103 protein-coding genes, 2 tRNA genes and 2 pseudogenes (2 of these 107 only partly in view) are annotated in these 113,492 nt (G+C 65.1%); 50 read left to right on the top strand and 57 right to left on the bottom strand.

The window, feature by feature from the left end:
* From DVS29_RS06555 to DVS29_RS06515, 9 genes are all read right to left on the bottom strand, one after another.
* Positions 1-791, bottom strand: the 5' portion of a protein-coding gene (locus DVS29_RS06555; RefSeq protein WP_420816074.1) for an ABC transporter permease. 100 nt of this gene lie to the left of the window's left edge; the window shows 791 of its 891 coding nt (coding positions 1-791); it begins with the start codon at positions 789-791; its stop codon lies off the left edge, out of view.
* The gene (locus DVS29_RS06550; protein ID WP_118179598.1) at positions 788-1,807 is read right to left on the bottom strand and encodes an ABC transporter permease; all 1,020 of its coding nucleotides are present in this window, start codon (positions 1,805-1,807) and stop codon (positions 788-790) included. The genes DVS29_RS06555 and DVS29_RS06550 overlap by 4 nt, the downstream gene beginning before the upstream one ends.
* A 45-nt stretch (positions 1,808-1,852) precedes the next feature.
* Positions 1,853-3,508: an ABC transporter substrate-binding protein gene (locus tag DVS29_RS06545; RefSeq protein WP_118179597.1), complete on the bottom strand. Its 1,656-nt coding sequence runs from the start codon at positions 3,506-3,508 to the stop codon at positions 1,853-1,855.
* Positions 3,509-3,646: 138 nt separating this feature from the next.
* Positions 3,647-4,657 carry a HoxN/HupN/NixA family nickel/cobalt transporter gene (locus DVS29_RS06540; RefSeq protein ID WP_118179596.1) on the bottom strand — a complete coding sequence of 337 codons (1,011 nt, stop codon included), beginning with the start codon at positions 4,655-4,657 and terminating at the stop codon, positions 3,647-3,649.
* Positions 4,658-4,686: 29 nt separating this feature from the next.
* Positions 4,687-5,229 (bottom strand): cupin domain-containing protein, encoded by a 543-nt coding sequence (locus tag DVS29_RS06535; protein ID WP_118179595.1) that lies wholly within the window; start codon positions 5,227-5,229, stop codon positions 4,687-4,689.
* Positions 5,230-5,354: 125 nt separating this feature from the next.
* On the bottom strand, positions 5,355-7,460 hold the full coding sequence (fusA, locus tag DVS29_RS06530) for an elongation factor G (protein WP_118179698.1): 2,106 nt from the start codon (positions 7,458-7,460) through the stop codon (positions 5,355-5,357).
* A gap of 263 nt (positions 7,461-7,723) precedes the next feature.
* On the bottom strand, positions 7,724-8,236 hold the full coding sequence (locus DVS29_RS06525; protein WP_118179594.1) for a DUF192 domain-containing protein: 513 nt from the start codon (positions 8,234-8,236) through the stop codon (positions 7,724-7,726).
* A 160-nt stretch (positions 8,237-8,396) separates the two neighbouring features.
* Positions 8,397-8,603: a hypothetical protein gene (locus DVS29_RS37775; RefSeq protein ID WP_118179593.1), complete on the bottom strand. Its 207-nt coding sequence runs from the start codon at positions 8,601-8,603 to the stop codon at positions 8,397-8,399.
* Positions 8,604-8,997: 394 nt separating this feature from the next.
* Positions 8,998-9,573: a pseudouridine synthase gene (locus DVS29_RS06515; protein ID WP_118179592.1), complete on the bottom strand. Its 576-nt coding sequence runs from the start codon at positions 9,571-9,573 to the stop codon at positions 8,998-9,000.
* A gap of 401 nt (positions 9,574-9,974) precedes the next feature.
* On the opposite strand from DVS29_RS06515, the gene icd reads away from it, so the two are divergent.
* A complete protein-coding gene (gene icd / locus DVS29_RS06510) occupies positions 9,975-11,231 on the top strand; it encodes an NADP-dependent isocitrate dehydrogenase (RefSeq protein WP_118179591.1) in 1,257 nt (418 codons plus the stop codon).
* A gap of 107 nt (positions 11,232-11,338) precedes the next feature.
* Here icd and DVS29_RS06505 read toward each other — a convergent pair whose 3' ends face one another.
* Together DVS29_RS06505 and DVS29_RS06500 are read right to left on the bottom strand one after the other, a co-directional pair.
* Positions 11,339-14,629: an autotransporter gene (locus DVS29_RS06505; protein ID WP_118179590.1), complete on the bottom strand. Its 3,291-nt coding sequence runs from the start codon at positions 14,627-14,629 to the stop codon at positions 11,339-11,341.
* Positions 14,630-14,719: 90 nt separating this feature from the next.
* Positions 14,720-17,899: an ATP-binding protein gene (locus tag DVS29_RS06500; protein WP_164707855.1), complete on the bottom strand. Its 3,180-nt coding sequence runs from the start codon at positions 17,897-17,899 to the stop codon at positions 14,720-14,722.
* Between the two features lie 469 nt (positions 17,900-18,368).
* On the opposite strand from DVS29_RS06500, the gene DVS29_RS06495 reads away from it, so the two are divergent.
* Positions 18,369-18,785 carry a hypothetical protein gene (locus tag DVS29_RS06495; RefSeq protein ID WP_124800604.1) on the top strand — a complete coding sequence of 139 codons (417 nt, stop codon included), beginning with the start codon at positions 18,369-18,371 and terminating at the stop codon, positions 18,783-18,785.
* A 155-nt stretch (positions 18,786-18,940) separates the two neighbouring features.
* Here DVS29_RS06495 and DVS29_RS37220 read toward each other — a convergent pair whose 3' ends face one another.
* The gene (locus DVS29_RS37220) at positions 18,941-19,117 is read right to left on the bottom strand and encodes a hypothetical protein (protein ID WP_164707854.1); all 177 of its coding nucleotides are present in this window, start codon (positions 19,115-19,117) and stop codon (positions 18,941-18,943) included.
* A gap of 316 nt (positions 19,118-19,433) precedes the next feature.
* Between DVS29_RS37220 and DVS29_RS06485 the strand changes: the two genes are divergently transcribed.
* On the top strand, positions 19,434-20,039 hold the full coding sequence (locus DVS29_RS06485; RefSeq protein WP_118179586.1) for a GNAT family N-acetyltransferase: 606 nt from the start codon (positions 19,434-19,436) through the stop codon (positions 20,037-20,039).
* A gap of 63 nt (positions 20,040-20,102) precedes the next feature.
* Here DVS29_RS06485 and DVS29_RS06480 read toward each other — a convergent pair whose 3' ends face one another.
* The 10 genes from DVS29_RS06480 to sctU form a co-directional block, all read right to left on the bottom strand.
* Positions 20,103-20,558, bottom strand: coding sequence for a CesT family type III secretion system chaperone (locus tag DVS29_RS06480; protein WP_118179585.1), 456 nt, complete (start codon positions 20,556-20,558; stop codon positions 20,103-20,105).
* Positions 20,559-20,593: 35 nt separating this feature from the next.
* A complete protein-coding gene (locus DVS29_RS06475; RefSeq protein ID WP_118179584.1) occupies positions 20,594-20,839 on the bottom strand; it encodes a type III secretion protein in 246 nt (81 codons plus the stop codon).
* 69 nt (positions 20,840-20,908) lie between these two features.
* Entirely contained in the window at positions 20,909-22,084 is a 1,176-nt protein-coding gene (locus DVS29_RS06470) for a secretion protein (RefSeq protein ID WP_118179583.1), read from the bottom strand.
* A 112-nt stretch (positions 22,085-22,196) separates the two neighbouring features.
* Positions 22,197-23,405: a hypothetical protein gene (locus DVS29_RS06465; protein ID WP_118179582.1), complete on the bottom strand. Its 1,209-nt coding sequence runs from the start codon at positions 23,403-23,405 to the stop codon at positions 22,197-22,199.
* A 40-nt stretch (positions 23,406-23,445) separates the two neighbouring features.
* Positions 23,446-23,709, bottom strand: a complete 264-nt coding sequence (gene sctS, locus DVS29_RS06460) for a type III secretion system export apparatus subunit SctS (protein WP_118179581.1) — start codon at positions 23,707-23,709, stop codon at positions 23,446-23,448.
* 7 nt (positions 23,710-23,716) lie between these two features.
* Entirely contained in the window at positions 23,717-24,367 is a 651-nt protein-coding gene (gene sctR / locus DVS29_RS06455) for a type III secretion system export apparatus subunit SctR (protein ID WP_118179580.1), read from the bottom strand.
* A complete protein-coding gene (gene sctQ / locus DVS29_RS06450) occupies positions 24,354-25,718 on the bottom strand; it encodes a type III secretion system cytoplasmic ring protein SctQ (protein ID WP_118179579.1) in 1,365 nt (454 codons plus the stop codon). The genes sctR and sctQ overlap by 14 nt, the downstream gene beginning before the upstream one ends.
* Positions 25,719-25,730: 12 nt before the next feature.
* Positions 25,731-26,387, bottom strand: coding sequence for a type III secretion system protein SctP (sctP, locus tag DVS29_RS06445; protein WP_118179578.1), 657 nt, complete (start codon positions 26,385-26,387; stop codon positions 25,731-25,733).
* 11 nt (positions 26,388-26,398) lie between these two features.
* Positions 26,399-28,504 (bottom strand): type III secretion system export apparatus subunit SctV, encoded by a 2,106-nt coding sequence (gene sctV, locus DVS29_RS06440; RefSeq protein ID WP_118179577.1) that lies wholly within the window; start codon positions 28,502-28,504, stop codon positions 26,399-26,401.
* On the bottom strand, positions 28,498-29,613 hold the full coding sequence (gene sctU / locus DVS29_RS06435) for a type III secretion system export apparatus subunit SctU (protein WP_118179576.1): 1,116 nt from the start codon (positions 29,611-29,613) through the stop codon (positions 28,498-28,500). Before sctU ends, sctV begins: the two co-directional genes overlap by 7 nt.
* A gap of 207 nt (positions 29,614-29,820) precedes the next feature.
* Here sctU and DVS29_RS06430 point away from each other — a divergent pair, with 207 nt between their 5' ends.
* The 10 genes from DVS29_RS06430 to sctC all read left to right on the top strand — a co-directional run bounded on the left by DVS29_RS06430 (position 29,821) and on the right by sctC (position 39,573).
* Positions 29,821-30,405 carry an HrpB1 family type III secretion system apparatus protein gene (locus tag DVS29_RS06430; protein ID WP_118179697.1) on the top strand — a complete coding sequence of 195 codons (585 nt, stop codon included), beginning with the start codon at positions 29,821-29,823 and terminating at the stop codon, positions 30,403-30,405.
* A gap of 75 nt (positions 30,406-30,480) precedes the next feature.
* Positions 30,481-30,876, top strand: coding sequence for a type III secretion protein HrpB2 (locus DVS29_RS06425; RefSeq protein WP_118179575.1), 396 nt, complete (start codon positions 30,481-30,483; stop codon positions 30,874-30,876).
* 57 nt (positions 30,877-30,933) lie between these two features.
* Entirely contained in the window at positions 30,934-31,764 is an 831-nt protein-coding gene (sctJ, locus tag DVS29_RS06420; protein WP_118179574.1) for a type III secretion system inner membrane ring lipoprotein SctJ, read from the top strand.
* 43 nt (positions 31,765-31,807) lie between these two features.
* Positions 31,808-32,554, top strand: a complete 747-nt coding sequence (locus DVS29_RS06415) for a type III secretion protein HrpB4 (RefSeq protein ID WP_118179573.1) — start codon at positions 31,808-31,810, stop codon at positions 32,552-32,554.
* On the top strand, positions 32,539-33,270 hold the full coding sequence (gene sctL, locus DVS29_RS06410) for a type III secretion system stator protein SctL (protein WP_118179572.1): 732 nt from the start codon (positions 32,539-32,541) through the stop codon (positions 33,268-33,270). Before DVS29_RS06415 ends, sctL begins: the two co-directional genes overlap by 16 nt.
* Complete coding sequence (sctN, locus tag DVS29_RS06405; RefSeq protein WP_118179571.1) at positions 33,267-34,628, top strand: type III secretion system ATPase SctN; 1,362 nt, start codon at positions 33,267-33,269, stop codon at positions 34,626-34,628. The genes sctL and sctN overlap by 4 nt, the downstream gene beginning before the upstream one ends.
* Positions 34,628-35,134, top strand: coding sequence for a hypothetical protein (locus tag DVS29_RS06400; RefSeq protein ID WP_118179570.1), 507 nt, complete (start codon positions 34,628-34,630; stop codon positions 35,132-35,134). The genes sctN and DVS29_RS06400 overlap by 1 nt, the downstream gene beginning before the upstream one ends.
* Positions 35,131-36,009 (top strand): type III secretion system export apparatus subunit SctT, encoded by an 879-nt coding sequence (sctT, locus tag DVS29_RS06395; protein ID WP_118179569.1) that lies wholly within the window; start codon positions 35,131-35,133, stop codon positions 36,007-36,009. Before DVS29_RS06400 ends, sctT begins: the two co-directional genes overlap by 4 nt.
* Positions 36,010-36,142: 133 nt before the next feature.
* Positions 36,143-37,621 carry a helix-turn-helix domain-containing protein gene (locus DVS29_RS06390; protein ID WP_118179568.1) on the top strand — a complete coding sequence of 493 codons (1,479 nt, stop codon included), beginning with the start codon at positions 36,143-36,145 and terminating at the stop codon, positions 37,619-37,621.
* A gap of 185 nt (positions 37,622-37,806) precedes the next feature.
* The gene (gene sctC, locus DVS29_RS06385) at positions 37,807-39,573 is read left to right on the top strand and encodes a type III secretion system outer membrane ring subunit SctC (RefSeq protein ID WP_240655496.1); all 1,767 of its coding nucleotides are present in this window, start codon (positions 37,807-37,809) and stop codon (positions 39,571-39,573) included.
* 67 nt (positions 39,574-39,640) lie between these two features.
* Here sctC and DVS29_RS06380 read toward each other — a convergent pair whose 3' ends face one another.
* The gene (locus tag DVS29_RS06380; RefSeq protein WP_164707853.1) at positions 39,641-40,342 is read right to left on the bottom strand and encodes a DUF3455 domain-containing protein; all 702 of its coding nucleotides are present in this window, start codon (positions 40,340-40,342) and stop codon (positions 39,641-39,643) included.
* 166 nt (positions 40,343-40,508) lie between these two features.
* On the opposite strand from DVS29_RS06380, the gene DVS29_RS06375 reads away from it, so the two are divergent.
* Entirely contained in the window at positions 40,509-41,705 is a 1,197-nt protein-coding gene (locus DVS29_RS06375; RefSeq protein WP_118179565.1) for a cupin-like domain-containing protein, read from the top strand.
* Here DVS29_RS06375 and DVS29_RS06370 read toward each other — a convergent pair.
* Positions 41,693-42,829, bottom strand: coding sequence for a response regulator transcription factor (locus DVS29_RS06370; protein ID WP_118179695.1), 1,137 nt, complete (start codon positions 42,827-42,829; stop codon positions 41,693-41,695). The two genes, DVS29_RS06375 and DVS29_RS06370, sit on opposite strands and share 13 nt — an antisense overlap.
* Before the next feature lie 604 nt (positions 42,830-43,433).
* Here DVS29_RS06370 and DVS29_RS06365 point away from each other — a divergent pair.
* The 3 genes from DVS29_RS06365 to DVS29_RS06355 are packed head-to-tail and all read left to right on the top strand — an operon-like array spanning position 43,434 to position 47,898.
* A complete protein-coding gene (locus DVS29_RS06365; RefSeq protein ID WP_118179564.1) occupies positions 43,434-44,522 on the top strand; it encodes an aromatic ring-hydroxylating dioxygenase subunit alpha in 1,089 nt (362 codons plus the stop codon).
* On the top strand, positions 44,519-46,468 hold the full coding sequence (locus tag DVS29_RS06360) for a thiamine pyrophosphate-binding protein (RefSeq protein ID WP_118179563.1): 1,950 nt from the start codon (positions 44,519-44,521) through the stop codon (positions 46,466-46,468). The genes DVS29_RS06365 and DVS29_RS06360 overlap by 4 nt, the downstream gene beginning before the upstream one ends.
* A complete protein-coding gene (locus DVS29_RS06355) occupies positions 46,465-47,898 on the top strand; it encodes a polysaccharide pyruvyl transferase family protein (protein WP_118179562.1) in 1,434 nt (477 codons plus the stop codon). The genes DVS29_RS06360 and DVS29_RS06355 overlap by 4 nt, the downstream gene beginning before the upstream one ends.
* Here the strand turns inward: DVS29_RS06355 and DVS29_RS06350 are convergent.
* The 4 genes from DVS29_RS06350 to DVS29_RS36820 all read right to left on the bottom strand — a co-directional run bounded on the left by DVS29_RS06350 (position 47,862) and on the right by DVS29_RS36820 (position 51,042).
* A complete protein-coding gene (locus DVS29_RS06350; RefSeq protein WP_118179561.1) occupies positions 47,862-48,956 on the bottom strand; it encodes an LLM class flavin-dependent oxidoreductase in 1,095 nt (364 codons plus the stop codon). The genes DVS29_RS06355 and DVS29_RS06350 overlap by 37 nt on opposite strands.
* A gap of 54 nt (positions 48,957-49,010) precedes the next feature.
* On the bottom strand, positions 49,011-49,682 hold the full coding sequence (locus DVS29_RS06345; RefSeq protein WP_164707852.1) for a DUF3455 domain-containing protein: 672 nt from the start codon (positions 49,680-49,682) through the stop codon (positions 49,011-49,013).
* A gap of 204 nt (positions 49,683-49,886) precedes the next feature.
* Positions 49,887-50,564, bottom strand: a complete 678-nt coding sequence (locus DVS29_RS06340; protein ID WP_118179559.1) for a pyridoxamine 5'-phosphate oxidase family protein — start codon at positions 50,562-50,564, stop codon at positions 49,887-49,889.
* A gap of 142 nt (positions 50,565-50,706) precedes the next feature.
* Positions 50,707-51,042, bottom strand: coding sequence for a hypothetical protein (locus DVS29_RS36820; RefSeq protein WP_124800603.1), 336 nt, complete (start codon positions 51,040-51,042; stop codon positions 50,707-50,709).
* A gap of 337 nt (positions 51,043-51,379) precedes the next feature.
* Here DVS29_RS36820 and DVS29_RS06330 point away from each other — a divergent pair, with 337 nt between their 5' ends.
* Positions 51,380-53,092, top strand: coding sequence for a multicopper oxidase family protein (locus DVS29_RS06330; RefSeq protein WP_118179692.1), 1,713 nt, complete (start codon positions 51,380-51,382; stop codon positions 53,090-53,092).
* Positions 53,093-53,188: 96 nt separating this feature from the next.
* Here the strand turns inward: DVS29_RS06330 and cspD are convergent, their stop codons facing one another.
* Positions 53,189-53,395, bottom strand: coding sequence for a cold shock domain-containing protein CspD (gene cspD, locus DVS29_RS06325; RefSeq protein ID WP_017776809.1), 207 nt, complete (start codon positions 53,393-53,395; stop codon positions 53,189-53,191).
* Positions 53,396-53,937: 542 nt separating this feature from the next.
* Here cspD and clpS point away from each other — a divergent pair.
* Both clpS and clpA read left to right on the top strand, forming a co-directional pair.
* A complete protein-coding gene (gene clpS, locus DVS29_RS06320; protein ID WP_118179557.1) occupies positions 53,938-54,252 on the top strand; it encodes an ATP-dependent Clp protease adapter ClpS in 315 nt (104 codons plus the stop codon).
* The gene (gene clpA / locus DVS29_RS06315) at positions 54,249-56,540 is read left to right on the top strand and encodes an ATP-dependent Clp protease ATP-binding subunit ClpA (RefSeq protein WP_118179556.1); all 2,292 of its coding nucleotides are present in this window, start codon (positions 54,249-54,251) and stop codon (positions 56,538-56,540) included. Before clpS ends, clpA begins: the two co-directional genes overlap by 4 nt.
* 80 nt (positions 56,541-56,620) lie before the next feature.
* On the opposite strand, the gene dut is transcribed toward clpA, so the two are convergent.
* The 6 genes from dut to DVS29_RS06285 all read right to left on the bottom strand — a co-directional run bounded on the left by dut (position 56,621) and on the right by DVS29_RS06285 (position 64,026).
* On the bottom strand, positions 56,621-57,067 hold the full coding sequence (gene dut, locus DVS29_RS06310) for a dUTP diphosphatase (protein ID WP_118179555.1): 447 nt from the start codon (positions 57,065-57,067) through the stop codon (positions 56,621-56,623).
* A 43-nt stretch (positions 57,068-57,110) separates the two neighbouring features.
* The gene (locus tag DVS29_RS06305; RefSeq protein WP_118179554.1) at positions 57,111-58,112 is read right to left on the bottom strand and encodes an LLM class flavin-dependent oxidoreductase; all 1,002 of its coding nucleotides are present in this window, start codon (positions 58,110-58,112) and stop codon (positions 57,111-57,113) included.
* Positions 58,113-58,137: 25 nt separating this feature from the next.
* On the bottom strand, positions 58,138-59,358 hold the full coding sequence (gene coaBC, locus DVS29_RS06300) for a bifunctional phosphopantothenoylcysteine decarboxylase/phosphopantothenate--cysteine ligase CoaBC (RefSeq protein WP_118179690.1): 1,221 nt from the start codon (positions 59,356-59,358) through the stop codon (positions 58,138-58,140).
* A gap of 134 nt (positions 59,359-59,492) precedes the next feature.
* Positions 59,493-59,996, bottom strand: coding sequence for a signal peptidase II (gene lspA, locus DVS29_RS06295; RefSeq protein ID WP_118179553.1), 504 nt, complete (start codon positions 59,994-59,996; stop codon positions 59,493-59,495).
* Positions 59,996-62,833: an isoleucine--tRNA ligase gene (gene ileS, locus DVS29_RS06290; RefSeq protein WP_118179552.1), complete on the bottom strand. Its 2,838-nt coding sequence runs from the start codon at positions 62,831-62,833 to the stop codon at positions 59,996-59,998. Before ileS ends, lspA begins: the two co-directional genes overlap by 1 nt.
* Before the next feature lie 200 nt (positions 62,834-63,033).
* On the bottom strand, positions 63,034-64,026 hold the full coding sequence (locus tag DVS29_RS06285) for a bifunctional riboflavin kinase/FAD synthetase (protein WP_118179551.1): 993 nt from the start codon (positions 64,024-64,026) through the stop codon (positions 63,034-63,036).
* A gap of 141 nt (positions 64,027-64,167) precedes the next feature.
* Here DVS29_RS06285 and purN point away from each other — a divergent pair, with 141 nt between their 5' ends.
* From purN to nadC, 5 genes are all read left to right on the top strand, one after another.
* Complete coding sequence (purN, locus tag DVS29_RS06280) at positions 64,168-64,884, top strand: phosphoribosylglycinamide formyltransferase (RefSeq protein ID WP_118179550.1); 717 nt, start codon at positions 64,168-64,170, stop codon at positions 64,882-64,884.
* Complete coding sequence (locus tag DVS29_RS06275; protein ID WP_118179549.1) at positions 64,881-66,140, top strand: RsmB/NOP family class I SAM-dependent RNA methyltransferase; 1,260 nt, start codon at positions 64,881-64,883, stop codon at positions 66,138-66,140. The genes purN and DVS29_RS06275 overlap by 4 nt, the downstream gene beginning before the upstream one ends.
* Before the next feature lie 418 nt (positions 66,141-66,558).
* A complete protein-coding gene (locus DVS29_RS06270; protein ID WP_118179548.1) occupies positions 66,559-67,755 on the top strand; it encodes a DesA family fatty acid desaturase in 1,197 nt (398 codons plus the stop codon).
* Positions 67,756-67,908: 153 nt separating this feature from the next.
* Positions 67,909-69,039, top strand: a complete 1,131-nt coding sequence (gene nadA / locus DVS29_RS06265) for a quinolinate synthase NadA (protein WP_118179547.1) — start codon at positions 67,909-67,911, stop codon at positions 69,037-69,039.
* The gene (gene nadC / locus DVS29_RS06260) at positions 69,036-69,944 is read left to right on the top strand and encodes a carboxylating nicotinate-nucleotide diphosphorylase (protein ID WP_118179546.1); all 909 of its coding nucleotides are present in this window, start codon (positions 69,036-69,038) and stop codon (positions 69,942-69,944) included. The genes nadA and nadC overlap by 4 nt, the downstream gene beginning before the upstream one ends.
* Before the next feature lie 94 nt (positions 69,945-70,038).
* On the opposite strand, the gene DVS29_RS06255 is transcribed toward nadC, so the two are convergent.
* A complete protein-coding gene (locus DVS29_RS06255) occupies positions 70,039-71,673 on the bottom strand; it encodes an MFS transporter (RefSeq protein WP_118179545.1) in 1,635 nt (544 codons plus the stop codon).
* A 193-nt stretch (positions 71,674-71,866) separates the two neighbouring features.
* Between DVS29_RS06255 and DVS29_RS06250 the strand changes: the two genes are divergently transcribed.
* On the top strand, positions 71,867-72,769 hold the full coding sequence (locus DVS29_RS06250) for a LysR family transcriptional regulator (protein WP_118179544.1): 903 nt from the start codon (positions 71,867-71,869) through the stop codon (positions 72,767-72,769).
* Positions 72,770-72,851: 82 nt separating this feature from the next.
* Here the strand turns inward: DVS29_RS06250 and nadB are convergent, their stop codons facing one another.
* From nadB to radC, 4 genes and pseudogenes are all read right to left on the bottom strand, one after another.
* Positions 72,852-74,450 (bottom strand): L-aspartate oxidase, encoded by a 1,599-nt coding sequence (nadB, locus tag DVS29_RS06245; protein WP_118179543.1) that lies wholly within the window; start codon positions 74,448-74,450, stop codon positions 72,852-72,854.
* 255 nt (positions 74,451-74,705) lie between these two features.
* The gene (gene rpmG / locus DVS29_RS06240; protein ID WP_007586229.1) at positions 74,706-74,873 is read right to left on the bottom strand and encodes a 50S ribosomal protein L33; all 168 of its coding nucleotides are present in this window, start codon (positions 74,871-74,873) and stop codon (positions 74,706-74,708) included.
* 10 nt (positions 74,874-74,883) lie between these two features.
* The gene (gene rpmB, locus DVS29_RS06235; protein ID WP_118179542.1) at positions 74,884-75,117 is read right to left on the bottom strand and encodes a 50S ribosomal protein L28; all 234 of its coding nucleotides are present in this window, start codon (positions 75,115-75,117) and stop codon (positions 74,884-74,886) included.
* A gap of 182 nt (positions 75,118-75,299) precedes the next feature.
* Positions 75,300-76,102, bottom strand: a pseudogene (gene radC, locus DVS29_RS37770) (RadC family protein); the annotation flags it as partial.
* 300 nt (positions 76,103-76,402) lie between these two features.
* Here radC and DVS29_RS06225 point away from each other — a divergent pair.
* The 7 genes and pseudogenes from DVS29_RS06225 to DVS29_RS06195 all read left to right on the top strand — a co-directional run bounded on the left by DVS29_RS06225 (position 76,403) and on the right by DVS29_RS06195 (position 83,167).
* Positions 76,403-76,858, top strand: a complete 456-nt coding sequence (locus tag DVS29_RS06225) for an FKBP-type peptidyl-prolyl cis-trans isomerase (RefSeq protein ID WP_118179541.1) — start codon at positions 76,403-76,405, stop codon at positions 76,856-76,858.
* 2 nt (positions 76,859-76,860) lie between these two features.
* Entirely contained in the window at positions 76,861-77,820 is a 960-nt protein-coding gene (gene ispH / locus DVS29_RS06220; protein WP_118179540.1) for a 4-hydroxy-3-methylbut-2-enyl diphosphate reductase, read from the top strand.
* 1,136 nt (positions 77,821-78,956) lie between these two features.
* Positions 78,957-79,277 (top strand): annotated as a pseudogene (locus DVS29_RS38420) (branched-chain amino acid ABC transporter substrate-binding protein); the annotation flags it as partial.
* Between the two features lie 246 nt (positions 79,278-79,523).
* The gene (locus DVS29_RS06210) at positions 79,524-80,474 is read left to right on the top strand and encodes a branched-chain amino acid ABC transporter permease (protein ID WP_118179539.1); all 951 of its coding nucleotides are present in this window, start codon (positions 79,524-79,526) and stop codon (positions 80,472-80,474) included.
* A 14-nt stretch (positions 80,475-80,488) separates the two neighbouring features.
* Positions 80,489-81,658, top strand: coding sequence for an ABC transporter permease subunit (locus DVS29_RS06205; protein WP_118179538.1), 1,170 nt, complete (start codon positions 80,489-80,491; stop codon positions 81,656-81,658).
* A 19-nt stretch (positions 81,659-81,677) separates the two neighbouring features.
* The gene (locus tag DVS29_RS06200; RefSeq protein WP_118179537.1) at positions 81,678-82,451 is read left to right on the top strand and encodes an ABC transporter ATP-binding protein; all 774 of its coding nucleotides are present in this window, start codon (positions 81,678-81,680) and stop codon (positions 82,449-82,451) included.
* Entirely contained in the window at positions 82,451-83,167 is a 717-nt protein-coding gene (locus DVS29_RS06195; RefSeq protein ID WP_118179536.1) for an ABC transporter ATP-binding protein, read from the top strand. Before DVS29_RS06200 ends, DVS29_RS06195 begins: the two co-directional genes overlap by 1 nt.
* A 150-nt stretch (positions 83,168-83,317) precedes the next feature.
* Here the strand turns inward: DVS29_RS06195 and DVS29_RS06190 are convergent, their stop codons facing one another.
* The 3 genes from DVS29_RS06190 to DVS29_RS06180 all read right to left on the bottom strand — a co-directional run bounded on the left by DVS29_RS06190 (position 83,318) and on the right by DVS29_RS06180 (position 86,368).
* On the bottom strand, positions 83,318-83,776 hold the full coding sequence (locus tag DVS29_RS06190; protein ID WP_118179535.1) for a GNAT family acetyltransferase: 459 nt from the start codon (positions 83,774-83,776) through the stop codon (positions 83,318-83,320).
* Between the two features lie 38 nt (positions 83,777-83,814).
* Positions 83,815-84,999: an acetylornithine transaminase gene (locus DVS29_RS06185; protein ID WP_118179534.1), complete on the bottom strand. Its 1,185-nt coding sequence runs from the start codon at positions 84,997-84,999 to the stop codon at positions 83,815-83,817.
* Positions 85,000-85,336: 337 nt separating this feature from the next.
* Entirely contained in the window at positions 85,337-86,368 is a 1,032-nt protein-coding gene (locus tag DVS29_RS06180) for a CDP-6-deoxy-delta-3,4-glucoseen reductase (protein ID WP_118179533.1), read from the bottom strand.
* Positions 86,369-86,484: 116 nt separating this feature from the next.
* On the opposite strand from DVS29_RS06180, the gene DVS29_RS06175 reads away from it, so the two are divergent.
* Positions 86,485-87,585: an NAD-dependent epimerase/dehydratase family protein gene (locus tag DVS29_RS06175; protein WP_118179688.1), complete on the top strand. Its 1,101-nt coding sequence runs from the start codon at positions 86,485-86,487 to the stop codon at positions 87,583-87,585.
* Positions 87,586-87,684: 99 nt separating this feature from the next.
* Here the strand turns inward: DVS29_RS06175 and DVS29_RS06170 are convergent, their stop codons facing one another.
* Positions 87,685-87,873, bottom strand: a complete 189-nt coding sequence (locus DVS29_RS06170) for a hypothetical protein (RefSeq protein WP_118179532.1) — start codon at positions 87,871-87,873, stop codon at positions 87,685-87,687.
* A 150-nt stretch (positions 87,874-88,023) separates the two neighbouring features.
* Positions 88,024-88,758 carry a pseudouridine synthase gene (locus tag DVS29_RS06165; RefSeq protein WP_118179687.1) on the bottom strand — a complete coding sequence of 245 codons (735 nt, stop codon included), beginning with the start codon at positions 88,756-88,758 and terminating at the stop codon, positions 88,024-88,026.
* A gap of 131 nt (positions 88,759-88,889) precedes the next feature.
* Between DVS29_RS06165 and DVS29_RS06160 the strand changes: the two genes are divergently transcribed.
* Complete coding sequence (locus tag DVS29_RS06160; protein WP_118179685.1) at positions 88,890-90,164, top strand: MFS transporter; 1,275 nt, start codon at positions 88,890-88,892, stop codon at positions 90,162-90,164.
* 55 nt (positions 90,165-90,219) lie between these two features.
* Here the strand turns inward: DVS29_RS06160 and DVS29_RS06155 are convergent, their stop codons facing one another.
* Both DVS29_RS06155 and DVS29_RS06150 read right to left on the bottom strand, forming a co-directional pair.
* Positions 90,220-91,167, bottom strand: a complete 948-nt coding sequence (locus tag DVS29_RS06155) for a DUF6708 domain-containing protein (RefSeq protein WP_118179531.1) — start codon at positions 91,165-91,167, stop codon at positions 90,220-90,222.
* A gap of 265 nt (positions 91,168-91,432) precedes the next feature.
* Positions 91,433-91,768: a hypothetical protein gene (locus tag DVS29_RS06150; RefSeq protein WP_118179530.1), complete on the bottom strand. Its 336-nt coding sequence runs from the start codon at positions 91,766-91,768 to the stop codon at positions 91,433-91,435.
* 368 nt (positions 91,769-92,136) lie between these two features.
* Here DVS29_RS06150 and DVS29_RS06145 point away from each other — a divergent pair, with 368 nt between their 5' ends.
* Genes DVS29_RS06145 through DVS29_RS06125 form a run of 5 tightly spaced genes read left to right on the top strand, consistent with a single transcriptional unit; the run spans position 92,137 to position 99,363 of the window.
* Positions 92,137-94,686 (top strand): type VI secretion system Vgr family protein, encoded by a 2,550-nt coding sequence (locus DVS29_RS06145; RefSeq protein ID WP_118179529.1) that lies wholly within the window; start codon positions 92,137-92,139, stop codon positions 94,684-94,686.
* 9 nt (positions 94,687-94,695) lie between these two features.
* On the top strand, positions 94,696-95,499 hold the full coding sequence (locus DVS29_RS06140; RefSeq protein ID WP_118179528.1) for a DUF4123 domain-containing protein: 804 nt from the start codon (positions 94,696-94,698) through the stop codon (positions 95,497-95,499).
* A gap of 28 nt (positions 95,500-95,527) precedes the next feature.
* Positions 95,528-98,101: a T6SS effector BTH_I2691 family protein gene (locus DVS29_RS06135; protein ID WP_118179527.1), complete on the top strand. Its 2,574-nt coding sequence runs from the start codon at positions 95,528-95,530 to the stop codon at positions 98,099-98,101.
* A 12-nt stretch (positions 98,102-98,113) separates the two neighbouring features.
* Positions 98,114-99,085, top strand: a complete 972-nt coding sequence (locus DVS29_RS06130; protein ID WP_118179526.1) for a DUF6708 domain-containing protein — start codon at positions 98,114-98,116, stop codon at positions 99,083-99,085.
* The gene (locus DVS29_RS06125) at positions 99,082-99,363 is read left to right on the top strand and encodes a PAAR domain-containing protein (RefSeq protein ID WP_118179525.1); all 282 of its coding nucleotides are present in this window, start codon (positions 99,082-99,084) and stop codon (positions 99,361-99,363) included. Before DVS29_RS06130 ends, DVS29_RS06125 begins: the two co-directional genes overlap by 4 nt.
* Before the next feature lie 138 nt (positions 99,364-99,501).
* Here DVS29_RS06125 and DVS29_RS06120 read toward each other — a convergent pair.
* Positions 99,502-99,586, bottom strand: a tRNA-Leu gene (locus DVS29_RS06120).
* A 133-nt stretch (positions 99,587-99,719) separates the two neighbouring features.
* Positions 99,720-101,111 carry an oxygen-independent coproporphyrinogen III oxidase gene (hemN, locus tag DVS29_RS06115; RefSeq protein ID WP_118179524.1) on the bottom strand — a complete coding sequence of 464 codons (1,392 nt, stop codon included), beginning with the start codon at positions 101,109-101,111 and terminating at the stop codon, positions 99,720-99,722.
* Positions 101,112-101,322: 211 nt separating this feature from the next.
* On the opposite strand from hemN, the gene DVS29_RS06110 reads away from it, so the two are divergent.
* From DVS29_RS06110 to DVS29_RS06095, 4 genes are all read left to right on the top strand, one after another.
* Positions 101,323-101,616: a YkgJ family cysteine cluster protein gene (locus tag DVS29_RS06110; protein WP_118179684.1), complete on the top strand. Its 294-nt coding sequence runs from the start codon at positions 101,323-101,325 to the stop codon at positions 101,614-101,616.
* Between the two features lie 62 nt (positions 101,617-101,678).
* Positions 101,679-102,377, top strand: coding sequence for a cysteate racemase (gene cuyB, locus DVS29_RS06105; protein WP_118179523.1), 699 nt, complete (start codon positions 101,679-101,681; stop codon positions 102,375-102,377).
* Positions 102,378-102,459: 82 nt separating this feature from the next.
* Positions 102,460-103,056, top strand: a complete 597-nt coding sequence (locus DVS29_RS06100; protein WP_118179522.1) for a DUF1439 domain-containing protein — start codon at positions 102,460-102,462, stop codon at positions 103,054-103,056.
* Positions 103,057-103,143: 87 nt separating this feature from the next.
* The gene (locus DVS29_RS06095) at positions 103,144-103,995 is read left to right on the top strand and encodes an undecaprenyl-diphosphate phosphatase (RefSeq protein WP_118179521.1); all 852 of its coding nucleotides are present in this window, start codon (positions 103,144-103,146) and stop codon (positions 103,993-103,995) included.
* Between the two features lie 28 nt (positions 103,996-104,023).
* Here DVS29_RS06095 and trmB read toward each other — a convergent pair whose 3' ends face one another.
* The 3 genes from trmB to DVS29_RS06080 all read right to left on the bottom strand — a co-directional run bounded on the left by trmB (position 104,024) and on the right by DVS29_RS06080 (position 106,219).
* Positions 104,024-104,821, bottom strand: coding sequence for a tRNA (guanosine(46)-N7)-methyltransferase TrmB (gene trmB / locus DVS29_RS06090; RefSeq protein WP_118179520.1), 798 nt, complete (start codon positions 104,819-104,821; stop codon positions 104,024-104,026).
* A 186-nt stretch (positions 104,822-105,007) separates the two neighbouring features.
* Positions 105,008-106,000 carry a GlxA family transcriptional regulator gene (locus DVS29_RS06085; protein WP_118179519.1) on the bottom strand — a complete coding sequence of 331 codons (993 nt, stop codon included), beginning with the start codon at positions 105,998-106,000 and terminating at the stop codon, positions 105,008-105,010.
* A 9-nt stretch (positions 106,001-106,009) separates the two neighbouring features.
* Positions 106,010-106,219, bottom strand: a complete 210-nt coding sequence (locus tag DVS29_RS06080; protein WP_118179518.1) for a hypothetical protein — start codon at positions 106,217-106,219, stop codon at positions 106,010-106,012.
* Between the two features lie 282 nt (positions 106,220-106,501).
* Here DVS29_RS06080 and DVS29_RS06075 point away from each other — a divergent pair, with 282 nt between their 5' ends.
* The 3 genes from DVS29_RS06075 to DVS29_RS06065 all read left to right on the top strand — a co-directional run bounded on the left by DVS29_RS06075 (position 106,502) and on the right by DVS29_RS06065 (position 108,013).
* On the top strand, positions 106,502-106,927 hold the full coding sequence (locus DVS29_RS06075) for a lysozyme inhibitor LprI family protein (protein WP_118179517.1): 426 nt from the start codon (positions 106,502-106,504) through the stop codon (positions 106,925-106,927).
* A 179-nt stretch (positions 106,928-107,106) separates the two neighbouring features.
* Positions 107,107-107,535, top strand: coding sequence for an aggregation-promoting factor C-terminal-like domain-containing protein (locus DVS29_RS06070; protein WP_240655487.1), 429 nt, complete (start codon positions 107,107-107,109; stop codon positions 107,533-107,535).
* Between the two features lie 4 nt (positions 107,536-107,539).
* A complete protein-coding gene (locus DVS29_RS06065) occupies positions 107,540-108,013 on the top strand; it encodes a hypothetical protein (protein ID WP_118179515.1) in 474 nt (157 codons plus the stop codon).
* An 83-nt stretch (positions 108,014-108,096) separates the two neighbouring features.
* Here DVS29_RS06065 and DVS29_RS06060 read toward each other — a convergent pair.
* The 4 genes from DVS29_RS06060 to DVS29_RS06045 form a co-directional block, all read right to left on the bottom strand.
* Positions 108,097-108,171: transfer RNA gene (locus DVS29_RS06060), tRNA-Gly, on the bottom strand.
* Positions 108,172-108,246: 75 nt separating this feature from the next.
* On the bottom strand, positions 108,247-109,824 hold the full coding sequence (locus DVS29_RS06055; protein ID WP_118179514.1) for a hypothetical protein: 1,578 nt from the start codon (positions 109,822-109,824) through the stop codon (positions 108,247-108,249).
* Positions 109,825-109,976: 152 nt separating this feature from the next.
* Positions 109,977-110,540: a YggT family protein gene (locus DVS29_RS06050; protein ID WP_118179513.1), complete on the bottom strand. Its 564-nt coding sequence runs from the start codon at positions 110,538-110,540 to the stop codon at positions 109,977-109,979.
* 212 nt (positions 110,541-110,752) lie between these two features.
* On the bottom strand, positions 110,753-111,070 hold the full coding sequence (locus DVS29_RS06045) for an EthD family reductase (protein ID WP_118179512.1): 318 nt from the start codon (positions 111,068-111,070) through the stop codon (positions 110,753-110,755).
* A gap of 232 nt (positions 111,071-111,302) precedes the next feature.
* On the opposite strand from DVS29_RS06045, the gene DVS29_RS38100 reads away from it, so the two are divergent.
* The 3 genes from DVS29_RS38100 (at position 111,303) to DVS29_RS06040 (ending at position 112,504) form a co-directional block, all read left to right on the top strand.
* The gene (locus DVS29_RS38100; RefSeq protein WP_276314272.1) at positions 111,303-111,428 is read left to right on the top strand and encodes a hypothetical protein; all 126 of its coding nucleotides are present in this window, start codon (positions 111,303-111,305) and stop codon (positions 111,426-111,428) included.
* 192 nt (positions 111,429-111,620) lie between these two features.
* Positions 111,621-111,782, top strand: coding sequence for a hypothetical protein (locus DVS29_RS37215; protein ID WP_164707851.1), 162 nt, complete (start codon positions 111,621-111,623; stop codon positions 111,780-111,782).
* Between the two features lie 431 nt (positions 111,783-112,213).
* Positions 112,214-112,504: a hypothetical protein gene (locus DVS29_RS06040; RefSeq protein WP_118179511.1), complete on the top strand. Its 291-nt coding sequence runs from the start codon at positions 112,214-112,216 to the stop codon at positions 112,502-112,504.
* Between the two features lie 230 nt (positions 112,505-112,734).
* Here the strand turns inward: DVS29_RS06040 and DVS29_RS06035 are convergent, their stop codons facing one another.
* Positions 112,735-113,492, bottom strand: the final stretch of a protein-coding gene (locus DVS29_RS06035; protein ID WP_118179510.1) for a UbiD family decarboxylase. 823 nt of this gene lie beyond the right edge of the window; the window shows 758 of its 1,581 coding nt (coding positions 824-1,581); its start codon lies off the right edge, out of view; its stop codon occupies positions 112,735-112,737.

The following is a 113,492-nucleotide window of genomic DNA, read 5'->3' as shown; positions in this document are numbered from 1 at the left end:
CCGCCCGCCATCAGCGTGTACGACTCCGACAGCGCGAGGCCCCAGTCGGCGGAGGGCGGCTGGATGCCGAAGCCGAGAAACGACAGCGTTGCAACCGCGAAGATCGCATAGCCGAGCCGCACCGTTGCTTCGACGATGATCGGCGGCAGCACGTTCGGCAGGATCTCGACGAACATGATGTACGGCGCGCGCTCGCCGCGCAGCTGCGCCGCGGCTACGTAGTCGAGATGGCGTTCGGCGAACACCGCGGCGCGCACGGTGCGCGCGGTGATCGGCGTGAACGTGATGCCGATCACGAGAATCACCGTCCAGTTCGATGCGCCGACCGCCGCGAGCGCGAGCAGCGCGACGATCACGAGCGGCAGCGCGAGCACCGCGTCGATCAGGCGGCCGATCACGTTGTCGACCCAGCCGTCGAAGTAGCCGACCACGAGCCCGAGCGCCGCGCCCGCAACCGTGCCGAGCAGCGTGGCGAGCGGCGCGATTGTCAGGATGTCGCGCGCGCCGACGATCACGCGCGAGAACACATCGCGGCCGAGCTGATCGGTGCCGAACCAGTGGTCGTGCGCGGGCGGCACGAGCGAGTTCAATGGGTCGGACGCGTACGGATCGAGCGGGGCGATCCATTGCCCCGCGATCGCGCAGACCACCCACCACAGCACGATGATCACGCCGACCACGAAAGTGGGCGAGCGCAGCAGCAATCGCAGCCGGTCGTGGCGCACATCCTTCGCGCGCGGCGCCGGCAGCGGTGCGTCGGGCGTGGGCATATCGGGCGTGGTCGTGCTCATTGCGCGCTCCTCACCCGCAGACGCGGATTGAGCAGCACATGCAGCGCATCCGCGACGAGATTCGCGAGCGTGTAGACCACGCCGATCGTCAGTACGCCCGCTTCGAGCATCGGGAAGTCTTTCGCCTTCGCGGCGTTGTAGATCAGCGAGCCGATGCCCTGGTAGTGAAACAGCGTCTCCACGACGACGAGGCCGCCGATCATATAGCCGAGCTGCGTGGCCGCCACCGTGATGGTGGGCAGGAGCGCGTTGCGCAACACGTGCCGCCAGATCACGACGCGCCGCGGCAGTCCTTTCAGGATCGCGGTGCGCGTGTAGTCGGCATCGAGCGCTTCGACGGTACCCGCGCGCGCCATCCGCGCGATGTAGCCGAAGAACACCAGCACGAGCGGCAGTACCGGCAGGATCAGATGCGACAGCTGTTCGAGCGGGCCTGCTTCGGGTCCCCACTGCGCTTCGATCGGCAGCCAGTGCAGCCACACGCCGAAGATCAGGATCAGCACGATCGACGACACGAACTCGGGCACCACGGTCGCGGATAGCCCCGTGATGCTGATCGTGCGGTCGAGCCAGCGACCCGCGTGCATCGCCGCCCACACGCCGCCCGCGATGCCGAGCGGCACCACGATCACGAACGCGAGCAGGCCGAGCTTCGCCGAATGCGCGAGCGCTTCGCCGATGAACGGCCCGACGGGCGAGCGGTACGCGTACGACATGCCCATGTCGCCGCGCACGAAGTGCGTGATCCACTCGACGTACTGCGTGACGACCGGCCGGTCCGCGCCGAGCTGATGGTTGAGCGCGGCCACCGCGCGCGCATCGGCGAGCGGCCCGAGGATCGTGCGGCCGATGTCGCCCGGCAGCAGCTGGCCGCCCGCGAATACGATCACCGAGAGCAGCCACAGCGTGATCAGCGACAGCACGAGCCGGGTCGCGAGAAAACGCGCGACGCGGCCCGCATTGCCGTTGGCGCGGGTGGGAACGCGCGAATCGGGAGGCGAGACGGTTGTCGACATCGTGACCTCAGGTTCCGTGCGATGCTTCGGACGACGATGCGTCCGTCACCCCGCGAGCGTCGCGCGGTCGAAGTAGAGCTGCGACAGCGCGGTGAAACGCACGCCGTTGAGCGGCTTGCGCGCGACGATCAACTGGTCGTAGAAGAACGGGATGATGAGCGGCGTCTCGTCGAGCAGCAGCGTCTCGATCTGGCCGGCGATCTTCTTCTGCGAGGCGACGTCCAGCGCGCCGACGAAATCCGCGACGAGCTTGTCGTACTGCGGATTCTTGAAGTGCGCGGCATTCCACGTGCCGCCGCTCGTGAGCGGCGCGTTGAGGAACACGTTCGGCACGCCGCGATGGCCGTAGTCGGTAATGCCGAGCGGCGAGTCGAGCCAGTCCGATTTGCCGGGCGTGCCGGCGCCGTAGTACAGCGACTGGCTTTCCACCTTCAGCGTGATGCGCACGCCGATCGCCTTCGCGTAGTTCTGCACGACCACCGCGAGGTCCGGGATCTCCATGTACTTTTCAGTGGTGAGCGTGACGTCGAAACCGTTCGGCACGCCGGCCTGCGCGAGCAGCTGCTTCGCCTTCGCGACGTCGATATGCCGCTGCGGCACCTCGGTATTCGTCGACGGAAAGACAGGTGCGAACGGGCTGTCGTTGCCGATCATCGCGCGGCCCTTGAAGAGCCCGCGCACGATCACGTCGCGGTCGAGCGACAGCGCGAGCGCCTGACGCACGCGCTTGTCCTTGAACTGCGGGCTGTCGTTGCGCATGTGGATCTGCCGGTGCGCGCTCGACTTCACGCCCATCACCTTGAAGTCGGGGTTGTTCATCAGCCCCTGACCGCCCTGTACGGTGAAGTCGCCCATCACGTCGGCCTGATGGCCCTGCAGCGCGAGGATCTGCGACTGCTCATCCGCGTAGAACGAGAACTGCAGGCGCTGCGGCAACGCCTTGTCGCCCCAGTAGTCGGGATTGCGCACGAACGATGCGCCGACCTTCGGCGTGTACTTGTCGAGCTTGAACGCGCCCGTGCCGATGAAGCTCTTTTCCCAGTTGCCGGCGTAGTTCGCGGGCAGCAGGATCGCGTTGTAATTGTCCGACGAGACGTAGTACGGGAAATTGCCGTTCGGCGCGTCGAGATGGAACGCGACCGTGTGCTCGTCGACCAGCTTCGCGCCGCCTTTCGACAGCACGCCCTTCAGCACCGACAGCGCCGCCGAACCGCTCGCGGGATCGGCTAGCCGGTCGAAGGTCGCGACCACGTCTTTCGCGCCGAAGCTCTGGCCGTCGTGGAACTTCACATTTTCGCGCAGCTTGAAGGTCCACACGTCGCCCTTGTCGTTCGGCTTCCACGACAGCGCGAGCGCGGGCTTCAGCGTGTTCGTCGCGCCGTCGTCGTCGATCAGGAACTCGCCGGTCTGGTTCAGCAGCGCGAGGCCCGCGGAGTCCGTCACGGTGAGCGGATCGACCGCGCCTGCCGGCGTCAGCAGCGCGACGCGGATCGTCGCGTTCGCGCCGGCCGTCTGCGCATGCGCCGCGCGCGGCACGACGAGACCGCCGCCCGCGAGCGCGAGACCGAGCACGCTCGCGTGGCGCAGCAGTTCGCGCCGGGTGAGACGGCCGGCGAGGAATTCGTCGATGGCGTGGTTGCCGAGGCTGTCAGCGTGGCGACGGGCGGCTTCGAAGAGGGGGCGGTCCGCGTTTTTCTTCATCGATGGCTATTCCAGTCTGTTCGGCGGATGCCGCGTCGATTTCGGTGCTATCGCAGCGGCAAGGCAGGGATGAGCGGTACAGCGGGGACTGCGGGTTCAGTGTAAGCGATTGGCCACCGATCCGGAACCCGACGCGCGTCAGGCGCCGCGCGGCCGCCGCCAGCGATGAAACAGCACGGACCCGATCCAGCACGCCGCGAAGGTCGCGACGATGCCGTAGCCGAGCGCGCCGAAATGGTCGTTCAGCGAGCCGATGCTGTCCCACACGCCGCCCGACAGGCTCAGACGGTCCTGTAGCAAACCGAGTGCCTCGATGCCGCCGATCGCTAGCGCGACCACCGCGGACACGAACGTGATGCTCGCGTTGTAGACCAGCTTGCGCTTCGGGTCGTCCATCGCCCAGCCGTACGCGTGGACCATCAGCACGTTGTCGGTGGAATCGACGAGCGTCATGCCCGCCGTGAAGAGCGCGGGGAACACGAGGATCGACCATAGCGGCAGGCCCTTGCCGGCTTCGGCCGCGGCGATCGCGAGCAGGCCGATTTCGGTGGCGGTATCGAAGCCGAGGCCAAACAGCACGCCGACCGGGTACATGTGCCAGCTTTTCGTGACGACCCGGAAGACCGGCCGTAGCGCGCGCGTCAGCAGGCCGGTGGGACCGGGTGCGTCGGCCACTGGGTTCATGGACGCCCTCGTATCGTGTTGCGACGCATGGCGATAGCGGCGCCACACGTCATGCAGGATCGTCAGGTTCACGATGGCCAGCACCAGCAGAAACAGCGCCGATACCACGGTGCCGATCGTGCCGCCAATCGCCTTGAAGCTGTCGAAGCGGTCGTGCAGTTTCAGCGCGGTGATCGCGATGCCCACCGTCGCCGCGATCACGATCGTCGAATGGCCCAGCGAGAACGCGAGCCCGACGCCGAGCGGACGCTTGCCTTCCTGCATCAGCTTGCGCGTGACGGTATCGATCGCGGCGATATGGTCCGCGTCCACCGCGTGACGCAGACCGAAGCCATACGCGAGCAATGCGGTGCCGAGCAGCAGCGGGTAGTGGCGGAACGCGAGTAGCGCCCACAGCCACGCGGCGGCGTTGGCGCTGAGCAGCACGGCGTAGAGCGCGAAGAGACGAGGGCGCAGATCGATCATCAGGCGGGCATCAGGCAAGCGAGGGTGGCTTAGTGCTGGTCGGGATGCTTGTGAATCGGGTCGACCCAGTACACGGTTTCGGGGCTTTCCACCGCGTCGATGTCGAGGTTCACGACGACCGCTTCATTGTCGCTGCGCACGAGCACGCATTCGAGCGGCTCGTCGGTGCGCGCGTTGATCTCCTGGTGCGGCACGTACGGCGGCACGAAGATGAAGTCGCCGGGGCCCGCTTCCGCGGTGAATTCGAGGTGCTCGCCCCAGCGCATCCGCGCCTGGCCGCGCACGACGTAGATCACGCTTTCGAGCGCGCCGTGATGATGCGCGCCCGTCTTCGCGTTCGGATGGATCGTCACCGTGCCGGCCCAGATCTTCTGCGCGCCGACGCGTGCCGCGTTGATCGCGGCCGCGCGGTTCATGCCGGGCGTCTGCGCGGTATTGGCGTCGAGCTGGTCGCCGCGGATCACCTTGACGCCGTGCTCGCGCCAGTCGATCGGCGCGGCCGGATCGTGCGCGCCGCCGTGGTCGTGATCGTGGTCATCATGGTGATGCGGATGGTCGTGGTCGTGACTCATGCCTGTCTCCTTGCCGCTGCCGGCGCCGGCGCGCTCTGGCGGGTACCGCCGATTGTGGCATGTTAAAAAAAGCCCGTTCGCAGGGAACGGGCTTCTCGTCGTGTGCGGCGCACTGGCCGCGCGGGCTACTTGTGCTTCGAGTTGATGATCGCTTCCGACACGTTGTTCGGCGTTTCCGCGTAATGCTTGAACTCCATCGTGTAGGTTGCGCGGCCCTGCGTGAGCGAACGCAGCGACGTGGAGTAGCCGAACATCTCGGCGAGCGGCACTTCGGCGCGCACGAGCTTGCCGCCGCCGCCCGCGATGTCTTCCATGCCCTGCACCATGCCGCGACGGGACGACAGGTCGCCCATCACGTTGCCCATGAACTCCTCGGGCGTCTCGACCTCGACCGCCATCATCGGTTCGAGCAGCACCGGCTTCGCGCGGCGCATCGCTTCCTTGTACGCCATCGAGCCGGCCATCCGGAACGCGTTTTCGTTCGAGTCGACGTCGTGGTACGAACCGAACGTGAGCGTGACCTTCGTGTCGACGATCGGGTAACCCGCGAGCACGCCGGCCTTCAACGTTTCCTGGATACCCTTGTCCACCGCCGGGATGAATTCGCGCGGAATCACACCGCCCTTGATCGCGTCGACGAATTCGTAGCCCTTGGTCGGATTCGGCTCCAGCGTGATCACCGCGTGACCGTACTGGCCGCGACCACCCGACTGCTTGACGAACTTGCCTTCCACGTCTTCCACTTTCGCGCGCACGGTTTCGCGATACGCGACCTGCGGCTTGCCGACCGTGGCCTCGACGCCGAACTCGCGTTTCATCCGGTCGACCAGAATTTCCAGGTGCAGCTCGCCCATGCCCGAGATGATGGTCTGGCCGGACTCCTCATCGGTCTGCACGCGGAACGACGGGTCTTCCTGCGCGAGACGATTGAGCGCGATGCCCATCTTCTCTTGGTCGGCCTTCGTCTTCGGCTCGACCGCCTGCGAGATGACCGGCTCGGGGAAGATCATCCGTTCGAGGATGATGATGTGGGCCGGGTCGCACAGCGTGTCGCCGGTGGTCGCTTCCTTCAGGCCGACGGCGGCCGCGATGTCGCCCGCGCGCACCTCCTTGATTTCCTGCCGCTCGTTCGCGTGCATCTGCAGAATGCGGCCCAGGCGTTCCTTCTTCGACTTCACCGGGTTGTAGACGGTGTCGCCCGATTCGACGACGCCCGAGTACACGCGGAAGAAGATCAGCTGGCCGACGAACGGGTCGGTCATGATCTTGAACGCGAGCGCGGAGAACGGTTCGTCGTCGCTCGGATGGCGCTCGGCTTCCTCGTCGTCTTCCGTGTGGCCCAGGATGGCGGGCACGTCGACCGGCGAGGGCAGGTAGTCGATCACCGCGTCGAGCATCGCCTGCACGCCCTTGTTCTTGAACGCGCTGCCGCACAGCATCGGCACGATCTCGTTGTTGATCGTGCGCTGGCGCAGCGCGGCCTTGATCTCGTCCTCGGTCAGGCTCTCGTGATCTTCGAGGTACTTCTCAAGCAGTTCCTCGCTCGCTTCGGCGGCGGCTTCGACCATCTTCTCGCGCCATTCCTTTGCCGTTTCGACGAGGTTCGCCGGGATGTCCTCGTAGGTGAACTTGACGCCCTGGCTCGCGTCGTCCCACACGATCGCCTTCATCTTAACGAGGTCGACCACGCCCTGGAAGTGATCTTCCGCGCCGACCGGAATCTGGATCGGCACCGCGACGCCCTTCAAGCGCTCGCCGATCTGCCGCTGCACCCGGAAGAAGTCCGCGCCGACGCGGTCCATCTTGTTGACGAACGCGATGCGCGGCACCTTGTACTTGTTCGCCTGGCGCCAGACGGTTTCCGACTGCGGCTGCACGCCGCCCACCGAGTCGTACACCATGCACGCGCCGTCGAGCACGCGCATCGAGCGCTCCACTTCGATCGTGAAGTCGACGTGCCCCGGGGTGTCGATGATGTTGATCCGGTGCTCGGGATAGTTGCCCGCCATGCCCTTCCAGAACGCGGTCGTGGCGGCCGACGTGATCGTGATGCCGCGCTCCTGCTCCTGCTCCATCCAGTCCATGGTTGCAGCGCCGTCGTGCACCTCGCCGATCTTGTGATTCACGCCGGTGTAGAACAGGATGCGTTCCGTGGTAGTGGTCTTGCCGGCATCGATGTGAGCGCTGATCCCGATGTTGCGATAGCGCTCGATGGGAGTCTTGCGGGGCACGTTCATCTCCTTGGAAAGGCTCGCCGAAGCTGGCGCCGGCCGGTCGCGCACGCTGCGGACCGCGACTCGCGGCCGCTTCGTCGCGGTTGCGAGACTATAAGAATAGCGCCTGCTGAAAGCTTTTGCAGGAATCGTGCGAGGAGCGCAAAGATGTGACCGCCGCATGACGCGGCGGCCGCAGGTAAGCAGAAGGCAAGCGGAAGGCGGGCGGGGAGAGCGGCCAGAGGAGGCCGCCGCCGCAAGCAGGTGAAGCGCGTGAAGCGTTACTGCGGTGCGGGCATTCCGCCGATCTTCATGCCGGGCTTGATGCCCTTCGACTCGAACCAGCCCTTGCTCATCTCCAGCGCGTACACGCCGTTGTTGCGCGGGCAGTGGTTGTTGGTGGTCTCGGCTTCCATCTCGTCGATGTCGGTGATCGTGCCGTCCGCGCGCATGAACGCGATGGACAGCGGGATCAGCGTGTTCTTCATCCAGAAGCAGTGCACGGCGTTCTCGCCGAACACGAACAGCATGCCTTCGTTCGGCTGCAGTTCGCTGCGGTACATGAGGCCCTGTTCGCGGTCCGCGTCATTCGCGGCGACGCCGGCGTTGATCACAAACATGCCCGCCGTCAGCTTCGCGTGCGGGAAGTCTTCGGGCCGCTTCGCGCCGGCAGGGATGCCCTGCGCGTGGGCGGCGGTGGACCCGGCCGCAACGAACGACACTGCCGCGACCGGCATCGCGGCCACTACGGCAAATGCAACACGCGCCAGCAGCGAGCGCAGGGAAAATCGCACGGCAGACTCCTTATGGAAACGATCCGCGCATGTTACGCGATCGGGCGGCCGACCCACACCAGACGCACAAAAGAAAAAGGCAGATCGCCTTGCGGTGATCTGCCTTTCAACGCCGTAAGAACGGCTGGTACTGCTCGTTCTTGACTGCGTTAGACCAAACTTATTCCGAAGCTGCCGAAGCGGCGGCTGCCGAAGCTGCCTTCTTCGATGCCTTCTTGTGCGACTTCTTGTGCGTCGACTTCTTGGCCGTAGCCTTGGTCGTCGAAGCAGCTGCCGGAGCAGCCGAAGCAGCGACCGGAGCCGAAGCTTGTGCGAAAGCTGCCGTTGCGAAGAGGCCAGCGACCAGAGCGGCGATCAGTTTGTTCATTTGGTAAATCCTCAGCATGAAATTGAAGGTTACTTAACCTGCGACCCGAATCTTGAGTCACGTCGGTTAACGCGCCATCCACCTTTCGGTTGACAGCCGCATCGAACAAATTCGCCGATACGTCTGCGAGCACCAGGTCCATCGCTTTACCCGTCTGAAACGGTTATGGCGCGGGGCCTCGAGGCTGAATGCCGGATAGCTTTCGGCGGCATCTGCGTCGAATAACGCGCGGCTTTGCGAACCGGTTGACGAAGATTTCAGACGAATTTCAGCGAGTGGCCCTAAACAATCCTTCTGCAATGTTTCACGGCGCTGTCGAGATCGAAAAATCCTTGATGCTACAACCACTTAGAGCTTGAAGCGGTAAGATCGGAAGCCGGCGTAAGGATGCCGGTCAAGTCTTCGCGAAGCCATCCCACGGGGAGCGGGCAGGCAGCTCGATGCTGTCGCCAGGCAGGAGTCCGAGCGAAAAGATATCGAGCGCGCCAATGCCGACCCGCACCAGACGCAGCGTCGGAAAGCCAACCGCCGCGGTCATCCGCCGCACCTGGCGGTTCTTGCCTTCGGTGATCGCGAGCTCGATCCACGTGGCCGGGATTGCCGCGCGGTAGCGGATCGGCGGATTGCGCGGCCACAGCGCGGCCGGCGACTCTATATAGCCAGCGCGGCATGGACGCGTCACGTAGTCGCCGAGATCGACGCCGTGCGCGAGGTGCTGGAGTGCCGCTTCGTCGGGTTCGCCCTCCACCTGCGCCCAGTAGCGCTTGACTAGCTTGTGGCGCGGCTCGGCAATGCGCGCCTGCAGCGCGCCGTCGTCGGTGAGGAGCAGCAGGCCTTCGCTGTCCGAATCGAGGCGGCCGGCCGGATAGACGTCGGGCACCTTGACCCAGTCGGCGAGCGACGCGCGGGTTTCGTGCGGCGAGAACTGGCAGATGGTGCCGAACGGCTTGTTGAGAGCAAGAAGACGCATAGACGAGGGCTTCGGCCATGTCCGGCCGCGGGAGCCGGGCTGGTCCGCAGTGGGCCACAGCGGCACACGGTGGCAAATGGCGAGATGTTAATGCATAATACGGAACGTTGAGTCTTTTGTCTTATATAAGACCTATGACTGCGGACCGGTCACCGGGTTTTTCGGGTGTGGCGTTCAGGGTGGCGAATCGTCCTGTCCTTCGCGAAGCCCGCATGCGTCGGCGTGGGCTAGAATATCGGCCTGGCTGTTTGCAGTTTGCCCGGCGCAGGCGTCCGGCATCGCGCGCCGCGAGGAGCGCCGGTTTTCCGGTGTCCGCGTCTCGAGTCATCTTCGCTTCATCTCGCCGTTTTTTGCTACCCAGCAGTGCTACCCCATGAGCACAGCCATCACTGGAGTCGATCATGCCGTATCAGCACATCAAGGTTCCGACCGGCGGTGACAAGATCACTGTCAACCCGGACTTCTCGCTCAACGTTTCCGACCAGCCGATCATTCCGTACATCGAAGGCGACGGCACGGGCCAGGACATTACGCCGGTGATGATCAAGGTGGTCGACGCGGCGGTGGAAAAGGCCTACGGCGGCAAGAAGAAGATCCACTGGATGGAAGTCTATGCCGGCGAGAAGGCCACCAAGGTGTACGGTCCGGACGTGTGGCTGCCGGAAGAAACGCTCGACGTCGTGCGCGAATACGTCGTGTCGATCAAGGGCCCGCTCACCACGCCGGTCGGCGGCGGCATCCGCTCGCTGAACGTCGCGCTGCGCCAGGAGCTCGACCTGTACGTGTGTCTGCGTCCGGTGCAGTACTTCAAGGGCGTGCCTTCGCCGGTGCGCGAGCCGGAGAAGACCAACATGGTGATCTTCCGCGAGAACTCGGAAGACATCTACGCCGGTATCGAATGGGCGGCCGAATCGGATCAGGCGAAGAAGGTCATCAAGTTCCTGCGCGAAGAAATGGGCGTGAAGAAGATCCGCTTCCCGGAAACCTCGGCGATCGGCGTGAAGCCGGTGTCGAAGGAAGGTACGGAGCGTCTCGTGCGCAAGGCGATCCAGTACGCGATCGACAACGACCGCCGCTCGGTTACGCTGGTTCACAAGGGCAACATCATGAAGTTCACGGAAGGCGCGTTCCGTGACTACGGCTATGCGCTCGCGAAGAACGAGTTCGGCGCGGAGCTGGTGGACGGCGGCCCGTGGATGAAGATCAAGAACCCGAAGACGGGCAACGAGATCGTCGTGAAGGACGTGATCGCCGACGCGTTCCTGCAGCAGATCCTGCTGCGCCCGGCCGAGTACGACGTGATCGCCACGCTGAACCTGAACGGCGACTACGTGTCGGACGCGCTGGCCGCGCAGGTCGGCGGCATCGGTATCGCGCCAGGCGCGAACCTGTCGGATTCGGTCGCGATGTTCGAAGCCACGCACGGCACGGCGCCGAAGTACGCGGGCAAGGACTACGTGAACCCGGGCTCGGAAATCCTCTCGGCTGAAATGATGCTGCGCCACCTCGGCTGGACCGAAGCGGCCGACCTCATCATCTCGTCGATGGAGAAGTCGATCCTGTCGAAGCGCGTCACGTACGACTTCGCGCGTCTGATGGAAGGCGCGACGCAGGTGTCATGCTCGGGCTTCGGTCAGGTGATGATCGAGCACATGTAAGCACGGCATCGGCCCCGACCTTCCGCGGGCCGGTTGCTTGGTGAATGTGAAAACCCCGGCGGGCCGTGAGGCTGCCGGGGTTTTCTGTTTTTGCGGCAGCATGCTTCTCACCCATCCATCCTCTCCAGCAACGCGAACGGAATGCTCTCTGCGAAAATCTCGCGGTCGCCCGTCGCGCTCGTGTGCGAATTCAACTGCACGAGGAAGTTGAGACCCGGCGCGCGCGTGACGGTGGTGCGCTCCTTCACCTTAAGCTCGATCGGCATCCACGAAGCCGGCTCGTTCAGGATGCGGTCGACCTTCGCATCGATCTCCGCACACGCGTCCGCCGCCCCCTGTTTCGGCAACTGCTTGCTGAGCGCGGATAGCACGTCGAGCTGCTTCGCAGCGTCGCGCTTTAGCCGGTAGCGGTGGAAGTACGTCTGGTTCGGCCGCCGGTTCGCCTTCACGTCCGCGAGGTGCGCGTCGAGCCGTTCAGCGGCCACCTGACGCGGCGGCGGCAGCACCGGCGGCGGCTGACCATGGAGTTGCGCCTGCTGCCGCTCCGCGCGCTGCTCGTCCTCGGTTTGCGCGGCGAACAGCGAGATCCACTGGTCGCGGCTCGCATCGATCGCGCGCGTATAGGTCTCGGCGCTCGAATACTCGGTGTCGAGCAGACACGCGCGATGCGACAGCGTGCCGTCCTCGCGCACCAGTTGCACTTTCGCGAGGCGGCTGTCGTCGTTGAAGGTCATCGTCGCGGAGGGTGCATCGAGCGACACGAGGCCGACGCCCACTTCGCCGACATTGTCGGTCGCGCTGACCGTGCCGCTCAGCTTGCCGAGCAGACGCGAGCCGCCGCCCACGCGATGCTGCTCGATCTGCATGCGTCCGCTCGTCTCGTTCGAATCGAGTGTCTGCCTCGAGGTACGTTCGTAGCCGATACCGACGTTCACGCCCGCGCGCACCGGCGACGCCGCGCTCGGAATCTTCACGGACACGCCTGCGTCCGCTGATACTCCGCGCTTCACCATGCGTGACACGGTGTCGGTCCAGCTCACCGACACGTCCGGGTCGTCGAAATAGCGGTCCGCGAGCCGGTTCCACGTGCCGCGCGCGCCGCCCGTGTTCGCCTGACGCGCGTTGGTCGCTTCGTCGAACACGTGGTCGATGACGTCGCTGAGCTTGTCGCGCATCGCGTTGTCGTCGTAGCCGGTGCCGTTCGCGTTCACGCGCCGCGCGACGCGCAGCGACACGCCGCTCGGCTCCTGCAGTTCCTGCGAATGCAGCACGGCCGACGTCGTTACGCCTGCGCGCAACTGCGTCAAGCCGACGTCCATGTCGTAGCCGACCAGCACGCCGACGCCCGCATGCTTCACCGAAGTCTTCGCGGTGCCGACGAACATCTCGACGCCTTGCGTGCTGCGGCTCAGTTCGACCACGCCCTCGCGCGACTTCGACGCGCGCACGTCGACGCGCGGCGCAACCGGTATCGCGCCCGCGTGCAGCAGTTTGCCGATGTTGGCCGACAGGCCGCGCGTGCTGATGCCGATGCGGCCGCCGTCGGTTAGCCGCAGACGCGAGCTCGACTGCAGGTTGCGCGCGACGTCTTTCAGCGTGCCGCGCACGTCGTTGGCATTCGTGATGTCGGCGGGCGTCGAGGTCGACGTGTCAGGACGCGCGGCGCGCTTTAACGCATCGACATCGCCCCAGAACGGCGAATCCGCCGGCACCTTCGCGACCTTGCCCCACGCCGCGAGCCGCTCCATGTCGAACGGGCGCTTCGCGATCGGCTTGAACGCGGGGTTGCGCGCGAGCACGTGCGGATCGGCGGCGGCCCATTCGGCGGTGGTCCGGCGCATCCGGTCGAGCGTCGCCGGCGAACCGACGTCGCGCGGCTGGAGGTCCGCGCACATCTGTTGCGCGCGCTCGGCGATCGCGTGCAATTGTTCGGCATCCGGATGACCGTTCGGAAAGCCACCGCTATCGAGCCATACATGCAACGCCGCGAGTTCCGCGATCGAATGCTCGGGTCGCGCATGCGACAACGCGGCCGCGGGACGCATCTCCGGCCGATCGACGAGCGGCGGCAACGCGCCTTGCATCGCGCTTTGCAGCGCTTTGCGTTCGGCATCGATCGTCTTGCGCGGCACGCCCTGGGTGCCGTAGCCGAGTGCGCGCGTCGGCGCGGTGTGCTTGCCGAAAATGCGCGGCAGGAAGCTCTTCCAGCGGCTTTCCGCGCCGCGGTCGATGGTCTTCGCGGAGAACTTGTTCAGACGCTCGCGGGCCTTCGAGAGCTCGCTGCCGCGCCCGTCTTCGCGGAAGTTCTGCCGCCATGCGAAGAACACGCCCTTCTGGTCGTCGGTCAACGACGCGCGGCCGTACTTCGTCAGCGTCAACGCCGAGTGATACGCCTGCCACGCGAACGGCGCTTCGGTCAGCGACGTGCCCACGGCAGGCGCGTGCCGCGCGGCCGTCATGCCCGGCGCGGGATCGCGTGCGAGCGGATGCGCGCCGGCTTCGAGCTCGGGCTCCAGCGCGTCGGCGGCCTGCAGCATCATCCGTTGCGCGAGCCGCTTCGAAGGATCCGCTTCGGGCGGCGTCTGTCCGACGGTGCTGCGCAGATGTTCGAGCGCTTCGAAGCCCTCATCGGTGCGCGACAGCGTGCGCGCCGCGAGCCACGCGCGCGCTTCGGCCGGCGACGACGAACGCGCGTGATCCATCTGCGTGAAGTCGAGCTTCGCGAGCGTATCGAGCGTCTCCGCCGCTTCGTGCGCGTCGCCGACCTGCGCGCCGTGCAGCGCGTGCGCGAGCAGCGTGCCGCGCGTGGTGGGCGGCGAGCCGGCGGGCGCGCCTTGCATTGCGAGGCCATGCGCGAGTTCGGACGCGGCGAGCGGATCGGCGGTCGGCCCCGGCATCTTGCGCGCGATATACGCGAGCAGCGGTGCGCCGCCGTCCATCGCGTCGAGCGGCACGTCCTGCGTCGTCGTGCCGGACGCAGCGCCTGACGAGGACGACGACGACTTCGCGGTCTTCGCCAACGCCGCGCGGCTCTCGCGTTCGCTCTTCTGCAATGGCGTGCCGGCCGCGGTCGACGCGGCGGCCGGCTTCACCGGATAGCGCGTGCCGTTCGCCGTGTAATCGACCGGCGCCATCGGTTTGCCGTGCTGGGTTCGCTGCGATACGGCCGTGCTGACGTCGAACTTCGCGTGACGCATGCGCTGCCCGGTGCGCGACATCGCATTCGCGAGACGGCCGAGCGTCGACTGATCGTTGCGCAAAGACGGCGTCGGCGCGTTCTGTTGCGCGGGCTGCGCGACATTCGCATTGCCCGTTGCCGGTGCGCCGGTGCCGTTCGCTGGCTGGTTCTCAGGCAGCGGCGGCTGATGCGGGGGCAGCGGGGCGGAGACGTTGACCATCGCGCGGGTTGCAAGGCAGGACGATGCAACCCACGGTAAAGACCGAGTGTGACGCGTTCGGGTAGCGCGCGAGCGGGATGCGAAGTGCGGTCAGCGAATGCGAAACGCGCCGCTCGCGGCCGACGCTTCCAGCGCTTCAAGGTCCACGGTGATGCGCAGCTCGATGCGTTTCGCGCCGCAACGCCGCGCCCGCACCAGCGCCGCTTCGAGCAGCGCACGGACCGCGCTGACGCTTTCGCCCGCGGCGAGGCGCAACGCGGCATCGATGCGCTGCAGCTCGGGCCCGTACCATTGCTCGCCGGACTGCTCTGCGTGACCGACCGCCGAGCGCATCGCGACGCGCAGCGCGCCGGCCAGTTCGGCGTCGTGGTCCGTCGGCACGCGCGGCAGCAGCGTCGCGACGATCGCCACGTCGAGCAGCGCGATGTGGCCGCGGCCGATACGTTTGGCCGCGCCGGCCAGCAGGCGCCGCCCGGCGTCGGTGTCGCCGCGGCGCGCGTCGAGCCAGAGCTGCGCGTCGAGGCCCGCGCGCAACCAGCGCCGCAACCCCGCGAGCCGCGCGCAGGTGACGAGCGATGCCGCGCACGATTCAGCGAGCGTGACGTCGTCGTCGAGTATCGCAAGCGCGCAGGCCAGCGCGAGTGCGATGCTGCATGCGAGCGGCTCGCTCTCGTCTTCCGGTGCGCGCAATACGCCGCGCAGTGGCGCACTCGGCTGCGGCTCGCCGGTGAACCACAGCGCCGCCGCGAGAATCGCATCGGCGACGAGATGCAGCGACACGCCGAAGCCCGTCGCCATCGCATTCGCGTCGCGGATCGTCTCGCTGTCATAGACGGGCTCGTCGTGGATCACATGCACGTGCGGCGAACCATAGTGCTCGACGACTGGACTCAGCAGGCGGATCGCTTCGTCGAGCTCGCCGTGATACGCCTTCACGATGCCCCGCAGCCGCCACGCGTTCACTTCGGCCGCGGGCAGCTGCGCCGTCGCGGCGATCTCGTCGAATGCCGTGCAGAGCTGCATGCAGCGTTCGACGTTGCCCGCATCGAGCGCGCTCATGATCAGGCAGAACAGCGCGCGCAATCGATGCGGCGTGTCCGCGCAGACGGTGGCGAGCTGATACGCGCGCTCCCAGCTCGCGACGATCTCGTCCGACGCGCTGCGCTTCAACATCAGCGCGCGCGCCAGCACGGCACGCAGCCGCATTTCGTCGCGGATGCGGCGCATCGACACGGCGTCGGCGCGGATCAGCGCCGCGCGGATCCAGCCGACGTATTCGTCGATCAGCGACAGCACCACCCACAGTTGCGCCGAATGGTCGAGCATCGCCGCACACAGCTCGACCTTGTCCGACGCGATCGACCATTCGAGCGCGGCCCGCAGCGCGTCGATATCGTGGCGCACATGCGCCAACCCGCGCGGCGCGCGATCGTCCGCTTCGAGCCGTTCGATCTCGCGCGCAACGTAATGCGCGTGATGCGCGGCCGCCGCGTCGCTTTCGTCATACCGGTCGAGTTCGGCGAGCGCGAATCGCCGCACCGCGTTCGGCAGGCGCAGGCGCGCCACGCCGCCGCAATCGACCTCGTTGACGAGCGCGGCGTCGATGAGCGTGCGCAGCTGGCTGCCGTTGATGTCGCGCTGCGCGGCGTCGTGGTGCTGCATGCCGCGCGGCGCATCGAACGCATCGAGCACGTCGAGCGCCGCGTCGAACGAGAATGCGCCGGTGAATACGGCGAGCCGGCGCAGCGTGGCGCGCACCGGTTCGTCGAGCTCGCTGTTGAAGAGGTCGATCATCGTCTGCGCGATCATCGAGCGCGGCAAGGTGACGCGGCGCGCGCCGGTGCGGCGCGTCACGTGTGTATCGAGCGCATCGGCGCAACTCGCAATGGCCGCCTCGATGTTCGCGCCGGCGACGATGCGCGTCGCGATCGATGCCGCCGCCAGTTCGAGCGCGAGCGGCACGCCTTCAGTGCGTCGGCAGATGCGCGCTGCCGCGCGGAACGCAGCGGGTGCAAGCGCGAGCGTATCGAGCGCGAGCGTGTCGTGACCCGCTGCGCGCAGCGTTTGCGCGAGCCGCGCGCAGAGCAGATGCAGCGCGTCGTCGAAGAACGCGGCGGGCGTGCCGTCGCCGAGATCGGCCGGCACGCGCAGCGGCGCGATCGCAACCGGCAGCTCGCCCGCGATAAAGAGCGGCGAGCCGCAGGTGACGATCACGTGCAGCGAACAGGTGCTCGCGAGCAGCGCGTCCAGCGCCTGGCCGGCTGCTTCGGTCAGATGGTCGCAGTGATCGACGATCACCAGCATGCGGCGCTCGCCGATGCGCGCGGCGATCGCCGCGGGTTCGCCGAACCGTACGTTGGGTTCGAGACCGACCGCCGCGCCGATCGCGTTCGTAATGCGCTCGGGCTGACTCAGCGACGCGAGTTCCGCGCAGAACGTGCCGTCCGGGAAGTGCGACGCGAGTCGCGCTGCCGCTTCGGTAGCGAGCCGCGTTTTGCCCATGCCGGGCGCGCCGGTCAACGTGACGATGCGGCGCGTCGGCACGATCGCGAGCAGTTCGGACAGCTCCGCATGACGGCCGATGAACGGCGAAGGCGTGGCGGTCTGGCAGCGCAGCGCGGCGTCGGCGCTCATCGGCGCAAGGGCGGATAGCGATGGGACAGCGTGTGGATCGTTGCTCGTGGCCGACGCGAAACGTTCGGCGAACGCCGCGACTGTGGCCGGCTGTGTGACTGGCTGCGCACCAGACTGAGAGGCTGCGCCGAACGACAGTGTAGAGACCGAGCCGCGCGCGGCCGCGAGCGATGCGACACGACCCGGCTCGGCGGATGCCACCGACGACGTCGCAAGTGTTGCCGCAATGCTCGGCGCGTGCGTGCCATGCGTCGCGCCAACGTCGCCGCGATGCCGGCCGTGCGCGGCATCCGCGTTCGCATCCGGCGCGTCGACGATGCGAACCTCACCCGCGATCCGGTAGCCGCGCCCTGGCACTGTCACGATCAGGTCACGTTCTTCGCCGAGCGCGCGGCGGATCGCGGAAATCTGCGCCTGCACCGTGTTCGCATCGACGTGCGCGCCGTTCCATACGGTGTCGCGCAGATCGGCGGTGGATACGACGCGGCCGCGTGCCTCGAGCAACGCGGCCAGTACCGCGAAGGGCCGCGCGGCAAGCTCGATCACGGTACCGTCCGAAATCAGCAGTCCAGCTTCGCGCGCGAACCAGAAACGCGAAAAGGCGATTACCTGCCCAATCAGTCGCGGTAACGACATCGGGTCAGTCTCCGGCTTCGAAGTGGTCGGGGCAATCCGGCAGCGGATAATCTGCCGGCCTGGGCGCACGCACTGCGCGTACGTATCTTCAGACCGATGCATTATCTCGCGAAGTATGAGCAAATGCTTTCCAATCGCACAATTATTCGCGCTGCAGGTGCACAAGGCCTTGGATGGCTGCGTGCTGTGCATCGGGTCATCACGCGATGCTGCACCGCACTCGTAGCCCACGGGGTGACATGCAGCGGCAATCTACGAAGGCATGCATCGGCCCGCATAGTGGGAAACGCGTTCATGGCTCGCGCATCCTTTTCGTCAGCGCTCCCGCGGTCTGGCGTATCCGGCTTCGGGCGGCAGAACATTGCTTCGCGCTGCGTTCCCCGGCGGTCGCGCACAGATGCTAGCGTGGTGTCCGGTCGTAGTACGTGCAACCAGAACGCCTGTTTTACCGGCACAGCGAGGAGCCAGCATGCCTCCCATCGAATCCAGCGATATGCGCATCGGGCAGAACGCGGATCTCGCCACGACGCAGGACGCGCAGAAAGCCGAGCAGAAGCCGCAGCCTGCTGCGACGGCCACGTCGAACGCGGCCGGCAGCGACATGAAGGAACTGATGGCGATGCGCCGGCAGCGACCCACCGGCGTGCAGCACGCGCAGTTCGTGCCGTCGCAGGACGGCACGGCGGAGAAAACCGAACGCCCGGGCACGGGGCTGCGGCGTGGTCTCGACAACGGCGCGCTCGCGGGCATGAACGCGATGCAGCAGGCCATGCAGATGCAGTTTCAGGCGGCACAGCAGCGCTCGCAGACGCTGCAGCAGACGTCGTCCGAAGCGGCGCAACTGATCGAGTCGACCGCGGACGGCATGCGCAGCGCCGCGCGCTAACACCGGGTTCGTAGCCGCATTCGTCGTCCCTCACCTAACCTCGCGGGAGATGCGCGTGTCCCGTCGACACGTGGCAGGCGCACGACTGCATCCAGGATCGAACCAGCGAAGAGAGCGGCCTCACCCGTACAGGCTGTGACGCCGCTGTGAGCGGATTACTTGGCAGCCGACTTCATTGAATCTGCCAGACCGTTCGAGAATTGAGCGGCCGAGTTCACCGCCCCGTTCTCCATGTTCATTTCCTCTTCTTTCGACTGAAATGCCTCGGACATCATCTGGCTTTCTTCCATCTGGCTCATCATCTGCTGCATTTGCGCAGCTTCTGCTGCCATACCCATAATAAGTCCTCCAGAATTGAAAAGAGATGTTGGCCACGAGTCGACTACACGCCAACTTCTTCAGTCTATTAGCTGGTCTTTTTTTGGGGAGACCGCGGCGCGAACTTATGCACCCCTTCCCGAAGCGTTACTGGCGTGGACTATCGTGTCCGACAAAGGGTTGCGACATTTTCCAGGAGACGCGAGCAATGTCACGTTTGCCGAACCGGCCGCGTTCGGACTACAGAACATCGCTTCGCGCTCCAAAGCGATGCAGCGCGTGCGCGGTGCTAACGTGCACAGAACCCTGAAGGACCCTGGAGAAAGTGCGATGCCCTTCGAGCCGCTGGAACGCATGGAGACCGGGCGTCTGCTGTTGCGGCCGCTCGTGCCCGAAGACTGCCAGGCACTGTTCGAGCAGATGCTGGGCAATCCCGAAACGATGCGGGATCTTGCGCTCGCGCGCCATACCGACGCATGGCAGACGCACGACTACATCACCGAATCGATGGTGTCCTGGCGCTATGGCACGCGCTTTCGCTATGGCCTCTTCGGCATCGACGACGGCGCGCTGTGCGCGCTCATCGAACTGACGCCGCGTCCGCCGCAGGTCGAGCTGGGCGTCACGATCAGCCGCAAGGGCGGCAACCGGCGCCGGCGCGACGGCATCGCAGCGCTGCGCCAACTGCTCGACTGGCTGATCGCGCAGCCCGGCATCTACCGCATCTTCGCGTGCTGCGCGGTGGACGGACGCGCGTACAGCGCGATGGAGCGGCTGGGCTTCACGCGCGAAGGGACGATGGTCAATTACGAGGCACGGCCGAACCGGCAACAGGTGGCCGCCGACAGCTTCCTGTACGCGATGACGCGCAAGGTACCGCAGCCCGAACCGGTGGAAGCGGCCGTTGTGGCCGCGGTGTGCGACGCGATCGTGTGATCGTGTGATTGCTTCACCGCGACCCTGGAGCCATAGCAACATCGGCTGCGCGCATTGACGACGTCATGCGCGCAGCCAGAAGTACTCGCCCGACGCGATCCCTTCGAACATCTCGTCCGACGACTCGATGATGTTGCTGCGCCAGTAACGCCCGTGCTCCGCGTAGTGCGCGAGCAGCTCCGCGAGCAATTCGCCGTCGAGCTCGTCGCCGAACGGCAGACGCAGCACCAGCACGATGCCGCCCGTGTCGGTATCGAGACCGAGCTGCGCCTGGTCCTGCGCGTAGACGAGCAGGTTCGCTTCGAGCATCAGGCGGAACACGACGAGCGTGCGGCCGGCCGTCACCGTGCCGTAGTGGAAGTTCGCGTACATCGCGTCGAGGTCGCGGTCGAAGTAGTCGAGCCGCACATCGAAACCTTCCACCTCGATCGATCGCGTGTCGAGCACGTGATCGACGTCGGGCAGCCCGACCACCTGACAGAGCTCGGTCATGACCTGCGTATAGCGTTCGGTGCTCACACCGCGCTCCGCTCAGCGTATCGCCCGGTATGCATTCAGCGCGGCAGCGGGTGGTCCACGTCCTGCAGATGACCCACCACCCGCGATGCTGCCATGAAGCCGCGATACAGGCGCGCGAGGTTGTCACGATCGACCTGGCCGTTACCCTGTGCTTCGCCGATGCGCTGTGCGGTGGTTTCGAGCGCGCTGCGGATCGCATCGAGATTCGCGTGGTGTCGCGAGGCGAGCGTGCCCCGCAGATCGTCGAACTCGGCGGCATACGCTTCGATCGCTTCGTACATGTCGTTCTCCAGAAAACGGGTTGGGTGCAGCGTTATGTTGCGTGCGGCAATAACGGAGGCGTGTGGCGTTCAGCCCGACGTCTGCGAGCCGTTGTGTGCCGGTAGCGTGTTTGGATCCGGCAGCGGCGGGAACGACACGCCGCGCGCGGCGGGCGCCTGCGCGGCCTGCGTCGCGGATGCCTGCGCCGCCGATACCGCGGCGGCGGTGGCGTTGGTGTCCGTCGCCGCGGAGTTCGCATCCGCCGATGGCGACGAAGCGGGCAGATCGATCGCGAAGATGTGCTTCACGCCGTCAGGCGTCTCGGCGTAGCGGACGTCGTCGGACGAGACCATTTCGGAGTACGTCGCCGGCGGCGCATCGGCTGTCGCGACGGAAGTCTGCTCGGCCTCTATCGCGAGTCCCTTCACGTTCGAATCGAAATCGGCGCGGACGCGCGCGACGGCCGCCTCCAACTGATGCGTGTCCGCCACCTTGCCGGTGATCGTGAACTGGCCGTTGCCCGCGTACGCGACACGCGCGCCGGGAATGCCGAGCGAATCCTGGATGCTGCGCACGTCGTCCTGCGCGACGTCGTAGCGGCGTTCCACACCTTCAGGCGATACGCGGTCGAGGATTGCGCGCACGGCGGTGTCGTCGTTCGTCGTCGAGACGATGCCGGTGACCACGACCGCGTTGCCGAGCGCCTGCGCGTGCAAGCCTGTGACGTGCGATGCCGCGAGCGCCTGCGTGACGCGCAGCGTGCGGTCGTCCGCGCTCGGGGGGAAGGCCGCGCGGCTTAGCTGCGTCATGCCGAGCAGCGCACCCGCGACGATCACGCCGCCCAGCACCAAGCAGGCCGCAACCGCGATCAGCTGCCGGCGCCGGCGCTGCTGACGCTGGTACGACGCGAGCTGCGACTTCACGGGGCTCGCGAGCAAGGTGGACAACAGGTCGACGTCCGATGGCCACGCAACGTCGTCGGGGCCGATGCACAGCACCGTTTCGCCGAACTGCATCGGCACGAAGTCGACCAGCAGCACGTCGCCGGCTTCGTCGTTCGCGGCTTCCTCCGCTTCCGCGTCGTCCGGTTGCGCGCGCGCAATGCGGACCACGCCGGTCGTATCGACGTCGAGCGTTGCATCGGCGCCCTGCCAGTCGGTCAGGCGGATGTCGGCGTCGTCGTCGGTGCCGATGCGATGCGCGCCCGGCGTCAGCGCGAGCGCCGCGCCCGCATGAATGCCGGTCAGTACCCGGAGAGTCTTCATCGCGCTTCCTGTCGATAGCGGGTGTCGGACCACGATAGCGTGCGCGCGACGCGCAGTCGCGTCGCAACGCGAAGCCCGCGCATTGCACGCGAAGCCTGGTTACGCGGGGTGGTTATGTGCTTCCGCTGGCATCGTTGCGCGCCTGGATCGCTTCGACGGCGTGCCCCTGGTGCAGCGCGTCCGGTTGCGCGGGCCGGCCGGCGGCGAATGCCCGCATCCCATCGAGCCTCGCCAGCGCGGAATCGACCCATGCGAGCGGGCGCGGATGCTCGCCGTTCAGCGACATCAGCGGTGCGAGGAAGCGCATGTCGCGCAGACGGTCGCGTGCGGGCGTGGCGACTGCGTTCGCGTCCTGCGTGTGCACGGACGGTGCAGCGCGGGCGGATGCATGCTGGGACGATGGTCGACGCGGTGTCTGCGTGGTCGATGTCGTAGCGGGACGCGCAGCTTTTCGTTCAGTCGCGCGTTCGGCGAACATCGCGATGCCGCCCGACGTCTGCCGGCCGAAGCGCTTCTGCAGCGCGAGCCATGCGATGTTCAGATCGAGCGCGCGCGCATCGAGCGGCATCATCGGAGAACGGGCCAGTTCGTCGAGCAGGTCGAGCACGTCATCGGCCCAGGCTGCGCCGAACGCGTCAGGGCGCCGTGCCTCTTCACCCGCCGTCTCGGCGTGAATGGCCGCTTCGCCGAGCTTGCCGGTGATCGATGTGCCCTTGCCCTTGCCGGTGCCGTTGCGCGCCACCGTATCGAGAGGCTGCGCCGGGCGACCGTCACGGCCGCCGTCCTTGCCTGCATCGCCGCCATTGCCACCGCCCGGACCGCCACCACCGTTGCCACCGCCGTTGTGATTACTGCCGCCACTACCCTGACCGCTCCCGCCCTGGTGCCCATCCTGGCGTCGGCTGACCTTGTAGCGGTCCGCGGGCGTCACGACCTTCACGTTCAACCGCTTCGGCGTACCACCGCCTTTACCATCGCCGCCGCTGTTGCCATGACGGCCGCCTTGACCGCCATCGCGCCGGCGCATCACGCGATCGGAGGTTTCGTGCGCCGCCGCGCCTTCGCCCTCCGCACCTTCGCTCGCGCCTTCGCCGCGGCCCAGGCGCTTGAACAGCATCGCGCGCAGCCGGGCAAGCTGCTGCAGCCGCCGGAGTCTCTGCGAGCGCATCATCCGTGCGTGCGGCGAGTTGCCGCCGTACGCGAAGCTCGTGCCGTGATGCAGGGTGGCGCGCATCTCGCGCTCATGCACGCGATGCGCCTGCTGCGCTTCGGTCTCGCGCTGCAGTTCGGCGGCTTGGTTGTTCTGCTCCACGCGTGTCATCGGTCGGCTCCGTGCGTGCGATGCGAGTGCGGCCGCGGCGCTATTGCGGCAACACCGTGCGCATCATCTCGTTCGCGAAGTGCAGCACGGCCGCGCACGAAAGCGGCGCGACGATGACGATCGTCACGGTCACGGCGATCAGCTTCACCGCATGCGAGATCGACTGGTCCTGCATCGACGTGATCGCCTGCAGGAACGAAACCCCGAGTCCCACCAGCGCAGCGACGATCACGGCCGGCAACGACACGGTCAGGCACAGCAGCATGCCCTGCGAGGTGAACTGGATCAGCGTGTCCAACGGCATGGCGGCCTCAGCGGTAGGTCATCACGAGTCCGTGGATGAGCGTGGACCACCCATCCATCACGACGAACAGCAAGAGCTTGAACGGTATCGCGACGTTGGTCGGCGTGACCTGGTTCAGGCCCATCGCGAGCAGCACGTTGGCGATGATCAGATCCACCACGATGAACGCGATGTACAGCATGAAGCCGATCTTGAACGCGTCGGTGAGCTCGGTGAGCGTGAACGCCGGCGCGAGCACGATCAGGTCGTCTTCCTTCAGTGCCTGGGCCTGCTCTTTCGGCCAGACCATGTTCGCCGAGCGCAGGAAGAAGCGCTTTTCGCGTTCCTGCACGTGTTTCTCAAGAAACGTGCGGAACGGTTCGCGTACCGCGTCGAAGAGCTGCAGCATCGCCTGCGACGACTGCGGGGCGATCGGCTGGTTCTCGAGCGCCTTCGAAGCAGTGAGCCCGATCGGTGCCATCACGTACACCGACACGAGAATCGCGATGCCGTTCAGCACCATGTTCGGCGGCACCTGCTGCACGCCGAGCGCATTGCGCAGCAGGCCGAGCACCACGACGATCTTCGCGTACGACGTGACGACCATCGCGACGAACGGCACGAGGCTGATGACGACGATCGCGAGCAGCAGCCCGGTGATGTCGTTAAATTGAACCATCGCTCGTTCCGGGCGCGGTGCCGTTGCTGTTATGGGCCATCCGCACGATGCGCACGCCGAGGTGGTCGCCCACCGTCACCAGTTCGCCATAGCCGATCGTGTTGCCGTGCGCGACGAGCCGCAGGCGCGCATCGTCGAACGGCACCGGAAATTCGATCACGTAGCCCGGGCCGAGCGCAGAGAGCTGCGAGAGCGGCATCGCGAGCGTATCGATCTCGAACTGGACCGGCAGCTCCAGCTCGCCGACGCGGATCAGGTCGTCGGCGCGGTCGATCGCGAGACCCGCGTCGGCGAACGCCGGCTCCAGATGTTCTGACATGTAGGGCTCCTTGATGATGACGGGCGTGGTGCCGTCAAACTGCACGGCTGCGCATAGCCGTACGAGTCCGGGCGTTCCCCAGACCGCGACCGCGCACGGCGCGGCGGGGTCGGGCGTTGGGTGGCTTTCATCGTCTGCATTGCGCATCGCTTGATGCGGTTCGAACAGCTGCGCGTCGAACGACGGGAAGAGGGCGCGGAGCAACACGTCGCCGGGCTGCAGACGCGCGAGCGTGTCGATCGCAAGCGGCTTGATGCCGAGCACGATGCGGCCGGGCACCGGCAGGTCGTCGAACGTGGGCGCGACCGGCGCTTCCTTCACGAGCGCATCGATGCATTCGATCGCGCGCTCCGGCAGCGACAGCACGTGTTCGTAGCGAATGCGAGGCGCGCTGTTGCCGGTGTTTTCATCGGGTGGCAGCGAGAACGCGAGATACACAAAGGGTCCATCAAACTGCTGCGCGATGCGGCCTCGTGCGATGCCCGTCAGCCGCAGGTCCGTGAACTGCAGCTTGCCAAGCCGCGCGAAGAGCGGCTCCATCAGCAACCCGCCGACCGCGAGCGTCAACGCCTGTTGCCGCTTGAGCGATGCCGCCGATGCGGAGGCGTGGTCGGTATCCGCGGCGCCGAGCGCGATGCGCAGCGCCGGGTACTGGTCGAGATCGATCTCGATCGATGCGCTTGCAGGTTGCTCTGGCGCGTAGCGCGTACGAAAAGAGACGGTGAGCACGGCAGGGTCGCTCGCAGCGGGTGCGCTTCCGCCCGCGGTATCGCGCACGCTCACGCTTTCGAGATCCACCCCCGCCAGCGCCGCGCAGTGTGAGAAACGCAAGTCGCAGACGCTTTGCGTGAGCCGCAGCGTGTCGAGATCGACGGCGGGCAGCACGAGCTTCGCGATCGGCGCGGCATCGTTCGCGGCGTCGCTTCCCGGGCGGTGTGTCGCCACGCCGGCGGTCGCCAGCGGCGTTTGCGCGCGAGAAGCCGGCAACGTCGCGGCCAGCTCGTCGTGGAGCTCGGGAAGAGAAGCGGCCATTGGGTCAGCCCGTCACCAGACCGTCAATTGAATGTCGCGGGATTCGCCCCACGCGCGAAGGGTTGCATCGAGTTCTCGCTCCAGCATGGAACTATGGTCCAAGAGTAGCTGCTTTATCTCGGGATCCGCAGCGTCGAACCGAAGCTGCATGATGAAACGCGAAAGCGTCAGATAGAGCGTGGTGTGCGGAAAGAGATGTTCGTCGAGCGGCATCTGCACGTCCCAGTTGCCGGCGTTCGCGATCGCGGCATCGCTGCAGAAGCCGGCAATCTCGCGCGCGAGCGTGCCGACGAGATCGAGCACGCGCTGCTGCCGCGCGAACACCGACGACACGATCGGACCGGCCGCATGCGCGACGCGCGAGCCGAGCACGCGGTTCGCGGCGTTGTCGGTAGCGGGGAGTGGCGCGTCTTCTTCCGCGGGGAGGCGGTGCGCGAGCGTAGCGGGGCGCTCCTCTTTCTGCTCTTCGGCATCGGGTTGTTGCTGGGCTGCGCGCTGCGGCGTTTGCGCGGTTTGCGTGGTGCGCGCAACCGGCCGGTGCGGCGCGGTGCGCGCGCGCAGCAGTTTCGCGTAGTCGAAGCCGGCCGGCGTGTTGTCCGCGGGGGACCACCCATCGTCGGATTCCGCGCCGTTCGTATCGCGCAGGCGCTGTGACGAGATTGAGCTCATGGCGGCGCGCGTCAGAGCCCGACACGGCCGAGCGGCATCAGCTCGACGTGCTCGCCCAGCTCCTGGTACGAGTACACGCCAAGCCAGCCGAGCCGCGCCTCGATCATGCGGCGCACGTAGCGGCGGATATCCATCGACGTGACGAGCGCGACACCGCCGCGCGGCGTGTTGCCGACAAACGCCTCGATGCGCTCGGTCAGCGCGGCCACGTCCTCGGGCGGCAGCGCGAGGAAGTTGCCGGTGGGCGTCTGTTTGATCGACTGCCGGATATGCTGCTCGACCTGCAGATCGAACATCACCGCGGACAGCGTGCCGCTGCCTTGCGTGGCCCGGTGCGCGAGGAAGCGGGACAGGTCGGCGCGCACGTACTCCGTCAGCATCAGCGTGTCCTTTTCCTTCGGACCCCAAACCATCAGGCTTTCCATGATCGTGCGCACGTTGCGGATCGAGATGCTTTCCTCCAGCAGGCGGCGCAGCACGTCGGCGATACGCTGCATCGGCAGCACCTTCTGCACTTCGGTGACGAGCCCGGGGTAGTCGGTCGAGAGCTGGTCGAAAATCCATTGCACTTCCTGAATGCCGAGGAAGAGCGGCGCATGACGGCGCAGAATGCTCACCGACGCATGCGCGATGATCTGCTCGGCGCGCCACACGGCCGTTTTCGCCGGTACCTGACGCTCGTCGATCCAGTGCGTGGCGTTGCCGCTGGCGTCAATCGGGCCGCGCGTCTCGCATCGGGCGATCAGCGCGTCGCGCGCGGACGTGTCCATCACGGTCGTGCCGTTCGCGGCCAGCGTCGGCACGGCGGCCGGCGCGACATCGCGCAGCAGCACCTTGCCGGGCGGCAGCTCGATGCGCAGTTGCGGCACGTCGTGAATCAGGATCTCGCAGGTGTGCGGCGGCAGCGCCGCGTGCGTCCACATCACGATGCCGGGAAACGGTAGACCGAGCTCGTCCTGCAACTGCGTGCGCTCGGTGTCGAACGACTGATCGAGCGTCGGCATCGCGAGACGCGCGACGAGATCGGGCGCGACACGCACACCGAGCGCGCAGGTGAACTGCGGCGCGCGTGAGAGGATCGGCGGCACTTCGGTCTTCGAGCCCGAACGCTGCATCGCCTTCAGCGGCTCGCTATCGCCGCCTTGTTCTTTCGGCGACTTGCGGTTCAGGCGAAACGCGGTGAACGCGAGTAGCGCCGAAATCAGCACGAAGAGCGGCGCGGGAAAGCCGGGCACGGCCGCGAACGCGAGCAGCAGCAGCGAGGCGACGTACAGCGCACGCGTGCTGGAGCCGAGCTGGCGGCCGATCTCGTCGCCGAGCGAAATCGCCTTGCGGCGCTCGTCGGTCACCCGCGTGATCATCACGCCGGCCGCGACGGAGAGCAGCAGTGACGGAATCTGCGACACCATCGCGTCGCCGACGGAGAGCACCGAGAAGCGGGCCGCCGCGTCTGCCGCGCTCATGCCGTGATACGCCACACCCACCGCGATCCCCGCGACGATGTTGATCGTCGTGATGATGAGGCCCGCGATCGCGTCGCCCTTCACGAACTTCATCGCGCCGTCCATGCCGCCGTTCAGCTGGCTTTCGATCGCGAGCGTCGCGCGTTTCAGGCGCGCCTGTTCGCCGGTCAGCAGGTTCGCGCGCAGATCGGCGTCGATGCTCATCTGTTTGCCCGGCATCGCGTCGAGCGTGAAACGTGCGCCCACTTCCGCGACCCGCTCCGAGCCTTTCGCGATCACGATGAACTGCACCGTTGTGATGATGCCGAACACCACGAGCCCGACGACGAGATTGCCGCCCACCACCAGCTCGCCGAAGCTGTCGATGATGTGGCCGGCTTCCGCGTGCAGCAGGATCGACTTGGTGGACGCGATGTTGAGCGACAGCCGGTACAGCGTCGTGAACAGCAGCAGCGCGGGAAACGACGACAGCGACAGCACGGTCGGCACGTACAGCGTGATCATCAGCAGCGTGACGCTGATCGAGATGTTGATCGCCAGCAGGATGTCGATGATGAGCGGCGGCAGCGGCAGGATCATCAGCGAGATGATCGCGACGATCAGCGCGGCGATGCCGATTTCACCACCGGCGGGCAGTTTCAGGGTCTTCAGCATGGCATGTCCGTCGTATTGCTGGGGCTCGAAGATGAGGCGCGGTAGTCACCAGGCTCGTCCCGTTTTGCGCCGATCGCGTTGACCCAGCGCAGGATCGCTGCGACCGTCTCGAACAGCTCCTCGGGAATCGGCTGCTCGAGACCGACGCGGTACAGCGCGCGGGCCACCGGCGGATTGCCGATGATCGGCACGCCCGCATCGCGCGCCTCGCCGCGCAGCGCGGCCGCCTGCTCGTCCATGCCCTTGGCGATCACGCGCGGCAGCGGATGCTCGTCGGGCGCGTAGCGGATCGCCACCGCGTAGTGGGTCGGATTGACGAGCATCACATTCGCATGTCCGACGCGCGACGGCGCCGGCCCGTTCACGTATTCGCGCGCGAGGCGCCGGCGTTCGCGCTTGATGCGCGGGTCGCCTTCGCGCTGCTTGTTCTCGCGCTTCACTTCGTCCTTGGTCATCATCAGCTTCTTGATGAACATCGCGGACTGCAGCTTCACGTCGGCGGCGCCCATCAGGACGAAGATCGCGGTGGCGACCGCGACGAGCCGCAGCATCACGTCCCAGATCATCTGCGCGAGACCGCCGAGCGGCTGGTACAGCGACGCGACGATCAGCGGAAACAGTTCCTTGACCGTCACGTACATCACGGCCGCGACGAGTATCAGCTTCACCACCATCTTCGCGATCTCGACCGCGGTGCGCATCGAGAAAATGCGCTTGAGCCCCGTCATCGGGTGCACGGCCATCATGTTCGGCGTGACCGGCTTCGTCGCGATCTTCACGCCGACCTGCGCGGCCTGCGTGAACAGCGCGGCCAGCGCCGCGGCGCACACGCAAGGAATCACGGCGGTCAGTGCCGTGCCGCCGAGCTTCATCAGCTGCGCGTGGATGTTGGTGTCGGAGTGGTCGCCGTTGACGAACTGCATTGCGATCGTGACCACGGCCTTCAGCACGCCTTCCAGGTGGCTCGCGCCCGCCGCGAGCAGCAGCACCACGGCGGCCATGCTGATCGCGGACGTCAGGTCGGTGCTGTGCGCGACCTGGCCGTCCTTGCGTGCGTCCTTGAGCTTTTTGGGTGTGGGCTTTTCGGTCTTGTCGTCGGACTGGCTCATCGATCGTCTCGCCTGAGTGACGCATCAGGCACGAACGTAGCAGCCGGCTCGCGCGCGGGCGAGACGCGAAGCGAAGGGGCGGCGCGCGTTGCGAAGCGCCGGCGCCGCTTCGTGTCCGTCGCGTTCGCTTCGCATTGCGGCTTCGGCGGGCTGGATGGCGGTGCTAACCTGGCACGGTCGAACCCATTCGCGCAGGAGTCATCCGCCGTGTACACGAGCAAGCCCGAATATCTGAACTGCAGCGCCGACGTGGTCGGCGGATTGATCGAGACGGTTTCCGTGGCGTTGATGGACCAGTTTCCGAAGCCCACCGTCGACTGCGACGACGTGGGCCTCGTGCTCGACGCGCTGCATGTGCTGCGTCCCGATTCGCCCGAACTGGAGGCGCTGGACGGCATTCTGTGCATCGTGAAGGGCCGTTTCGACGATGCGATCCACATCCTGCGACAGGTGACGGAGAACGCACCGCGCTTTGCCTACGCGAAGGCGCTGCTGTCGTTCAGTCTCGCGGCGAAAGGCGACCCGGAGTGGCGCCAGTGCGCGAGCGAGGTGATCGACGACCGCGAGTCCGGCGACGCGCAGAAGCTCGTGCAGGTGCTGATTGCGCGGCACGACCTGATGGATGCGCGGCGCTCGGCGCGTCTGGGCGGCGAGTTCGTGTTGCCCGCCTCGGTCAGATTGCTGATGGAGAACGCGTCCACCCAGCCGGCCACCGCGAAGCGCGACGCGCCACCCGCGCCCCGCGAACCGGCCGCGGTCGATCCGCAATATATGGGTTTTCTGCGCGCATGACGGCACGCATAAAGGCACGCGCGACGGCATAGCGGCCGCCGGAGTTCGAACGCACATTCCCGACAGGAGGCGAACATGGCTATCGATGTCAATGCCGCGCAGATGCAGGCGGCCCTCGAAAAACTCGCGGAAGGCAACAACGCGCCCACGCAGACGCCGGCCGAACTGGCAGACAGGTTCCAGTCGCTGATGCAGACGGCGAAGCTCGAATCGCCGGCGCCGACTACGCCGGGCGAGGGAATGGAAACCGCGTCGCAATTGCTGAAGGAGCAGGACGCGCAGCTCGAGCGCGTGTCGACCGACGCGCAGGCGTTCGAATCGTCCGCGCCGCAGATGTCGATGGAGGAAGTATCGGCCGCGGGCATGCAGCTGATGATGGAAATGTCGACCGCGCAGATCAATCTGCAGGCGAAGATGGGCGTGGTCGAATCGTCGAAGACGTCGATCGAGACGCTGATGCGCAACCAGTAGCCACGCCGGCGCGCCTTCAAGGCGCAGGCCGGCGTCGCTGTCCGAACGGGAACTGTCATGTCTGATCGCTGCGCATCGCGCTATCGTGGTGTCGTCTTGCTGTGCGTGACCGTGCTGTGCGTGCTCCTTGGCGGCTGCAAGAAGGAGCTGTACGGCAAGCTGTCCGAACAGGACGCGAACGAGATGGTGGTCGCGCTGCTCGAACACGGCGTGAACGCGGCGAAGGACACGCCGGATAACGGCAAGACCTGGTCGCTCGACGTCGACGACGGCCAGATGGTGCAGGCGATGCAGGTGCTGCGCGAAGCGGGCCTGCCGCACAGCAGCTACGACAATCTCGGCGATCTGTTCAAGAAGGACGGCCTCGTGTCGACGCCGACCGAGGAGCGCGTGCGCTTCATCTACGGCATGTCGCAGGAACTCGGCTCGACGCTCGCGAAGATCGACGGCGTGCTGGTGGCGCGCGTGCAGATCGTGCTGCCGAACAACGATCCGTTGGCGCAGACGGTGAAACCATCGTCGGCGGCGGTGTTCATCAAGTATCGTCCGGACGCCGATATCGGTGCGCTGGTGCCGCAGATCAAGACGCTCGTGATGCATAGCGTCGAAGGACTGACCTACGACGAAGTCAGCGTGACGGCGGTCGCAGCCGACCCTGTAACGATCTCGAACCTGCAGCGTCCCGCGAACAGCACGTGGCCGTGGATGATCGCAGCGATCGGCGCGGGCTGTCTGCTGGTGGCGGTCGTGCTGCTGGTGTTCGCCAGACGTGGCGCGCAGCGCGGCGCGGACGACAGCGAGCGCGGTGCGAACGCAAACGTGAGCGACTGGACGATGGAGCAGGTGCGGCGGCTCGCGCGGCGCTCGCGCATCGGGCCGACCGCATGAGCATGAGGTTGCGTGGTGACGCGCAACGCGCGCGGCGGCCGGCATGAACGCTTCGTTCGGACAACCGTTCGTGCGCGCGGCGTCTGCACTGCGCAGCTGCCGCGACAACATGGCCGATGCCGCGCGCTGGATGCATCCGTCGTGGCCGATGGCGTTGATGAACCTCGACGCGGCGCAGTGCGCGCAGTGGTCGCGCGCGGTGGATGACGCGTCGCCCGCCGCGCGCGAGCGGGCTTCGTTCGCGCTGTGCGCCAGCGCCGGCGCGGATGCGCTGTCCATCGAACAGCTGTCGCAGCCGATGCTGCTCGCACGCGCGGATGGCACGGTGCCGAACCCGGTGCTGCTCGACGTCTGTCCGGCCGCGCTCGGGCTGCAGATTCTGCGGATGCGCGCGCTGTCGTTCCGTCGCGCGGAAGCGCGCCGGCTGATCGACAAGCGTACGCGTGCGCTGCTGTCGGGCTGGGCCGGCGTGCCGGTCGATCAACTGTGTCTCGACGCGCATCTCGCCGAAGCGCCCAACGTCGCGATGCTGCACTCGCAGATCCGCATGCCCGTGCTTGCGTCGCTCGATGCCGACGCGCTCGCCGTCGAAGGGCTGCTGCTGATCGCGCGCGACAGCGGTTCGCGGCACATCACGCCATGCCCGCTGCTGCGCTGCGCGTTGCCGCGCGATCTGCCGATGCCGGCGTGGCTCGCGAAACTGTCGGTGGAGATCGATTCGATGGGAACGGTGCGGCTGTTCGCGCGGCTCCCCGCGTTGCTACCGGAGTGGGCATGGCTATTTGGCTGAGAAACGCGCGCCGCGAAGATGGCGCGACGATTGGTGCCAGCGTCGGCGCGAGCGGCGACGTGCTGCACGCGGCGGACTTCGGCGCGCTGGTCGCGCTCGACGACGGCTACCAGCAGCTCGCGAGCGACCGCGACGCGATTCTCGCGGCGGCGCGCGAGGAAGCGGCGCGTCTCATCGCGGAAGGCGAGGCACGTGCCGCCGAACTCGTCGAGGCCGCGCGACGCGAGCGCGAACAGGCGGCCGACGAAGGTTATCGGCAGGGCGAACAGCAGGCGATCGCGGACTGGATCGCGCGTGCCGCGGAGGCGGGCGATGCGCGCGCGCAGATGTATACGCGCATGCGCGAGCGGCTCGCGTCCGCGGTTTCCGTGGCGGTCGAAAAGATCGTCGCGGTGGAGCAGCGCGATCTGCTGTTCCAGCGCGCGCTCGCCGAGATCGACCGGATCGCGGATGGCGCCGCGTATCTGAACGTCACCGTGCATCCCAACGATCATGCCGACGCGCGTGTCGCGTTCGACCGGCTGGCCGCGCGCTGGCGCGACCTGGGGCAGGCGTTCCCGATCTCGGTGGTCGCGGACCGGCGGGTCGAGCCTGGCAGCTGCGTCGCGGAATCGGATGTCGGCGCGATCGACGCGAGCCTCGAAACGCAGCTGCGCGCGATGCGCGGCGCGGTGGCGCGCGCGCTGAAACGCGCGGAACACGAGACCAGCGTATGAACCAGCCCTGGCTTCCCGCGAACGCCGACTTCGGTCCGTTCACCGACGACATCGAACGCGAGCTGCTCGCGGTTTCGAATGTCGTGCGCAGCGGCAAGGTGGTCGAAGTGGTCGGCACGCTGATCAAGGTGGCGGGGCTCGACGTCTCGCTCGGCGACCTGTGCGAGCTGCGCAACCCGGCGAACTCCAGCGTGCAGCATGCGGAAGTGGTGGGCTTCACGCGCGATCTCGCGTTGTTGTCGCCGTTCTCGCAGCTCGCGGGCGTATCGCGTTCCACGCAGGTGTTCGGGCTTGGCCGCGCGCTCGAAATCGGCGTCGGCGACGCGCTGCTGGGCCGCGTGGTCGATGGGCTCGGTCAGCCGATGGACGGCGGACCGCCGATCGAAACGGATGCGTCGCAGCCGGTATTCGCGCCGCCTCCGCAAGCGATGATGCGTCGCCCGATCGACGCGCCGCTGATCACCGGCGTGCGTCCGGTGGACGCGCTGATGACACTGGCCGAAGGGCAGCGCATGGGCATCTTCGCTCCGGCCGGCGTCGGCAAGAGCACGCTGCTCGGCATGTTCGCGCGCGGTGCACAGTGCGACGTCAGCGTGATCGCGCTGATCGGCGAACGCGGCCGCGAAGTGCGCGAGTTCATCGAAGAGATTCTGGGTCCCGAAGGGATGGCGCGTTCGGTGGTGATCTGCGCGACGTCAGATCGTTCTTCGATGGAGCGCATGAAGGCGGCGTATGTCGCGACGGCGGTGGCCGAGCACTTTCGCGATCGCGGCCAGCGCGTGCTGCTGATGATGGATTCGCTCACGCGTTTCGCGCGCGCCGCACGCGAGATCGGGCTGGCGGCGGGCGAGCCGCCGGCGCGGCGCGGTTTTCCGCCGTCGATTTTCGCGGAGCTGCCGCGTCTTCTGGAACGCGCCGGGATGGGCGCGTCGAACCGGCATGGCGGCTCGATCACCGCGCTGTACACGGTGCTGGTGGAAGACGAGAGCGGCACCGATCCGATCGCGGAGGAAGTGCGCAGCATCCTCGACGGTCACATGATCCTGTCGCGCGAGATCGCCGCGAAGAACCGCTATCCGGCCGTCGATGTGCTGAACAGCCTGTCGCGCGTGATGCCGCGCGTGATGCCTCACGACGTGATCCAGGCGGCCGCGCGGCTGCGCCAGTTGATGGCGAGCTACCGCGACGTGGAGATGCTGCTGCAGATTGGCGAATACCAGCCGGGCAACAATCCGGTTGCCGACGAAGCGATCGCGAAGCACGACGCGATCGACGCGTTCCTGTCGCAAGGCATCGACGATTTCGCGTCGCTCGACGACACCCAGGCCGACCTGTTCGACCTCGCGGGGATGCGCTGATGAAGGACCGGCGCGTCGTCGCGCTCTCGGTCTCGATCCGGCGCTGCGAGCGCCTGGCTGATGCATTGCGTCGCGAACTGGGGGTCAGGCGGCAGGAAGTCGAAGCGCAGATCGAGCAGTGCCGCCTGTGCGCTGCACGCCTAGACGAGATCGACGACGTGATTGCCGCGTGCAACGCGCAGCTCGATGCGATGACCTGCGGCGACGAACCGTTTTCGCTCGACGGCTTCAATGAGCTGCGTCGTTATATGGAAGTGGTGGCTGAGCGCCAGCGCGCCTGCGCGGCCGAGCTGGAACGGCAGCAGGCGGTGCTCGACGAACGCGAAGCGGCGCTGATGCAGACCCGCCGCGGCATCGCAACGAACGACGCGCGCATCGAGTTCATCAAAGGACACGCAAGCAAAATTGAACGCGAGCTCGACCATCGCGCGAGCGATGCCGCTGATGACGATGTACAGGAAGAAGCGCTGGCCCGTCTGTTGCGCGAACGGAGCAGCGTCGCATGAATTCGCTGCAGGCGCTGCCGCAACTCTCCGGGCTGATTTCCGGATACCTGATCGCGACGGGCCTGTGCTCGCTGCGGCTCTTCATCACGCTGTTCGTGTTCCCGCCGACGAGCGATACGGTGATGCAGGGCGTGGTGCGCAACGCGCTCGTGATCATGTTCAGCGGCTTCGTGGTCTACGGTCAACCGGTTGCGTTCGTGCAGTCACTGCACGGCGCAATCTTGATGGAGGTCGGCCTGCGCGAAGCGCTGATCGGTCTCGTGATCGGCTATGCCGCGTCGATCGTGTTCTGGGTCGCGGAAAGCGCGGGAACCTACATCGACGATCTGACCGGCTACAACAACGTGCAGATCACCAACCCGACGCGTCCGGAAACGTCGACACCCATCAGCACGCTGCTCGGCCAGGTGGCAATCACCGCGTTCTGGGCGCTGGGCGGCATGACGTTCCTGCTCGGCGCGGTGTACGAGTCGTATCACTGGTGGCCGCTCTCCGCGAGTGGGCCGAACATGTCGAACGTGATCGAGTCGTTCGTGATCCAGCAGACCGATTCGCTGATGGAGTCCATCGCGAAACTCGCGGCACCGATGGTGTTGCTGCTGCTGCTGATCGACTTCGCGTTCGGCTTTGCCGCGCGCTCCGCGTCGAAGCTCGATCTGATGACGCTAAGCCAGCCGGTGAAGGGATCGATGGCCGCGTTGATGCTCGCGCTGTTCGTCGGTCTCTTTGTTGCGCAGGTTACCGATCAGGTCACGCTGCGCGATCTCTCGGCGCGAATGCACGAACTCGCTTCGCCCGACGCCGCGCAGACCGGCAACAGCACGACAGCCCCGGTTCGACCGGGCGCGCCGAATGCTCCTGCACCCGCCCATTAGTCGAAACTCAACAGTTCCTCAAAACAGGCATGAATCTCAGGTTTATTGAGAATATGCCTGTTTTCGCCTGATAAATTGACTGTGTTCCAAACGCGATGCGCGTCCTGTGCAACGCATGACGAGGAGTACAGCCGTGTTCTCGACACCCTATTTCCCGCTGATTTCCGCCCTTGCCACACCCGAGCCGCATGGCGATCGGGACATCGCGGAGCGATTCCTGAAGGCCGTGATCGATGGAGAACTGGTTGCGGCCGGCACGATTGCGAGCCGCTGGGCGCAGGATCCGGGAACCGGTGACGCGGCCGCGTGTGTCGTGCAGCGGCACGCGGATCTGCAGCTGATGTCGCGCGTCGAAGTGCGCGCTGAAGATACGTACCGGCGCTCGCAGAAGATGATCCGCACGTCGATGGCGCTGCGCGTCGCATCGTGCAGGAACGCGGGCTGGCAGGCGCTGTTCCGCAACCGTCTGGGCTCCGCGCTCGCGTGTTTCTCGCGGCTCGCCGAAGAGTCCGACGTCGCGCCGGAACGCGGCGCCGAAGCGCGCTTCGCGATGGTGTGCGTGCTGCAGGAACTCGGCAAGACTGCGCAGGTGGCCGGTGCGCTGGCCGACCTGCGCGAGCATATCGAGTCGCTCGACGGCGCGACGCAGGCATGGTGGCGCGAGCTGTACGACACGCTCGCGTTCGACCTCGCAGTGCAGGCGGAAATCCGCTCCGCGAGCACGCTGCAGGACCACGTGTTCTGGCAGTCGAGTCTCGGCGATGGCGTTACGCGTGCGGACAGCCTGCCGCAGCTGAGCTGCGACGATCTGCTGGCGGCTGCGTCGCGCGTGAAGTCGCCGCTGCTGCGCATTCGCATCGAAGCGTTGAAGACCCAGCGCGCTGCCGCGAATGGCGACCGTACCGCGTTTCCGAAGATGCTCGAACATCTGAACTGGGCGCGCGATGAAAAACTGCCCGACTATCTGCGCACGGTGCGCCTCGAAGCGGCGCTCGCCGCGCTCGCGGGCGCGGCGCCGCAGCTCGCCGAAAGCGTACTCGATCCGCTGATCAGCCAGTGTTCGCCGCAGCCGTTCACCGGCCAGCGGCAGATCGAATACCTGTACTGCTTCTCGAAGACGCGGCAGCACCAGGGCCGTGTGCAGGAAGCGTGGCAACTGTACAGCCGCTACACGCTCGTCGCGATGCAATGCCTGCGTGACAACTCGCATCTGCACCGGCCGCTGGTTGAGCGGGTGGCGAAGGTGTCGTCGCAGCTGGACGACGTCGGCGCGCGGCTCACGGGCAAGTATCGTCGCGCGTATCACTTCGTGCTCGAAAACCTGAACCGGCGCGATCTTTCCGTGCGCGAAGTGGCGGCCGAAATCGGCGTGACCGAGCGCGCGCTGCAGAACGCGTTCCGCAGCCTGCTCGGGCTGTCGCCGCGCGAACTGATCCGTCGCGAACGGATGGAGCGCATTCGCGCGGAGCTGATGAACGGCGCGGCGCAGGGTGACGGCAGCGTGCTGCGCGCGGCGAGCCGCTGGGGGGTGGAGAACCGCTCGACGCTCGTGCACAGCTACCGCAAGCAGTTTCACGAAGCGCCTTCGGAGACGCTCGAACGCTGCGCCTGATCCGCCTTCGCGCTCCGGCGCGCGTGCCGCATGTGCATGTACGTGCGCATGCGCGCGGCCATGCTGCGACGGCTTCGTTCGCCGTCATCTTCCACCGCTGATTTCCTGCCCATCATTCCGACATGAAACCAGGCAACTTCGTCCGGGATATTCTCATCGGCGCATTGATCGTGATCGCCGCGGCCATGCCTTCGTGGGCCAACGCCACGCCTGTGCGCTGGCGCAACCAGACCGTGCATATCGAAGTGCAAGGCAAGGGCCTCGTCGACGTGCTGCGCGATTTCACCGCGAGCCAGGGCATCACGGCGTCGATCGCGAGCAACGTGACGGGCACGGTGAGCGGCCAGTTCGACATGTCGCCGCAACGCTTCCTCGACACGCTCGCGTCCACCTTCGGCTTCGTGTGGTTCTACGACGGCAACATCCTGTCGATCAGCAACGCGAACGACGTTACGCGTCAGGTCGTGCATCTGTCGCATGCGACGCCGCAACAGCTGATTGCCGCGCTGCAGGCGATGCGGCTGAACGATCCGCGCTTTCCGGTGACGTACGACACCGCGGCGGGCACGGTGCTCGTCAACGGTCCGCCCGATTACGTGCAGGTGGTGCAGTCGGTCGCGCAGAAGCTCGACGAAAGCGAGGACCGCAACAGCGGTTCCGTGGTGCGCATCTACAAGCTGCAGCATGCGTGGGCCGATGACCACAAGGTGCAGCTCGACGGCGACACGATCACCGTGAAGGGCGTGGCGAGCGTGCTGTCGGGTCTCTACCATCCGACCAGCAACGGCGGCGGCGCGAATGGCGGCGGCGCGCCTTCCGGATCGCCGAACATCCAGCGCGTACAGCAGATGTCGGACGTGGGAGGGCAAACCAACGGCGGCGGCTTCTCGAACGGCGATTCGAACGGCAGCGCGCAGACCTTGATGCCGCCGCTGCCGCCCGGCATGAGCGGCAACGCTTCATATGGCAGCGTGTTCAGCGGTTCGAGCGCGGGCGGGGCGGGTGGTGCCGGCAATGGCGCGAGCGGTGCGCGCGGCGCAGGCGGCTATGCAACGGCCAGTTCGTCGGGCAGCGGCGTGGATGCCGCGCTGCCGGTGATCCGCGCCGATCCGATCACGAACTCGGTGCTGGTGCGCGACGTGCCGCAGCGCATCGATCAATACGCCGCGCTCGTGAATGCGCTCGACGTCCGGCCGAAGGTGATCGAGATCGAAGCGCACATCATCGAGATCGACGACAACTTCCTGCAGCAGATCGGCATCGACTGGCGCGCGCACAACAGTCACCTCGACCTGCAGACGGGCTCGGGCACGTATCAGCAGAACGGCTACAACGGCAACATCAATCCGAACTTCGGCACGACCACGCTTTCCGACGGCACGACCGTGGTGAGCACGACGCCGGTCGGCGGTTCGCTTACGGCCGTGCTGGGCGACGCGGGGCGCTATCTGCTTGCGCGCATCAACGCGTCGCAGTCGAACACGCTCGCGAAGATCGATGCGACGCCGAAGGTCGCGACGCTCGACAATGTGGAAGCGGTGATGGACAACAAGACGAGCTTCTTCGTGCGTGTGACTGGCTATACCGCCGCCGACCTGTACAGCATTTCGACAGGTGTGTCGCTGCGCGTGCTGCCGCTCGTGATCCACGAAAACGGCAAGACCTACGTGAAGCTGAACGTGCATATCGAGGATGGCCAGATTGCGGGCGACCAGACCGTCGATACGCTGCCGGTCATCACGTCGAGCGAAATCAACACGCAGGCGCTGGTGGGTCAGGGCGAGAGCCTGCTGATCGCGGGCTACAACTCCGACACCAAGTCGAACGGCACGACGAATGTGCCGGGGCTCTCGAAGATCCCGCTGCTCGGCGCGCTGTTCCGCAACAACGACGACTCGCGCACGCACCTGGAGCGGGTGTTTCTGCTGACGCCGCGGGTGATCGATTTCTGAGTGGATGTGCAGGCTTGTTGATGTTCTGACGACGGGCGCCGGCTGTAAGCGGCGCCCGTTCTGTTTGCTAGTTCGCGCTGACGATCACGTTGGGTTGCGATGCGTGCGGCTGTGCGCTGGCATTGTTCTTTTCTCTCGCCCGGTACAGCAGGTAGGTGGCGCTGTACGGCACGAACATGCGCAGACCTTCGTGCGTGCAACGAGGATTCGGCGGCAGCCCGCCCACGGTGTCGATGCGCTGGATCGACGAGATGCCCGCGAAGCGGCCCCGCGTGAACGTGGGTTCGCCGGTGCCCTGCGTGCTGAAGAGCGCCCAGGTCAGCGTATTCGCGTCGACCTGGCTTTGACGCGCAACCTCCGCCTTCACGAAGCTGCCGTCGTCGGCGACGAAGTAGCCGCCCGGCAGCACCTTGCCGACATTCTGCCGCGCGCGGTCGACGAGCGTGCCCGCGGAGCCGGTCTGGATCCATCTGAGGTCGGTGGGCGGACTCGCTGCTTCGTTCGATGCCTTGTTCGCTGCAGGCGAGTCCGCGCGTTCGCAGCGCCAGGTTTCGTCGCCGCGTGTGACGAGGACGTCGTCGAGCGTCTGTTCGGTGCCTGTCTTCAGTTCAACGGGTAGTTCGATGTTTGTCGACGCGGAACTGTTGGAACTGTGCGGGGGCGTCGCGCAACCGGTGAGGCTCGCACCGCATGCAACGGCGAGCGGTACGGCAACTGCATAGGAGAGGCGTCGCATCATGTGAGCCGGACCGGTTTCATCGACTTTCATCGACCACATACCATTACAACGCAGCGGGTGTGTGGAGCATGGGGAGAATGCGAAGCGGTGCATGAGGTGGCGTAGCGATTGGACCGTGTTTCGCCAATCCGTGTCAGCGCGACGCTCGTGCCCGTCATACTGCGCTGTCACCGCTCTGCGTGCCTGATGAACCGACATGCTTCATGCCATTGCATCGCCCGACCGCGCTTCGTCGCGCGCCGGAATCGCACTGAACGAAGCCTCGCTGGAAGGGCTCGTGGCGCTTCTTTCTGAACACTATCTGCCGACGGCGAGTCCGTTCGCTGTCGATGTGTTCGTCACCGATCAGACCGAGCTGAGCCGCCGCTTCACGCTGGGCGACAGCGTCACATGCTCGCGGCTCGACGCTTGCACCAATGAGCCCGCCGCACGTATCGCGATGACGGCTGCCGTGTTGCAGAACATGCTGGCGAACCCGACGCGTTTCGACCCGCGTAGCGCGGCTATGGCGGCACACGGCGGCGTGCGCGTGGAAGGCTCGCAGCGAATCGCCGCCTACTGGCTGCAACTGCTGAAACGGCCGACGCCCGAGGGCGCAGCGGCGCTCGAACGTGCACGTGCGAGAACGCTGCCGTTGCTGCGCGACGTGAGCACGGTCGATGCGCGTGAGACATCGGCGTGGACGCAGCACGCGGTCGCTTCGATCCTCGCGGGTTTGCCGCTGCTCATCCGCGCGCCGTTCGCCTGGCCCGAAGCGAACTGGACGCTTGCGCAATGGCGCGAACACGAAGGCGCCGTCGTGCTGCGGGACGACCCGCGTAGCGGCCGTGCGCAAACGCTGGGCGATTTCATCGACGCCCTTGCCGGGACGACCGGGTCGACGCCGATCGAGGCGGCGTATACCGGCGGCACGCCGATACCGGACGCGTGGAAAGGGCGTTTCCGTTTGCCGCAGTTGCCCCAGGATCTCTTCGGGCCGGCGCAGTTGTGGTTCGGCGCGCGCAGCGGGGAAACGCTCGTGACGAACCTGCATTGCGATCTGGAGAACTCGTTTCTCGCGCAGCTGCATGGCCGTAAGCGCGTGCGGCTCTTTGCGCCGCGCGAAGCCTGCAACGTCTATGCGCTCGACGCGTTCAACACCTATCGCCCATGCCGCGTCGATGCCGCTGCGCCCGATCTCGACCGCTTTCCGCGCTTCGCTCAGGCGTGTTTCGTCGATGTGACCATCGGACCGGGCGATCTGCTCGTGATTCCGACGGGCTGGTTCCATTGCGTGTGGGCAACCGGCGCGACACTGTCGATCAGCCGCTTTGCCGGCGATGAAGCGATCGAACGCTATGCGGGCACGAAGAGCTCGGCGCAACGTTCGTTGCCGTACCGTCAGCCACGCTGACGCGAATGGACCAGCAGCGCGGCGGGAACCGCGAATGACGGCGTAGTGCCTGCATCGCTGGAGTCGGCCGACTCGTCGGGCGCGACGTAAGTCGCGGTGATTCCGGCCGGCCGCACCGCGGCGCGCGGTGTTGCGCCTGGTGTGTCGCGGGTTGTGCCGTCACGCCAGAACGTCGCGTACTGCGCCCACGGCAATGCGGTGCAGGCCGCTTCGCTGTCTTCGGCATGCACGCCGACCACGCGCGTTGCGCACGATGCGAGCGCGAGCGAATCGCTGGCCGCCTGCCGCGATACCGGGACGCGGCTCTTTGCGTCGAGCGCGGCCGCCACCCGGTCGGTGCCGCGATGCAGCGGCACGGGGCGCGGCGAGGCCGCAAGCAACGGCTGCTCGTGCAACGGTTGCTGCTCCCGCGCGTCCGCGGGTTCCTGGCGGCCGTCGCAGAGTTCGATCCGGTAGCCGTGCGCGTACATCGTGCGCAGTTGCACGCCGGTCGTGCCGTTGAGATTCAGCTTCTTGCGCAGCTTGTAGATGTGCTGTTCGAGCGTGCGGCCGACGATGTCTTCGGTGCTGCTCCAGATCGCGCCGGCAATTGTGCGCCGGCTCACGTATTCGCCCGCATGCGAGAACAGCAGCCACGCGATCGCGAATTCGCGCACGGTCAGGCGGATCTCGTGTTCGTCGAGCAGCACGACGCCGGCCCGGCGGTCGAGCCGGTACGGACCGTAGCAGAGGCAGTCGTCGGTGCGCGGCGGCGAGACGGACTGGAAGCGCCGCAGCGCGAGATGCGTGCGTACCGCGAGTTCGTTGCGATCGACTGGCGAGCGCACGACGTCGTCGGCACCCGCGTTGAAGGCCTGCTCGATGCCGTCGCGGCCGTCGAATGCGCCGACCACGATCAGCGGCGCGCGCCGGTCGCCGTAGCACGCGCGGCGCGCGAATACCGCGCGGTTCGCGTCGATACCGGTGGCCGCGTCGACGATGATCGCGTGATACTCCTCGCGATAGATTGCGCGAGACAGCGCGACGTCGTCATTGAAGCGGAGGCACTCGATCGTCTCGTCGCTGAAGCACAGGCAGATCAGATTGAACAGACTGCTATTGGTGGTCATCACGGCGAATTTCAACTTGCTCTCCAGGGACGACGCCAAAGGATGCGCCTTAGTTTGCTGGCTGCTTTGCTCACTGCGCTTTGCTTGCCGCTTTACCCACTGCGATTACCGGCCGCGCAATCGAAAGCTACGGAGGTTCGTAAATCAGGGCTGTAACGAATTGTTTCGGTGGAAGCGCTACCGTTGAGCGTCTCAACTATAGGACGCCTCGTTAAAGCGACGATTTAAAGTGGATACGCTCGGAAATGCCCGCCATAGCTGCGTGAATGCGGGTTCACGCGTAAGTCGGTATTAATTTCGATGCCAATTCGCATGCGCGGTAAGCCTGACCCGGGTATCGCGCAAATGCATGTCTTGCAAGGCATTTCAAAACCTTACTGTTCCGCAAGCAAGCTTCAGACTTTTTGAGCATTGTCGCTGCGCTTCGATGGGCGCTTTTTCGCGCACGCATGAGGTTTATTGAAACTGTGTGACGTCTGACTCTCTAGACTCGCTTGAAACAGCGTGCGTCGCGCCGCGCTTTAAGTCCCCTTTAAAGACCCGTTCGTTGCCAGTGACGGCCGATGATTTTCTTCGGTATCGCGGCAGTGACGGTTCCGTCCATTGTCCGGGTGCGTTCATGTCATTCCTGTTGAACACGTGGTACGTCGCCGCGTTCGCGCACGAGGTGCGCGGTGACGCGCCGCTCGCGCGAACCTTGCTCGGGCGGCCCGTCGTGCTGTGCCGGAATGCCGAGGGCCGTGCGTTCGCGCTCGACGATCGCTGCGCGCATCGCTTCGCGCCGCTGTCGCGAGGGCGTGTTGCCGACGGTGCGATCGAATGTCCGTATCACGGCCTGCGCTTCGATGGCGATGGCCGTTGCGTGCACAATCCGCATGGCGACGGGCGCGTGCCTTCGCAGGCGCAGGTGCGCGCGTATCCGGTGCTCGAACGGTTCGGCGCGATCTGGTTCTGGCCCGGCGATGTAGCGCGTGCCGATGCGGCACTGCTGCCTTCGTTTGCCTTTGTCGATCCGGACGCGAACCTCACGCATCACGGCTACCTGAAAACGCGCGCGCACTATCAGCTGAGCGCGGACAACCTGCTCGACCTGAGCCACTTCCAGTTCCTGCATCCGGATACGCTCGGCAGCGAAGCGATTGCGCAGGGCGACGTCGAGACGGCCGGTTCCGACACTGCGGTGCTGGTGCGCCGCTCGACCTTCGACGAAACACTGCAGCCGTTCGTCGCGGATGGCTTCGGCGTGCCGCCGGGCATGCGGGTCGATCGGTGGATGGACGTGAAGTGGATGCCGCCCGGGTTGCTCATGATCGTCGTCGGCGTGACGGGGGCGGGCATCCCGCGCGAAGCGGGCCGCATCGCGCCGTCCGCGCACTGGCTCACGCCGGAAACTGAACGTACGACGCACTACTTCTTCGCGTTCGGTTTGCCGAACTCGATGGGCGATGCGGGACGCGAACTGGTGCGCTACGCGGTGGACGGCCTGATGAAGCCATTCGAGCTCGAAGATCTGCCGATGCTCGAAGCGCAGCAGAATAACCTCGGCGATGCGGACTTCTGGTCCGCGCAACCTGCGCTGCTGCCGATCGATCAGGGCGCTATCCGCGCGCGGCGGATCATGGAGCGGCTGATCGCGAGTGAGCGCGAGCGCGAAGGCGATGCAGGGCCGCGCGTGATTCCGGTCAAGCCGGCATTCGCGGCGGCATGATGGCGACGCTGCTTGCGGAGGACACGGCGGCCGTATCGTTGAACGCGGTGTGGGTGGAGTGCATCGTCGGCATGCTGGTGGCGGCCGGCGTGCGGCATGCGGTGCTGTGTCCTGGCGGCCGCGCGAGCGCAATGTGTCTCGCGCTCGACGCGCATCCGCGCATCGCCGTCGAGATGGTCAGCACCGACGAGCGCAGTGGAGCGTTCGTCGCGCTCGGACTCGCGAAGGCGAGCGGCACGCCGGTCGCGATCGTGATGACCTCGGGCTCCGCGATCGCGAACGCGCTGCCGGCGCTGCTCGAAGCCGATGCGAGCGACGTGCCGCTCGTCGCGATCAGCTGCGACCGGCCGCGTGCGCTGCGCGGCGCGAGCTTCGGGCAGATGGCCGATCATCTCGGCGCAACGCAGGCCTTCGTACGCGCGCAGGCCGACCTCGACGACCCGCACGATTCGGTTGAAGCGGTGACGGCGATGTGCGCGCGGGTTGAGGCTGCACTCGCGGCGATGCTGGGCATGCCTCGGTTCGATGCGCATGAATCGTTAGCTTTACCGAGTATCGATACGCTGCCGTCGCCGCGGCGCGTAACGCGTGGACCGGCGCATCTGAACGTGCCACTTGCGGGCGTGTATGACGCGCTGGAAACGCATGCTGTGTCTGTGGATACGATGCTGGCTACGCGTCAGTCGTTTTCTTTGCCAGTCGCGTTGCCCGACGTCACGCCGCCGGATGCGCGCGACGTGGTAGGCGACGTTGCGCACCGTGTGCTGAATCGCGTACAGAACGCGCGCGATTCAGCACAAGTTCAGCGGCACGGAGGCATCGATGGTCTCATCGTCGTGGGCGCGGAACCGGCCGTGCCGTTGCAGGCGATCTTTGCGTTTGCGCAGTGCACAGGCTTCCCGGTGATCGCCGATGTCGCGAGCGGGCTGCGTTCGGGCGGCGACGTGTTGTCGCCCGAAGCTGCGTTGCCCGGCGAAGCGGGCGCGCTGATCGTCAGTGCGTTCGATGCATTGAGCGCCGGCCGTCTCGCGCATGCGCATCCGGAACTCGTGATCCGCTTCGGTCTTGCGCCGGTGCTGCCCACGCTGCACACGTGGTTCGAAGCGCATGGCGATGCACCGACGATTCGCGTGGCGGCGCATCGGATCGCGTACGACTATCTGCATCGCGGGCTCGTTCCACGCGACGTGCTGGTGGCGCCAGGCGCCGACGCACTGGGGCTGCTGGCCGATGCGTTGTGCGACTTCAATCATCGCGATGCCGATGCTGACCCCGCGCGCCATGCAGTGAACGCTGGATGGCGCGAGCGCTGGGCGAGCGTAGCGGCACAAGCGGCGCGCGAACGACGCGCCCGTGTCGCCGCGCTCGGCTGGGGCGAAGTCGTCGCGGTGCATCGCGTGCTCGCGGCGCCTGGTTTTGCGTTCCTGCACATCGGCAACTCGATGCCGATGCGTCACGCGGATATCGGCTACGCACTGCGCGCCGATGCGCAAACGGTCTACGCGAGCCGCGGCGTAAGCGGCATCGACGGCACGCTGTCGACCTTCGTCGGCGAAGCGTTGGCGCGTCGCGACGCGGGCCTGCTCGTGCTCGGCGACCAGGCGTTCGTGCACGACCTGTCCGCGCTCGCCGCGGCACAGCGCGTGGCGACGCCCGCGTGTGTCTGCGTCGTCGACAACGGCGGCGGCGCGATCTTCGATTTTCTGCCGGCGGCGCGCGAAACTGGCTTCAAGCGCGCGATCCGCAATCCTTACGCGATTGATCTTGCCGCGCTCGCGCAGGGCTTCGGCCTCGCGCATCGTCGCGCGGAGAGTCGCGAGACGCTGGACGCCGCGCTTGAATTCGCCCGCAATCATGCTGGCGTGACGATCGTCGAGATCGCGGTGCCCGCGCGTTCCGGCATCGCGCAGATCGCACAACTCGCGCGCGGCGCTGGGAGCGCATGATGGACTGGCTTCGCGACGACGATGATCCCGTGCGCCGTTCGACGCTCGCGCTGCATCGCTACGCGAGCGCCGCGCAACCCGACGAAGTGTTTCTCGACGACATGCAGGCGCGCATCGATGCCGCGCGGCGCGCACGTCGCGAGTCGCCGGCGACCGCGAACCTGCAACGCAATGGCAATGCTAAAGCGCTGCGCGCGCTGCTGCTCGGCTATACCGGGCCGGGCAACACCGGCGCCGATCTGCGCACGATCGAAACGATCGCGCAGCTGCAGCGCCTGTTTGCGCCGCGCGAGCTCGCGCTGACGCTGTTCGCGCTCGGCAGCTGCTTCGATCATCCGTTGCTGGCGGCCACGCCGAAGTTCGTGCCGTCGCTGCCGTATCTGCCCGATGCGCTCGATGCGGCGATCCGCGACGCGGACGTGGTGATCAACGTCGAGGGTTCGACCTATACGTCGAAGTTCTCGGACACGCTCGCGGGCGTGCTGATCGGCGGCGTCGCGCTCGCGCATGCGCATGGACGTCCGGCGATTGCGTACGGCGTGGACAGCGGCGCGATGACCGATGCGCTGACGCGCTTCGTGAAGCGCAACGCGGCGCATGGCGGTTACGTGATCGGCCGCAACGATGCGGCGTGCGCGCAGCTCGAAGCGCTGGGCGTGGCGACGATGCGAGGCTGCGATACCGCGTGGACGTATCGTGCGCCGCCGCTTCCGCTGCATAGCGTGAATTCGCGTGCAGGCGGCGAGCGCATCGCCGCGCTGTGTCCGAACAACCCGTTCTGGTGGCCGGTACGTGCCGACGCGGCACGGGCCCGAGCGCTCGACGCAGGCGGCGAAACCTCGCCGCATCGTTACGGACTACTACATTTTCAAAGCTGGGATGCGAAGCGCGCGCAATCGTACGACGCGTATCTCGAACGCTACGCGGCCATCGCGGTGGGTTTGCGGCAGCGCGGCTACACGCCGGTGCTGGTCGGCATGGAGCAGCTCGATCGCGCTGCGTGTGCGGACGTTGCCGCACGCGTGTCATTTGCAATCGAGCGCGTCGTGCGTGGCGAGCATCCGCTCGATACGGTGGCCGCGACGGTGGCGCACGCAGAGTGCGTCGTCACGACCCGCTATCACGCGGCCGTGCTGGCGATGTCACATGGCGTGCCGGTGTTCGGGCTGTCGATGGATACGCGCATCGACCGTCTGCTCGACGAAGCCGGATGCACGGAATGGCGCGCGCCGTGCGATGCGCGCGATGCCGTGCAGCGCTGCCTCGGATGCATCGACATGCTGGATCAGGCGCCGTTGCGCGCTGCGCTGGTCGACCGGTTATGCGACTACGCGCGCAATGAGCGCGCGCGTTTCGACGAGATGGGAACGTGGCTGGTTGCCACTGTGCTGGGTTACGCCAGTGCGGAGGTTGTTTCGCCGTTGCGCTGATTTTCGTCGCGCTGCCTTGCTTGCCGCCTGGCATCGTCAGCGAGCACCGGCATCACGTGCGTCGCGAAGCGGCGCATCGATTGCATCACCTGCTCGTGTGCGAGCGCGCCGAACCAGAAGCTCGCGCTGAAATAATCGCAGCCGAGTCCGCTGCGGATTCTGCGCAGCTGGTGGATGCATTCGTCGACGGTGCCGATCACGACGTAGTCGCTGCGCAGCACGTCGTCGGCGGGTTCGTTCGGCAGCGGATCGGCGGGCACACGGCCGTCGATCACGTCGCCGAAACCGTGCCGCAGCCGCAATGTCGCGCGGCCATTCCAGCGCGCGTGCTCGACGGCTTCGCGTGCTTCCGCGTCGCTCTGCGCGACATACACGGGGCGCTGCGTGCCGATCCGCAACGGCGCGATCCCGTCGAACAGATCCGTGTATTGCGTGCGCACGTTGGTGAGTTGCGACAGCGGTTCGAGCACGCCCGTGAACAGATTCGCGCGCCGCTTCACCGCGAGTTCCACCGACTCGCGCCGGCTCGAGTTGACGACGAGCCACAGCGGCATCGCGCGTTGCAGCGGCTGCGGCACAAGGGTCGTGCGCGGAATCTGGAAGTGCTCGCCGTTGAACGAGAACAGCGGTTCGCGCACCGCGCGCAGCAGCACGTCGATCGCTTCCTGATCGCGCGCGGGTGCTGCTCCTTTGACGAGCCCGAAGCGCTCGTACTGGTACGCCTGATAACCGCTGCCGAGACCGATTTCGACGCGGCCGCCCGACAGCACATCGAGCGTCGTGAGTTCTTCCGCGACCACGAGCGGATGATGCAGCGGCAGCGGCACGATTGCCGGACCGAGCCGCAGATTGCGCGTGCGCGCCGCGATGTGGGACAGCAGTACGAGCGGCCGCGACGAGTGCGAGTAGTTCGTGAAGTGATGCTCGGCGAGCCAGAAGTGCGTGTAGCCGAGCGTATCCGCGGCCTCGGCCATTTCGAGCGCGCGCCGGTAGAGTTCGGCGGCCGGCTGCGCGTGAGGGTCAGGCGCGGGCATCGTGAGGAACAGGCCGGATTGCATTGTCGACTCCTTGGGCAAGCGGCGGGAAGGGCGGTCGCGCGGCGCGGTTCAGGTTTAGTGCGTGGGTAGCGCGACGACCTGCGCGGTGTTCTGTGCCGAAGTCGAAGGCAGCGACGCCACCGGCGCCTCGCCTTTCGTGCGGTAGATCATGTAGGTCGCCGTGTACGGCACGTACAGGTGCTCGCCCTCCTGCGTGCATTCGGGCTGCAGTGGCAGGCCGCCGGTCGTGTCGATGCGCTGGATCGAGCTGACGTTCGCGAAGCGTCCCTCGCCAGGACGCGGCGCCGCGTCGAATTTCGCCGCGTAGCGCGCCCACGTGAGCGTGCCCGGCTTGACCTGGGTTTCGGCGAACGGCGTGCCGATCACGTAGCTGCCGTCGTACGCGAGGAAGTGCTGCGCGGGGACCACGGTGCCGATGCTTTCGCCGTTCGCATCGACCAGCATCGATTCCGAGCCGACCTCGGCCCACAGCAGCTGCGTGCCGTCGGCGGCGACGCCTCGCGTGGGCGGCGTCGTGAGGTTCGCGAGCGATGGCGGCGTGCGCCGGCAGATGTAGTTTTCGTCGCCATGGGACGTGGTCACGACTTCCTGCAGCACTTCGTCGGGGCGCGACTGGAGCGTGGCGGGCAGCGATTCGTTCGCGGTGGGCGGAGGCGGCGGCGTCGCGCAGCCGGAGAGCGCGAGCAGCACGCCGATTCCGGCCAGCGCGGCCAGCGCGTCTGGCATAGCGGGAAGTCGGCGACGGCGGGCGCGTTCGCGAGGAGCGTTCATCGGGCGAGGGACCGGACGGGCGGATCGGAGAGCCAATGGGCAGTGTGGCTATCAGACCCGATCCACGCCGCCCGCGCGCGCCGCGACACGAAGCACGGGATAGCGGCGCGCAGGAATCGCGCTCGGCGGCGCGGGTTGTTTGCGCTCGCCTTGCGACATCTACACCGGATCGGCGACGTCCCCCTCGCGCCACTGCTGCACGTAGTCGGGTGGCTCGATCGCCGGCGTGTCGGCTTGCGGCGGCAGCGGCGCGAGCGCCATCGGCAGGACGCCAGCCCAGACGGGCAGCGCGAGATCGTCCTCGTCGTCGGCGGGACCGCCGGTGCGGATCTTCGACGCCGCTTCGGCGAGCGCGATGCGCAGCATCGTCGTGGCCGCGAGTTCGCTCGCGTTGCCGCGCCGCACCTGCCGCGAGCGGCCCGGCGCGAAGCCTTCCATGAACGCATCGAGCGCGGCGGCCTTGTGGTCGTCGGGCACGACTTCGAAGCTGCCGTAGATCACCGCGGACCGGTAGTTCATCGAGTGATGGAACGCGGAGCGCGCGAGCACGAGACCGTCGAGATGTGTGATCATCACGCAGACCTGTGCGCCGCTCGCGGCGAGCTTCAGCATCCGGCTGCCGTTCGAACCGTGAATGTATAGATAGTCGCCCTCGCGCCAGCAGGCGGTGGGGATGCAGTGCACGCCGTGCGCGTCGGCGAACGCGACGTGACAGATGAACGCGTCGTCGACGATCGCGTGCAGCGTCGCGCGGTCGTAGTGGCCGCGCTGCGCGATGCGGCGAATGCGGGTGCGAAGGGAGGGCGGAGCGGTTTCGTCGGGCGTGGTGGTGGTCATCGTGGCGTGCGGTGGGCGGCGTGTTGTGGTGGTGAAAGCGTCAACGATAGAAAGATCGCGACGCGCTGCGTAGGTCCACCATCGGGCTCGTGGGTGGGGCCACGCGGTTGCGCGCGCTCGAATCGCTGTTGATGTGCCTAAGCTATGATGCCGTTTCCTTCCGCTCCCGCAATCGATGCGCATCGCGTTGCTTCACCTCACGATGAACCTCTTCCAGCGACTCCTGCTGCTGTTGTGTTTCGTCTGCCTGCCGCTGCAGGGAGTGAGCGCGCATGAACATCATGGCGATGTGGCGGTGGTGCAGGTGGTGCTGGCTGCGAGCACGGGCGAGCACCGCGCGGATGATCGATCGGGTGCGATGGTAGTGGCCGGCACAGCGCATTGCGAGCCGGCAGCGGACCCGATGCGCCGCGGCATGCGCTGTCATTGCACGCACGGCCCGTGCGATGACTGCTGCGCGACGTTGTGCGGCATTCATTGCTGCGCGTTGCCGGCAAGTTTCGCGTTCGCGCCTGATCTGACCGGTGCTGTGCTGCCCCGACCCTGGCCCGACGCGCCGCGCGACGGCGTGATCCTTCCGCCGCGCCTGCGGCCTCCGATCGTCTGAACTGCACGTTCCTGCGTGACGCGCTTTACTGGCGCTTGACGCCTTTACATCTTCGCATCGTTGCCTGGCTGCCCGCGTTTTGTCTTGTTCGCGCAAGGCGACGGTGCGACGTGCTACCCATCAGTTCAATGCCAGACCCGTGACGCAGATGCGAACGCCGCCGCAGGCACACGGCTGCAAGCAGGCCGTCACGCAGGAGGACACATTCATGATTCGCAGGGAATTCATGCTGCGCACGCTGGGCGCCGCGATGTCGGCGGTTTTCGCGCGCGGCAGCTTCGGACAGACGTCGTCGCACGCTGGAATGCAGGGCATGGACGACATGGGCTCGATGCCCGGCATGGCGTCGATGCCATCGATGCACCACGGCGCCGGGAGCGCTCACCAGACTGGCGGGGCCCACGCGATGACCGGCTCCGCGCCGCTCGCGAGCGCCGACGCGCTGCCGGCGGGCGCGCCGCTGGCCATGCTGCGCACGCTCCCGAACGAAAGCCGCGAACCCGGCGTGTTTCGCGCGACGCTCGTCGCGCAGCCTGTCTCGCGCACGCTGCTGCCTGGCCATCCCACGACGTTCTGGCAGTACGACGGCGGCGACGGTGGTGCCGGCGGCGCAGAGGCGGGCCCGGTCGTCGGCCCAATGATCGAGGTTCGCGAGGGCGACACGGTCGAGATCCGCTTCGTGAACCGTCTCGCGCAGCCATCGACGATCCATTGGCACGGCCTGCCGGTGCCACCCGATCAGGACGGCAACCCGGCCGACGCGGTCGCGCCGGGCGGGAGCCGCGTCTACCGCTTCACGTTGCCGCCCGGCAGCGCCGGCACGTACTGGTATCACCCGCATCCGCACCAGTTGTCGGCGGAACAGGTGTTTCGCGGGCTGGCGGGGCCGATCATCGTGCGAGCGCCGGACGATCCGCTTGCCGGCTGGCCGGAGCGACATCTGTTCTTCACTGACCTGAAGCTCGCCGCCGACGGCGCGATCGCTCCGAACTACATGATGGACTGGATGAACGGCCGGGAAGGGCAGTTCGTGCTGGTCAACGGCGCGCGCCGGCCGCGCATCGCGATGGCCGGCGACGAGCGCTGGCGCGTCTGGAACGCGTGCAATGCGCGCTACCTGCTGCTGACGCTCGGCGACGATCATCCGTTCGCGCAGGTCGGCACCGACGGCGGCCTGCTCGCGGCGCCGCGCGAAGGGCTGACGCGTCTGTTGCTCGCGCCTGGCGAGCGGGCCGAGCTGATCGTGCGGGCCAAAGGCGGTGGCGCTTCGGACGGCGCGTCCGCCACCCCCGCCGTGCTGACCGCCGCGCTCTACGATCGCCGCAAGATGTCGATGACGATGTCACACGGCGACGCGAGCCTGCCGCCGTCTCCCGCCATGCCGCTCGCCGACGTCGAGTTCGCGCCGGCGGCAGCGGGCGCCGCGCCGCGTGTGCTACCGGCGAGGCTGCGCGAGATCGCCGCGCCGGCCGCGCCGGTCGCCAGCAAGACGGTGGTGTTCTCCGAACAGATGGACATGGCCACGATGCACCAGCCGGGTGCGGGCATGCACGGCATGCCGGCCGGGATGCACGATCTGCCGGCGGGCATGCGTTTCCTGGTAAACGGCGCATCGTTCGACCCGGCGCGCATCACGCTGACGAGCCGGCGCGGCGACGTCGAACGCTGGTCGATCGACAACCAGTCCGACATGGACCATCCGTTCCATCTGCACGGCACGCAGTTCCAGGTCGTCGAGCGGGTGAAGGGCGGCGTCGTGACGCCCGAGCCGTTCCGCGCGTGGCGCGACACCGTCAACGTGGAGCCCGGCGAGATCGTGCGGATATCGGTGCAGCAGCAGACGGCGGGCGAGCGGATGTTCCACTGCCACATCCTCGAACACGAGGACCTCGGCATGATGGGCACGCTGAAGGTGGTCTGACGGCAGGCGGCGGCCCGTGGCGTTTTGATGCCACGGGCGCCTGAAATGAAAAAACCCGGCGCGAAGCCGGGTTCTCAAGGTTCGGATTCGAACGGATCAGGCAGCTGCCTGGATGTTCGATGCCTGCTTGCCCTTCGGACCTTGCACGACTTCAAAAGAGACCTTCTGGCCTTCCTTCAGAGTCTTGAAGCCGTTCATCTGGATCGCGGAAAAGTGCGCAAACAGATCCTCACCGCCTTCGTCGGGCGTAATGAATCCGAAACCTTTCGCGTCATTGAACCATTTGACCGTACCAGTTGCCATACCAACATCCCCTGTAACTCATGTCTACCACGAGCACGCTCGAAAAGCCTGACGACCCGACCGCTATCGCCCCCTCCTCACTAGCTCACCATCGGCATTTTTTCGAAATATGCGCTGGCTGAAAAAAGTGCCAGCTTGATTGTTGAGGCTCTTTATTCGAGTGTCAAGAAGATTTTGAGATGCATGGTTCGACGTTGTAAATGACTCGATTTCCAGGGTTTCTCCGGCTTTCCTTGTGTGCGGTGGCGCAAGCGGGCCGTCTTGAAAAGTCGCATAATCGACTCACATCAGCAAGGCGCGCTGATGACACTGCGAATGCGGTCTGGCGCGCAGCCCGTCGGCACAGGTTGTGCGATACTCGTTTCCGGGTATTCGCATCGCGCGGCGGTGCGGGATATCCGGGCGTGCCGCCCCTCGCAATCGGCCTCGCCAATTTTGCTGGCTCTGAAGGTTTTCGCAGGGCGAAAGCGGAACGAACCACCGGCGGGCCGGTTGGGTTTTGACAGGATTGCGGGCCTGTCCGAGTTGTTTAGAATGGGTGTATGGCGATTATCCCGGACAAGCAGGACGGCACCGTACTGGAGCGGCAGGAACAGAAGCTGAAGCCGCCGTCCATGTACAAGGTGGTGCTGTTGAATGACGACTTCACGCCGATGGAATTCGTCGTGATGATCGTGCAGGAATACTTCAGCAAGGATCGCGAGACGGCAACGCAGATCATGTTGAAGGTGCATCGAGAGGGACGGGGAGTTTGTGGGGTCTATACGCGGGACATCGCGGCGACCAAAGTTGAGCAGGTAGTTACCCACGCAAGGCAGGCCGGGCATCCGCTGCAGTGCGTGATGGAGGAAGCATGATTGCCCAGGAACTGGAAGTCAGTCTGCACATGGCGTTCATGGAAGCACGCCAGGCGCGGCATGAGTTCATTACGGTCGAACATCTGTTGTTGGCGCTGCTGGACAACCCCACCGCCGCGGAGGTGTTGCGTGCGTGCGCCGCGAACATCGAAGATCTGCGGCAGAACCTGCGCAACTTCATTCATGACAACACGCCGACCGTGCCAGGCACGGACGACGTGGATACGCAGCCCACGCTGGGCTTCCAGCGCGTGATCCAGCGCGCGATCATGCACGTTCAGTCCACCTCGAACGGCAAGAAGGAAGTCACGGGCGCGAACGTGCTCGTCGCGATCTTCGGCGAGAAGGACTCGCACGCGGTGTACTACCTGCAGCAGCAGGGCGTCACCCGTCTCGACGTGGTCAACTTCATCTCGCACGGCATCGCGAAGACGAACAGTTCCGACGCGACGAAAGCGAGCGACGCGAACGCGGAATCCGACGAAGCCGCCGCGCAGAAGGAAACCCCGCTCGCGCAGTTCACCCAGAATCTGAACCAGATGGCGAAGGACGGCCGCATCGATCCGCTGATCGGGCGCGAGTCCGAGGTCGAGCGCGTGGTGCAGGTGCTGTGCCGCCGTCGCAAGAACAATCCGCTGCTGGTCGGCGAGGCCGGGGTCGGCAAGACCGCGATCGCCGAAGGTCTCGCGTATCGGATCACGCGCGGCGAAGTGCCGGATATTCTGGCCGACGCGCAGGTGTATTCGCTCGACATGGGCGCGCTCCTCGCCGGTACCAAGTACCGCGGCGATTTCGAGCAGCGCCTGAAGACGGTGCTGAAGGAACTGAAAGAGCGTCCGCACGCCATTCTGTTCATAGACGAAATCCATACGCTGATCGGCGCGGGCGCCGCGTCGGGCGGTACGCTGGACGCGTCGAACCTGTTGAAGCCGGCGCTGTCGTCGGGCACGCTCAAGTGCATCGGCGCGACCACGTTCACCGAATACCGCGGCATCTTCGAAAAGGATGCGGCGCTGTCGCGGCGCTTCCAGAAGGTCGACGTGACGGAGCCGACGGTCGAGCAGACGGTTGCGATCCTGCGCGGCCTGAAGTCGCGCTTCGAGGAACACCACGGCGTGAAGTACTCGTCGGGTGCGCTGTCGGCGGCGGCTGAGCTGTCGGCGCGCTTCATTACCGATCGCCATCTGCCGGACAAGGCGATCGACGTGATCGACGAAGCGGGCGCGGCGCAGCGCATCCTGCCGAAGTCGAAGCAGAAGCGCACCATCGGCAAGACCGAGATCGAGGAAATCATCTCGAAGATCGCGCGCGTGCCGCCGCAAAGCGTGTCGCAGGACGACCGCAGCAAGCTGCAGACGCTGGACCGCGACCTGAAGGCCGTCGTGTTCGGCCAGGATCCGGCCATCGATGCGCTGTCCGCGTCCATCAAGATGGCGCGCGCGGGTCTCGGCAAGACCGACAAGCCGATCGGCGCGTTCCTGTTCTCCGGCCCGACGGGTGTCGGCAAGACCGAAGTGGCGCGCCAGCTGGCGTTCACGCTCGGCATCGAGCTGATCCGCTTCGACATGTCGGAGTACATGGAGCGTCACGCGGTGAGCCGTCTGATCGGCGCGCCGCCGGGATACGTCGGGTTTGACCAGGGCGGTCTGCTCACCGAAGCCGTTACGAAGAAGCCGCACTGCGTGCTGCTGCTCGACGAAATCGAGAAGGCGCATCCGGACATCTACAACGTGCTGCTGCAGGTGATGGACCACGGCACGCTGACGGACAACAACGGACGCAAGGCCGACTTCCGCAACGTCATCATCATCATGACGACGAACGCGGGCGCGGAAGCGATGAACAAGTCGACGATCGGCTTCACCACGCGCCGCGAAACCGGCGACGAAATGGCCGACATCAAGCGCATGTTCACGCCGGAGTTCCGCAATCGTCTGGACGCGACCATCAGCTTCCGCTCGCTCGATGAAGAAATCATCATGCGCGTGGTCGACAAGTTCCTGATGCAGCTCGAGGACCAGCTGCACGAGAAGAAGGTCGACGCGCTCTTCACCGACGCGCTGCGCAAGCATCTCGCGAAGCACGGTTTCGATCCGCTGATGGGTGCGCGCCCGATGCAGCGTCTGATCCAGGACACGATCCGTCGTGCGCTGGCCGACGAGCTGCTCTTCGGCAAGCTGATGAACGGCGGCCGCGTGACGGTCGACGTCGATGCCGACGACAAGGTGCAGCTCACGTTCGACGAAACGCCGGCGCCGCGCAATCCGGAAGCGGTGGAAGTCGAGTAAGTCTCGACGAAGCTTCAACGCAAAACGGCGTGGTTCCGAAAGGAACCACGCCGTTTTTTATCGGCGTTGCAAAGCCGACCTCAATGCTTCCCGGTGCTGCCGAACCCGCCTTCCCCGCGCTCGCTGGCGGGAAATTCATCGACGATATTGAACTGCGCCTGCACGACCGGCACGATCACCAGCTGTGCGAGGCGTTCCATCGGGTTCAGCACGAACGTGGTGGTGCCGCGGTTCCACGTCGAGATCATCAGCTCACCTTGATAATCCGAATCGATCAGCCCGACGAGGTTGCCGAGCACGATCCCATGCTTGTGGCCGAGGCCCGAGCGCGGCAGGATCAGCGCTGCATAGCCGGGGTCGCCGACGTGAATCGCGAGACCGGTCGGCACCAGCGCCGTCTGTCCAGGTTCGAGCGTCAGCGGCGCGTCGAGGCACGCGCGCAGGTCGAGCCCGGCGCTGCCGGTGGTCGCGTAGTGGGGCAGGTGTTCGCGCATGCGCGGGTTCAGGATCTTCAGGTCGAGTTTCATGCGGTATCGCTGTGAAGGATTGAAAAGGAAAGTGGCGCCCGGTTCAGCGAGGCAATTCAAATGCGGACGCCAGCAGCTCGTACGAGCGCAGCCGCGCCCGATAGCTGCCTGCAACGGTCAGCACGACGAGCTCGTCCGCGTCGAACTGGCTTTGCAGCGCGTGCAGCCGTTCGGTGACGGTGTCCGGTGTGCCGATGATGCTGCGCGGCTTCTCGCGGTCGATGATCAGGCGCTCGCGGTCGCCGTACTCCTGCGCGAGCCCTTGCTCGACTGACGGAATCGGCAGGTTGAGGCCGTAGGCCATCTGCACGCGCCGCAGGTCGACGGCTTTTTCGAGGTCGAAGGCTTCCTGCTCGGTGTCGGCGCAGATCACGAAAACCGCCGCGGCCAGATACGGGCGCGCCTCGTGGCCGGGCACGAAGCGTTCGCGGTAGGCCTCGGCAACCGCGTGGCCGAAGTGCGCGTTGATGAAATGCGCGAACGCGAAGCGGATGCCGAGCTGCGCCGCGAGCAGTCCGCCGAAGTCGCTCGAGCCGAGCATCCACAACTGCGGCCGCGTGTCGATCTGCGGTTGCAGCAGCACGCCGTGCGCGAGATGCGTCTCCGGCAGCGTGCCGTCCATCAGCCCGACGAGATCGATCACCTGCTGCGTGAAGATGTCGCCGCGATTGTAGCCGCCGGCCGCGACCGCCTGCGCGGTGCGCATGTCGCCACCCGGCGCGCGTCCGACGCCGAGATCGATGCGCCCCGGAAACAGCGCTTCGAGCATCAGGAACTGCTCGGCGACCTTGAACGGGCTGTAGTACGGCAGCATCACGCCGCCCGAGCCGATGCGGATGCGTTTCGTCACGCTGCCAAGCCGCGCGAGCATCACTTCGGGGCACGGGTTCGACACGCCGTGGAGCCCATGATGCTCGGCACACCAGTAACGCGTGTAGCCGAGGTCGTCCGCGAGCTGCGCGAGTTCGACAGTCGCGGCGATCGCGTCGCCAGTGGAATGCCCGGCGATGACGGGCGTCTGATCGAGCACGGAAAGTAACGTCATGATCGCGCTCCAGCGAACTCAGGACTCAGGCCGGCGGATTCCGGCCCGGCAGCCGCTTCGCGATTTCAGCGACCAGCGTGCGCGCGAGCGTGTGCTTGCCGGCGCGCGGCAGCTTCGTCGCACCGGCTTCTTCGAACAGCACGACTTCGTTGTCGTCGAGACCGAAGGTCAGCGGGCCCAGGTTGCCGATCAGCAGCGGCACGTTCTTGCGCTTGCGCTTTTCTTCGCCGTGCACGTCGAGGTCGCCGCTTTCGGCCGCGAAGCCGACGCAATACGGCGCGTTCGGCAGCTTCGCCACGGCCGCGAGAATGTCGGGGTTCTCGACGAACGTGAAGTTCGGCACCTGCCGTTCGGCCGTCTTCTTGATCTTGTGTTCGCTCACGTGATCGACGCGCCAGTCCGCCACCGCGGCCACGCCGATGAACACATCGTAGGCGCCGATCGCAAGTTCGTGCATTACCGCGTCGTACATCTGCTGCGCGCTCTGCACGTCTTCGCGATACACGCCCCACGGCGTGTCGAGCCCGACCGGCCCCGCCACCAGATGCACTTCCGCGCCGGCCTGCTGCGCCGCGCGCGCGAGCGCGAAGCCCATCTTGCCGCTCGAACGGTTGGTGATGCCGCGCACCGGGTCGAGCGCCTCGAAGGTCGGGCCGGCAGTGATCAGCACGCGCCGCTTCGCGAGCGTTTTCGCGGTGAAGAACGACACGATCGCTTCATACGCCGCTTCCGGCTCGATCATCCGGCCATCGCCGACTTCGCCGCACGCCTGCGGACCCGAATCAGGGCCGAGCAGCTCGATGCCGTCCGCGCGCAATTGCGCGACGTTGCGCTGCGTGGCGGGGTTCTGCCACATCTGCCGGTTCATCGCGGGTACGGCGAGCAGCGGGCAGTCGCGCGCGATGCACAGCGTGGTGAGCAGGTCGTCGGCCATGCCGTGCGCGAGCTTCGCGAGGAAATCGGTCGACGCCGGCGCGATCACGATCGCATCCGCTTCGCGCGACAGATCGATATGCGGCATGTTGTTCGCGATGCGCGCGTCCCACTGGCTCGTGTAGACGGGCCGGCCGGACAGCGCCTGCATCGTGACGGGCGTGATGAACTGCGTGGCCGCGTCGGTCATCACGACCTGCACGGTCGCGCCGGCTTTCGTGAGGAGGCGCGTGAGCTCGGCGATCTTGTAGCAGGCGATGCCGCCCGTCATGCCGAGCACGAGGTGCTTGCCAGCGAGTTCGGCGCCTGGAATCTGTGTGGCCAAAGAAGCCTCCGACAACGCAGTGGAAACGCACGGCGACCGGGCGTCACGACGACGGCCGGCTACCGCGCTGACACGTCAACCGCACGTCAACCGCGCAACAAGAATACGAAACCCGCGCGAAATCAGCGCGCGCCGCGCACGCGCCGCAGTTCGTCGAGCACCAGCAGGATCGCGCCGACCGTGATCGCGCTGTCCGCCAGATTGAACGCGGGCCAATGCCACGCGCCGACGTGAAAGTCGAGGAAGTCGATCACGTGGCCGTACATCAGCCGGTCGATCACGTTGCCGAGCGCGCCGCCCGCGATCAGCGCGAGCGCGGTGCAGAACAGGCGCTGCGTGGCGTGACGCTTGAGCAGGTAGCAGATCACCACCGCCGCGATCACGCCGAGCGCGGTAAACGCCCAGCGCTGCCAGCCGCCCGCCATCGCGAGGAAGCTGAACGCGGCGCCGCGATTCCACACGAGGATCAGGTTGAAGAACGACGTGAGTTCGTGCGGCCGGCCGTATTCGAACACCTTCGAGACGGCGATCTTCGTCAGCTGGTCGAACAGGATCACGATGAGCGCAATGCCCACCCACGGCGCGAGCGAACCGCCCGCGGATTTCGACGACACCGATCGGGCCATTATGCCGCGCTCCTCGTTTCACCGCTGCCGAACAGGTTGCTGATGCAGCGTCCGCACAGCGTGGGATGTTCGGCGTCCTGGCCGACGTCCGCGCGGTAGTGCCAGCAGCGCTCGCACTTCAGGTACTTCGACGAGATCACCTCCACGCCTTCTTCTTCAGGCGTGTTGACCTTCACGACTGTCGCCGCCGACGTGATCAGCACGAACTTCAGGTCCGCGCCGAGGCTCGCGAGCGCATCGTGACGCGCGCCGCTCGCGCGGATCTCGACTTCGGCCTGCAGCGACGAACCGATCAGGTTCGCGACGCGCGCCTCTTCGAGCGCCTTCGTCACGTTGCCACGCACTTCGCGCAGCAGCGTCCACTTGTCGATCAGCGCGGCCGCGTCTGGCACGTCCGGATACGTGTGATAGACCTCGGTGAAGATCGTTTCGCTCTGCGGCTGGAACACCTTCCACGCTTCTTCCGCCGTGAACGACAGGAACGGCGCGATCACGCGCAGCAGGCCTTGTGTGACGTGCCACAGCGCGGTCTGCGCGGCGCGGCGCGCGGCCGAATCCGGCGCGGTGGTGTACAGGCGGTCCTTCAGCACGTCGAGGTAGAAGCCGCCCAGATCTTCCGAGCAGAACGTGGTCAGCTTCGCGACCACCGGGTGGAACTCGTAGCGGTCGTAGTGCGCGAGCACGTCGGCTTGCAGCGCGCCCGTGAGCGCCACGGCGTAACGATCGATCTCGAGCCAGTCGCTGACCGGACGCGCGTGCTTCGCGTAATCGAAGTCGGTCAGGTTCGCGAGCAGGAAGCGCACCGTGTTGCGAATACGGCGATAGCCTTCCGTCACGCGCTTCAGGATTTCCTCGGAGATCGCGAGTTCGCCCGAGTAGTCGGTCGACGCGATCCATAGGCGGATGATTTCCGCGCCGAGACGGTTCGACACTTCGTGCGGGTCGATGCCGTTGCCGAGCGACTTCGACATCTTGCGGCCTTCGCCGTCGACGGTGAAGCCGTGCGTGAGCAGCGCGTTGTACGGCGGCCGGCCGTCCAGCATCGATGCGGTGAGCAGCGACGAGTGGAACCAGCCGCGGTGCTGGTCCGAGCCTTCGAGGTAGAGATCCGCCGGGAACTGGAGATCAGCTTTGTGCGAGCCGCGCAGCACGTGCCAGTGCGTCGTGCCGGAGTCGAACCAGACGTCGAGCGTGTCGCGGTTCTTCTCGTACATATTCGCGTCGTCGCCGATCAGCTCGCGCGGATCGAGCGTCTGCCAGGCCTCGATGCCGTCTTTCTCCACGCGCGTCGCCACTTCCTCGAGCAGTTCCAGCGTGCGCGGATGCAGGTCGCCGGTTTCCTTGTGCACGAAGAACGCCATCGGCACGCCCCACTGGCGCTGGCGCGACAGCGTCCAGTCCGGCCGGTTCGCGATCATGCTGAAGAGCCGCTGCTTGCCCCACGACGGATAGAACGCCGTCGCCTCGATGCCCGCGAGGGCGGTTTCGCGCAGCGTGCGTTCGCCGTCGTTCGGCTTGATGTCCATGCCGGCGAACCACTGCGACGTGGCGCGATAGATGATCGGCGTCTTGTGGCGCCAGCAGTGCATGTAGCTGTGCGAGTACTTTTCGCTGCGCAACAGGGTGCCGGCTTCGCGCAACGTCTCGACGATCTTCGGATTCGCGGCCCAGATCGACAGCCCGCCGAACAGCGCGAGCGATTCGACGTAGCGGCCATCGCCCATCACCGGGTTGATGATGTCGGAGTCGGACATGCCGTGCGCCTTGCACGACACGAAGTCTTCCACGCCGTACGCCGGCGACGAGTGCACGATGCCCGTGCCGGTGTCGGTCGTCACGTATTCGCCGAGGTAGACGGGCGCGGTGCGGCCGTACGCCGGATGCGCGGACGCGAGCGGATGATGAAAGCGCAGGTTCGCGAGCGCGGCGCCGGGCGCGGTGCCGAGGATCTCACCGCCTTGCAGCTCGAACTCCTTCATGCACGCTTCGACGCGTTCCTGCGCGAGGATCAGCAGACCGCGCGACGTGTCGACGAGCGCGTAGGTCACCTCGGGGTGCACGTTGAGCGCCTGGTTCGCGGGGATCGTCCACGGCGTGGTGGTCCAGATCACGATGCCGCCTTCGGCGCGCGGCAGCGATGCAAGACCGAACGCCTTCGCCGTGGCGTCGGGTTCGGCGAACGGGAACAGCACGTCGATCGTCGGATCGGTCTTGTCCTTGTACTCGACTTCCGCTTCAGCGAGCGCCGAGCCGCAGTCGAAACACCAGTTGACCGGCTTCAGGCCGCGGAACACGTAGCCCTTCTCCATGATCTTCGCGAGCGCGCGGATTTCGCCGGCTTCGTTCGCGGTGTTCATGGTCTTGTACGGGTTGTCCCAGTCGCCGAGCACGCCGAGACGCCGGAAGCCGGCTTTCTGCTTCTCGATCTGTTCGGTCGCGTAGGCGCGCGCCTTCGACATCACCTCGGTGACGGGCAGCGACTTGCCGAACTGCTTTTCGATCTGGATTTCGATCGGCATGCCGTGGCAGTCCCAGCCCGGCACGTAGACCGCGTCGAAGCCCGCCATGTTGCGCGCCTTGACGATCATGTCCTTCAGGATCTTGTTCACCGCGTGGCCGAGGTGGATGTCGCCGTTCGCGTACGGCGGGCCATCGTGCAGGATGAACTTCTTGCGGCCCTTCGAGGCGGCGCGGATCTTCTCGTAGACCTTGCGTTCCTGCCACTCCTTCACCCATTGCGGCTCGCGCTTCGGCAGATCGCCGCGCATCGGGAACGGAGTGTCGAGCAGGTTGACCGGGTAGCGGGACGGTTTCGAATCAGCTTTCTTGTTGCTCATGGTGGGATCACGGTGAATGCGGTAACGGGGGCCGGGCGATGTCGGTACCCGGCCGGCCCGGGCTGCGGCGACCGGCGCTTCGATCGCTCCGCCTGCCAGCGCTCGTGCGCGGGGGCGAATGGTGCGGCGATGCGAAACGAAGCGCGGTGCGGCGCGTGCACCGGAGCGCCCAACTGAGGCGGCTCCGGCGCGGACGGCGTTTATCTAATTCGGTCGGTGGCCGAGGTCGCGAAGCCGGTGGACCGGCTGCCCGGCGCCTCGCCAGCGGCCGCGAACCAGGCGCGGGTGGCTTCGACGTCGCGCGCGATCGCGGCGGTCAGCGTTTCGAGGTCCACGAACTTTTCCTCGTCGCGCAGCTTCTTCAGGAATTCGACGCGCACGAGTTTGCCATACGCGTCGCCATGCCAGTCGAGCAGATGCACTTCGAGCAGCACGCGGCCGGAGTCGTCGACCGTGGGCCGCAGACCCAGGCTCGCGACGCCTTGCAGCGGCTCCGCTTCGATGCCATGCACGCGCACGACGAAGATGCCCGACAGCGCGGGGCGCTTGTGCGCGATCGGCAGGTTCAGCGTAGGAAAGCCGAGGTCGCGGCCGAGCTTCGCGCCGTGCACCACGTGACCGCTGATCAGGTAGTCGCGGCCGAGCGCGGCGCGCGCCGCGTCGAGGTCGCCCGCCATCAGCGACGTGCGCACGCCCGAGCTGGAGATGCGCGCGCCCGAGGGGTCCGCGACGGTGGCCATCTGCTCGACCTCGAAGCCGTACTGTTCGCCCGCGGCTTTCAGCGACGCGAAATCGCCCGCGCGCTTCGCGCCGTAGCGGAAGTCGTCGCCGATCATCACCCAGCGCGCGTGCAGCCCGTTGACGATGATCCGCTCGACGAAGCTTGCCGGCGACTGGCTCGCGAACGTGTGATTGAAATGCTCCACCACCACGCGGTCGACGCCGTTCATCCGCAGCGCCTCGAGCTTGTCGCGCAGCATCGCGATGCGCGGCGGCGCGCCGGCCGGGTTGAAGAACTCGCGCGGGTGCGGCTCGAAGGTCATCACGCAGACGGGCAGGCCGCGCGCGTCGGCGGCCGCGCGCACGTGCGCGAGCAACGCCTGATGCCCGCGGTGGACACCGTCGAAGTTGCCGATGGTGAGCGCGCAGGGCGCCCGGCTCTCGGCATTGGGAAGACCGCGGAAGACTCTCACGATAGCGGGTGGTCAAGGAGCCGCGCGGCGGCGGCGCAATTGCGCGGCACGGGGTGCCGCAAAACGTTCGATTATAAACGCAGCCGACGTTCCCGGCTTCGTGGCACCGATCGCGATAGTGCCGAATGATAAAATCCGCGGATGAAAAAACTCGTCATCCTGATTTCGGGGCGGGGCAGCAACATGGAAGCGATCGTACGCGCGTGCGCGAACGATGGCTGGCCGGCGCAGGTCGCCGCCGTGATTGCGAACCGTCCCGACGCCGCCGGACTCGAATTCGCGGCGTCGCAACGCATTGCCACGGCGGTCGTCGACCATCGCCAGTTTCCCGACCGTGAAAGCTTCGACGCGGCGCTCGCCCGCGAGATCGACGCGCATGCGCCCGATCTCGTCGTGCTCGCCGGCTTCATGCGCGTGCTGACCGACGGTTTCGTCGACCGCTACGCGGGGCGCATGCTGAATATCCATCCGTCGCTGCTGCCGAGCTTCCCGGGCCTGAAGACGCATCAGCAGGCGCTCGACGCCGGCGCGCGTGTGCACGGCGCGTCGGTGCATTTCGTCACGTCGCAGCTCGATCATGGACCGATCGTCGCGCAGGCGGCGGTGCCGGTGCTCGCAGGCGATGACGCTGCCGCGCTCGCCGCGCGCGTGCTCGCGGTCGAGCACGTGCTGTATCCGCGCGCGGTGCGCTGGTTCGTCGACGGGCGGCTCGCGCTCGACGGCTTGCGTGTGACGGTCACGCCGCCGGAGCCGCAGTGGCTGTTCGCCGATCCCGCCGCCGCGGGCGCCAATGACAGTGCCGCAGCCGCCGCGAGTGCGGGCCGCGGTCAACCGGATTCCGCCGTGGAGGGCGCATGAAGTTGCATGGTTTCCTGATCGGCCAGACCGAGACGTTGCTCGCCGAGATCCTCAAGTTCGAAGGCCCCGCTGACGCGACGACGAGCCGCTTTTTTCGCGCGCATCCGAAGTTGGGGCACGGCGAACGCGGCGTGATCGCCGAGGCGGTGTTCGCGGTGCTGCGGCGCCGGATGGAGTTCGCGCACCTCGCCGAAGGCGGCGTCGGCAGTCCGACGCGGCGCCTGACGCTGCTCGGCCTGATGCAGACGGCCGGCCGCGGCGCGCTGAAGCCGTTCCTGTCGGAAGGCGAGGCGCAGTGGCTGGAGCACGTCGCGAAGATCGATCCGGCGAGCCTGCCGCTGCGCATCCGCATGAACCTGCCCGACTGGGTGCAGCAGGCGCTCGCGCAGCGCTTCGAGCCGGACGAGCTCGCGCGCCTCGCGGCCGCGCTGATCTACCCGGCGCCGCTCGATCTGCGCACGAACGTGATCAAGACCGATCGCGATGGCCTGCTCGCCGCGCTGCGCAGCGCCGGCATCGACGCCGCGCCGACGCCGTTCGCGCCGCTCGGCGTGCGGGTGGACGGCAAGCCCGCGCTGACGAAGCTCGACGCGTTCCAGCACGGCGGCTTCGAAGTGCAGGACGAGGGCAGCCAGCTGCTGTGTTCGCTGGTCGCGCCGAAGCGCGGCGAGATGATCGTCGACTTCTGCGCGGGCGCGGGCGGCAAGACGCTCGCGCTCGGCGCGGCGATGCGCTCCACCGGCCGTCTGTATGCGTTCGACATCTCCGACAAGCGGCTCGCGAAGCTGAAGCCGCGGCTGGCGCGCAGCGGGCTGTCGAACGTGAATCCGGTGCTGATCGACAGCGAGCACGACGCGAAGATCAAGCGCCTCGCGGGCAAGATCGACCGGGTGCTCGTGGATGCGCCGTGCAGCGGGCTCGGCACGCTGCGCCGCAATCCGGACCTGAAGTGGCGCCAGTCGCAGGACGCGATCGGCGAACTGACGCCGAAGCAACTGTCCATCCTGACGAGCGCGGCGCGTCTCGTGAAGAAGGGCGGCCGGCTCGTCTACGCGACCTGCAGCATTCTCGACGCGGAGAACGAAGGTGTCGTCGCGCAGTTTCTCGCGGCGCACCCGGGCTTTGCGCTGGTGCCGGCGCGCGACGTGCTCGCCGAGCAGCGTATCGAGCTCGATACCGGCGACTACCTGTCGCTGTGGCCGCACCGTCATGCCACCGACGGCTTCTTTGCCGCGGTGCTCGAACGGCGCGAGTAAGCGCTCGCTCGTTTGCGGTGAGCCGGCATCGTGCTTCGGCTCACCGCTGATTTCCTGCTTTCTGCCGGCGTCCCTTCGCTTGCGGCGCGCCTCCCCGGCGCGTCGAGTTGCCGCACCGGTAACTCTGACCGGCTTTCCTGATGAGGTTCCCATCGCTTTTCAGCGGGCGCGGCGCGTGCGTCATACCGGCATCGGGTGGTCATTCGGGTATTTCCCGCTTCTGTTCGGGGCATTGAAAATTCGCCAACGCGCTACCCTATCGTTGCGATAAGGCAAAAAAATCTTCATTTGTTACAAACACTTGGAACCGTTCGCGTAAAATGCCCTCCAACTCGCTGAATGGCTTTCGTTTCCCTTGACATCCGCTCCCGGCATCACTGGTTCGCGGTTGGTCTCTTCGCTCCACAGGTAAATCGCCTTGCTGAATTCCCTGCTTGATTTCCTTGCCCACGGCCTGCTCCGCTTCTCGTGGTGGCAAATCGTGCTGGCCGCGCTCGTGATGACGCATATCACGATCATCGGCGTCACTGTCTATCTGCATCGCTGCCAGGCGCACCGCGCGCTGGATCTGCACCCGGTCGCGAGTCACTTCTTCCGCTTCTGGCTGTGGATGTCCACCGGCATGCTGACGGGGCAGTGGGCGGCGATCCACCGCAAGCACCACGCGAAATGCGAGACGGAAGAAGATCCGCACAGCCCGCAGACGCGCGGCATCTGGAAGGTGCTGCTCGAAGGCGCCGAACTCTATCGCACCGAAGCGAAGAACGAAGAAACGCTGCGCAAGTTCAGCCACGGCACGCCGAACGACTGGATCGAACGCAACGTGTACACGAAGTACCCGATCCTCGGCGTGAGCCTGATGATGGTGATCGACGTGGCGCTGTTCGGCATCGTTGGTCTGTCGGTGTGGGCCGTGCAGATGGTATGGATTCCGTTCTGGGCGGCGGGCGTCGTCAACGGTCTCGCGCACTTCTGGGGCTACCGTAACTTCAACTCGGCGGACGCGAGCACCAACATCCTGCCGTGGGGCATCCTGATCGGCGGCGAAGAACTGCACAACAATCACCATACGTTCGCAACATCCGCGAAGCTCTCGAACAAGTGGTACGAGTTCGACATCGGCTGGATGTACATCCGCATCATGTCGGCATTCCGCCTCGCGAAGGTGAAGAAGGTCGCGCCCACGCCGAAGCTCACGAAGGGCAAGCTCGTGCTCGACCAGGAAACGCTGCAGGCCGTGCTGTCGAACCGCTACGAAGTGATGGCGCGTTACGGCAAGGCGCTGAAGCGCGCGTATCGCCAGGAACTGGCGCACCTGAAGGAAATGGGCGCGCGCGAGAAGTATCAGCTGATGCGCGGCGCGCGCAAGTGGTTCCACAAGGAAGAGGCAGGCCTCGACGAGCCGCAGAAACGCCAGCTGCCGCAACTCTTCGCGGACAGCCAGAAGCTGCGCACCTTCATCGAACTGCGCAACGAGCTGAGCGCGATCTGGGAACGTTCGAATGCATCGCGCGAACAGTTGCTCGCACAGCTGCAGGACTGGTGCCACCGCGCCGAACAAAGCGGCATCAAGGCACTTCAGGAATTCGCGACGCGGCTGCGCCGCTACGCGTGATTCCCGCTCTCTGAACAACAGCTGTCCCGGAATCCGTTAAACTTTCGGAACGTCACAAAACCCCGCGTTGGCGGGGTTTTGCTTTTTTGGGCCGTCAAAAGTTGTCTGGCATCGAAGGTGAGTTGACGGCAGTCGTGCAGGGCAGAGGAAATCATGAATCAGGCGATCAGGAGCGTCGCATACGACCGGCCGCAAGGTCTCGTGTGCGGGGTCGGCGAAGCTTGGGCGAGGGTGCCGGACGCACCTTCGGCGGAGGAGAGACAGGCGTTGAAGGCGCGCATCCGCGCGCTGCTCGAACGCGAGAAAGCGGTGCTCGTCGCGCACTACTACGTGGATGCGGAACTGCAGGAGCTCGCCGACGAAACCGGCGGCTGCGTGGCCGATTCGCTCGAGATGGCGCGCTTCGGACGCGATCACGATGCGCGTACGCTGGTGGTGGCGGGTGTTCGCTTCATGGGCGAGACCGCGAAAATATTGAGTCCCGACAAGCGCATCCTGATGCCGGATCTCGACGCGACCTGTTCGCTCGATCTCGGCTGTCCCGTCGACGAATTCTCGGCGTTCTGCGATGAGCATCCCGACCGTACCGTCGTTGTCTACGCGAACACGAGCGCGGCGGTGAAGGCGCGCGCGGACTGGATGGTCACGTCGTCGATCGGGCTCGAGATCGTCGCCGATCTGCATGCGCGCGGCGAGAAGATCATCTGGGCGCCGGATCGTCATCTGGGCGGCTACATCCAGAAGCAGACCGGCGCGGACATGCTGATGTGGCAGGGCTCGTGTCTCGTGCACGACGAGTTCAAGGGTATCGAACTCGACCTGCTGCGCGCCGAGTATCCGCACGCGAAGGTGCTCGTGCATCCGGAGTCGCCGGCGAACGTGGTGGAGCAGGCAGATGTGGTCGGTTCGACGACGCAGCTGATCGACGCCGCGGTGAAGCTCGACGCGTCGCACTTCATCGTCGCGACCGATCTCGGCATCCTGCACAAGATGCGGCTCGCGGCGCCGGGCAAGACCTTCATCGAAGCACCCACTGCCGGCAACAGCGCAACCTGCAAGAGCTGCGCGCATTGCCCGTGGATGGCGATGAACGGCCTCGCGAATCTCGCCGATGTGCTGGAGCGTGGGCACAACGAGATTTTCGTCGATCGCGCGATCGGAGAACGGGCGCGCGTACCGATCGACCGGATGCTCGACTTCGCCGCGCGTCGCAAGCAGCGCGTGCAGGCGAGTGGTGATCTCGCGCGTGATGGGCAATTGTTTTCGAAGGTTGGTGCAGCATGAACGCGAATACAGCTGAAGCAACCAACCTCTCAAACGCCATCTCGCCGCTCTTCGCTGAAATCCACGCGCAGTATGGCGACGCGTTCGACGCGGCAATCGCCCGCAACGTCGCCGATGCGCTGGCGGAAGACGTCGGCAGCGGCGACCAGACCGGGCGTCTCGTGCCGGCGGAAACCGTGCGCGACGCGCGGATCGTCGTGCGCGAAGAGGCAGTGCTGTGCGGCGTGTCGTGGTTCGCGGGTGTGATGCGCGCGGTCGACCCGCGCATCGACGTGCAGTGGCGTTATCGCGAAGGCGAGCGGATGAAGGCGGATTCGGTGGTCTGCGAACTGCGCGGCCCGGTGCGCGCGCTGCTGACGGCCGAGCGCAACGGGCTCAATTTTCTGCAGCTGCTTTCAGGCGTGGCAAGCGCGACGCGCCGTTACGTCGATACGATCGAAGGCACGCGCGCGCGCATTCTCGATACCCGCAAGACGCTGCCGGGCCTGCGGCTCGCGCAGAAATACGCGGTGCGCGTGGGTGGCGGCCTGAACCAGCGGCTCGCGCTTTACGACGGCATCCTGATCAAGGAAAACCATATCGCGGCGGCGGGCGGTGTCGGCGCGGCGATGGAGGCCGCGCTCGCGCTGAACGCGGGCGTGTCGATCCAGATCGAAGTCGAGACGCTCGAGCAGCTCGAGACGGCGTTCGCGCATCGCGCGGAGTCGATCCTGCTCGACAACTTTTCGTTCGACATGATGCGCGACGCGGTGCGGATCACCGCTGGACGCGCGGTGCTGGAAGTGTCGGGCAACGTCAACTTCGATACGGTACGTACGATTGCCGAGACGGGCGTCGATCGTATTTCGATCGGCGCGCTGACGAAAGACGTGCGCGCCACCGACTACTCGATGCGGATCGTTTGACGCTTCGTGCCGGCGATCGTTGCCGGCGGCGCTGCCTTAACCTGAAAGGCCATCGTTGCTTCGCGCAACGATGGCTTTTTTGTTTGTCATGAAGTCACGATGTGGCGCATTCTTCGCGCGATGAAGCATCGCATCGCACAGACTGCTGCTGCACGGTAGCGGCTTCCGTCTGCAAGGCGGCATGGCCGTAGCCGTCGCTACCGCGCGCTCTCGATTCGCGCCCCGCCACCACATAGCTGAGCAGTGCGAGCAGCCAGACACCGCAACCGCCATACAGCATCACGCAACCGAAGCCGTGCACGAGCGCCGCGTGCAATGCCGCTCCGCTCGGGTCCACCGCTGATAGCACAGGAAAGCCGCGATGCACGGCGGCGACATCGCCCGCAGCGACATGCCCGGCGAGCTGCCCGAGCGCCCCATCGTCGAGCGAACCTGTCGGCAGCGCGGTCTTCAGCCGCGACACGATGCCGGCCATCAGAATGCCGCCCATCAACGCGATGTTGATCGCGAGCGAGATCATGCGCGCGCTCATGTCGATGCCCGATGCCATCCCCGCGCGCGCGGCCGGCACCGATGCGGTCGTCGTGTTCGTGACTGGCGTGTTGGTCAAACCGAGCCCGATGCCCGCGATCAGACAGCCGGGCAGCATCGTCGCCCAGCTCGCGTGCGGCGACGCGCTGCCGAAGCGCATCAGCATGAAGCCGAGGCCGATCGTGAAGAGTCCGAACGGAATCGCGTTGCCCGGTCCATAGCGCAGCACGAGCCGCTCGCCGAGCGGCGGCACGCAAAGGGTGGGCAGCGTGTAGGCGAGCAGCGCGAGGCCGGCCGTCACGCTGTCGTAGCCGAGACCGACCTGGAAGTAGATCGGCAGATAGATCATGAACGGCCAGAAGCTCACGTTCATCGCCGCCGAGCCAACCAGCGCGCCGGAAAACGGACGGATCCGGAACACCGAGAAGTCGAACATCGGCCGGGCGCTCCATTTTTCCGCGCAGACGAACGCGACGAAGCACGCAGCCGTCGCGAGCGGAATCGCGATGCGCGCCGCGCCGCCGAACGTCAGGTCGCTCGCGCGCGTGATCAGGAACACGAGGCCGAATACGGCGAGCGACAGCGTCACGATCCCGGCGATGTCGAGACGGTCCGCGTGCGGATCGCGCGACTCCTCGACGCCCGCGATGGCCAGCGCCAGCGTGACGACGGCGAGCACGCCGTGCACGAGAAACACCCACTGCCAGTTCAACGCCGCGACGATCGCGCCGCCGATGATGGGCCCGAAACCGAGCCCGATGCCGAGGATTACGCCCCACGCGCTGAACGCTTTCGCGCGCGCGCGTCCGGCCGGGAACTGATGCGACAGCACGGCGACCTGGCAGATCAGCATTGCACCGCCGCTCGCGCCTTGCAGCAGCCGGCCGACGATCAGCAGCGGCACGCTCGGCGCGAGGCCGCATGCGACCGACGCGATGCCGAAGAGCGCAATGCCGATGATGAATAGACGCTTGCGGCCGAAGCGGTCGGCGAGCGTGCCGGTCGCCATCAATACGGTGGTGACCGCGATCGTGTACGCATTCATGATCCACTGCAGACCTTCGAAGGTGCCGCCGGGCATCTTCTCGAGGGTGGGCAGGATGACGGGAACGCTGGATATTTCGAGCCCGAACATCAGCGACGCGAGACACGCGGCGCCGAGTGCGAGGCGGTTCTGGGATAGGTGGGTGGAGGTCATGAGCCTGGGTCGGTCGTATTCGGGTTCGTGCGTGAATGGGATGCGAGGTGGACGGCGTGTGTGTTCGGCGCCGTCGGTGTCATCGCGGGTAGCACGATTTACTATAGGGGGAATCTGGTTCCCGATTGATTCGCTTAATTCCCATCAGTGAATCTTTCGGGGAACCAATACTGAGCAAAAACAGGTACCCGACATGATCGACAGACTGGATGGTGTGACCACGTTCGTGCGCGTGGTCGAAGCGGGCTCGTTCGCGGTGGCGGCCGAGCGGATGGACATGACGCGCTCGGCGGTCGGCAAGGCGATCACGCGGCTCGAAAAGCGGCTCGGCGCGCGCTTGCTCAACCGCACGACGCGCAGCCAGAGTCTTACCGAGGCGGGCCAGGCGTACTACGACCGCTGCGTGCGCGCGTTATCGGAGCTGGAGGCGGCCGAAGCGGATCTGGACTGCGACCGGCGCGAACCGCGCGGCCGGCTGCGCGTCAGCGTGCCGCTCGCGTTCGGGCATTACTGCGTTGCGCCGTTGCTGCTGCGTCTCGCTGAGCGCTATCCGCAACTGCAGGTCGATCTGTCGATCACGGATCGCGCGGTCGATCTGGTGGAGGAGGGTTTCGATCTCGCGGTGCGGATCGGGCGCCTTGCTAACAGCACGACGCTCGCCGCGCGGCGGCTCGGCGTGCAGCATTCGAGCATCGGTGCCGCGCCGTCGTATCTGCGGCGGCATGGCACGCCTGGAAATGTCACGGAGATGGCCGGACATCGCGCGATTGCGTATTCGCGGGCGGGTGTCGCGTTGCCGTGGGACGTGCTCGACGTCGATGGCGAGACGCGGCGCGCGGATGTGTCGATGGGCATCAGCGCCGACGACGTGCAGGCCGTCGTCGATGCGGCGCTCGCCGGCTATGGGCTCGCATGGATGCCGAGCTGGCTGCTCGACCGCTATGTGCAAAGCGGCGAGCTGGTTTGCGTGATGGATCGCTGCTTCCGGCCGGCTCTCGAGATTCACGCGATCTGGCCGCAATCGCGCTATCTGCCGCTGAAGACGCGCGTGGCGATTGATGCGCTCGTAGCCGGGTTGCCTGCGATGACGGATTGAGGCGATCGAGCCGGGCGCGGCCGCGCGATTGTCGCGCGACTGCGCGCCAGGCTTCGCGCGGGCCGGTCAAATCCTGCGCGGGTTAAATCCTGCGATTCCGCACGTGCTCAGGCGCTAGCACCGTCGGCAGCGCCTTGGGCAGCGCGTCGGGCCAGTCGCGGCTGAAATGCAGCCCGCGGCTTTCGCGCCGCATCCGCGCGCTTTCGACGATCAGCGACGCCACGTCGACGAGATTGCGCAGTTCGAGCAGATCGCGGCTGACCCGGAAGTTCGCGTAGAACTCGTGGATCTCGTCGCGCAGCAGCGACAGGCGGTGCCGCGCGCGCGCGAGACGTTTGTCGGTGCGCACGATGCCAACGTAATTCCACATCAGCCGCCGCAGTTCGTCCCAGTTGTGCGCGACGACCACTTCTTCGTCGGGATCGGAGACGCGGCTTTCGTCCCAGCCCGGCAGCGGCGCGTGCGGCGCGCCGCAGAAGCCGGCTTCTTCGATTGCGTGTGCCGCCGAACGGCCAATCACGAGGCACTCCAGCAGCGAGTTGCTCGCGAGCCGGTTCGCGCCGTGCAGCCCGGTGCACGACGTCTCGCCGACTGCGTAGAGGCCGGTGAGATCGGTGCGGCCCGCGAGGTCCGTGACGACGCCGCCGCACGTGTAGTGCGCGGCCGGCACGACCGGGATCGCCTCTTTCGTGATGTCGATGCCGAACTCGCGGCAGCGCGCGAGGATGGTCGGGAAGTGCTCTTCGAGGAACGCCGCCGGCTGGTGGCTGATGTCCAGATACACGCAGTCGATGCCGCGCTTCTTGATCTCGAAGTCGATCGCGCGCGCGACGATGTCGCGGGGCGCCAGCTCCGCGCGTTCGTCATGCGCGGGCATGAAGCGGGTGCCGTCCGGCAGCTTCAGGAGGCCGCCTTCGCCGCGCACCGCTTCGGAGATCAGAAACGACTTCGCGTACGGATGGAACAGGCACGTGGGGTGGAACTGGATGAACTCCATGTTCGACACGCGGCAGCCGGCGCGCCATGCCATCGCGATGCCGTCGCCGGTGGCGGTGTCGGGGTTCGTCGTGTACAGATAGACCTTGCCGGCGCCGCCCGTGGCGAGCACCGTGTGCGGCGCTTCGATCGTGATCGTGCGGCCGCTTTCGAGATCCAGCGCGTAGAGGCCGTGGCAGCGGCGGCCGGGCAAGCCGAGGCGGTCGGACGTGATCAGGTCGATCGCGTAGTGCTCTTCGAGCAGCGTGATGTTCGGGTGACGGCGCGCGCGTTCGCTGAGCGTTGCATGCACCGCGTGACCGGTTGCGTCCGCGGCGTGGATGATGCGGCGGTGGCTGTGGCCGCCTTCGCGCGTCAGATGGAAGCCGAGTTCCGCCGCGTCGTCTTTCGTGAACGGCACCCCCTGGGCAATCAACCATTCGATCGCCGCGCGCCCTTGCTCGACGATGTAGCGCGTGGCCGCCTCGTCGCACAGGCCGCCGCCCGCGACGAGCGTGTCGCGCATGTGATGCTCGACGCTGTCCGACGAATCGAGTACCGCCGCGATGCCGCCTTGCGCCCAGTCGCTGGCGCCTTCGGTCATCGAACGTTTGGCGATGACGGCCACGCGCCGCGTTTCAGCCAGATTGAGCGCGACACTGAGACCCGCAAGCCCGCTGCCGACAATCGCCACATCGAAATTCATCTGCTGCCTCTCTGTTCCGGTTGCTGCCGTTCGTGATGATTCGTGACACGCGTGTGAAGGCGCGCGAGTCGAAGCAGGCAAGGATACCGGTTTGGCGCGGCCGCGGGAAAGCTGGCTGGAAAGCCAACGTTCGCTGAGTGGTTGGCGGCCCGACATGCGGAGGGGCAGTGCGGAGGGGACAGGAAATGCGGCCGGGAAAAACAAAAAGCCCCGCGTGAAGCGGGGCTTTTTATACTTCGACCAGCGGAAACCAGATTACTTGATCTTGGTTTCCTTGTACGCCACATGCTTGCGGACGACGGGATCGAACTTCATGATCTCCATCTTTTCCGGCATGTTGCGCTTGTTCTTCGTGGTCGTGTAGAAGTGACCGGTACCTGCGGTCGACTCCAGCTTGATCTTGTCGCGTGCGCCCTTCGCCATGATTTACTCCTTAGGCTTCGCCGCGTGCGCGCAGGTCTGCGAGCACGGAATCGATACCGTTCTTGTCGATCAGGCGCAGGCCGGCGTTCGAGACGCGCAGGCGCACCCAACGGTTTTCGCTTTCAACCCAGAAACGGCGGTTATGCAGGTTCGGGAGAAAACGACGCTTGGTCTTGTTGTTTGCGTGGGAAACGTTGTTGCCGCTCATCGGCGCTTTCCCAGTGACTTGGCATACGCGTGCCATGAGAGCACTCCTAATACGCTTGAATTCTGAGTTCGAACGCCGTGAAAGGCTTCAGAACAGGGTTGGAAACAGGCAAACCGTGATTCTAGCAGAAAAAAAGCCGAAAAATCAAACCGAAAATTTGCGGATGTTGTCTGGCCCGGGTGATCGCGCCGGGCCCGTTGCGCGCTGTCGCCGCCGGCCCAACCCGAGCGCGCGAACGAATAGATGTCACGCGCGCCGATGCAAGATGATCGATGAACTGCACGTCGGTCAGCGCGAGCGCGTCGCGCAGCCCTCGCGTGAGTTGCCGGTCGCTGGCGCTCGGCTTGACGGCCCCGGAGGGGTGATTATGCGCGACGATCAGGCCGGCCGCATTGATCGACAGCGCCTGCCTGACGATTTCGCGCGGGTAGACGGCCATTTGCGTCAGCGAGCCGCGGGACGTTTCCTCGTAACGCATCAGCCGGTGCCGCGCCTCGAGGAACAGGCACGCGAACACCTCGTGCGGGCGAGTACGGATCTGCAGGCGCGGATAGTCTTCGGCGGTTTCCGGCGAATCCATCAGCGCGCGTTCCTCGCGTTCTTCGGCGAGCGCGCGCCGCGACAGCTCGACGATGGCGAGCAGCTGCGCGGTTTTCGCGCGGCCGACGCCGCGCAACCCGTCGAACTGCGCCGGCGTCGCGCCGAGCATCGCGCGCAGCGACTGGAAGCGCTCCAGCAGCGAGTTCGCGACGTCGAACACGTTGTGGCCGCGCAGTCCGGAGCCGAGCACGAGCGCGATGAGCTCGACGTCGGACAGCGCGCCCGCGCCGACGGCGAGCATCCGCTCGCGCGGCATGTCCCGTCGCGGCGAAGCCGCCCGGCGCCGCGCGCCGCCGCGGATGTCGGCGGAAGTTTCGCGGTCGCTGCCGGAGGTTTCGTCCGCCGTGGCGGGCTCGATCGATGCTACGGATGGCCACAGCGCGCGATCCGCGTCGGACGGTTCGGCGCATGACGTCGGAATGACGCGCAGCGGGACGGGACGCAGCGGCGGCCGCGTCCGGATGATCGACGTCGCACGGATCGCGGCGGGCTTGCGTGGTAGCGTGAGCGGCGTTTCGAGGCGGAGCGGGGTACCCATGCGCGGAATCTCCAGTGGTGACGGCCGTGCGGGATGCTCCTGCAACGGGCCTGCCAGCGAATTCAGTGGATCGTGTGGCCTGCCGATGTGGCTTACAATAGAACCTTTGCGCAAACCGGCAGACGTAAGGTCTGTGGCGGCAACGCCCCGCGGCAGCGCGTCTGGCAGATTGAACGGATCACCATGAGCATCATCGACATTTCCGAAGTGAAACCCGGCTCACACGTCACGCTGCACTACCGGCTTTCACTTGCTGACGGCACGGAGATCGTCAATACGTTTACAGATCGCCCCGCCACGCTGCTGCTCGGCGCTGGCCAGCTGGCGCCGCCACTGGAAGACATTCTGCTGGGCCTGAAGGTCGGGCACCACTCCACCTTTCAGCTAGCGTCGGGCGAGGGCTTCGGTCCGCGCAATCCCGAACTGATCCAGCGCGTGTCGCTTGCCACGCTGCGCGAAAACGCGATGGTCGGTGAAGATTTTTCGCCGGGCGACCTGATCGAATTCAACGCGCCGGGCGGCGGACGCTACGCCGGAGTGCTGAAGGAAGTTGGCGAAACCTCGGCGCTATTCGACTTCAATCACCCGCTTGCCGGTCAGGCGCTGGCATTCGAAGTGAAAATCATCGGAATCCTGTAACCATGAGCACCACCGACACGACTCTCGCCGAAGCGGAAATCCTGCTGGCGCAGCCGCGAGGCTTCTGTGCCGGCGTCGACCGCGCGATCGAGATCGTCGAACGCGCGATCAAGCTGTTCGGCGCGCCGATCTACGTGCGTCATGAAATCGTCCACAACGCGTACGTCGTGGCCGATCTGCGCAAGAAGGGCGCGATTTTCATCGAGCAGCTCGAGGAAGTGCCGTCGGGCAACACGGTGATCTTCAGCGCGCATGGCGTTTCGAAGGCCGTGCGCGCCGAAGCCGAAGGGCGCGGGCTGCGCGTGTACGACGCCACCTGTCCGCTCGTCACCAAGGTGCACATCGAAGTCGCGAAGATGCGCCAGGAAGGCTTCGACATCGTGATGATCGGTCACAAGGGGCACCCCGAAGTGGAAGGCACGATGGGGCAGGCGGGCGAAGGCATGTATCTCGTCGAAGACATCGACGACGTCAAGGCGCTGGCGTTGAAAGACCCCGAGCGGATCGCGTTCGTCACGCAAACCACGTTATCTGTCGACGATGCCGCCGAGATCATTCAGGCGCTGAAGGCGAAGTATCCCGCCATCCGCGAGCCGAAGAAGCAGGACATCTGCTACGCCACGCAGAACCGTCAGGACGCGGTGAAATTCATGGCGCCGCAGTGCGACGTCGTGATCGTGGTCGGCAGCCCGAACAGCTCGAATTCGAACCGGCTGCGGGAAGTGGCGGAAAAGCGCGGCATTCCCGCCTATATGGTGGATTCGCCCGACCAGATCGATCCGGCCTGGATCGCCGACAAGCGCCGCATCGGCGTGACCGCGGGCGCATCGGCGCCCGAAGCGCTGGCGCAGGCCGTGATCGGCCGCCTGCGCGAGCTGGGTGTGCGCAACGTGCGCGCGCTCGAAGGCATCGAGGAAAACATCGCGTTCCCGCTGCCGCGAGGTCTGGGCTTGCCGGCTTAACGTCTACACGCGGTCTACGCGCCGCCCCGGACCTTTCAGGAACCGGACCACAGTTTCGACTACAGAAGCGCACCCGCGGGTGCGCTTTTTTATTGTTCAGACGTCGGGTCGCGGCATATAAATAAGTACCAGATCATTTAAAAACCCGCTTCCACGGAAGATTTGACGAAGTTTTTCGCGATTATTTTTGGCGAAAACGACCTGATGTCGATGATCATACCCCTATTTTAATAAAACTCATCCGGAATGACCGGATCCGACGCACCACTTGCGTGCATGCTAAGTAATACTGACTTTAAGTGTGGCTTGCCCCGCAGACCATGGCCATTCGGCGAGCGACAACGGAATTGTGACAACAGATGGTGCGAGCTGGCCCCGAATGTGGTGCAACTGATGAGCGAAAATCGGGCGCAACCGGGTTGCGCCACTACCCCGTCTCGTATCTCAAAATACGGTTGCAATGCAGGAAAACCCTGCCGGTTCAACAATATTGCCCATCGCAAAATTGGAGTTACAATGCGCGCGTTCTGAACGGCTGAGGCCCACAGGACGTGGATTTCGAAGGCGCGGGAGACCACCTCATGCGAGCCAGTTTTACACATGCCGTACACGATACGGCAGCACTCGCGCAGGTCGCCGGTCGCGAAAACGGGGAGCGCAACGCAGCTTCGAAGATATCGGCGCCGGAACCGGCAGCCGCTTCGGGTTGTGACGCGAAGATCGTCAGGATTGGCCATGCGGCCCCAACGGCCGGCAGCATTGCGCATCCCGGCATGGATTACGAAAATGGGGCGCGATTGACGATCCGGGCAATCGAAACGCAGCGCAGGGCAAACGGCGAACGTGGGCGCCGATCGCCGCCATGCGCGTATCTGTCGGCAGCCGGCCCGCAGACCGGCACCCACGACGCCGCCGCGCTCGAAGCGCGCGGCTCGCGGCAGGCATGCCGCAAGCTGGCCCGGCAGCCTCGGGCCATTCCCACGAAGATCACCAGCGTCCGGCCGGACCTTATCGAGTACGGCCGAGTGGACGCGACGGGCGTTCCGTCTGCACGACAGACGGCAACGCGCGGAGGCAGGGCACAAATCCCGGACGGCGACGGCGTGTACTCCGCCCGGGTAGCGACGCAGGCGCAAGCCGCGCGTCGACTGGTTCGTCCGGAAGCGGCGGTTGCGCTTCGCGGGATGGATACGGAAGCGCATTTCGACCGGCAGCACGAAGCCGAAGCGCACTTCCACACGCCGGTGCAGATTGACGCGCCGTTCACGTATGACGCGCTGTACGTGATCGTCGATGCAATGAAGCGCGCCAATTCGATCGATGCGCCCAAGGTGCTGGCTGCGATGCCTGTCACCGGCTACACCGGAGTAGCCGGCCACATCGCATTCGACGACAAGGGTGGTTTGAAAGAGGGCGCCATTGCGCGTCGTGACATGGCTGGCGGCGGCGACGCCGTCTCGCGACGTCATGGACACGCAATGACGGGATTCACACTCGGCGGCACCGACCCATCCGACGGTGCCGTTTTTGCATCCGCCTCCGGCGGGTTCGCATCTATACCTATAGAAGCGGGCCGGTTTCGGGCGGTTAACCCTTAGCGGTCTTTTTATCAGTACCCGCAGTGCCGTTGCGTTTTTCCCGAGCATCGTCGCCCACCGGCGATGCCTGACGAGAATCCAGCCGCACGGGCCAAGGAGCTTTAGATGGATATTTTCATCCAGCAGATCATCAACGGACTGGTGCTTGGTAGCGTCTACGCGATCATCGCACTGGGCTACACGATGGTGTACGGGATTCTGGGCATCATCAACTTCGCGCACGGCGACGTGCTGATGGTTGGTGCGATGGTGGCGCTGTCCGCCATCAACGTGCTGCAGAATCATTTCCCCGGGCTTGGCCATGTCGCCACGCTCTTCATCGCGCTGATCATCGCGGCGGCTGTCTGCGCGGTGGTCGGGTACACGATCGAGAAGATCGCGTACCGCCCGTTGCGGCGCGCGCCGCGCCTCGCCCCGCTGATCACCGCGATCGGCGTGTCGATCCTGCTGGAAACCCTCGCGATGATGATCTGGGGCCGCAATCCCCTCGCGTTCCCGCAACTGCTGCCGACCGATCCGATCAACGTGATCGCGTCCGGTCCGAACAACCCGGGCGCGGTGATCTCGGCCACTGAAATCACGATCATCGTGGTCGCGTTCCTGATGATGGGCGCGCTGCTGCTGCTCGTGCACAAGACGAAGCTGGGCCGCGCGATGCGCGCGATCGCGGAGAACCCGAACAACGCGAGCCTGATGGGCGTGAACCCGAACTTCGTGATCTCGGCGACCTTCATGATCGGCTCGGCGCTCGCCGCGCTGGCGGGCGTGATGATCGCGTCGGAATACGGCAACGTGCACTTCTACATGGGCTTCATCCCGGGCATGAAGGCGTTCACGGCCGCGGTGCTGGGCGGTATCGGCAACCTCGGCGGTGCGATGGTGGGCGGCGTGGTGCTCGGTCTGATCGAGCAGCTGGGCGCCGGCTACATCGGCAACCTCACGGGTGGCGTGTTCGGCAGTAACTACCAGGACGTGTTCGCATTCATCGTGCTGATCATCGTGCTGGTGTTCCGTCCGTCGGGCCTGCTGGGCGAACGCGTGGCTGATCGCGCATAAAGGGGAAAAGCAAAATGACCTCCATTCAACCGATCGAGCCGTCCACGACGCTCATCCCCGAGAAGAACCTCACGAAGACGCTGACGGTGGGCATCATCACCGCGGTGATCGTCGCGGCGCTGCCGATGGTGGTGGGTGCCGTCGGCGGCAACTACTGGGTCCGCGTGCTCGACTTCGCGATGCTGTACGTGATGCTCGCGCTGGGCCTCAACGTGGTGGTCGGGTTCGCCGGCCTGCTGGATCTGGGCTACATCGCGTTCTACGCGGTGGGCGCCTACACGGCCGCGCTGCTGACCTCGCCGCACCTGTCGACCACCTTTGCCTGGATCGGCGCGATGTTCCCGGGCGGCCTTCACACGCCGTACTGGATCGTGATTCCGATCGCGATGGCGCTCGCGGCTGGAGCCGGCGTCCTGCTCGGCGCACCGACGCTGCGTCTGCGCGGCGACTACCTCGCGATCGTGACCCTGGGCTTCGGGGAAATCGTCCGGATCTTCATGAACAACCTGGACCGCCCGCTCAACATCACGAACGGACCGCAGGGCATCACGGGCATCGATCCGATCACGGTGGCGGGCTTCAACCTGTCGCAGACGCACAACCTGCTCGGCTTCCAGTTCACGACCGTGTACATGTACTACTACGTGTTCGTGCTGTGCGCGCTGCTGGTGATCTGGGTGTGTACGCGTCTGCAGCACTCGCGTATCGGCCGTGCGTGGGCCGCGATCCGGGAAGACGAAATCGCCGCGAAGGCGATGGGCATCAACACCCGTAACGTGAAGCTGCTGGCGTTCGCGATGGGCGCGTCGTTCGGCGGTCTGTCGGGCGCGATGTTCGCGGGCTTCCAGGGCTTCGTGTCGCCGGAATCGTTCACCTTCTGGGAATCGGTCGTCGTGCTGGCCTGCGTGGTGCTGGGCGGCATGGGCCACATCCCGGGCGTGATTCTCGGCGCGGTGCTGCTGGCCATCTTCCCCGAGTTCCTGCGTTCGACGATGGGTCCGCTGCAGAACGCGATCTTCGGTCACCAGATCGTCGATACTGAAGTGATCCGTCAGCTGCTCTACGGTCTGGCGATGGTGCTGATCATGCTGTACCGCTCGGAAGGTCTGTGGCCGGCGGCGAAGCATGAGGACAAGATCGCGAAGCTCGCGAAACGAAACGGCAAGAAGCCGGTGCGCGCCTGAGGACAGGGGAGAACTTCATATGAGCAACAACATTCGACTGTCCGTGAAGGGCGTGAACAAACGCTTCGGGGGCCTGCAGGCGCTTTCCGACGTCGGCCTCGAAATCACGGCGGGCAACATCTACGGTCTGATCGGCCCGAACGGCGCCGGCAAGACGACGTTCTTCAACGTGATCACGGGGCTCTACACGCCGGATTCGGGCGAGTTTCGCCTCGACGGCGAAGCGTACACGCCGACAGCGGTGTACCAGGTCGCGAAGGCGGGCATTGCCCGCACGTTCCAGAACATCCGTCTGTTCGGCGGCATGACCGCGCTGGAAAACGTAATGGTCGGCCGTCACGTGCGTACGAAACACGGCCTGATCGGCGCGGTGTTCCAGACGCCGGCCGAGCGTCAGGAAGAACGCGAGATCAAGGAACGCGCGGTCGAGCTGCTCGAGTACGTGGGCATCGCGCAGTACGCGGACTACACGTCGCGCAACCTGTCGTACGGTCACCAGCGTCGTCTGGAAATCGCACGCGCGCTCGCGACCGATCCGAAGCTGCTCGCACTGGATGAACCGGCCGCCGGCATGAACGCGACCGAGAAGGTCGAACTGACGCGCCTGCTCGACAAGATCCGCGGCGACGGCAAGACGATCCTGCTGATCGAGCACGACGTGAAGCTGGTGATGGGCCTGTGCAACCGGATGACAGTGCTCGACTATGGCAAGGTGATCGCCGAAGGTCTGCCGCAGGACGTGCAGAAGGACGCGAAGGTGATCGAGGCATATCTGGGCGCGGGGGTTCACTGATGGCTACGGCAATGTTGAAAATCAAGGGCCTGCAGGTCAACTACGGCGGCATTCAGGCGGTGAAGGGCGTCGACCTGGAAGTGCAGCAGGGCGAGCTCGTCACGCTGATCGGCGCAAATGGCGCAGGCAAGACCACGACGATGAAGGCCATCACCGGCCTCAAGCCGTACTCCGGTGGCGACATCGAGTACATGGGCCAGTCGATCAAGGGCGTGCCGGCGCACGAGTTGCTGAAGCGCGGCCTCGCGATGGTGCCGGAAGGTCGCGGCATCTTCGCGCGCATGTCGATCGTCGAGAACATGCAGATGGGCGCGTACCTGCGCAACGACAAGGAAGGCATCAAGAAGGACGTCGACCGCATGTTCGGCTTCTTCCCGCGCCTGAAGGAACGCGCTTCGCAGTACGCCGGCACGTTGTCGGGTGGCGAGCAGCAGATGCTCGCGATGGCGCGCGCGATCATCTCGAAGCCGAAGCTGCTGCTGCTCGACGAACCTTCGATGGGTCTGTCGCCGATCATGGTCGAGAAGATCTTCGAGGTGGTGCGCGAAGTGTCGAAGGAAGGTATCACGGTGCTGCTGGTCGAGCAGAACGCGCGTCTCGCGCTGCAGGCGGCGAACCGCGGCTACGTGATGGACTCGGGCACGGTGACGATGTCCGGCGACGCGAAGCAGATGCTCGACGACCCGAAGGTGCGCGCGGCGTATCTGGGCGAGTAACGTGTGACTGTCTCGTGAGCGCTGCCGCTTTTAGGGCATCGCGCACGGGGAACAAAAAAGCAGCGTGGATGCGAGTCCACGCTGCTTTTTGCTTTCCGACGCGCTGCGCCGCGACCTGCTAACGCCGATCGCGTTAGATCATCATCGGCATCAAGCCGTCTCCGGCATCCCCAGCCGTTTGCCGAGGCTCACCACCGCATCGGCGCGATAGCCGAGCGCGGCGTAAAACCCCAACACCTCCGGGCGATCCTCCAGCACCTGCAGATTGACCTTCGGGCAGCCGAGCGCCGTCAGCGCCTGCTCCGCATGCGCGACCAGCCGCGTGCCGATGCGCAGCCGACGCAGCGACGGCGACACCGCGAGCGAATACAGCCAGCCGCGATGACCGTCGTAACCTGCCATTGCCGTGCCGACGATCTCGCCGCCATGCTCGGCGACGAAGAACAGCTCGGGCTGCGTCGCGAGCTTGTTCGCGATCGACCGGTGCGGGTCGCGATGCGGCTTGTCCGGATTCCGGTACTCGGGAAACACCTCGCGCCAGAGGGCCACGACGGCGTCGGTATCGCGCGCATCGAAGCGGCGGATCGACAGTGGCTGATGCGGGTCCATGATGTGAGTCCTCTGCTGGTGTGGAAGATGTGCGTCGATCAGAGCGAATCGAGGATCGAACGCAGCATCGCCATCATCTGGTCGATTTCTTCGTTCGTCACGTTGAGCGCCGGCATGAAACGCAGCAGGTTCGGACGCGCGGCGTTCAGCAGCAGGCCGTCCGGCTGCATCAGGCGCGCCTTCTCGACGATCTGCGGTCCGATGTCCTTGCCGAGCAGCAGCGCGCGCAGCAGACCCTCGCCGCGTTCGCCTTCGAAGCCGCGTTCCGCCGACAGCTCCAGCAGCTGGCCGCGCAGGTATTCGCCGCGCGCCCGCACGCCTTCGAGGAAGCCCGGCGCCGTCAGTTGCGAGATCACCGAGTAGCCGACCGCCGACATCAGCGGGTTGCCGTTGTACGTGCCGCCCTGGTCGCCGGCTTCGAACACCTCGATCGCTTTCCTGCACAGCAGCGCCGCGAGCGGCACGCCGCTGCCGATGCCCTTGCCGAGCGTCATGATGTCCGGCTCGATGCCCGACAGCTCGTACGCGAACAGCGTGCCGGCGCGGCCGCAGCCGCTCTGCACTTCATCGACGATCAGCAGGATGCCGTGCTTCTGCGTCAACGCGCGCAGCTGCTGCATGAATTCGCGCGTGGCCGGAATCACGCCGCCTTCGCCCTGGATCGGCTCGAGCATCACGGCGACGGTCTTCGCGTTGATCAGCTTCTCGACCGACGCGATGTCGTTCAGATCGGCCTTCGGGAAGCCCGGCACCTGCGGCGCGTAGATCGTGTCCCAGCCCGGCTTGCCGCTTGCCGACATGGTCGCGAGCGTGCGGCCGTGGAAGCTGTGGTCGAACGTGATGATTTCGTACGCGCCGTCGCGGAATTTCTTGCCCCACTTGCGCGCGAGCTTGATCGCGCCTTCGTTTGCCTCGGCTCCGCTGTTCGTGAAGAACACCTTGTCGAAGCAGCTGTGCTGCGTCAAAAGCTCGGCGAGCTGCGCCATCGGACCGTTGTAGAACGCCGGCGACGGGTTGATCAGCAGGCGCGCCTGCTTTTCGAGCGCTTCGATCACACCGTCGTTGCAGTGCCCGAGGCTGTTGACCGCCCAGCCCTGGATGAAGTCGAGATAGCGCTTGCCTTCGTTGTCGTAGAGCCATGAACCCTTGCCGTGCGTGAACACGATCTCGGGACGGTTGGTGATGTACATCAGCGAGTCGATCGGGTACTCGTTAAATTTCATGGCAACGAACTCCAGGCGAAGCAGCGGTGAGATGAAAGGCTAATTGAGCAAACAGAATCAGCGCGGAAAACAAAAAAGCCACGGCATGCCGTGGCTTTTCATGATTCGAACAGCGTGCGCCAGATGCGACGCGAGTCCGTGACGAAGCCAGCGGCGCCCCTAAGGGTGCAGCGAGCGGCGACGTCGAAGTTCGGACAGGATGCGGTTCATGGGCGCAAGAATACGACATGCTTGCCGCCGCTGTAAACCATCAATCGCGACTCGCGGCCTTTTCCCGTTCATTTGGGCATGGCGGCGTCGCGTCGGCAACACACGTTGCCGTGCCGCCGGTTGCCGCTCAGACCGGATTCGCGAGATCCGCCGCGCTCGTGAACGAATCCGCGTAGAACTCGTCTTCCGGCAAGCCGTGGTGCTGCGTGAAATCGCGCTGCGCCGACTCGACCATCACCGGCGCACCGCACGCGTACACCTGATAACCCGACAAGTCTGGCAGGTCTTCGATGACGGCGCGATGAACGAAGCCCGTGCGGCCCGTCCAGCCATCCGACGCGTCCGGCTCCGACAGCACCGGCACGAAGCGGAAGTTCGGAATCTCGTTCTCCCACTGTTCGGCCAGCTCGGCAAGGTACAGGTCCTTGCGGCGGCGGCCGCCCCAGTACAGCGTCATCGGGCGGTTCAGGTTCTTGAACGCGGCGTGTTCGACGATCGCCTTGATCGGTGCGAAGCCCGTGCCCGATGCGAGCAGCACGATCGGCTTTTCCGAGTCTTCACGCAGGAAGAAGGTGCCGAGCGGCGCTTCGAAGCGCAGGATGTCACGTTCCTTCAGCGTGCCGAACACGTGGTCCGTGAACGCGCCGCCAGGCATGTGACGCACGTGCAGTTCAAGCGGACCCTCGACGTGCGGCGCGTTGGCCATCGAGTAGCTGCGGCGCTTGCCGTCTTTCAGGATGAATTCGAGGTACTGGCCGGCGAGATACTGCAGCCGTTCATTGGCGGGCAGCTGGAGCTTCAGCACGACGACGTCGTCGGCCTTGCGTTCGATCGCGTTGACACGGCACGGCAGCTTCTTCACCTGCACGTCGCCGACGCCTGCCACCTCGCGGATGTCGATCTCGAGATCGGTCTGCGCGGTGGCGCAGCAGAAGAGCGCCATGCCGCGCGTCTTCTCGTCGTTCGACAGCGCCGACGACGAGTGCGCGCGCTGCTCGACCTCACCGCTCGCGACCGTGCCCTTGCACGATCCGCACGCGCCGTTCTTGCAACCGTACGGAAGGCCGATGCCCTGGCGCAGCGCAGCCGTCAACACGGGTTCATCGGGTTCCACCTGAAACTGCCGGCCGCTTTGCCGGAGCGTGACGTTGAATGCCATATATCCTGAACGAACGAAGAAACGGGTAACCAGTGCGTACTGCGATGAATCGTGAACGCTGCGCGAACGCATGAAGGCCGGTGCGATCGGCGCGTGGCGATTACAATGCGCTCACCATGATAGCGACACGACTTCTGCGCCGACCACGCGTGCTGATCATAGGCTGCGGCGACGTGGGCCTGCGCTGCGTTCCGCTGCTGCAACCGCGCGCGCGGATCTTCGCGCTGACCACGCAACCCGAGCGGCGCGATTTGCTACGCGCGGCGGGCGTGACACCGATACTCGGCGATCTCGACGTGCGTGCGAGCCTCGCGCGGCTCAGCGGACTTGCGCCGACGGCGCTGCATCTCGCACCGCCGCAGAAAACCGGCGATCACGACGAGCGCACGCGCGCGCTGCTTGCCGCGCTGGCCGCGCCGCGCCGCCGCGTAGCGCGCGCCAATGCCGCACCAGTGGCGCTGGCGCGCCGCCTGCGGATACCCGCGAGACACGCACGCTGCGTTCCCGCACCGCGCATTGGCGTGGCGCGAGAGGCGCACGCTGCAACAGCCTGGGCCGGCCGCAAACCATCCGTTATTGTACCCGAGCCGATTCTGCGGGCTCCTGAACTCCCCACGCCTGTGCGGCTAATTTACGCGAGCACGACAGGGGTCTATGGCGACTGCGGCGGCGCGAAAATCGACGAGACGCGCACGGTGAAACCCGCGAACGACCGCGCGAAACGGCGCGTGTCGGCAGAGCGGCAGTTGCGGCGCGCGGCCGCGCGCGGCGTGATCATGGCGAGCATCGCGCGCATTCCGGGCATCTACGCAGCGAACCGCTTGCCGCTCGCGCGGCTGCACAAGGGTACGCCCGCGCTCGTCGATGCCGATGACGTGTACACGAGCCACATCCACGCGGACGACCTCGCCGCGATCCTCGTGCGGATGACGACGCATGGCCGGCCATCGCGCGTGATTCACGCGAGCGACGGCAGCGAACTGAAGATGGGTGCGTATTTCGATCGCGTGGCCGATGCGTACGGCGTCTCGCGTGCGCCGCGGGTGACGCGTGAAGCAGCCGAGCAGGTGCTCGAGCCGATGCTGCTGTCGTTCATGCGCGAGTCGCGGCGCCTCTCGAACGCGCGCATGACGAAGGAGTTGCGCGTGCGGCTGCGTTATCCGAGCGTCGACGATTTCCTGCGCGAAGCACAAGCGAGCGACGAAGGCGCCGCATGACGGCATGTGCGACTCGCGCGCGCCGTGCACGGCATTCATTGCGCGCAACGAACCGCGCGGCCTGCGCCGTGCATGACGTTGCAACGAAGCGGGCGGCCATCACACGAAGGCCGGTAGCGCTTCGAGCAGCAGAAAGCAGAGGAGCGCGCCGATCACGGCGCCGATGAGCCCCGGCGGATAGCGATGCCGCATCCGCATGCCGACCACCAGCATGCCGGCCAGCAACACGCCCAGACAGACCAACGCGATCATCATGTTGGTCGTAGCGAGAGTCCCGTTGATGGTCATGGTCCGCTCCTTCTCTTTGTCTCGTTGTAATCGTTGTTTAATCGAGTATAGAGCGCGGTGTCAGGAAGAGCATGCTGCGGCGCAGCGCCACAGCGGCCATTTTGAGCGCGAGGGTGCGCCAGCCAACGCAGGCAACGCTGCGCCTGGCGTTTACCCGTTGCGCAGTGCGGCGAGGTCCGCCGCATCGAGCCATTGCCATGCGCCTTCCGCGAGCGCATCCGGCAACCGGTAACCGCCCACCTGTTCGCGGTGCAGCGCTTCGACGCGATTGCCCGCGGCCGCCACCATCCGCTTCACCTGGTGGTACTTGCCTTCGAGCACGGTGAGTTCGAGCCGATGCGATTCGCGCGCGTGCGCGGCGACCGCGCTGACCGGCTTCGGCTCGCCGTGCAGCAGCACACCGTTTCGGAGTGCTTCGAGTTGCGTATCGTCGATCGCGTGACGGGTGGTTGCGAGGTAGACCTTCGGCACCTTGCGCTTCGGCGACGTGAACGCATGCACGAACTGGCCGTCGTCGGAGAGCAGCAGCAGGCCCGTCGTGTCCTGATCGAGACGGCCGACGCATTGCACGCCGCGCGTGGCGAACTGCGGCGGCAGCAGACTGAACACGCTCGGGTGATACTGCGGATCGCGCGAGCATTCGTAGCCGGCCGGCTTGTTGAGCAGCACATACGCGTGCTTGCGCCAGGTCCACGGTCCGCCGTCGACGCTGAAGTGGAACGGCGTGTCGGCTTCGACATCGAATTGCGCGTCGGGGTCGTCGCACAGTGTGCCGCTCGTGGCGCCCGATCGATCGCCGATCGATACGCGACCATCGGCGATCAAGCCGCGGCACTGGCGGCGCGAGCCGAAACCCTGCGTGAAGAGAATGCTTTCGAGATCCATGAACGGCGTGATGCTGGCAATGCTGCGCATTGTACAGGCGTGAATTCTCCGGATTGAAGCGCAAGAACCGGAGCGCGCGCGAACGCGCGAACGCCGACGATGAAGGCGTCATTCTTCATCGGAGGTCCCGCATGCGTTCCGTCCGCTTCAACCGCTTCAACCGTTTTGTTCGTTCGTCCGTCGGCGATCCGTTGCCGCCGATATTCCAGCGCCTCGCGTGGTCGAATCTCGCCGCGCAATGCGCCGAGCAGATCAGCCTCGCGGCCGCGCCGCTCGTCGCGGTGTTCGCGCTCGGCGCGGGTGCGCGCGACACCGGCTGGCTGCAGACCGCGCAGACCTTGCCGTTCCTGCTGCTGTCGATTCCGCTCGGCGTCTGGGCCGATCGCCGCTCGCGCCGCTCGTTGATGACTGGCGCCGAAGCGCTGCGCGTGGTCGCGATGCTGGGCGTGCTGCTGTTGTTGTCGGTACATCATCTGTCGATGACGTGGCTTGCTGTGCTCGGTTTCATCGGTGCGAGCGGCACCGTTGCGTTCAGTGTCGCGGCGCCCGCGCTGGTGCCGTCGCTTGTCGAGCGTGCGCAGTTGCCGGCGGCGAACGGGCGGCTCGAACTGGCGCGCAGCGTCGCGTATTCGGCGGGGCCGGCACTGGGCGGCGTGCTGGTCGGCGCGATCGGCGCGAAGTCCGCGTACGGCTGCGCGGCGGTGCTGTCGACGCTCGCCGTCGTGCTGCTCGCGGGTCTGCGTGAGCCGCCGCGCGAGCCGGTGGCGCGGCGTCACTTCGTCGGCGAACTGCGCGAAGGCGCGAGCTTCGTGATGCGCGACGCGCTGTTGCGGCCGATGCTCGCCACCGCGGTGTTCTTCAACGTCGGCTTCTTCATCCTGCAGGCGATCTACGTGCCGTATGCCGTGCATCGGCTCGGGCTCGGCGCATCGGCCGTGGGCGTGACGCTCGGCGCGTACGGCGTGGGGATGGTGTGCGGCGCGCTCGCGGCGCCGTCGGTTGCGCGTCGCCTCGCGTTCGGCCGTACGCTGACGATCGGACCGTTGTGCGGGCTCGCCGCATCGCTCGTGATGACGTCGACGCTCGTCGTGCCGTCGTTCTGGCTCGCGACGCTGAGCTTCTTCCTGGTGGGCGCAGGACCGATCCTGTGGACCGTCGGGTCGACGACGCTGCGCCAGGCGATAACGCCGTCGCGGATGATGGGTCGCGTGTCGGCACTCAACAGCACTGCGACGTACGGTGCGCGGCCGCTCGGCGCGCTGCTCGGCGCGACCATCAGCGGACACTTCGGCGTGAGCGCATGTCTGATCGCAGCGACGGCGATGTTCGCCGTGCAGGCGGCGATCATCCTGGTGTCCGCGGTCGCGCGGCTCGAGCAGATTCCCGATGGCGTGCAGGTGGTGTAGAACGTGGCGCGTGGTCGCAAGGTCGTGATTGAAAGCTTGCTCCTGCATCCATGGACTAGGCTCGGACGAGCGACGCTGGGCCCGCATTGATGTCCGCCGGCCAGACCGGTTCGCGACTTGTGCGCATGCCGATGTAGTGCAGAATTACCATCAACATCAAGAACGGCTTCAGCAACCAGACGAGAGAGCTGGCAACAATGTTGCCCTCGGCAAGTAGCGCCCTGTCGTCGCGAAAGACCAGCTTCCAGCTATTGCTTAGTGACACGGCGGTCGGAACTAGGTCGAGAGCCGGGACGGCCGACGGGCCGCCTTCCATGTACAGACGAATGAACTCAAACTGGTCATTTAGTTCGTGGACAATTGAGCGACCATTTTCAGTTGTCTCGTCGTCAACGGTGTACACCCGCCGACCGAAGGAGAAGGACTGTTTCACACAGCCCTGGTCGTCAAGAACATGGCAACGCAGTCCATACGGCGTTCCGCGCGAAATCGGGTCTTTAGCGCGCTTCTCGATAAAAAAGAACGCCTTGTCCCAAGGAACAGAAATAACGCTTTTCGAGCCTGCGCCACGGAAGGCGTAGACCATGCGTGTCTTTCGATTGAAGCAAATCGGGATTCTGGTCCAGGTGAAGTTTTCCTGATGAAAACCCCAGAGCGACACGAGTACGACGCCGCATCCAAACAGCATGTAGCACACCATGAAAGCCATGGCCAGCGCCAGTTCAGCCCCGTGCGTATTGGGAGGTGGATTCGATATCGCCCATATCGCCGTACCGACGAAGAGGACCCCCATCGCCAGGATGAAAATGCAGCCGTACGTCAGTATTCCACGCTGCACGTACGCAACATTGGTGGTTTCGAGACATGCGTCGCTCATCCCAAATACCGAATAGTCGGTCTTCGGCTTGCTGCTTGCCGGCGCATCGGCCTTGAGCTGCCGTTTTTTTTCCTCATCGGTGAGCTGCTGGCGGAGCTTCACCCAGAACACACCATCCCATGCCATTGTTATGCTCCCAATCCGTTGTACGCCTTCTGCTCTTCCGCGAACGACTGGTCTTGCGTGAAGAGAATGCTTTCGAGATCCTCAAGGTAGACGTCGTTCATCCCAAACACCGTATGGGCGTCCGCAGCTGCGTCGGCGGCAGGCATGTGAACATCGACGCGGCGCAGCTTCGTCGTCGTCAGTCGGGAGATTCAAGGTCACCCTCGTCATGTGGTCAACCGCCATAGTCCCTCGCCTACGATTTCAGGGCTTCGAACTGCTTGCGTTAGTCCTGCGCCGAGAGTTTCTCATCTCCAGTACCGAAGACATACTTGCTGATCCATTCGTCGATTTCGTGGTGCACCTTCCGCGCTATCAGGATACCGTTGACAATCAGTACAAGAATAATGGGCGGCAAGATAAGAACCGTTGCTTCAGCAATAGTAGCAACACATAGAAGCAGACTTGCAGTTGCAGAGCCGAAATGCAGCCATGCCAACGCGCCATGGCCGGCTTTCCGCTCTGACTGGAATTGCTTGAAGTCATGCCATGTGCCAACCAGACCCGCTGCAACTCCGACCGCGCGACCGAATACTTCAACGTACGGCCCGCATTTCTCCATGATGGCAATCGAGGCATTGTCCTTGGACGTAGATGTAGATATCTGATGCGAATGACAGCCTCGCCCGGTGGTGATTTATTTGCAAAAGGTTGCGGATTTGACCGAACGACGTCTTTCATTGCGCACGTGCCGAGCCGTCTTCTTTAAAGTTAAGAACTTGTAGCCGCAAGGATCTTATTGGCTGCAATCATTCAGTAAAAACTACGCTATGGATAAGTGACAGCCAAGCGATGTGGAATATATTTCTTCTTTTTGCTTTTCGCATGTTTTAAAAGAGGTTTAAATTGCGATTCTCGCGTTGTGCGAACGCGATTTTTCAATTTAAGATTCTGCTCTTCAAGAACGTCGCATCAACGGGGATATTCATAATGGGTCAATCCGCCTATTCGGTGCTATCGAGCGCCGGAATCGAGCAGTCACACAGAGCGGTCATCCTGGATACTCCCTTAGGTGCGCAGGCGCTGTTGCCGCAACGGGTCATGGGCGAGTCGCGTCTGGGCCGGGACATGGCGTTTACGGTCGATGTCGTTGCGAAGGAGAAAGCGGTTGAGTTGAAGAGCCTGATGGGCCAGCCGGTCACGATGTGGCTGCTTCAGGCGGACCAGACCTATCTCCCATGGCACGGCTACGTCTTCGCGACGAGAAGGCTGGGCGGAGATGGCGGCCTGACCTACTACCAGCTTTCGTTCGGGTCGTGGATGACGTTCCTGCAGTTCCGGAGGGACGCGCGCATCTTCCAGGAGCAGTCGACGACTGACATACTCACGCAGGTCTTCAACGGACACCCGTTCGCACGTGGCAAGTACCGTTTCGCCACGCGTGACGTTGGCATGAAGCGGTCCTACTGCACGCAGTACGAATCCGACGACAACTTCGTCCATCGCCTCCTGGAGTCCGAAGGCTGGTTCAGCTACGTGGAGCAGTCGTCCGATGGCAAATCGCACACGGTCGTCATCACGGACAACCTCGCGAACTGCAAGCCTTTGGATCCGGAGCAGGTGTCGTTCTATCGCGCTGACCGCAAGGGCCAGACAAACACGATGGTCGAATGGGGCAGCGAGCGAACCACGCAGAGCGTGCGCTACGGCTTTCGTACTGCGGACTATAAAACGCCGGCACGCCCGAAGGAGCGCTCGGCGCTGTCGCAGGCGAAGCAGGGCGAGGTGCCGGACAGCCTCGAGGTCTATGAGTACGGCGGCCACTACAGCTTCCCTGCCGGGCAGGATGTCGACCAGGGCGACAAGGCCGCACGCATCCGCGCCGAGGAACTGGCTTCGCGCACGAAGCGCTTTTACGGCGTCGGCAGCGTGCAGGGCATGGATATCGGGCGCACGTTCACGCTCAAAGACCACCCCGAGCACGACGACGACTCGCAGGAAAACCAGCAGTTCGCTGTCGTCGCGACCCGCTGGTACATTCAGAACAACTTGCCGCTCGGTAACAGCCGTCCGTTTCCCCACAGTCTGCAGCGCACGCTCGCTCGCGTGCGCGCCGAGCACCGGGAGGAGCAGTCGCTGTTCACTACGAAGGACCCGCTCGGCGGCGAGAGTTTCTTCCTGGTGGAAATCGAGGCGCAGCGCCGCTTCGTGCCGTATCGCAGTCCGTTCGAGCACCGCAAGCCCGTCATGCACATGCAGACGGCCACGGTCGTCGGACCGTCGGGCGAGGAGGTGTACACCGATGCCTTGAATCGGGTGAAGGTGCAGATGCACTGGGACCGGCTGAACAGCAAGGACGCATCGGCCTCGTGCTGGGTCCGGGTCGTCGCGCCGGCGGCAGGGAACAACTTCGGGTCGGTGTTCGTTCCGCGGACAGGTCAGGAGGTAGCCATCGGCTATCTTGAAGGGGATTGCGACAAGCCCGTCATCACCGGTGTGCTGTTCCACTCGACCAACACGCCACACTGGAATACGAACGGTCTGCTGTCGGGATTCAAGTCGAAGGAGTACAGCGGGCAGGGCTTTAACCAGCTCGTTTTTGACGATTCGACCTCGCAGTCGAGGGCTCAGATTTACAGCTCGACGGCCGACTCATACCTCCACGTCGGATATCTCATCAACCACGACGGCAACACCCGCGGCAGCTATCTGGGCAACGGGTTCGAGATGAAGACCAGTTCGTTCGGCGCGGTGCGCGCTGGCCAAGGCCTTTACGTCACGACGTATGCGCGGGGCGGTACGACGAGCCAGCAGCTCGACACGAAGGAAGCCACACAGCACCTGCTCGACTCAAGCGCGGTCATCCAGCGGCGCTCGATGGCAGCAACGGACGCGAAGGCTGAGAGCCTGGACGATGCCCAGAACGACATCAAGGACTTCGCCGCCGCAACGCAGAGCAACGCGCAGGCAAGTGCGTCCGGTGGGCGCACGGACGGTGGAGGCACCGGTACCGCGAATGCCTTCTCGGAACCCATCATCTTGCTCGCGAGCCCTTCCGGGATGGGTCTCTCGACCCAGCAGACGCTGCACGCAACAGCGACCCGGCATGTCAACCTGGTCAGTGGCGAGAACACGTATGTCGCAGTGGCGAAATCGTGGATTGCGAGCGTCGGCGAGAAGCTGAGCTTCTTCGTGCAGAGCGCGGGCATGAAGTTCTTCGCGGCCAAGGGGAAGGTCGAAATCCAGGCGCAGTCCGACAACATCGAACTCACGGCGGACAAAACGCTGAAGGTCGTATCCACCTCCGACTCCGTGAACGTGACAGCCCAGAAGGAAATCACGCTCACTGCCGGCGGCGCAACGATTCGCATCGCCGAGGGGAAAATCTTCATCCACGCTCCGGGGCTGGTGGAAGTCAAGGGCAGTCCGCTGTCGTTCGAAGGCCCCGAGAGCGCGAATGCAGCTGCGCAGGCGTCGCCGTCCAAGTCGTGCGCGCAGCAGTTCGCGGCAGCGGCGCAGGCCGGCTCGGCGCTCGTGTAGGGGCTCGCCATGGTCCATTACGTTATCGTTGAACCCGCCAACGGGAAGCTCGAGCTGTCTGACGCGCCTCCCGTTTATGAAATCGGCGAACTGGTGCCGGCCGATCGCCCTGAACTCGAGGGCGTTGTTCCGGTGCTGTACTGTGCTGAACATCCAGCTGAGCAACTGCCGGTGCTCCGGAAAGTGGCGGCCCTCCGCCACCAGCGACGTGCGCCGCCAATCATCTGCGCGATTGTCACGTCCGACAGCGCGACGGGCCGCGTGCAGCAGCATCTGGCCGACCAGCTCCTCGTTGACCGGCCGGATGGCCGCGACACAGCGGTATTCCGCTATCACGATCCGCGCGTGTTCTCGCACCTGAGCCGCATCCTCAGGAAGGAGCAGTTCGACGCGCTGCTCGGGCCCGTGCAGTCGTGGAAATTTCTGGACCCTGCTGGCGAATGGACGACAGTAAAGGTCACAGGAAAGTCGGAGGGCGCCTTCGTGGTCACGCCAGAGCAGTTCAGCCGCATCGGGCGAATCGAACTCGTGCAGCGCGCGCTGGACATGCTGCGCGCCAACCGGGCGACGACGCCACCGGACACGCCGACGCTGCTTGATGTGCAGTTCGCAAAGGGCATTGCCTACATGCTGGACGGTGCAGACCTCCAGGCGTTCGCACTGCACGGGCTGCTCGTCTCGCCGTACTTCGACCGTCACCCGAGAATCAGGACGATTCTGCAGGCGCCGGAGCAGTCCTACGTCAATTCAGTCGCGAACTGGGGCCCCAGCGACTGGGAGACGATTGCTCGCGAGAGCATTCAGTACCAGTAGGCAACGCGCCCGTAAAAAGAGAAAACGAATGGCACTCGACACCGATTTCGCGAACATCACCCAGCTCACCCAGAACGTTTCGCAGACGAGCACACCGTCCGCGGGGTCGTGCAACATGTGCAAGAAGAAAGGTCTCCCGATTCTGCCCGTGCGATATGGTGTCGTTGCGGACACGAACGCGCATAAGGCGGCCGGAGTGCTCCCGGTCGGGGGTACGTTCGGCGCGGGCGTCACAGGTACGAGTCTGAAGAGGGCGAAGTACGCCCTGCGCACACTGCGGTACGGCTTCGTGTATGTCTTCTATCCAGCCACGAAACGATGGCAGGCCTACGCAGTGACCGCCGAGGGAAACCTGTACGACTATCCGCTCGACATTCCTATCGACCGGAGCTTCGAGAAGCCCTTCAGTTGCCATCAGCCCGGACATGCCCAGCTCGCACAGTGCATCACCATCGACAACGCCCAGAGTGCTGGCACCGTCTATCTCGCGTTCAGCGATGAACTCTGGACAAAGGCCGTGCGCGACCTGTACGCGTCAAATTTCATGGGCTGCCGGGACAAGCGAATGCAGAAGCTCGACGCGGCCGGGGCGTACAACGGAAACACCTCGCAACCGCATTCGGCCAGCGTCAACCAGGTAGAAAGCCTCCTGAACGAGTACGGAAGCGGAAAGCATCCTGATGCAATGCTAACGGGCTGCTTTCCCTATCACGACCGTGCGGGGCAGTCAGCAGCGTTGAAAAAGGCGATGGACACCATCCAGCCGAGCAAGGGCATGGTGTTCGCGCTCTGGGACGCAGTCGGCATCACGCAGGAACTCAACTTCGAGCAACGGGTGGCCTTCGGCGCCGCTCTCGACAAATACGAGCACGGTATCTGGACCGCAAGCGCCATCGACGCATTGCACAAGGCGGTCACGGCCTCGGCCAAGGAGGACATCGAGCGAAGCACCTCAATGCTTGAGGGGAATACCTATGAGTCGCTAGGTCTGGCCTCGCTCTTTGACGGCGGCAAAATGCTGGACAAGCAGATAAAGAGCCTCGAAGACGAGAAGGAAAAGGAATTGGCAAGTGCTGATGTCGACTCATGGAAGCCGTACTCGACCCACTATCGTCAGCAGGAGATTACAAACTTTCAGCAGGCGATGGCGGATGCGATGAAGCAGGAGCAGGCCACCACGCTTGCTCCGCTTTCCCAGGACCACGCCGCATGGTTGACGAGCGATGCGCTTCTGAACGTGTTCGAACACGACTACGAGCAGGATAACTGGCGCTCGGCGCTGCACTACACGCAGACTTTCACGAGTTGCATCGAGGGCTCTGCGGACCGGAAAGAGGCAGTCGACGCACTGGTCAAGTGGGCGGGCGGAAGTGTACTGGACACGCGGAACCCGCTGCTGCGCTCTTTTGTGCTGAACAGCCCTGTTCTCGCCGACAAGGTCAAGGAGGCGTCGAGCTATCCGTACGCGGAGCTGAGAGAGTTTGTTGCAAAACTCATTGAGTCATTCAGCAAGATTACCGACGTGCAGGAGTCGAAGGACAAGGGCATCAAGGCTCAAGTCGCGCAGGCGCTCGCGAAGCTTCTTCACGAGGCGGGCGGCCCGCTTGTCCAGACCATCAGCACGGGTGTGGACACGGCCGCAGTAAAGGTCATCTATGCGACGCTGTGCATGCGCACCAAGGTGCTGTTCGAATACAAGGCCGTGTACGGAACGGCCAACCAGTGGGTGAACTACGTGGCCGCGCAGATTCAGGAAATGATGCCCGGCGCGCAGCAGGCACAGGTTCAGGACCTTCAGGACCAGTTGCAGACCAAGGCTGCGGCCGGCAGCTCCGATCCGGAAGTCAAGGTAAAGCAGTTCGTGCTGGTCGAAAGTCCAGCCACGGAGGCTGCACATCTTGCAAACGTGAGTTCCCAGCCTGGCTTCGAAAAAATGGCGAGCGTGACGCTGACTCCGGATGTCGTAAAGAACGTCTATCTGCCAAAGTTCCGGCTTGTGATAAAGGGCGAACCTGGCTTTACGGGGATTGGTGCGATTTTCAGCCTCATCAACCTGCATTTTGCACATGCTGAACTCGAAAAGTCGAATCGGTTCAATGCCGGTGAGAACAACATAAAATGGAAAAACGCGATTGGCGGGGCAGCGTCAGGCGTCGCAACGTATGGAGCGGCCGCTTTCGAGGCACTTGAAGAGGGAGGTGTTAAGGTGGGCGCCGGGTGGCTACGCTTCGCGAAATTTCTGAATATCGCGGGACGTTACGGTGGCGCGGCTGTCGGGGCAGTGTCTGCCGCGATTGACCTCTATCATGCTTACAACGACTTTAAGGAGGGCAACATGATTATGATGGCGCTTGACTTGGCGTCGGCGACTGTCGGGGTCGCGTTGGCCTACTCGGTTGTATTCATGACCGCATCTGCAGCTGCTGTGATTGCGCTCCCCCTGCTGCTGGTTGCCGCAGTGATTGGTGTTCTGATGAATTATTTCAAGGGCAGAGAGGTTTATGAGTGGCTGGAGCGCTGCTACTTCGGGTTGAAGAAGGGCGCGGAAAGCTTCCAGACTCTTGATGAAGACAGGAAGGCGTTTCTTGCAATGCTCTCGTAACGGAGATTAGAGATGGCATTTGATGGAATGACGCGGTATCGATTGAATCGGCCCGTTAGCGACGATGAAAATGCGGCTCGCCTTTCGATTGGCCAGTCTGTGTCGGATTCGCCCAAAGATAGCCGCTCCGTGTTTTCGATGAACGAAACCTTTCTGGAAGTGTGCGATGGAAACTACTCCGAGAAGGGTTGGGGCGTAGTAGCGTTCACGTTGCCTGGGATAGTCTCGCTCGCTGGTGTCGTTCTGCTGCTGTGGATGATGACGCATATTCCGCCCATCTACGAGCAGCGTGGGCAGCTCGGATTGATTCGCGGAGTCCTTGGCGTCTTCCTGATCGTGATGCTCTGGTTCCTTGGAATTGGTCTTTGGGCCCTGAGCAGGGATTGTTTCACCTACACCCACAAGCCGGTTCGACTCAACCGGCGCGACCGAATGATTTACGCTTTCAAGCACAATGGGACTGGAGGGGTGGTGTCCGTGCCCTGGGACAGCGCGTTTCTCTACGTTGAACGCAGGCCTAAGGCTGGGATTACGCGCACTGCGCCGCGGATGGTGCGCTGCCTCGTTCTTGATGAAAAAGGTCGTGTGAAAGACACCTTCTCGCTTGGCCGACGATTTGTTACGGCCTTCGATGAGGGCAGCACCGGCGACCTCGAAGTGACGAACGCACTGAACGCGAATTTCGAATACATCCGCCGCTTCATGGAGGGAGGCCCCTCCGTAGTACCGGCAGCATCCGAGTTTCTCCCCACGGACGTCTCATTACGCAACATGCTCAAGGAGCAGTTCGACGGTGCGTCCGATCTGCTGAATTCGCCGAATCCCATGTTGAAGTATTTCATGTTCGGGGCGGCGATACCGACGTTCTTCCTCGCCTTGGCAGGCTACCTCGCGCAACTGAGCTGCCGAAAACCCGTCTGGCCAGACGAGGTCGAGCGCGCATGCAACCCAGTCAACGCTAACGCAGAGAGGTTCGCGACATGAGCCGTCGGTTCATTCTCAAGGGCGACAAGACTGACCACGACGGAGTGGTCGAAGAAGGAGTCGAAGGTTCGTCATTCCAGGGCCGTCCGCTCGCCTTTATCGGCGCGAAGGTGAATTGTCCGCGGTGCAACACGACTGGCGTGATTGTGCCGGATGGTCCTCGCGACATGACCGTGATGGGAAAGACAGTCGCCCTCGAGAACGACTGCTGTCAGTGCAAATGCGATCCGTTGCCGAAACTGGTGGCGTCGCAAACACTCGGTTCGATATCTGCGTGACGGTGCACGCTTGACGTTGTGACAGACACGGCGCGCGCGGTCGTCGGTGGGCTAGAGAGGCGCGGTCGTCACCTGACTGGCCGCGAGACTCCCAACAACGAGCAGCAGGCCTCGTCGCGGATAGAGAGTGTTTGTTTTTGGTGCCCAGGGCCGGACTCGAACCGGCACGCCTTGCGGCGGGGGATTTTGAGTCCCCTGCGTCTACCTGTTTCACCACCTGGGCCTGAAGACGGGGTGGATGCGCGCGACGCCGCACCAGAAAGAAGGGCGACGTACGGCAAGAGAGCGATTATCGCCGAAATCCGCAACCCGGGCAAGCAGCACCCAGTCCGCGCCGCGGCGGCGCACCGGCGGGTTCAGACGGTGCGGGAATAGCGGCTCAGCGTGTGCTGGCCGAGATACCGGTCGAACACCATCGCGATGTTTCGCACCAGCAGGCGGCCGGCGCGCAGCACGTCGAGACGGCGCTTACCGATTGTCACCAGACCATCGCGCTCGAACGCGCGCAGCCGCGTCAGCTCGCTCGCGAATGCGACGTCGAAGCGAATCCCATACGTCACCTCGATCTCGTCGAAACGCAGTTCGAAGTGACACATGAGCTGCGTGATGATGTCGCGGCGCATGCGGTCGTCCGCGCTCAGGCGAATGCCGCGCGTGATCGCGAGCCGGCCGCGGCCGATGGCGTCCGCGTAAGCCGGCAGATCCTTCGCGTTCTGCGCGTACACGTCGCCGACCTTGCCGATCGACGACATGCCGAAGCCGATCAGATCGCAATCCGCCCGCGTGCTGTAGCCCTGGAAGTTGCGATGCAGCGTGCCTTGCGACTGCGCGATCGCGAGTTCGTCGTCGGGCAGCGCGAAGTGATCCATGCCGATGTACACGTACCCCGCATCCGTCAGCCGCTCGATCACCAGTTGCAGCAACGCGAGCCGCTGTGCGGGCGTTGGCAGCGCGGCCGCGTCGATCTTGCGCTGCATCTTGAAGAGCTGCGGCAGGTGCGCGTAGCCGAACACCGATAGCCGGTTCGGCGCGAGCTCGACGATCGTCTCGAGCGTGCGCGCGAAGCTGTCGATGGTCTGATGTGGCAGTCCATAGATCAGGTCCACGCCGATCGAATGAAACCCGGTGGAGCGCGCGGCGCGCATCACGTCGATGGTCAGCTGCAACGGCTGGACGCGGTTCACGGCATCCTGCACGAGCGGATCGAAGTCCTGCACGCCAACGCTCAGCCGGTTGAAACCGAGCGTGCGCAGATGCACGATCGTGGAAGGCGATGCTTCGCGCGGATCGACTTCGATCGAATATTCGCCTTCGCTGTCCGGTAGCAGGTTGAAGTGCTGACGCGTCGCTGCCATCAGTTCCGTCGTTTCGGCATCCGAAAGAAAGGTTGGCGTACCGCCACCCCAGTGCAGCTGCGAAACCGGACGCGACGTATCGAAGTACGCAGCCTGCAACGCGATTTCGCGCTTCAGCAGATCGAGGTAGGGCCGCGCCCGCGCGCGGTTCTTTGTCACGATCTTGTTGCAGCCGCAGTAGAAGCAGACCTTGCTGCAGAACGGCAGGTGAAAGTACAGCGACAGTTCGCTTGCGGAAGCGCCCGGGTCGGTGGCGGCATGCGTGTAGTGCGCGACGTCGAAGTCGTCGCGAAACTGGAGCGCGGTCGGATACGACGTGTAGCGTGGACCGTTCGCGTCGTAGCGGCTCAGCAGATCGGGGCGAAACAGCGAATGTGAGGGCAGGGCGGGCATGATGAGGTGGTCTCGCGTCGGACGGTTTTGAGTGTAGGCTCCGGCTGCGCGGCCACATTGCGTAAAAAGGTCGCAGCGGACGGTGGCACAATGCGTCGTTGGCGCCGCTGTGACGAAATGGCGCGGTCGTTCGTCATGGCAGATCAAGAAATTTGTTGTCAGGTGGTGTGCTTAAAGTGAGCAAGCGGTGAACAAGCAGTCCGTCGTCCACATCGAATCGTCGCAATCCGCAGGCTCGTCGGTGGCCGCGCATGCGTGCCGGCCGGGGTGCGGCGCGTGCTGTATCGCCCCGTCCATCACGAGCCCGATTCCCGGCATGCCCAACGGCAAGCCAGCGGGCGTCCGCTGCGTGCAGCTGCGCGACGACCTGAGCTGCGCGATCTTCAGCATGCCGGAGCGGCCCGCGTGCTGTTCGGGGCTGCAGCCGTCGGCGGAGATGTGCGGATCGACGCGCGACGAAGCGCTCGCCTGGCTCAGGCAGCTGGAACACGCAACGCGCCCCTGACGGCCGCATTTCGCACGCGACCGGTGAAGACACCGAGGCTGCCTCTATTCGCGGAGACAGGTATGACGATGATCGGAGTGCTGGGCGGAATGGGGCCGCTCGCCACCGTCGACTTCATGGGCAAGGTCATCCAGTTGACGGATGCCGAGTGCGACCAGCAGCACCTGCCGATGATCGTCGCGAACCTCCCGCAGATACCCGACCGCTCCCACGCGATCCTGACGGGCGACGAGTCGCCGCTCGCGCATCTGCTCGACGGCATCGACCTGCTGAACCGCAACGCGGTGGGCCTGATCGCGATTCCGTGCAACTCGTCGCATCACTGGTATGCGCAGATGCAGGCGCGCAGCCCTGCGCCGCTGCTGCACATCGCCGAGACCTGCGTGGCCGCGGTGCCGTCCGGCGTGCGTCGGGTGGCCGTGCTGGCGACGCGCGGCTCGCTCGCGTCGCGCTTCTACCAGCACACGCTCGCGTCGCGCGACATCGAACCTGTCGAACCGGACGACGCGATGCAGCAGCGCATCGACCACTGCATCGCCGATGTGAAAGCGGGGCGGCTGCGCGAAGCGTCGGTCGCGCTGACGGCGATCCTCGCCGCGCTGGCGGACGATGGCGTGCGCGCCGCGATTCTCGGCTGCACCGAATTGCCGGTGGCTGCGCAGCACGCCGTGCCGACCTCGATGACGCTGATCGACAGCACGCTCGAACTCGCGCGCGCAACCGTCACCTACGCGACCGAACGCGGCTGGAATCGCACGTGACGCGCGGCGCGGTTTGTGCGTCGCCGCGGTTCGTTTCGATAGAATCGAAGCGTCGACATACCTTTGCATGGGGAAACACTGCATGACTCGATCCGCTGCGCCGGCGCGGCGACATTTTCTGCGCGCGATGATGGGCGCGTGCGCGACCGCAGGCATCATGGTGTCGCTGGCCGCGTGCGCCACGTCCACCTTCCCGTTCATCCCCGATCACTACACGTTCTCGCAGCAACAGGTGCAGGCCGCGGTGCAGCGCAAATTCCCGTACCAGCGCACGGTGTCGCAGGTGTTCGAGGTCGCGCTGACCAATCCGGTCGTCGGTTTGTTGCCGGACGCGAACCGTGTGTCGGTGCGGCTCGACCTGCAGCTCGCGAGCCCGTTCCTGCAGCAGCCGGTGAGCGGCGTTGTCACGCTGTCGAGCGAGCTCGCGTACGACGGCCCGAGCCATTCGGTGATCCTGAAAGCGCCGGGCGTGGACAACGTGTCGGTGAACGGCGGCGGCGCCGAAGCCTACGCACAGCAGATCCAGATGGCCGCCACGGTGCTCGCCACCCAGCTGCTCGCCAACTATCCGATCTACACCTTCAAGCCCGAGCAGCTGCAGTTTGCCGGCGTACATTACGAACCTGGTACAATCCAGATCCTTACAAACGGCATACGTGTGCAGATCGTCGAGAAATGACGGGGCGCGGCCGTTTTCCGGCCGCATGATCGCCCGCATTTGTCGCGCACCATCGGCCTTCCGTGAACCTGTTTCCGAGGCCTGCCGATGGACTGGATACTGCTGTGCAAGGCGCTGATACTGGGCGTCGTCGAAGGACTGACCGAATTCCTGCCGGTGTCGAGCACCGGCCACCTGATCGTCGCCGGCAGTGTGCTCGGCTACACCGACGCGCACGCCAAAACCTTCGACGTCGTGATCCAACTCGGCGCGATTCTCGCGGTGTGCTGGGAATTTCGCGTGAAGATCGCGAACGTCGTCGCTGGGCTGCCGACGCAACCTGGCGCGCGGCGTTTCGCGCTCAACGTGATCATCGCGACGATCCCCGCCATCGTGCTCGGCCTGGCGTTCGAAAAGGCCATCAAGGCGACGCTGTTTTCCGCGGTGCCGGTGGCGTGCGCGCTGGTGTTCGGCGGCGTGGTGATTCTATGGGTCGAGGCGCGGCAGCGCAGGCTCGCCGATCGTGCCGCAAGCCCGCGCGTTGCGCGCGTGCAATCGATCGACGACCTGCGTCCGGCCGATGCGCTCAAGGTCGGTCTCGCACAGTGTTGCGCGCTGATTCCGGGCATGTCGCGCTCGGGCTCGACCATCATCGGCGGGATGCTGTTCGGACTCGACCGCAAGGTCGCGACCGAATTCTCGTTCTTCCTCGCGATTCCCATCATCATGGGCGCGACCGTCTACGAGCTGTACAAGGATTGGCACAGCCTGTCCGTCGACGCGCTCGGGCTCTTCGCGATCGGCTTCGCCGCGGCGTTCGTGAGCGCGTTCGCGTGCGTGCGCTGGCTGTTGCGCTACATCGCCGCGCACGACTTCACCGCGTTCGCGTGGTACCGGATCGGCTTCGGGTTGCTGATTCTCGTGACGGGTTATAGCGGTCTGCTGAGCTGGGCGGACTAAACCCGATGGCGCGACGCGCCTGTGCCCCTCAAACGCCGTCGCGCTTCCTGAACACCAGATCCCACACACCGTGACCGAGCCGCAGGCCGCGGCGTTCGAATTTCGTCACCGGACGATAGTCGGGGCGCGGCGCGTAATCCGCCGCGGTATTCGCGAGTGCTGTTTCCGCGCCGAGTACTTCGAGCATCTGCTCGGCGTAGTTCTGCCAGTCCGTGGCGCAGTGCAGATAGCCGCCGGGTTTCATCCGCGACACCAGCAGCGCGACGAACTTCGGCTGGATCAGCCGGCGCTTGTGATGGCGCGCCTTGTGCCACGGGTCCGGAAAAAAGATGTGCACGCCATCCAGACTGCCCGGCGCGATCATGTGTTCGAGCACCTCGACGGCATCGTGCTGGATGATACGGATGTTCGACAGCTGCTGCTCGCCGATCAGCTTCAGCAGCGCGCCGATGCCGGGCTCGTGTACTTCCACGCCGAGGAAATCGTCATCCGGGCGCAGCGCGGCAATCTCCGCGGTGGTCGCGCCCATGCCGAAACCGATCTCGAGCACGCGCGGCGCCTGGCGGCCGAACACACTGTTCCAGTCGGGTTGCTCAGGCGTATAAGGCACGACGAAACGCGGGCCCAGTTCGTCGAGCGCGCGGCGCTGCCCGGTCGACACGCGGCCCGCGCGCGTCACGAAGCTGCGGATGCGGCGCAGATGCAGCGGATTGTCGATTGCGGTCTCTGAAGGTTCGCCAGACGCGTCGTTGGTTGCGTCGTTCGGCGTGGCGTCGTCCTGGCCGTGCAGGTTGTGATCGGCGGGGTCGTTCGGATCGTGAATCATCGTGAGTGACAGCGGGTGAAAGCACTGCGCGGTGCCGGGTAGCGGCGCGACGCGGTGTGATATTGCGTGACGTTACGTGGTGCGGTGTGGGCCGGCGATGCGAATGCGCCATGCGCAACGAGCGCATCGCGATGGCGCGGCGCGGGTTTGCATGGCTCACGGCGCAGGCCGTTGATGTGCGGCGAATTATAACAGCGGGTCCGCTGGCGCCTTGTCGCGCGGCGGGCGCCGGAAGCGCTCGCGATACTGCGCCGGCGTCGCGCCGATGCGCTTCACGAACACGATCCGCATCCGGTCCGGTGTGCCGAAACCGCAGTCCCAGGCCACCGTCTTCAGTGCGACTTCGCTGCTTTCGAGCAGCGTGCGCGCCGCGTCGACGCGCGCACGTTCGACGAACTCGTGCGGCGTCACGCCGGTCTGCTGCACGAAGACCCGCGCGAAATTGCGCGCGCTCATGCCAGCGACCTGCGCGAGCTCGCCCACCGTGAAGCGCTTGCGCAGATGCTGCATCACATGCGCCTGCACTTTCGCGACTGGCGAGGCCTCGTCGGCGGGTGCGGTGAGATACGGGCTGAACTGCGATTGGCCGCCTTGCCGCTGCGCGAACACGACGAGCCGCTTCGCCACCTGCAACGCGACCTGCGGACCATGATCTTCGGCGACGAGCGCGAGCGACAGGTCGATCCCCGCCGTCACGCCCGCGGACGTCACCAGCGTACCGTCGCGCAGATAGATGCGGTCGAAATCGACGTGCGCGCGAGGGAACTGCTCGGCCAGCTGCTGCGCGTGCTGCCAGTGCGTAGTCACCTGTCGTCCATCCAGCAGGCCTGCATGGCCGAGCGCGAACGCGCCGGTGCAGATCGATCCATAGCGCGGACAATGTGCTGCGACCTCGGCGAGCCATGTGACGAGCCTTGCGTCGGGCGCATGCTCGGGCAGCGCTGGACCGCCTGCGACGAGCGCGAGATCGATCCCGTCGCGCGCTTCATCGAAGGTCGTGTCCGCCGCGAGGGCGATGCCGTTCGATGCGCGCACGATGCCGGGTTGCGCGCTCAGCAGGCGGGTTTCGTAGCGGTCGTCCGGCGACAGGAAGCGGTTGGTCTCGGCGAAGACGTCGACGGGGCCCGCTACGTCGAGCGCCTGAACGCCTGGAAAGATTGCGATCGCGACGGTCTTCATCGGACGGCCTCAGCGATCCGAGATCGTGATGTGCAGCGGTGTGGGCGCGGTGATCTCGAAGTCGTTCGTGCGGCCGGCGCGTACGTCGAGCAGGAGGCGCGTGACGTCGTCGATCGCGGCTTGCAGCTTGTGCGTATCGCTGGCGGCATGCCCTTTGAGCTGATTTTGCAGATGCTGACGCACGTCGACGATGAGCGCGACGGCGCTCGTGCGTCGCATGAAGTGTCGTTCCATTGCGGCGAGACCGCCAGTGAGCGGTGAATCTGTCAGGTTGTGATCGATATCGACCGTAAACCCGGCGCGAAATTCCCATTGTGCAACGGGACGCGGTGCAATGTCCGGTTCTGGTAAGAGAGCGTGAGGGCGTGGTTCGTGCTGAACCCGCGCTTTACTCTGCGCGGTACCCGCGATTTACCTGATTGGGCGGGTGCGCTTCCTTTTGGATAATCGACTGTGGCATTTTCATGTCGACTTGTGACCTATCATGGAGCCAACCACCCGATGACACGATTCTTTTCCCTGTTTGTTTTTCTGTCGTTGACCTGCTTCGCGCTGAACGCACGCGCACAGAGCGACGCCGACGAGATCTCGCAGCAAAGCGGCATTCCCGCGAGCGAGGTCGGCGCGATGCTCACGCATTGCGACGCGAACCAGATGAGCATCAACATGTGCGCGTGGCGCGACCGCATCGTCGCCGAACGGAAACTGCAGCGCGCGGTGGCGACCAAAGGCACGATGAACGCGGGTTGCCCGCAACCGATGAACGCGCGCATCGATGCATGGAAGCAGGAGCGCGATCAGACCTGCGCGCGCAAGGCACAGAAGCAGTACGGTGGTGGCACGATGCAGCAGTCCGCGCAGACGATGTGCGAAACGGCCGCGACGAAGCGGATGACCGGGCGGATCAACGCGGGGAAGTGTCCGTGAGGGGGGCGCGGTTGTTGTCGGACGTGACTGCGTTTGCAGTTTAAAGAACGTCAAATGATGTTTTAAAAATCTGACATCGGAAATGTCTTGCGCGGTAACCCTTATTTCATATGCCGATCGAATGATTTTGGATAACGCCTGATAGAAGCCTTCGGCAAAATGGACTATCGCGGATTTGTATGATCAAATTCGCGAAGTCAAAACGAGCATCAGGAATGCGCGCTATGGGGCAGCACACACATCGTCATCGGCAGGCCAAGCCTGCAAAGAAGGGTTGGCAAGCCAAAGACCCGGTACTCGTGCCGATCGCATCGCAAATCGCGCTTCGAAAGGCAATCACGGTCGAAAAGGTACCCTCCACCGATTTCAACGATCTGCTGTGGATAATGGCTCAGGAGTCGTCTGGCATCGTCGACTCGCGCAATCCCAGCTCGACGGCGCGCGGCCTGTTTCAGCTTCTCCGGCCGCAATACGAACTCAATCCGAATGGCGAAAAATCATTCGGGAATGCGATCGAGGAATGTCAGGGCGGTATTCACTACATCTACGGCCGGTATCATACGGCGTCGCAGGCGCGCAAATTCTGGGAAGCGCATCACTGGTACTGACGAAATGATCAAATTTATCGCTCGCGCTTTCGCTTTGACGATTTTGGCGGTTACGTTTGCCCGCGCGGATACGCCTCTTCCTGCGTTCAAAGATTTTCCGACGCCGCTCTATCAAGGAAAAATCGCCACGGTCAAGATCGCGTCGGCAAAAGACCGGCAATACCGGTCGCGCCTGCGGCAATCGAGCGGACAGAAGCCGAATTTCGCGGGCCACTATACGTTGACGAGTTGGGGCTGCGGCGCTTCGTGTGTGATGGCGGTCGCCATCGATGCGGAGACGGGTCGAACCGTTTGGCTACCCTTTACGGTTTGCTGCTGGGACGTCGACGTCGATGATCCGATCAGCTTCAAAGCCGACAGTCGTCTCATCGAGATTCGCGGCAGTCGCGATGAATCCGGCGGCGGGACGTACTTCTATGCGCTGGACAAGACGGGTTTTACGCTCGTCAAGGCGATCGAGAAACAGAAGAGCCAGTAAGGGTTGAGGCCGGGAAGCGGCGATGCTCGAATCTGAAGGGATGCTGCGGGACTTTGAACACGCGGCGAGAACTTAAACCGACGTGGAGCGGGCGATGGGAATCGAACCCACGTCTCCAGCTTGGGAAGCTGGGGTAATGGCCATTATACGACGCCCGCAGAGCGCGCCATTTTACGCGGATTTCGTCCGTTTGTGGAGTCGCCTGCGCAATTGCCAGCCGCAGCGCCCCGCGCTCACTCCCCACACCCCCCACGTTCATACAGCGACCAATCGCCCGCGGTCCGCACCAGCTTCACCTCGCACTCGTCGTTCGCGAAGAACCCAGCCGGCAGCGGCGCTGTGTCGCGCACCACGAAGTACCGATACTTGCGCGCGCCATCCCGCTTCCAGTCGAAACGCTGCGGCGAGAGTTCGAAATTCGGCGAAACAGCCGGCAACTGTCCGGCCCTCAGCCGCACGATCTCTGGAATGAACCAGGCGAAGTTCATGTCGACGAAACCGTGTCGCTCGGCCTGGTACCAGAGCGGGTAGTGCATGTACGCGACCTGGCTGTCGTATGCATCGCTGCGCTTCAGAAAGATGAGGCTCAGCGCGCGCTGCCCCGGCGCCATCGCATCGAGGATCGTTTCGAACCGGGCGCTCTCCGCGGCGAATTGCTCCATGCGTACAGCCTGCACGCCGAGATAGATCCACGTGCCGCACATCAGCACGAGCCAGACCGACGTCTCCCGCACAGCGCTGCGATTCGCGAGCGGCACCGGCGCGCGGAACATCAGCGCGTAGGTCGCGAGAATGAACACCGCGAAGCGCTGGTACAGATACGCGGTCTTCATCGCGATGTCCGGCACGAACGCATAGATCGCGACGATCACCGCAAACGGTATCAACGTGGCGCGGCTCCGCGGGTTCAGTCGATCGCCGAGTATCCACGGTGCGGCGAACATGAAGAGCGCGAACAGCACGATCAGCGGATCGTGCCTGAAGGAACCGTTCGACGTCAGCGGATACAGCACGAATTCGGAAGGCCGGCGACCCATCGCGCCCCAGCTCGGATGCGGCAGGTAGTTGGCGAGCGCAATCAACACGTCGTGCCCGGTCGTCACTGCCGCGTAGACGATAGCCAGCGCACCAAGCAGCAGATACGGCCCGATCGCCCGCGCAATCGGCGCGATGCGCCGCTGGCGGATCGCGAGCATCAGCGCGCCCACTGCGCACGCGAACAGGAACACGAGCCCGTGCGAGAAGAACACGGCCACGCCGAGCAGCACGAGGCCGAGCGCGCGTCGGCTGCTGGGCGCCAGTGCGTAGCGGTCGGCGAAGAGGATGAACAGCAGGCCGATCGGCGCCGCGACGAGGTACGTGATGAAGCCCCACGCGAACGCGAATCCGAAGAAGCCGGGTATGAACAGCCAGTCGAGCCGTTCGTCGCCGCGGAAATGCTTGCGCAGGAGTACTGCGCAACGGGTGAACGCGAGATAAGCGCCGGTCAGCAGCACCTTGAACGCGGCCGGGATCGGCATCGCGTGGCTGAGCAGCAGTGTCAGCAGGGGACCCGCGAGATACGGCGTGAAGAAATTCACGCGCACGATCGACGCCCACGGCGACGTGCCCGCGATCAGATCGCGCAGCAGCGCAACCTGTGCCGCGTGCTGCGGCAGATCGCACAACGGTGGACGCGGCGCGATCCACATGAGCGTGGCGCCGGAAAGCACGGTCGCGATGAACAGCACGCGCGCGACGCGCAGCCGGCCCAGCCGTGCGGCCGACGAGACGCGGTCCTGCACCTCGCCATCGAATGCGCGCACGCTCATTGACCCTCCTCGCTGACGAGTGGCATGCGGAGAGGGGGGCGCAACTATTGCGCCCGAACGGGCAGGCTGCGTGAGCGCCGCGCTTTAGCTGGCGTAGCGGGAGCGCGGGAAAACGGGCGCGGAACGACCGCGCCCGTTCAGCTATCCGGGGATCAGATGCCGAAGAACGTGAGCTGCATCGACACGCGTTCGATCACGCGCAGCAGGATCTCGACGATCACGAACAGCAGGATCGGCGAGAGGTCGATGCCGCCCAGTTGCGGAATCACACGGCGCAGCGGACCGAGGAACGGCGCGGTCAGCTGGTAAAGGATCGGCATCGCGGGCGAATGCGGATTCAGCCACGACAGCAGCGCGGTCAGGATCGTGAGCCAGATGATCAGGTTGAGCGCCCATTTGATCATCGTCAGCAGCGCGACGATGACGAGCGTGGGCAACAGCTGCAGCGGGTCGACCCCGACGCTCCACACCATCAGCACCACGTAGGCGAACGCGGCGATCAGCGTTGCGATCAAGCTCGCCCAGTCGATGTTGTGCCGCCCCGGAATGATCTTGCGCAGCGGCAGCACGATCCAGTTCGTGGCCTGCAGCACGGCGTTCGAGACCGGGTTGTACGGCGGCAGCCGGACGAACTGCAACCAGACGCGCAGCAGCAGTGCCGCGCCGAAGAGCGTGAAGAGGGTATTGAGCAGAAAACGGGCGATGTCGCCGAACATCTCGATGTCCTTTCCTTCGTCATGCGGTCCGCGGGGCGAACCGTGATACGCCGGCGGCCGCGTGGCGAGCCGGTCCTTGTTGTGCGTTGCGCGCTGCTGCGGTTGCTGCGGTTGCGCTCGCGTTGCGGCGCCTTCCCCGTGGCGCTGGTCCTGCCGGTGTTGCTGCGGTACGTGCTGCTAGCGGACCCGAGGCGGGCTGCCGCGGGTCGTCGTCAGACGTCCACCGTGATTTCGCTGATGAGGATCTGCGGCGTGCTGTCGGTGTACGTCGGGATGTCGTCGGTCAACTGCTTCGCGGCCGGCTTGAACACCTCGTAGAACGCTTCGACCGTATCGAACACGAAGTGTCCGGCGGCCACGAACGGCGGTTTCGAATCCGGCGCGCCGCCATTGATGCCGACGTCGACCGACCAGCCCTTGAGCGCCGGTCCGAACAGCTTCGCCGCGAGCGGCATATGGGACTCGCAGTAGTACGTGACGTCGAAGCGGCCGTTTTCCCGGTACGGGTAGAGGATACTGACCTTGATCATTGTGCGTTCTCGTCGGTTGTTCCGCCCGCCACATTATCACGGCTTCCCGGCGGCGCGCGCGCCGTGCCGCTGCAATGCACCAGTGGCGGGGGGGCGGGAAGGGCAATCGTATGTTGTCCGACGAACCGAACCGCGCGTCGCCGGCCGCTATAAAGAAGCATTGGCCGACCGTCGCGGGTGATCGACGGCGGCGCAGGTGCAATCCGATTGATGCGCAATTAACGAGCGATGGATGGGCGATGAGCCGGCACAGCTGCGCGACGACGATGACGACATCGCGGCATCGGCTCGGCAAGACGACAGAAAACTCGACAGAACGTGGGTGCGTCGCTGCACGCGCGCGCCGGATTTCGTGTGACGAACGGGTCCACGAAAACAGCGCGCACGTGACGCGGCGTACGCCGGAAAGCGGCTGCGGACAATGCATTGTGGGTTGTCCGCAACGCGACCGCACGAGTGGCCCAAATTGTGCTCCACTGGTCCACATCGTCCGGGGTCGAAATCGACGATACAGGTCTCGCTGTCATCGCAGTCACAATCGGGAGGTCCTATGAGTATTTTTTCTTACCGAAAGCACCTGCGTTTCCTCACCCCTGCACAGCGGCGTCGCTGGTGGGATCAGAAAAAGCGCCTCACGCCCCGTGTCAGGATCAGCGGCGCCTACGTGCCGCCCACCGTCACGCGTGAGTTCGTCTACGTGAAGGTGGGCTAGTCCCCGGCGAAATACCGACGCTTCATTCTCCATTCCTCAGCGACGCCCGGCCCCGTGCCGGGCGTCGTCGTATGGTCGCCACGCGCGCTGCAACGTTTGCGCGTTCAAGCATCGTGGCGCGCCCGCATCGCATGCCCATCGCGGCATCAAAGAATTTGTAATCAAAGATTACCGACGCTGTGGTGAAGGATCACTGCACATCGGTACGAATGTCTGCGCGCGCATTTCGCACCTGCGTAAACCCTTGATTCTCCGCGCTGCCGCTCGCATCTTGAGCGATGAGCGGTCGAAGCTTTTTATCGGCATCGCGGAAGCAATTGCAATTTGCAACAAATGCATGCAGCAGCGTGCAGGCCTTTTCGATACATTGAACTGGTAGAACACGCACGTTGAGCGACCCGGTATGAGATCGAGTCGCAAGGAGAAGAGAAGTGAACAAGCTTGTGCCGTTGATTGCAGCCGCTGCGATTGGCGTGGGACTGTCCACGGCCGCAGAGGCGCACGTTTCAGTGGGGATCGGGATCGGCGTGCCGGCGTATCCGGTTTACGCGGCGCCGCCCGTGTATGCACCGCCGCCGGTTGTGTACGCGCCGCCGCCTCCGCCGGTCGTCTATGCACCGCCGCCTGTGGTGGTGGGTGGGTACTACGGTCCGTACTATCACCCGTATTACCACGGGTACTACCACGGCTACTATCACCGCGGCTACTACCGGCGCTACTGAGCGAATGGACCGCGTGGGGGCGCGTGGTGCGTTTTGCTTAAAGCAACCAGTAGTAGCGGCCTGATGGTGTGTGCTCGCTGCGCACGCCATAGCGTCATGGCTTTATAGCTTCACGGCGGTAGCGCGGTCATGAACGACGGCGCAGCGACGGTGTCGAGCCGTGCTGCGCCGTCGTCGTTTAGCGCGTCTTTAGCGGCGCGTCTTCAGCCCTCTTCGCGCCCGTTCGTTCTTTAGAGACCGAGTTCGTTCCACAGCGCATCCACGCGCTCTTTCACCTTGTCGTCCATCGTGATCGGACGACCCCACTCGCGATCGGTTTCGCCCGGCCACTTGTTGGTTGCGTCGAGCCCCATCTTCGAACCGAGACCCGCGATCGGCGACGCGAAGTCGAGATAGTCGATCGGCGTGCGATCGACGAGCACCGTGTCGCGCGACGGATCGATGCGTGTCGTGATTGCCCAGATCACTTCCTTCCAGTCGCGGATATTCACGTCCTCGTCCACGACGACGATGAACTTCGTGTACATGAACTGGCGCAGAAAGCTCCACACGCCGAACATCACGCGCTTCGCGTGACCCGGGTAGCTCTTCTTCATCTGCACGATCGCCATACGGTAGCTGCAGCCTTCCGGCGGCAGATAGAAGTCGGTGATCTCGGTGAACTGCCTCTGCAACAACGGCACGAACACTTCGTTCAGCGCGACGCCGAGCACTGCGGGCTCGTCGGGCGGTTTGCCGGTGTAGGTGGAGTGATAGATCGCGTCGCGCCGCATCGTGATCCGCTCGACCGTGAAGACCGGGAACCACTCCTGTTCGTTGTAGTAACCGGTGTGGTCGCCGTAGGGGCCCTCGAGCGCGTGCTCGTACGCGGCGCTGGCGCCCTTCGACGGGCGCGGCGGTGCATCCGCAGGCGCAGGCTCCGGCGAGCCCTGCTGCGGGTAAATGAAGCCCTCCAGCACGATCTCCGCGCGCGCCGGCACCTGCAGCG

Source organism: Paraburkholderia phosphatilytica, from assembly GCF_003443895.1.
GTDB lineage: Bacteria > Pseudomonadota > Gammaproteobacteria > Burkholderiales > Burkholderiaceae > Paraburkholderia > Paraburkholderia phosphatilytica.
The sequence above is the reverse complement of the archived record's forward strand: the minus strand, read 5'-3'. Positions and strand labels throughout refer to the sequence as shown.

Excerpts from the sequence above, each read along its gene's own strand:
- DVS29_RS06255 (WP_118179545.1), bottom strand. The coding sequence starts at position 71,673 with ATGACCTCCACCCACCTATCCCAGAACCGCCTCGCACTCGGCGCCGCG.
- DVS29_RS06275 (WP_118179549.1), top strand. The coding sequence starts at position 64,881 with ATGAAGTTGCATGGTTTCCTGATCGGCCAGACCGAGACGTTGCTCGCC.
- DVS29_RS06305 (WP_118179554.1), bottom strand. The coding sequence starts at position 58,112 with ATGACGTTACTTTCCGTGCTCGATCAGACGCCCGTCATCGCCGGGCAT.
- DVS29_RS06495 (WP_124800604.1), top strand. The coding sequence starts at position 18,369 with ATGCCTCCCATCGAATCCAGCGATATGCGCATCGGGCAGAACGCGGAT.
- clpA (WP_118179556.1), top strand. The coding sequence starts at position 54,249 with ATGATTGCCCAGGAACTGGAAGTCAGTCTGCACATGGCGTTCATGGAA.
- DVS29_RS06330 (WP_118179692.1), top strand. The coding sequence starts at position 51,380 with ATGATTCGCAGGGAATTCATGCTGCGCACGCTGGGCGCCGCGATGTCG.
- DVS29_RS06380 (WP_164707853.1), bottom strand. The coding sequence starts at position 40,342 with ATGAAAGTCGATGAAACCGGTCCGGCTCACATGATGCGACGCCTCTCC.
- DVS29_RS37775 (WP_118179593.1), bottom strand. The coding sequence starts at position 8,603 with ATGAACAAACTGATCGCCGCTCTGGTCGCTGGCCTCTTCGCAACGGCA.
- sctU (WP_118179576.1), bottom strand. The coding sequence starts at position 29,613 with ATGAGCCAGTCCGACGACAAGACCGAAAAGCCCACACCCAAAAAGCTC.
- DVS29_RS06150 (WP_118179530.1), bottom strand. The coding sequence starts at position 91,768 with ATGGAGAAATGCGGGCCGTACGTTGAAGTATTCGGTCGCGCGGTCGGA.
- trmB (WP_118179520.1), bottom strand. The coding sequence starts at position 104,821 with ATGATTCACGATCCGAACGACCCCGCCGATCACAACCTGCACGGCCAG.
- sctR (WP_118179580.1), bottom strand. The coding sequence starts at position 24,367 with ATGGTTCAATTTAACGACATCACCGGGCTGCTGCTCGCGATCGTCGTC.
- DVS29_RS06075 (WP_118179517.1), top strand. The coding sequence starts at position 106,502 with ATGACACGATTCTTTTCCCTGTTTGTTTTTCTGTCGTTGACCTGCTTC.
- DVS29_RS06195 (WP_118179536.1), top strand. The coding sequence starts at position 82,451 with ATGGCTACGGCAATGTTGAAAATCAAGGGCCTGCAGGTCAACTACGGC.
- sctL (WP_118179572.1), top strand. The coding sequence starts at position 32,539 with ATGGCTATTTGGCTGAGAAACGCGCGCCGCGAAGATGGCGCGACGATT.
- DVS29_RS37215 (WP_164707851.1), top strand. The coding sequence starts at position 111,621 with ATGAGTATTTTTTCTTACCGAAAGCACCTGCGTTTCCTCACCCCTGCA.
- clpS (WP_118179557.1), top strand. The coding sequence starts at position 53,938 with ATGGCGATTATCCCGGACAAGCAGGACGGCACCGTACTGGAGCGGCAG.
- DVS29_RS06350 (WP_118179561.1), bottom strand. The coding sequence starts at position 48,956 with ATGCAATCCGGCCTGTTCCTCACGATGCCCGCGCCTGACCCTCACGCG.
- rpmG (WP_007586229.1), bottom strand. The coding sequence starts at position 74,873 with ATGGCGAAGGGCGCACGCGACAAGATCAAGCTGGAGTCGACCGCAGGT.
- purN (WP_118179550.1), top strand. The coding sequence starts at position 64,168 with ATGAAAAAACTCGTCATCCTGATTTCGGGGCGGGGCAGCAACATGGAA.
- DVS29_RS06055 (WP_118179514.1), bottom strand. The coding sequence starts at position 109,824 with ATGAGCGTGCGCGCATTCGATGGCGAGGTGCAGGACCGCGTCTCGTCG.
- DVS29_RS06130 (WP_118179526.1), top strand. The coding sequence starts at position 98,114 with ATGGCATTTGATGGAATGACGCGGTATCGATTGAATCGGCCCGTTAGC.
- sctN (WP_118179571.1), top strand. The coding sequence starts at position 33,267 with ATGAACCAGCCCTGGCTTCCCGCGAACGCCGACTTCGGTCCGTTCACC.
- DVS29_RS06080 (WP_118179518.1), bottom strand. The coding sequence starts at position 106,219 with ATGCGACGCACGAGCGCCGTCGCGCTCATCGTCGACGTGCGTCAGCAT.
- DVS29_RS38100 (WP_276314272.1), top strand. The coding sequence starts at position 111,303 with ATGGGCGATGAGCCGGCACAGCTGCGCGACGACGATGACGACATCGCG.
- DVS29_RS06465 (WP_118179582.1), bottom strand. The coding sequence starts at position 23,405 with ATGACACGCGTGGAGCAGAACAACCAAGCCGCCGAACTGCAGCGCGAG.
- DVS29_RS06160 (WP_118179685.1), top strand. The coding sequence starts at position 88,890 with ATGCGTTCCGTCCGCTTCAACCGCTTCAACCGTTTTGTTCGTTCGTCC.
- sctV (WP_118179577.1), bottom strand. The coding sequence starts at position 28,504 with ATGCTGAAGACCCTGAAACTGCCCGCCGGTGGTGAAATCGGCATCGCC.
- DVS29_RS06095 (WP_118179521.1), top strand. The coding sequence starts at position 103,144 with ATGGACTGGATACTGCTGTGCAAGGCGCTGATACTGGGCGTCGTCGAA.
- DVS29_RS06400 (WP_118179570.1), top strand. The coding sequence starts at position 34,628 with ATGAAGGACCGGCGCGTCGTCGCGCTCTCGGTCTCGATCCGGCGCTGC.
- DVS29_RS06485 (WP_118179586.1), top strand. The coding sequence starts at position 19,434 with ATGCCCTTCGAGCCGCTGGAACGCATGGAGACCGGGCGTCTGCTGTTG.
- cuyB (WP_118179523.1), top strand. The coding sequence starts at position 101,679 with ATGACGATGATCGGAGTGCTGGGCGGAATGGGGCCGCTCGCCACCGTC.
- DVS29_RS06145 (WP_118179529.1), top strand. The coding sequence starts at position 92,137 with ATGGGTCAATCCGCCTATTCGGTGCTATCGAGCGCCGGAATCGAGCAG.
- nadA (WP_118179547.1), top strand. The coding sequence starts at position 67,909 with ATGAATCAGGCGATCAGGAGCGTCGCATACGACCGGCCGCAAGGTCTC.
- nadB (WP_118179543.1), bottom strand. The coding sequence starts at position 74,450 with ATGAATTTCGATGTGGCGATTGTCGGCAGCGGGCTTGCGGGTCTCAGT.
- DVS29_RS06200 (WP_118179537.1), top strand. The coding sequence starts at position 81,678 with ATGAGCAACAACATTCGACTGTCCGTGAAGGGCGTGAACAAACGCTTC.
- dut (WP_118179555.1), bottom strand. The coding sequence starts at position 57,067 with ATGAAACTCGACCTGAAGATCCTGAACCCGCGCATGCGCGAACACCTG.
- DVS29_RS06375 (WP_118179565.1), top strand. The coding sequence starts at position 40,509 with ATGCTTCATGCCATTGCATCGCCCGACCGCGCTTCGTCGCGCGCCGGA.
- sctQ (WP_118179579.1), bottom strand. The coding sequence starts at position 25,718 with ATGGCCGCTTCTCTTCCCGAGCTCCACGACGAGCTGGCCGCGACGTTG.
- rpmB (WP_118179542.1), bottom strand. The coding sequence starts at position 75,117 with ATGGCACGCGTATGCCAAGTCACTGGGAAAGCGCCGATGAGCGGCAAC.
- sctJ (WP_118179574.1), top strand. The coding sequence starts at position 30,934 with ATGTCTGATCGCTGCGCATCGCGCTATCGTGGTGTCGTCTTGCTGTGC.
- DVS29_RS06170 (WP_118179532.1), bottom strand. The coding sequence starts at position 87,873 with ATGACCATCAACGGGACTCTCGCTACGACCAACATGATGATCGCGTTG.
- DVS29_RS06135 (WP_118179527.1), top strand. The coding sequence starts at position 95,528 with ATGGCACTCGACACCGATTTCGCGAACATCACCCAGCTCACCCAGAAC.
- DVS29_RS06425 (WP_118179575.1), top strand. The coding sequence starts at position 30,481 with ATGGCTATCGATGTCAATGCCGCGCAGATGCAGGCGGCCCTCGAAAAA.
- DVS29_RS06085 (WP_118179519.1), bottom strand. The coding sequence starts at position 106,000 with ATGAAGACCGTCGCGATCGCAATCTTTCCAGGCGTTCAGGCGCTCGAC.
- DVS29_RS06165 (WP_118179687.1), bottom strand. The coding sequence starts at position 88,758 with ATGGATCTCGAAAGCATTCTCTTCACGCAGGGTTTCGGCTCGCGCCGC.
- DVS29_RS06190 (WP_118179535.1), bottom strand. The coding sequence starts at position 83,776 with ATGGACCCGCATCAGCCACTGTCGATCCGCCGCTTCGATGCGCGCGAT.
- DVS29_RS06515 (WP_118179592.1), bottom strand. The coding sequence starts at position 9,573 with ATGCGTCTTCTTGCTCTCAACAAGCCGTTCGGCACCATCTGCCAGTTC.
- DVS29_RS06360 (WP_118179563.1), top strand. The coding sequence starts at position 44,519 with ATGATGGCGACGCTGCTTGCGGAGGACACGGCGGCCGTATCGTTGAAC.
- hemN (WP_118179524.1), bottom strand. The coding sequence starts at position 101,111 with ATGCCCGCCCTGCCCTCACATTCGCTGTTTCGCCCCGATCTGCTGAGC.
- DVS29_RS06345 (WP_164707852.1), bottom strand. The coding sequence starts at position 49,682 with ATGCCAGACGCGCTGGCCGCGCTGGCCGGAATCGGCGTGCTGCTCGCG.
- DVS29_RS06185 (WP_118179534.1), bottom strand. The coding sequence starts at position 84,999 with ATGAAATTTAACGAGTACCCGATCGACTCGCTGATGTACATCACCAAC.
- DVS29_RS06140 (WP_118179528.1), top strand. The coding sequence starts at position 94,696 with ATGGTCCATTACGTTATCGTTGAACCCGCCAACGGGAAGCTCGAGCTG.
- DVS29_RS06535 (WP_118179595.1), bottom strand. The coding sequence starts at position 5,229 with ATGAGTCACGACCACGACCATCCGCATCACCATGATGACCACGATCAC.
- icd (WP_118179591.1), top strand. The coding sequence starts at position 9,975 with ATGCCGTATCAGCACATCAAGGTTCCGACCGGCGGTGACAAGATCACT.
- DVS29_RS06125 (WP_118179525.1), top strand. The coding sequence starts at position 99,082 with ATGAGCCGTCGGTTCATTCTCAAGGGCGACAAGACTGACCACGACGGA.
- DVS29_RS06205 (WP_118179538.1), top strand. The coding sequence starts at position 80,489 with ATGACCTCCATTCAACCGATCGAGCCGTCCACGACGCTCATCCCCGAG.
- DVS29_RS06100 (WP_118179522.1), top strand. The coding sequence starts at position 102,460 with ATGACTCGATCCGCTGCGCCGGCGCGGCGACATTTTCTGCGCGCGATG.
- nadC (WP_118179546.1), top strand. The coding sequence starts at position 69,036 with ATGAACGCGAATACAGCTGAAGCAACCAACCTCTCAAACGCCATCTCG.
- DVS29_RS06505 (WP_118179590.1), bottom strand. The coding sequence starts at position 14,629 with ATGGTCAACGTCTCCGCCCCGCTGCCCCCGCATCAGCCGCCGCTGCCT.
- ispH (WP_118179540.1), top strand. The coding sequence starts at position 76,861 with ATGAGCACCACCGACACGACTCTCGCCGAAGCGGAAATCCTGCTGGCG.
- cspD (WP_017776809.1), bottom strand. The coding sequence starts at position 53,395 with ATGGCAACTGGTACGGTCAAATGGTTCAATGACGCGAAAGGTTTCGGA.
- DVS29_RS06365 (WP_118179564.1), top strand. The coding sequence starts at position 43,434 with ATGTCATTCCTGTTGAACACGTGGTACGTCGCCGCGTTCGCGCACGAG.
- sctT (WP_118179569.1), top strand. The coding sequence starts at position 35,131 with ATGAATTCGCTGCAGGCGCTGCCGCAACTCTCCGGGCTGATTTCCGGA.
- sctP (WP_118179578.1), bottom strand. The coding sequence starts at position 26,387 with ATGAGCTCAATCTCGTCACAGCGCCTGCGCGATACGAACGGCGCGGAA.
- DVS29_RS06470 (WP_118179583.1), bottom strand. The coding sequence starts at position 22,084 with ATGAAGACTCTCCGGGTACTGACCGGCATTCATGCGGGCGCGGCGCTC.
- DVS29_RS06250 (WP_118179544.1), top strand. The coding sequence starts at position 71,867 with ATGATCGACAGACTGGATGGTGTGACCACGTTCGTGCGCGTGGTCGAA.
- DVS29_RS06545 (WP_118179597.1), bottom strand. The coding sequence starts at position 3,508 with ATGAAGAAAAACGCGGACCGCCCCCTCTTCGAAGCCGCCCGTCGCCAC.
- DVS29_RS06065 (WP_118179515.1), top strand. The coding sequence starts at position 107,540 with ATGATCAAATTTATCGCTCGCGCTTTCGCTTTGACGATTTTGGCGGTT.
- DVS29_RS06155 (WP_118179531.1), bottom strand. The coding sequence starts at position 91,167 with ATGGCATGGGATGGTGTGTTCTGGGTGAAGCTCCGCCAGCAGCTCACC.
- DVS29_RS06175 (WP_118179688.1), top strand. The coding sequence starts at position 86,485 with ATGATAGCGACACGACTTCTGCGCCGACCACGCGTGCTGATCATAGGC.
- DVS29_RS06180 (WP_118179533.1), bottom strand. The coding sequence starts at position 86,368 with ATGGCATTCAACGTCACGCTCCGGCAAAGCGGCCGGCAGTTTCAGGTG.
- DVS29_RS06550 (WP_118179598.1), bottom strand. The coding sequence starts at position 1,807 with ATGTCGACAACCGTCTCGCCTCCCGATTCGCGCGTTCCCACCCGCGCC.
- DVS29_RS06070 (WP_240655487.1), top strand. The coding sequence starts at position 107,107 with ATGATCAAATTCGCGAAGTCAAAACGAGCATCAGGAATGCGCGCTATG.
- DVS29_RS06050 (WP_118179513.1), bottom strand. The coding sequence starts at position 110,540 with ATGTTCGGCGACATCGCCCGTTTTCTGCTCAATACCCTCTTCACGCTC.
- DVS29_RS06045 (WP_118179512.1), bottom strand. The coding sequence starts at position 111,070 with ATGATCAAGGTCAGTATCCTCTACCCGTACCGGGAAAACGGCCGCTTC.
- DVS29_RS36820 (WP_124800603.1), bottom strand. The coding sequence starts at position 51,042 with ATGAATGCCGCACAACGTCGCGCAGCAGTCATCGCACGGGCCGTGCGT.
- sctS (WP_118179581.1), bottom strand. The coding sequence starts at position 23,709 with ATGCCGTTGGACACGCTGATCCAGTTCACCTCGCAGGGCATGCTGCTG.
- lspA (WP_118179553.1), bottom strand. The coding sequence starts at position 59,996 with ATGGCCCGATCGGTGTCGTCGAAATCCGCGGGCGGTTCGCTCGCGCCG.
- DVS29_RS06540 (WP_118179596.1), bottom strand. The coding sequence starts at position 4,657 with ATGATCGATCTGCGCCCTCGTCTCTTCGCGCTCTACGCCGTGCTGCTC.
- DVS29_RS06355 (WP_118179562.1), top strand. The coding sequence starts at position 46,465 with ATGATGGACTGGCTTCGCGACGACGATGATCCCGTGCGCCGTTCGACG.
- DVS29_RS37220 (WP_164707854.1), bottom strand. The coding sequence starts at position 19,117 with ATGGCAGCAGAAGCTGCGCAAATGCAGCAGATGATGAGCCAGATGGAA.
- DVS29_RS06210 (WP_118179539.1), top strand. The coding sequence starts at position 79,524 with ATGGATATTTTCATCCAGCAGATCATCAACGGACTGGTGCTTGGTAGC.
- DVS29_RS06225 (WP_118179541.1), top strand. The coding sequence starts at position 76,403 with ATGAGCATCATCGACATTTCCGAAGTGAAACCCGGCTCACACGTCACG.
- DVS29_RS06340 (WP_118179559.1), bottom strand. The coding sequence starts at position 50,564 with ATGACCACCACCACGCCCGACGAAACCGCTCCGCCCTCCCTTCGCACC.
- DVS29_RS06475 (WP_118179584.1), bottom strand. The coding sequence starts at position 20,839 with ATGTACGAAGCGATCGAAGCGTATGCCGCCGAGTTCGACGATCTGCGG.
- DVS29_RS06415 (WP_118179573.1), top strand. The coding sequence starts at position 31,808 with ATGAACGCTTCGTTCGGACAACCGTTCGTGCGCGCGGCGTCTGCACTG.
- sctC (WP_240655496.1), top strand. The coding sequence starts at position 37,807 with ATGCCTTCGTGGGCCAACGCCACGCCTGTGCGCTGGCGCAACCAGACC.
- ileS (WP_118179552.1), bottom strand. The coding sequence starts at position 62,833 with ATGAGCAACAAGAAAGCTGATTCGAAACCGTCCCGCTACCCGGTCAAC.
- DVS29_RS06500 (WP_164707855.1), bottom strand. The coding sequence starts at position 17,899 with ATGTCGTTACCGCGACTGATTGGGCAGGTAATCGCCTTTTCGCGTTTC.